Here is a 110220-nt window from a genome sequence, read left to right as displayed (position 1 = left end):
GCGTGAAGGAATCCGCGCCGTCGCCGCCTCTCAGGAACGCGCCGCCGCCTTCGCTGTAATACTCTATATCGCTGATATGGGTGATCGTATCGTTGCCATCTCCGCCCTCAACGATACTGGTATTGTCCACCGGGCTGCGATGAACCGTGATTTCGTCATCGCCTGCGCCACCGATGAGGTTATAGCTGTTCACGCCGGTCAAGATGTCGTCACCGGCGCCGCCCAGAATGTAGCCGTATTCGCCCTCGTGGTTGATCGTGTCGTTGCCGTTCTCGCCCTGGATCAGCAGGCCGTCCTGATCCAACTGGGCGACATCGTTGCCGTCACCGGCCAGAACCTGCAGCACACCCGTTCCGGTTTCCGCGGCCGCATCGACATGCACATCTTCGATCGTGTCGTCGCCTTCGGTGCCGATCAGGTTTATGAAGGGCCGCAGGTCACCGCGCGGTTCTTTCTCGACGGTGAAGCCGGCTTCGGTCAGGATATCGTCGGGCTGGTCGCCTGTATCCGGCGTGTCCGGGTCTTCTTCTTCCGGGTCGGCGATGTCGGGCGTGTCCTCTTCGGGCGCTGTGCCGGAGTCACTGTCGTCGTCGACGAATTCATCGATCAGAAAGGCGGTCGCGCCAATACCCAGGAGTGAAAGAAGTGCTATGGTCAACATTGAAACGCGCCCCCCCGGCAACTCAACTACATGCTTGTTGAATAGCAGGATTACCCCTGAGGGCAAAAAAATTGCGGGAAATTAATTGTTTCATCACGGCCCAAGCTGTGCCCCGCCGGTTTTTCCGACGGGGCCAGGGCGTCAGGCGGCAGGCTGCGGCCAGCTGAAGTCGGGGCGCAGGCCCTCGTACACCGGGCGGCCGTCATCGGGCTTGGCGTAGCCTTTGCTTTCGTCCCAGAACGCATGGTACGTCGCGTCGGGGAAGGCGGCGTCGTTGTAGCCCATGACGTTCGGCACGGCCACGCGGATACGTTTCTGCTTGTCGTCCAGCATCAGGGCCGCGCCGCAATCGGCGCAGGTGCAGAGCTCGAGCGGGCCTTCGGGGTTGTCGGCGTTGAAGGGCTGGCGGTTCATCTCGCCGCCCTCGGCCCTGAGGTCGTCCCAGTTGAAGAAGGCCACATGCGTGGTGTGCTGGCCGGTGACGTTCTTGCAGACGTTGCAATGGCACTCATGATTGTCGATGGGTTCGGCGTCGGCGGTCACCTTGACGTGATCGCAGCCGCCGGAATACGGGCTGGACATGGTTTTCTCCTCCTCTGTCGTCGGGCGCTGATTGGGCGCACCCGGTGGCTATCTCACGCGGGCAGGGCGGGGTCTGGCAAGATAGACCTTGGTGGTGCGACAGGCCTTGGCACGCCTTCCTCGCGTGGCTTGACGGGTTTCTCCAAACTTTCCCTTGCCCTGAACCCACACCTCGCTTATACGGCCCCAATCCACGGGTCCCCGCGTTTCGCGGGGATTCGTTTTTGACATTCATCCACCGGGGAAACCGTGTGACCCTGAGCCATCGAGCAGGGGCCGGCCGGTGTTTTGAGAAGGGAAGATGGCCATGAACGCCACCGAATTGCGTGACAAGACGCCGGACCAGCTTCGCGAGGAGTTGTCCAACCTGAAGAAAGAGCAGTTCAACCTGCGCTTTCAGGCAGCGACCGGGTCGCTGGAAAACCCTGCGCGGATCCGTTCGGTCCGTCGCGATGTGGCGCGGATCAAGACCGTGCTGAACGAAAAAGCCGCCTCGGCTGCTGAATAAGGAGAGCCTCGAATGCCCAAGCGTATCCTGCAAGGCGTCGTGACCTCCGACGCAAACGCCCAGACCGTCACCGTTTCGGTCGAGCGTCGCTTCAAGCACCCGGTGCTGCAAAAGACCATTCGTAAGTCCAAGAAATACCGGGCTCACGATGAGAAGAACGCTTTCAAGGTCGGCGACCAAGTTCGCATCATCGAATGCGCGCCGAAATCGAAAACGAAACGCTGGGAGGTTCTTGAGGCCTAGGCCACAGAACCTTTCGGTTTGATCGAAACCATGGGGTCGTTACCCCTTAGGTCGGGAGAAACCTAATGATCCAGATGCAGACCAATCTGGATGTTGCTGACAACTCCGGCGCGCGCCGGGTGCAGTGCATCAAGGTCCTGGGTGGTTCCAAGCGCAAATACGCGTCCGTGGGCGACATCATCGTCGTCTCGGTGAAGGAAGCCATCCCGCGCGGCCGCGTGAAGAAAGGTGACGTCCGCAAGGCCGTCGTCGTGCGCACCGCCAAAGAGATCCGTCGCGACGACGGCACCGCCATCCGCTTTGACCGCAACGCCGCCGTGATCCTGAACAACGCAGGAGAGCCGGTGGGCACGCGTATCTTCGGACCGGTGGTTCGTGAACTTCGCGCGAAGAACTTCATGAAGATCATTTCGCTCGCCCCGGAGGTGCTGTGACATGGCAGCCAAGCTGAAAAAAGGCGACAAGGTCGTCGTCCTGTCCGGCAAGGACAAGGGCAAGGAAGGCACGATCACATCCGTGGACCCCAAGGCCGGCAAGGCCGTGGTCGATGGTGTGAACATGGCCGTCCGCCACACCCGCCAGAGCCAGCAGAGCCAGGGCGGCCGTCTGCCCAAGGCGCTGCCGATCGACCTGTCGAACCTGGCATTCGTTGATGCAAACGGCAAACCCACCCGCGTCGGCTTCAAGACCGAGGGCGACAAGAAGGTGCGTTACGCCAAGACCACGGGGGACGTGATCGATGCTTGATACCGAAAATTACACCCCGCGTCTTCGCGCCGCTTTCCGCGACACCATTCGCCCGGCGCTGAAGGAAGAGTTCGGCTATACCAACGACATGCAGATCCCGCGTCTGGACAAGATCGTCCTGAACATCGGCTGCGGCGCCGAGGCGGTGAAGGATTCCAAGAAGGCCAAGTCGGCCCAGGAAGACCTTTCCACCATCGCCGGCCAGCACGCCGTGATCACGTCGGCCAAGAACTCGATCGCCGGGTTCCGTGTGCGTGAAGGCATGCCGCTGGGCGCCAAGGTGACCCTGCGCGGCAACCGCATGTACGAATTCCTCGACCGTCTGATCACCGTGGCCATGCCGCGGATCCGCGACTTCCGCGGTGTGTCGGGCAAGTCGTTCGATGGCCGCGGCAACTATGCCATGGGCATCAAGGAGCACATCGTTTTCCCCGAAATCAACTTCGACAAGGTCGACGAAGTCTGGGGGATCGACGTCATCATCGCAACCACGGCGCCGACCGACGCTGAAGCCAAGGCGCTGTTGAAGCACTTCAACATGCCTTTCACCAGCTAATCGCGAGGAATTTGAAACATGGCTAAGAAAGCAATGATCGAACGCGAGAAGAAGCGTCAGCGTCTGGTGAAGCAATACGCCGCCAAGCGGGCCGCTTTGAAAGCGATCATCAACGACCAGGAAAAGCCGATGGAAGACCGCTTCCGGGCCTCCCTGAAACTGGCGCAACTGCCGCGCAACAGCTCGGCCACCCGCCTGCATAACCGCTGCCAGCTGACCGGCCGGCCGCACGCCTATTACCGCAAGCTGAAGATCAGCCGGATCGCCCTGCGCGACCTGGGCTCGTCGGGTCAGTTGCCCGGTATGGTCAAGTCGAGCTGGTAAGGAGGGATATGAGATGAACGATCCTATCGGCGATATGCTCACCCGCCTGCGGAACGCAGGTATGCGTGGCAAGTCCACCGTCATGGTTCCGGCCTCCAAGATGCGCGTGCGCGTTCTGGATGTGCTGGCCGAGGAAGGTTATATCCGTGGCTACGAGAACGCCACGGACGACCGGGGCCACCCGGCCCTCGAAGTGAGCCTGAAGTATTTCGAAGGCGCCCCCGTGATCCGCGAGATGAAGCGGGTCTCCAAGCCCGGTCGCCGGGTTTACATGGGCGTCAATGACATCCCGTCGGTCCGTCAGGGCCTGGGCGTGTCGATTGTCTCCACCTCCAAGGGTGTGATGTCGGACGCGAACGCGCGCAGCCAGAACGTTGGCGGCGAAGTGCTTTGCACCGTATTCTAAGGAGGCCCGTGTAATGTCTCGTATCGGTAAACAACCGGTTGCCCTGCCCGACGGCGTCACCGCGACGCTGAGCGGCCAGACAATCGAAATCAAGGGCCCGAAGGCCACCAAGACCTTCACCGCCACGGATGACGTGACGATGGCTGTCGAGGACGGCACCGTCACCGTGACCCCGCGCGGCAAGTCCAAGCGCGCGCGCCAGCAATGGGGCATGACCCGCACGGTCATCGCCAACATGGTGCACGGCGCCAAGGACCCCTTCAAGAAAGAGCTGGAGATCCGCGGCGTGGGCTACCGGGCACAGATGCAGGGCAATGTCCTGAAGCTGAACCTGGGCCTGTCGCATGACGTGGACTTCCCGGTTCCGGATGGTGTGACGGTCACGGCGCCGAAGCCCACGGAACTGATCGTGGAAGGGCACGACAAGCAGCTCGTCGGACAGGTCGCGGCAAACATCCGCGATTGGCGCCGCCCCGAGCCCTACAAGGGCAAGGGCATCCGCTACAAGGACGAGTATATCTTCCAGAAGGAAGGCAAGAAGAAGTAAGGACGCGAGAAAATGGCAAACAGCAAGAGACAACTGTTCCAGAAACGCCGCATGCGCGTCCGGAGCAAACTTCGCAAGGTCAACGCCGGCCGCCCCCGTCTTTCGGTGCACCGTTCGTCCAAGAACATGAGCGTGCAGCTGATCGACGATGTGAACGGCACGACCCTGGCTTCGGCCTCGACCCTGGAAAAGGACCTGGGCTTTGTCGGCAAGAACACGTTGGAAGCGGCCGCCAAGATCGGCGCGACCATCGCGGAGCGTGCCAAGAAGGCAGGCGTGACCGAAGCGCAGTTCGACCGTGGTGGGTTCCTCTACCACGGCCGGATCAAGGCGCTGGCCGATGCCGCCCGTGAGGGTGGCCTGAAGATCTAGGTGGGATGAAATCCCACCCTACGCGGTTGGCGTAGGGTGGGGCTTCGACCCACCCTGACGTTGCAGGCGGGTGACCCGCCTCGATGATCCGGACGCCCGCTGGGCGGACTTGGATTGAGAAAATCAAGGGGCATACGCCCGCAGAAAGGACGCCGAGTATGGCAAGAGATGACAATCGCCGTGGTGGTCGCGACCGCGACGAAACCCCGGAATTCGCCGATCGCCTTGTTGCGATCAACCGTGTTTCGAAAACCGTGAAGGGTGGTAAGCGCTTTGGCTTTGCCGCGCTCGTCGTCGTGGGCGACCAGAAGGGCCGCGTCGGGTTCGGCAAGGGCAAGGCCAAGGAGGTCCCCGAGGCCATCCGCAAGGCCACCGAGCAGGCCAAGCGTCAGATGATCCGCGTGCCGCTGCGCGAAGGCCGCACGCTGCACCACGACATGGAAGGCCGCTGGGGCGCCGGCAAGGTCGTCATGCGCACCGCGCCGACCGGTACCGGTATCATCGCCGGTGGTCCGATGCGCGCCGTGTTCGAGATGCTGGGCGTGCAGGACGTTGTAGCGAAGTCCACGGGCTCGCAGAACCCCTACAACATGATCCGCGCCACCCTGAACGGCCTGCAGAAGGAAAGCAGCCCGCGCATGGTCGCGCAGCGTCGCGGCAAGAAGGTCGCCGACATCCTGCCCAAGCGTGACGAGGCCCCGGCCGAGTCGACCCAAGTTGCCGAGGAGGCGTAAACCATGGCAAAGACCATCGTCGTCAAGCAGGTGGGAAGCCCCATCCGCCGCCCCGAGATCCAGCGCAAGACGCTGATCGGGCTGGGCCTGAACAAGATGCACCGCACCCGCGAGTTGGAAGACACGCCTTCGGTCCGTGGCATGATCAACAAGATCCCGCACCTTGTGGAGATCGTTGAAGAGAAGGGGTGAGGCCCCCGTGGGTTTCACCCACCCTACGAGACCGGTGGGGTGAAACCCCACCCTACGAGATTGACGCCCCGGTCAGAGATGGCCAGGGTGTTTTTCGTCAACTGGATATTAGGCTTTGTTAAGCAAAGGTTAACGGGTGTCGGTATTTTGCGCCTTTGGGCGCGGAATCGTTTTCTTGAAAAGAAAACGAGGCGGAAACTTTGAAGTTTCCGAAAGCGCGGTCGGTGGGTGTTGGACCCGATTACGCTTTTCCGAGAGATTGAAACACCAGCGGGTTTGCGGAACTGTTAACGGTTCGGTCCGTGCTAGCCGATCAGCGCACACCCCAAGGTCTTGCGCAGTGCCTCGGTCAACTCGTCCACCGTGTCCGTCGCCACGTACATGCCGCCTGTCTGGTCCGAGATACAGCGGGCGATGGAAGAACCGTCACTGTAGATCCCGGCCTCGGGGCTGTCCCAGGCGAAAGGGTCGGCCACGACGCGGAAGCCTATGACATGCACGGTAAGGTTGGCGGAGGTGGCTGCAAGCTCGGCTCCGAGCGCGCAGGGCCTGCCGCCGCAGGTCTCGTTGCCGTCGGTCACCAGCACGACGATGCCCGGTGTGGTGGTGTGGTTCAGCACGCGGGCGGCCTCGGCCACGGCCTCTGTCAGGGGTGTGAGGCCGATCGGGTCCATCAGGTCGATGGCGTCGATGATGGGTTGGGCGGCGTCCGCGAGGGGCGGAAACATGAGGTTGATGCCGTCGCAGGAGCTTTCGGGGCCGGGACCGTAGGTCAAGAGGCCCACGCGGCGCACGGGCGCGATCTCCGGCAGGGCGCGGCGCAGGGCGGTGCGGGCGTCCTCGATGCGGGTGGGGGCAGTCTGGTCGAAGCCGACCTCGGCCATGGAGGCCGAGCCATCGAAGACCAGCATCGCGTCGCGGCTGCACTCCTGCGCCACGGCCCGCGGCACCACGGGCAGCGCAGCGGCCAGTGCGGTAAGCGTTGTCAGCAGGGTGCGTTTCATATTCAGATGAGATACCGCGGCAGGTGCGAAATCAAGCCCGGCCCTTTGAAGGAGATTCAAGATGTTCGTTAAGATGTTGGATGACGTGATCGGCACCGAAGATCACGCCAAGGGCGAGGCCTTTGAAAGCAGGCGGCTTTTGCTGGCGCGCGATGATCTGGGCTATTCGTTTCACGACACGATCGTGAAGGCCGGCACCGTGCAGCTGTTGGAATACAAGAACCATGTCGAGGTCAACTACTGTATCGAGGGCAAGGGCGAGGTGGAGAACGAGACCACTGGCGAGGTCTGGCCGCTGGAGCCCGGCGTGATGTACGTGCTGGACCAGAACGATCCGCATATCGTGCGGGCGGAGACCAATCTTCGGTTCATCTGCATTTTCACGCCTGCGTTGACCGGGCGGGAAGTGCATGACGAAGACGGAAGCTATGGTGTGCCGGAATGACCGGGCGGCTTAGTCGCAGAGGCGGGTATAGTTTTCTCGGCTGATGTCGTAACGCGGTGCGATGCCGTAGGGCGAGGTGTAACCGCTTGATCGGTCACGCGGCTCGCAGGTTTCGTCGCCCAGGGGGCAGTTGGGGCGGATCTCGGTGCGGGAGACCTGGCAGAAGACCTGCTCGCGGGTCCGGGGGGCTGCGGCGCTGTCCTGCTCGAGGTTCAATCCGGTGAGATCCACAAGATGTCCGGCCTTGCGCCCGATGCCGCGTGTTTCGAAGGTGAGGGGGGCCTTGAGGGTGAGCGTTCTCTGATCGGCGAAGCGCGCTTCCTCTCTGTCCCAGATGCTGCCGTAATCGAAGCGCAGCCGATAAGTGCCGGGGGGCACCAGCACGCGAAAGAACACGCCGCCGGTGATATAGGCGGCAAGCGCGGCCTCGTCCGTCTCGGCGTGGTGCAGGGTGACGATATAGTCGGCGCCCGGGGCGGTCTTGACCTGTAGCGGGAAGGTGAGGGGGAGGCCGGTGCGGTTCCACATCAGGCCTGGATCGGGCCGCTCGTCGGCGGCGACGGCGGCGGCAAGGGTGAGGGGCAGAAGCGTCAGAAGGGCGAGAACGAGGCGCATGTGTCGGATATAGCGCCGCTGGACGGGTTGGGCAAAGGACAGGTGCGGGGAGAACGTTAACGTGATCGGGACTGCTGGAAACGGCATGTCGGTATCGCGCCGGTGTCGCGGCGGTATTCGAACGGTGTCACTTTCGCGCAAGCCGGCGTTAAGGGACCGTTCCGACGGGCCGGGTACGGCATGTCGGGAACGAGCGAGCCCAAGGCAGGCCGAGACATTGGGAGCGATGGGATGTGGTGGGGTTTCAACCGCCGTTCAGGTTTGGGGGAGACGACGTGGGGTCCTACCGACCCTAACCTTCGGAGGCGGGTTTGTCGGGGTGCGAGGCAATGACGCCAAAGTCGCGCGAATTGGAGCCGCCGCCGGCAACGCTGAAATAGCCTTCGGCGGCAAGACCGCGCTTCAGAAGTTCGCGCACGGCGGCAGCGCGGCTGGGCATATGGGCCTTGAACCGCCAATCGTCCAGCGCCCCGAGCTCGTCCTCCGAGATCATGACCTGCAGCCTTTCCAACCGTTTAGAGCCGGATTCGGCCATTCCTGCGATCCTCCGTCATCTGTATCATACTTAGACACCTGATTAACGTAGTCAAACTGAATGCATTACTCAAGATGAGTAAGGTGATCATTTTTTGTCTGTTACGGAATGTTGTCATATTAAGGCAATGAAATCATTAGATATTTTATTCAGCCCCTTTATAATGATCAGCATGAGAACGAATCCGCACATCAAAATTCAGAGCCCGGTTTATGGGCATGACGCGTCCTTGGGAGGGCGTGACGAACGGACCCGCACACAATCTGAAGCTGTGAAAAAGAAGAGGAGCGCAACCGTCGGAGCGACACCTATCGCACCCGGGCATGGTGTATCGCCGCGTGTGTTGGTGGTCGAGGACGACCAGTTCATCTGCGAAGATATCGCCTGCACCCTTACGGAGTGCGGGTTCAGCGTGGCGGGCACCGTGCAGACGCTGGACGCGGCAATGCGCTTCGTCAAGAACCGTCGCGGACAGTTCGACTGTGTCCTTCTGGACATCGACCTGGGCGGTCAGAGTTGTCAGCCGCTGGCGGCATCGCTGGAGGCGCTTGATCTGCCCTATGCGCTGGTGACGGCGCACAGCAAGGACGTGGTGCGCGACCTGGGCTACCGGGCCCCCGTGATCGAGAAGCCGTTCCAGAACTGGCGATTGTCGGCGGAACTTTCCAACCTTGTCGCGGCGGCGCGTCGCGGGGCCTGACGCGGCGGAGACATCGCCCCTTGATCGGCCGGCGCAACGGGTCTATACGCCCCCGGTGGTCAGACATGACCCGATTCACATGAACCAAGACATGCCGTGGTTGGCCCCATCGCTTCGGGGGTCACATCCGGCTTAGGAGAAGCGATATGAAACTGCATGAGCTGCGCGACAACGAAGGCGCAACCAAACGCAAGAAACGCGTGGGCCGTGGCCCCGGTTCGGGCATGGGCAAGACCGCCGGCCGCGGTATCAAGGGTCAGAAATCCCGTTCGGGCGTGGCGATCAACGGCTATGAAGGCGGCCAGATGCCGCTCTATCAACGGCTGCCCAAGCGTGGCTTCAACAAGCCGAACCGCAAGAAATTCGCCGTCGTGAACCTTGGCCTGATCCAGAAATTCATCGACGCCAAGAAGATCGACGCCGGCCAGACCATCACCGAGGACACGCTGGTGGAAAGCGGCCTGGTGCGCCGCAAGCTGGACGGCATCCGCGTGCTGGCCAAGGGCGAGGTTTCGTCCAAGCTCACGCTGGACGTGACCGGCGCGTCGAAATCGGCGGTCGAGGCTGTCGAGAAAGCCGGCGGTACGCTCAACGTTGCGAGCGCAAAGGCGGCTGAATAAGAGGTTGTGAGCGGGCGTCTCGCCCCTTACATACACCCCTAGTTTTCCTTATAAACGCCGCCTGGCCGGAAAACGGCCTGGGCGGCGTTTGCATAAAAAAGAGATCCGCATGGTATCTGCAGCAGAACAAATGGCGGCGAACACGAGCTGGTCCGCCCTGGGCAAGGCCACCGAGCTTCGCAAGCGCATCTTCTTCACCATCGGCCTGCTTATCGTCTACCGGATCGGGACGTATATCCCGGTGCCCGGCATCGACGGGGCAGAGCTGCGCAACTTCATGGAAGGCGCGGCGTCGTCGATCGGTGGGATGCTGTCGATGTTCACCGGCGGGGCATTGGGACGGATGGGCGTCTTTGCGCTGGGGATCATGCCCTATATCTCGGCCTCGATCATCGTGCAGCTGATGACGGCGATGGTGCCGGCGCTGGAGCAGCTGAAGAAAGAGGGCGAGCAGGGGCGCAAGAAGATCAACCAGTACACGCGCTATGGCACGGTGTTCCTAGCGACGCTGCAATCCTATGGCCTAGCCGCATCGCTGCAGAGTGGCGGGCTGGCGTCGGACCCCGGGTTCTTTTTCATCGCGAGCTGCATGATCACGCTGGTCGGGGGCACGATGTTCCTGATGTGGCTGGGTGAGCAGATCACCGCGCGGGGCGTGGGCAACGGCATCTCGCTGATCATCTTCGTGGGCATCATCGCCGAAGTGCCCGCCGCGCTGGCGCAGTTCTTTGCCAGCGGCCGGTCGGGCGCGATCAGCCCGGCGGTGATCATCGGGGTGATCGTGATGGTCGTGGCGACGATCGCCTTCGTGGTGTTCATGGAGCGGTCCTTGCGCAAGATCCACATCCAGTATCCGCGCCGCCAGGTGGGGATGAAGGTCTATGACGGCGGGTCGAGCCACCTGCCCGTGAAGGTGAACCCGGCGGGCGTGATCCCGGCGATCTTCGCCTCGTCGCTGCTTCTGTTGCCGGCCACTGTCAGCACGTTCTCGGGCAACGATACCGGACCGTTCATGTCGACGCTGCTGGCCTATTTCGGGCCCGGGCAGCCGCTTTACCTGGTGTTCTTCACGGCGATGATCGTGTTCTTCGCCTATTTCTATACCTACAACGTGGCGTTCAAGCCCGATGACGTCGCCGACAACCTGAAGAACCAGAACGGGTTCGTGCCCGGCATCCGCCCCGGCAAGAAGACGGCGGAGTACCTGGAATACGTGGTGACGCGGATCCTGGTGCTGGGCTCGGCTTACCTTGCGGCAGTTTGTCTCCTTCCGGAAATCCTGCGTGGACAGTTTGCGATACCTTTCTATTTTGGCGGCACTTCGGTCCTGATCGTGGTATCGGTGACCATGGACACGATCCAGCAGGTCCAGTCGCATCTTCTGGCGCACCAGTACGAGGGCCTGATCGAGAAGTCGCAGTTGAGCGGCAAGGGCCGTAAACGGTCGCGCAGGAAAGGGACAGGACGTCGATGAATATCATACTTCTCGGACCGCCGGGGGCCGGTAAGGGCACGCAGGCACATATCCTGGTCGAGGAGCGGGGCATGACCCAGCTCAGCACAGGCGACATGCTGCGTGAGGCCAAGGACAGCGGCACCGAGATGGGTAAGGTCGTTGCCGACGTGATGGCCCGGGGCGAGCTTGTGACGGACGAGATCGTGATCGGCCTGATCCGCGAGAAGATCGACGGCGAGAACGGTGGCGGTTTCATCTTTGACGGCTTCCCCCGGACGCTGGCGCAGGCCGATGCGCTGGCGGAACTGCTGGCCGAGACCGGCCAGACGCTGGATGCGGTGGTCGAGATGCGGGTGGATGACGAGGCGCTGGTGCAGCGTATCACGGCCCGGTCGACCTGCGGAAATTGCGGCGCGGTCTACAACGACATCACCAAGCCGTGGCCGGAGGATGGCAAATGTGCCAATTGCGGCTCGACCGAGGTGAAGCGCCGGGCGGATGACAACGAGGAAAGCCTCAAGCAGCGCCTGATGGAATACTACAAGAAGACCTCGCCGCTGCTGGGCTACTACTATGCCAAGGGCGATCTGGAGACGATCGACGGGCTGGGCGAGATCGATGAGGTCAAGGCCCGCATCGCAAGCGCGCTGGACGGCTGACGACGCCCGGTGCGGCCCTGCGGAACGGCCTTTTTTCCTTGGGGTTTCGCCGATAGGCACAATTCTCTTGACAGAGGGTTGACGCCTCGGGCGTTTCCTTCTAGACGGCACCATCTCGACAGAGAACATGATTCCCGCGCGGGTCGCGCCCGCGCCCGAATCGATCACCTGAATTCAGCTGCGGCCCGAAGCAATCGCCTCGGGCCTACGTTGTGAAAAAAGGGTCTGGAGCTACGGACCCGCAACGAAAGGACATGACACGTGGCACGTATCGCCGGCGTTAACATCCCGACCCACAAGCGGGTCCCGATCGCCCTGACCTACATCACCGGAATCGGCCAATCCTCGGCCAAGGCCATCTGCGAGGCCGTCAATATCGACCTGACCCGCCGGGTCAACGAGCTGAGCGACACCGAAGTGGTCGCCATGCGCGAGCATATCGACGCCAACTACATGGTCGAAGGTGACCTGCGCCGCGAAGTGCAGATGAACATCAAGCGTCTGATGGACCTTGGCTGCTATCGCGGCCTGCGCCATCGCCGCAACCTTCCCGTCCGCGGCCAGCGCACGCATACCAATGCGCGCACCCGCAAAGGCCCGGCGAAACCCATCGCCGGCAAGAAGAAGTAAGGGAGGGCAGAACCAATGGCACGAGATACCCGCCGGACCAAGAAAAAGGTCTCGAAGAACATCGCCACGGGCGTGGCGCATGTGAACAGCTCGTTCAACAACACCAAGATCCTGATCTCGGACGTGCAGGGCAACGCGATCGCGTGGTCCTCGGCCGGCACGATGGGCTTCAAGGGGTCGCGCAAGTCGACGCCCTATGCCGCCCAGATGGCCGCCGAAGATGCCGGCCGCAAGGCGCAGGAACATGGCATGAAGACGCTGGAAGTCGAAGTGCAGGGGCCCGGTTCGGGCCGCGGAGAGCGCGCTGCGCGCCCTGGCTGCCGTCGGCTTCAACATCACGTCCATCCGCGACGTGACGCCGATTGCCCACAATGGTTGCCGCCCGCCGAAGCGTCGCCGGGTCTGAGACCGATTTTTTGGGTGGGGCCGCGTGGTTTTTCACGGCCCCATTCCGTTATTTTTGAAACCTCGAGCGTCTCGGAGGCCTGTGGACATGGGGCCGGGGACAAGGATGGAGGGACCGCATGATCCATAAGAACTGGGCAGAATTGATCAAGCCGACGCAGCTTGAGGTGAAGCCGGGCAACGACCCGCTGCGCCAGGCGACCGTCGTGGCCGAACCGCTGGAGCGCGGCTTTGGCCTGACGATGGGCAACGCGCTGCGCCGCGTGCTGCTGTCGAGCCTTCAGGGTGCGGCGATCACCAGCGTGCAGATCGACAACGTGCTGCACGAGTTTTCCAGCATCGCAGGCGTCCGCGAAGATGTGACTGACGTGGTGCTGAACCTCAAGGGTGTCGCGATCCGAATGGAAGTCGAAGGGCCCAAGCGCCTGTCGATCTCGGCCAAGGGGCCGGGCGTTGTGACCGCCGGCGACATCGCCGACAGCGCGGGCATCGAGATCCTGAACAAGGAACACGTGATCTGCCACCTTGACGAAGGTGCGGACCTGTTCATGGAACTGACCGTGAACCAGGGCAAGGGCTATGTCGCCGCCGACAAGAACAAGCCGGAAGACGCGCCCATCGGCCTGATTGCCATCGACGCGATCTATTCGCCGGTGGTGAAGGTCAGCTATGACGTGCAGCCCACTCGTGAGGGGCAGGTTCTGGACTATGACAAGCTGACGATGAAGCTGACGACCGACGGCTCGATCACGCCCGAGGACGCGGTGGCCTTTGCCGCGCGCATCCTGCAGGATCAGCTGTCGATCTTCGTGAACTTCGAGGAGCCGGAATCGGCGCAACGTCAGGACGACGACGACGGGCTGGAGTTCAACCCGCTTCTGCTGAAGAAAGTGGACGAGCTGGAACTCTCGGTACGGTCGGCCAACTGCCTGAAGAACGACAACATCGTCTATATCGGCGATCTGATCCAGAAAACCGAAGCCGAGATGCTGCGCACGCCGAACTTTGGCCGCAAGTCCTTGAACGAGATCAAGGAAGTGCTGTCGGGCATGGGCCTGCACCTGGGCATGGATGTCGAGGACTGGCCGCCGGACAACATCGAGGACCTGGCGAAGAAGTTCGAGGATCAATTCTGAAGAATTGATTCTCGAATCCCGGACGTGATCCGGGATCTCCCGGCCAAGTGGCCCCGGATCAAGTTCGGGGCAAGCTCCGGGATCAAGTCCGGGGCGGGTCGGTGGGAAATCGGGTCGAGATCCCGGGTCAAGCCCGGGACAGGCCCTTTCATTGCCCGCCCAAGGGCGGACAAATTTCGGGTGACGCGCCGCTTTTCAAGCGACGCTTGCCCCAAGGAGAGCCGGTGACACGCATCGCCGGCCGGACAAAGCAAAACCGCCCGTAGAGGGCAAAAAACGGAGTAAGAAACATGCGTCACGCACGAGGCTATCGCCGCCTGAACCGTACCCACGAGCACCGCAAGGCGCTGTGGGCGAACATGGCCGGCTCGCTGATTGAACACGAACAGATCAAGACCACCCTGCCGAAGGCCAAGGAGCTGAAGCGGGTTGTTGAAAAACTGGTCACGCTGGGCAAGCGCGGGGACGTTCACGCCCGCCGCCAGGCCGCCGCCCAACTGAAGCAGGACATGCATGTCGCCAAGCTGTTCGACGTGCTGGGCCCGCGTTACAAGGAGCGTCAGGGCGGGTATGTGCGCGTTCTGAAGGCCGGCTTCCGTTACGGTGACATGGCACCGATGGCGATCATCGAATTCGTCGAGCGCGACCGCGACGCCAAGGGTGCCGCCGACAAGGCCCGCGTCGCCGCCGAGGACATGGACGGGGACGACGAGGCGTAAGCCCCGTTTCCCTTGACCGGAAACAAAAAACGCCGCCGGTTTCGCCCGGCGGCGTTCTTTCGTTCGGGGTCGGAGCGCGGTCAGGCGCTTTCGAGCTCTTTCTTGACCAGCTTCTCGATCTCGTCGACGGGGTGATTGGCGAGGTTCTTGGGAATCTCGCTGACCACTTTCGACGTGACTTCCTTGTGCATGTCGTCGCGCAGGTGGCCCAGCACCTTGGGCGCGGCGACGAGGATCAGGCGGTCAAACTCGCCCTTGTGAGCGGCGGCATAGAGGATGTCCGACAGGTCGGCGGCGAAGCGTTCCTTCTGCAGTTCGTGCCAATCGGTATCATCCATCGCCGAGAGCTGCTGTACCCCGGTGTCTTGCATCCGGCCGGGACGATTGGCCGATTGCTCGATATCCGAGGGGTTTTCCTGTTCCTCGGTGTCCATCACCTCGAGATTGGGGTCCTGGTGGTCCGTGAGATTGCGCAGGAAGAGCGCCTTTTCGCTGTCGGTCACGACGACCCAGGTGCCTTGCTTGAGTTCAGTCATCGCGTTTCTCCTTGCCGGTGCCGTGATGGCCGCCGAGATTGCCTTCGCCCTCTTCGTCTTCCTTGGTGACGCGGGTTGCGCCGGCATCCTCGCTCTTGGCGCGCTTGAGCGAATCGCGGGTGCCGACCTTGCGTTCCAGGTTGCCCTGGGCGCGGCCTTGCTGGTCTGGGGTGGGGACGTCGTCGACGAACTCTTCGGTTTCGCTCTTGCCGTCCTTGGATCTGTATCTGTCTGCCATGGTGGTACCTCCTGTCTGGAAAACGTTGCCTGAGGCGGGGGTTCCATCGGGTGCGCGGATTGCGATGGTGGGTGCGAGGGGCCAGCCCCTCGCGCTCCCCGGGATATTTTCGGCCAGAGGAAAAGCCGGGGTGCCAGGGGCCTTGTCGTGCTTGCATCGGGGGCGTGGGGGGCGCATATCGGGGGGATGGCGAGATGGATTTCCGGCCTTTTCCTGTCTGTCCTGCTGGCGGTGCCGGCGGGGGCGGAGATGCGCGTGCCGCAGAGCCGGGACGAGATCCGCATGGGCTTCGTGCCCGTCCCGGGCATGGTGCTGGAGCCCGGGCGCGCGGGGTTGCGGGCCGGGTTGCGGCCGGGGGACATCCTGCGCGGGATCAATGGCGTGGCCGTAAAAAGCGCCGGCATGGTCGAGCCGATGCTGGCGGCGAGCGGGCGGTGGTTCAGGCTGTAGCCATGGGAGATCTGTTCGATACCGGCCCCGAAGCCAAACCGGACGCAAGGGACGACAAGGCGCATGACAGCGCGCCGCGCCCGCTGGCCGACAGGCTGCGGCCCAAGGCGCTGGCCGAGGTGATCGGGCAGGAGAAGGTGATCGGGCCGGATGGCCCCTTGGGCGTGATGCTGGCGTCGGGGAGCCTGTCTTCGCTGGTCTTCTGGGGGCCGCCGGGGGTGGGCAAGACCACCATCGCGCGGCTCTTGGCCGACGAGACGGACATGCATTTCGTGCAGATCAGCGCGATCTTTTCCGGTGTGCCGGAGTTGCGCAAGGTGTTCGACGCGGCCAAGCACCGGCGGGCCAACGGGCAGGGAACGCTTTTGTTCGTGGACGAGATCCACCGGTTCAACAAGGCGCAGCAGGACGGGTTCCTGCCGCATATGGAGGACGGGACGATCCTGCTGGTGGGGGCCACCACGGAGAACCCGAGTTTCGAGCTGAACGCGGCACTTCTGAGCCGGTCGCAGGTTCTGGTGCTGGAACGGCTGACGCTGGCGGAGTTGGAGCGGCTGGCGCAAAGGGCCGAGAAGGAACTGGACCGGGCGCTGCCGCTGGAGGGTGCGGCGCGCGAGGCGTTGCTGGAGATGGCGGATGGGGACGGGCGCGCGCTCTTGAATCTGATCGAGCAGGTGGCGGCGTGGAAGACCGACAAGAAGCTGGACACGAACGCCCTGACCGCGCGGTTGATGAAACGGGCGGCGCAGTATGACAAATCGGGGGACGCGCATTACAACCTGATATCCGCCCTGCACAAGTCGGTGCGCGGGTCGGACCCGGACGCGGCGCTCTACTGGCTGGCGCGGATGCTGGACGGGGGCGAGGACCCGCGGTACCTGGCGCGGCGGATCACGCGGATGGCGGTGGAGGATATCGGCCTCGCCGATCCGCAGGCGCAGGCGGTGTGCCTGCAATCGTGGGAGACCTACGAGCGGCTGGGCAGCCCCGAGGGGGAGCTGGCGCTGGCGCAGGCGGTGACCTACCTGGCGCTGGCGCCGAAGTCGAACGCGGCCTACGTGGCCTACAAGGCGGCGATGCGGGCCGCGAAGAAGACCGGCAGCGAGCCGCCGCCCAAGCATATCCTGAACGCGCCCACCGGACTGATGAAAGAGCAGGGTTACGGCGCGGGCTATGCCTATGACCACGATGCCGAGGACGCGTTTTCGGGGCAGAATTACTTTCCCGACACGATGGAACGGCCCGAGCTTTACAAGCCGGTCGAGCGCGGGTTCGAGCGGGAGTTGGGCAAGCGGGTGGCCTATTTCGCGAAGTTGCGGGCGCGCAAGGGCGACTAGGCCCCCCGGGCGATTCCCGGTGTCGATTTTCCGACCGGGCTGCGGGGAATGTCGTTTTTGGAACAGTCCGGCCCGAGGGATTGATCACATCGTGAAACCCCTTTCCGACAAGAGGTTGAACAGTTCCGGCTAGGGTTCTGACATGCAAAAAAAATATCGTGATCCGTCATATGAAGGCTGGAAGCGACTTTTTTTCGTGTTTTGGTAATATCATGTCGTAAATGAGCCGCCCGTTCAGGGGAAACGACGCAAAGCTGCTTTGAAGGACCGCGCAAGACGGGCCGGGAGACAGACTAGTCATAGGGAGACAACATGACTGATATCAAAGATCAAATGCTGCTGGATCGACTGGCAGCCGCGGCCCGCGAAGGGAAGATTTCGCGCCGGTCGTTCATGCATTATGCCGCCGCCGCCGGCCTGACGACCACGGCCGCGACCGGCCTGTGGACCGGCGCCGCGAAGGCACAGCCGGCCAAGGGCGGCACGTTCCGCCTTGGGATGCACGACGGGAACACTTCGGACACGCATGATCCGGGCACCTATGTGACCTTCTCGATGATCCAGGTCGCGCACACATACCGGTCGTACCTGACGCTGATCGAGCCCGATGGCTCGCTCGGGCCGGACCTGGCCAGCGAGTGGAGCGCGAGCCCGGACGCGAAGGAGTGGACCTTCAAGATCAATGACAATGCCACGTTCCACAGCGGCAACAAGGTGACGGCGAACGACGTGATCGCGTCGATGAACCACCACCGCGGTGAAGAGACGACTTCGGCCGCGAAGGCGCTGCTGGCGGATGTCGAGGAGCTTATCGACAACGGCGACAACTCGGTCACATTCGTGCTGGCGTCGGGCAATGCCGACCTGCCCTGGCTGATGACCGACTATCACCTGGCGATCGTGCCGGCCAACGAGGACGGCACGGCCAACTGGCAGTCGGGCGACGGCTCGGGCCCCTACAAGATGGAAGAGGCCGAGTTCGGCGTGCGTTATACGCTGACCCGCCACGACGGCTGGCACCTGGAAGGCGCCTATTTCGACGACCTGGAGCTGATCGTTCTGAACGACCCGAACGCGCGTCAGACGGCGCTGGTGACAGGCGACGTGGACGCGGTGACGCAGCTGGAACTGAAAACACTGGCGTTGTTGCAGCGCGACCCGAACATCGAGATCGACGACGTGCCGTCGGCGGCGGCGATCACCATGCCGATGCTGTGCGACACGGCGCCGTTCGACAACGTGGACGTGCGCAACGCGCTGAAGCTGTCGCTGAACCGGGACGAGCTGGTCGAGAAGATCGCGTTCGGCGCGGCCACCAAGGCGAACGATTTCCACCATTCGCCGGCGATGCCCTATTATCCCGAAGGCATCGAGCAGCGTGAATACGATCCCGACCAGGCGAAATCGCTGCTGCAGAAAGCCGGCGCCGAAGGCCTGACGGTCAACCTGAGCGTGGCCGACTCGGTGTTCTCGGGTGCGGTGGACATGTGTGTTCTGTTCGCAGAGCACGCCAAGGCCGCGGGCATCACCATCAACGTCAACCGCGAGCCCAACGACGGCTACTATTCGGACGTGTGGCTGAAAAAGCCGTGGTGCGTGGTGCAGTGGGGCGCACGCCCGACGCCGGACGTGATGTATTCGCTGGCCTACAAGTCGGACGCCGCGTGGAACGAGAGCCGGTGGCAGAACGAGCGGTTCAACGAGCTGCTGCTGCAGGCGAAGGCCGAGCTGGATGACACCAAGCGGGCCGAGATGTACCGCGAGATGGCGATCCTGGCGAAGGACGACGGCGGGACGATCATCCCGTTCTTCCCGAACTTCGTGTACGCGCGTCGCAAGAACGTGCAGCATGGTGAGAACCTTGCGCCAAGCTGGCAGATGGACGGCGCCCGCGCCTGCAGCCGCTGGTGGTTCGCGGACGCATAAGACAAAAGGTTTTGCCCCGGTGCCAAGGCGCCGGGGCAAAAATTTGGAGGGGGCGGGAGATCGCTCTGTCCGGGCAGACGGGACGGCCGAGAAAGCGCGAAAAGCGCACAGGGCACGTCGATACGTCATAACAATATAAGCTGTGCGGATGCGGCTCGGGACGGGCAAGGCGGACGCCCAACAGCAGGAGGGACATATGGGAGACATCTTAACGCTTGTCGGAAAGCGTCTTGGTCTCGGATTGATCATCCTATTGGTGATCTCGTTGATAATCTTCTTCATGGTCGAGCTGCTTCCCGGTGACATCGCGCAGGCGGTGCTGGGACAGTCGGCGACGCCGGAGAACCTTGCGGCGCTGCGCAGGGAAATGGGCCTCGACCAGCCCGCGATCGTAAGATACCTGGCGTGGTTGAGCGAAGCCATAACGCTTGATTTCGGAAGCTCCATCGTGACCGACGCGCGGGTGACCGAGATCATCGGCGAGCGGTTCATGAACACGCTGTTCCTTGCGGCCTACGCGGCCGTGATCGCGGTGCCGGTGTCGATCATCCTGGGCGTGATCGTGGCGCTGTTGCGCAACTCGATCTTCGACCGGGTGGCGAACGTGATCTCATTGTCGTTCATCTCGTCGCCGGAATTCTTCCTGGGCTACATCCTGATCCTGTACTTCGCGGTCAAATGGGGCATGTTCCCGGCAATCGCCAGCCTGAGCGAGGGGATGACCTTCCTTGAACTGTTGCAACGCACCTTCCTGCCGGCGCTGACGCTGGTGCTGGTGGTGATGGCGCACATGATGCGGATGACCCGCGCGGCGATCATCAACCTGCTGGCGAGCCCCTATATCGAGATGGCCCGGCTGAAGGGCGCGCCGCCCTGGAAGGTGATCGTGAAGCACGCGCTGCCCAACGCCTGGGCGCCGATCATCAACGTGGTCGCGCTGAACCTGGCGTACCTCATTACCGGCGTGGTGCTGGTGGAGGTGGTGTTCGTCTATCCGGGCATCGGACAGGCGCTGGTGGACGCGGTTTCCAAGCGCGACTTCCCCGTGGTGCAGGCCTGCTGCCTGATCTTCGCGGCGACCTTCATCCTTCTCAACCTTGCAGCCGACGTTGGTGCGATCCTCACCAACCCGCGTCTGCGGCACCCGAAATAAGGAGGGCGGATCATGGTTTTTGTAATCCTCTACTTCGCCCTGCTGCTTCTGCTGTCGTGCGGCGCGGCCTATTACAATCAGCGGTCGGCGTTCCTGCTGCTGTTCTCGCTGACGCTGGTGTCGCTGGTGCTGGCGATCATCGGCGGCATTCCGGCGCTGCGCTTCGTCGCGATCGCCGCGGGGATGCTGTTGGCGGCTGGCATGATGTCCTACGCGTTCCGCGAGTTCCTGACGGCGCTGGCGAGCGACGAGATGGCCAAGGAGCTGCGCACCGCGCCGCTGACCGCCGCCTTCGGGATGTTCGTGATCTTCATCGTCGCGGTCATGGGCATCTTTGCCCCGGCCATCGCGCCGCATGGAGAGGCCGAGATCATCAGCCAGGCCTTTGCGCCGCCGGACAACAACATGCTGCTTGGCGCCGATCAGCTGGGCCGGGACATGTTCAGCCGGATCATCTATGGCGCGCGGAATACCGTGGCGCTGGCGCTGTGCGGCACGGTCCTTGCGTTCATCCTGGGCGCGATGGCGGGCCTGTTGGCGGCAACGAAGGGTGGCTTCTTCGACGGAACGATGGGCCGGATCGCGGATGTGATCATGTCGATCCCGTCGCTGATCTTTGCGCTTCTGATGCTGTCGATCTTTGGTGGGTCGCTGGCGGCACCGTCAACCAGCGCATGGCTGCTGTTCGGATTCGCGGTGATCGTGGGGACGCTGTTCCTTGCGGCGGCGGCCTATTCGGTTCTCAGCTGGATCATCGGGGCGGCGATCGTCGTCGGTGTCTCGTTTGCCTTTGCACTGGCGTTCACGTCGGTCTTCGATGCCTCCGAGGTCATCCTGATCCTGGTTGTCGCGGTGATCTATTCGCCGCGGGTGTTCCGCCTGACGCGGGCGGTTGCGGGCAACGTGGTTGTGATGGACTATATCGAGGCCGCGAAGCTGCGCGGTGAAAAGAACTGGTACCTGATCCGGCGGGAGATCCTGCCGAACTCGACCGCGCCGCTGGTGGCGGAGTTCGGGCTGGAATTCTGCTTCGTGTTCCTGCTGATCGCGGGCCTGAGCTTCCTTGGGCTTGGTATCCAGCCGCCCACGGCCGACTGGGGGTCGATGGTGCGGGAGAACGCGACGCTGATCTCGTTCGGTGAGATCACGCCGCTTATCCCGGCCGCGGCCATCGCGCTGTTGACCGTGGCGGTCAACTTCGTGGTGGACTGGATGCTGCACCGGTCCTCGGGTTTGAAGGAGTAAAACGACATGAGCTTGAAAAAAACAGATGTCCTTCTGAAGATCCGGGACCTGAAGATCCAGGGCTATTCGGACGAAACCTGGGTCGACATCATCAAGGGTGTCGACCTGACCCTGCACCGCGGCGAGGTGATGGGCCTGATCGGGGAATCCGGGGCGGGCAAATCCACCATCGGCGCGGCGGCCATGGGGTACGCCCGCGACGGCACGCGGATCGTGGAGGGCTCGTCGATCGAGTTCGACGGGATCGAGCTGACCACCTCGACCGAGGGCGAGAAACGGGCGCTGAGGGGCTCGCGCATCGCCTATGTGGCGCAGTCGGCGGCGGCGTCGTTCAACCCGGCGCACAAGCTGATCGACCAGCACACGGAAGCCCCCGTGCAGTACCGCATCAAGAAGCGGCTGGAGGCGCAGGAGGACGCGATCGAGCTGTATGAGCGGTTGCGCCTGCCCAATCCGGGCGAGATCGGGTTTCGGTATCCGCACCAGGTGTCGGGCGGTCAGTTGCAGCGGGCGATGACGGCGATGGCCATGTCGTGCCGGCCTGACCTGATCATCTTTGACGAGCCGACGACGGCGCTGGACGTGACCACCCAGATCGAGGTGCTGGCGGCGATCCGCGACATCGTGGACCAGTTCAACACCGCGGCGATCTACATCACGCACGACCTGGCCGTGGTGGCGCAGATGGCCGACACGATCAAGGTGCTGCTGAAAGGCGAGGAAGTCGAGGAGGCGCCGACCGACCAGATGCTGGAAAATCCGCAGGAGGATTACACCAAGTCGCTCTGGGCGGTGCGCAGTTTCACCAGCCCGCAGAAGCATCGCCCCACGGATGGCACGCCGCCGCTGATTTCGGTCAAGAACGTGGACGCGTCCTATTCCAACGGGCCGAAGATCCTCGATGACGTGTCGTTCGACATCTACGAGGGGATGACGGTGGCCGTGGTGGGCGAATCCGGGTCGGGCAAGTCGACGACCGCGCGGGTGATCACCGGGCTGTTGCCGCCCAGCAAAGGCGAGGTGCTGTTCAAGGGCGAGCCGTTCCCGGCGAATTACAAGGACCGCTCGAAGGACCAGCTGCGGCAGTGCCAGATGATCTATCAGATGGCCGATACCGCGCTGAACCCCAAGGTGCAGATCTCGGAAATCATCGGGCGACCTGCGCAGTTCTATTCGGGACTGAAGGGCACGGCGCTGAAGACGCGGGTGGACGAGCTGTTGGACCTGATCGAGCTGGAGCCGTCGAAATACTACAACCGGTATCCGCCCGAGCTGTCGGGCGGGCAGAAACAGCGGATCGGGATTGCCCGGGCGCTGGCGGCCGAGCCCAGTTTCATCGTCTGTGACGAGGTGACCTCGGCGTTGGACCAGCTGGTGGCGGAGGGCATCCTGCGGCTGCTGGACCGGCTGCAGAACGAGCTGAACCTGGCGTACATGTTCATCACCCACGACCTTGCCACCGTGCGGTCGATCGCCGACGAGGTGGTGGTGATGCAGAACGGGCAGGTGGTGGAGCAGGGGCCGAAGGACGACATGTTCACGCCGCCGCACCATCCCTATACCGACCTGCTGCTGAGCTCGGTGCCGGAGATGGACCCGAACTGGCTGACGACGCTGCTGGAGGAACGGGGCGTCGACAATATCGGCGACGCGGCGGCGGCCAAGATCGACCCGGACGACGACAAGGTCGAGGGCACGCAGGTCTGAGCCTGGCGGTCATGAACAAAAAACGGCGCCCCGGAGACAGGGCGCCGTTTTCCTTTGACGAATTCGTATGGTGCGTTAGCCGATGATGGCCATGCCCGAGAGGACCATCGCGCCGACGATCAGGGCATAGACGATCACGACGGCCTGCCAGGTGGCGCTGTGGGCCTGGAGTTCGCGGATCAGTTGGTCACGGTTCATGTCGGGTATCCTTTTCAGAGACACCGAAGGCGCCAAACGAGTCTTACGTTCAACGCCGAAGGGAAAGAGTGGGTTGTCTGGGTGCGGCGCATGGCGCCGTGGGACGGATTAGCCGATAATGGCGGACGCCGAGAAGATCAGCGTGCCGACAAGGATACCGTAGACGAGGACCACCGACTGCCAGGTGGCACTGTGCATACGAAGTTCCCGGTTCAATTCATCGCGGGTCATGATGGCCTCCTTTGGCTGGCGGTCGATTCCAAGTGGAACGCGTTGATTGCGTTCCTACAGCCCACTTAGTCAAAAATTATGAAGGCGCAATCGAAATTCGCTTTGGATTCTATGAAAATTGTGCATGGCCGGGTTGGCCGCAGAGCATGGCTGCGGCAGAATCTGGAGATCTCTTTTGTTTTCCGTGCCTTGCGCCCATATCCGGCGAGGCGGGCCGACCTGTGTCAGGCGGTGCCCTGTAGCGGCATTACCACAAGGTCGCCGTCTTGCCGGGCCTTCATGGCCAGCGCGGCGGCATGGGCGGCGGCTGCGGTGGTGTAATAGGGGATCTTGTCGTAGAGCGCAACCGAGCGGATTTCGCGGCTGTCCTCGACCGCCTGGATGCCTTCGGTGGTGTTCATGACAAGGCTGATCTGGCCGTCCTTGAGCATGTCCACGACGTCGGGGCGGCCTTCGTAGACCTTATTCACCACCTCGCAGGCGATGTCGTGGCCTTCGAGGAAGGCGGCGGTGCCGCGGGTGGCGACGATGGCGAAGCCCAGGTCGACGAGGATCTGCGCGGTCTCGACCAGCTGGGGCGTCTTGTCGTCATCCTTGATCGAAAAGAACACCTTGCCGCCGTCGGGCAGCACGACGCCCGCGCCCATCTGCGCCTTGAGAAAGGCGCGGGGGAAGGAGACGTCCCAGCCCATGACCTCGCCCGTGGAGCGCATCTCCGGGCCGAGGATCGTGTCGACGCCGGGGAAGCGGGCGAAGGGCATGACGGCCTCTTTCACCGAGAACCAGGGCATCGCGGGGTCCGCGAGCGTCATCTGGTCGGCCATGGGCAGCGTGCCGGGCTTGGTGTCGGACGGATAGGCGCCGCGATGCGGGAAGGCCGAGAGCGGCTCGCCGGCCATGAGGCGGGCGGCGATGGAGGCGATGGCGCTATCCGTGGCCTTGGCGACGAACGGCACGGTGCGGCTGGCGCGGGGGTTCACCTCGATCAGGTAGATGTCGTCGCCCTTGACGGCGAATTGCACGTTCATCAGGCCGACGACGTTGAGGGCCTTGGCAAGCGCGCGGGTCTGGGCGTCGATCTCGTCGATGATGTGCCGGGGCAGGGTGTGGGGCGGCAGGCAGCAGGCGCTGTCGCCGGAGTGCACGCCGGCCTCTTCGATATGCTGCAGGATGCCGGCGACGTGGACGTTTTCACCGTCCGAGAGCGCGTCGACATCGCATTCGATGGCGCCGGATAGGTAGCCGTCCAGGAGGACGGGGCTGTCGCCCGAGACGATCACCGCCTCGTTGATGTAGCGTTCGAGCTGGCCCATGTCGCGGACGATTTCCATGGCGCGGCCGCCCAGCACGTAGGAAGGGCGGATCACCAGCGGGAAGCCGATCTCGTCGGCAATGGCCAGCGCCTCGGCGTCGGAATGGGCGATGCCGTTCTTGGGCTGCTTGAGGTTCAGCTGATTCACCAGCGCCTGGAACCGCTCGCGGTCCTCGGCCAGGTCGATGGCGTCGGGCGTGGTGCCGAGGATCGGGATGCCCTCGGCCTCGAGGTCGTTGGCGAGTTTCAGGGGCGTCTGGCCGCCGAACTGGACGATGACGCCGTGCAGCGTGCCGTTGTCCTGCTCGACGCGCAGGATTTCCATGACATGCTCGAAGGTCAGCGGCTCGAAGTAGAGCCTGTCGGAGGTGTCGTAGTCGGTCGAGACGGTCTCGGGGTTGCAGTTGACCATGATGGTCTCGTAGCCCGCGTCGGTGAGCGCGAAACAGGCATGGCAACAGCAATAGTCGAACTCGATTCCCTGGCCGATCCGGTTGGGGCCGCCGCCGAGGATGACGACCTTTTTGCGGTCACTGGGGCGCGCTTCGCATTCTACCTCGCCCATCATGGGGGCCTCGTAGGTGGAATACATGTAGGGCGTCTGGGCCTCGAATTCTGCGGCGCAGGTGTCGATGCGCTTGAAGACGGCCGTAACGCCCTGCGCGTGGCGGGCGCGGCGCACGTCGGCCTCGGTAAAGCCGGTCAACTTGGCGAGGCGGGCGTCGGTGAAGCCCATCATCTTCAGCCGGCGCAGGCCTTGTTCGTCGGTGGGCAGGCCGTCCTTCCGGATCGCCTTCTCGGCCTCGACGATTTCGCGGATGCGGGCGAGGAACCACGGGTCGAACTTGGTGGCGGCGAAAATCTCGTCATCCGTGAGGCCGTGGCGCATGGCCTGGGCGATGGTGCGCATCCGGTCCGGCGTCTGCTGGCTGATCGCCTTGATGACGGCGGTCTTTTCCGGGGCGCCGTCGATCTCGATCTCGTCGAAGCCGGTCAGGCCGGATTCCATCGACGCCAGCGCCTTTTGCAGGGATTCGTGGATGGTGCGGCCGATGGCCATGGCCTCGCCCACGGATTTCATCGCGGTGGTCAGGTAGGGCTGCGAGCCGGGGAATTTCTCGAAGGCGAATTTGGGAATCTTTGTCACGACATAGTCGATGGTCGGCTCGAAGCTGGCGGGCGTGACCTTGGTGATGTCGTTGTCGAGCTCGTCGAGCGTGTAGCCGACGGCGAGTTTCGCCGCGATCTTGGCGATCGGAAAGCCGGTGGCCTTGGACGCCAGCGCCGACGAGCGGGAGACGCGGGGGTTCATCTCGATCACGACCATGCGGCCGTCGTCGGGGTTGATGGCCCATTGCACGTTGGAGCCGCCGGTTTCCACGCCGATCTCGCGCAGGACGGCGATGGAGCCGTTGCGCATGATCTGGTATTCCTTGTCCGTGAGCGTGAGGGCCGGGGCCACGGTGATGGAATCGCCAGTATGCACGCCCATCGGATCGACGTTTTCGATGGAGCAGACGATGATGGCGTTGTCGGCGCGGTCGCGGACGACCTCCATCTCGTATTCCTTCCAGCCCAGCAGCGACTCGTCGATCAGGATCTGGCTGACCGGGGAGGCGTCGAGGCCGGACTTGCAGTAATGCTCGTAATCGGCGCGGTTGTAGGCGACGCCGCCGCCGGTGCCGCCAAGGGTGTAGGCGGGGCGGATGATGGCGGGCAGGCCCACATGTTCGAGCGCGGCCATGCATTCTTCCATGGTCTCGGCAATGGTGGCCTTGGGGTTTTCGATGCCCAGACGGTCCATCGCCTCGCGGAAGAGCTTGCGATCCTCGGCCATCTCGATGGCCTCGCGGTTGGCGCCGATGAGTTCCACGCCGAATTTTTCCAGCACGCCCATGTCGGCCACGGCCAGCGCCGTGTTCAGCCCGGTCTGCCCGCCCATGGTGGGCAGGAGCGCGTCGGGACGCTCTTTCTCGATGATCTTGGCGACGATCTCGGGCGTGATGGGCTCGATATAGGTGGCGTCGGCCAGGCCTGGGTCGGTCATGATGGTGGCGGGGTTGGAATTGACGAGGATGACGCGGTAGCCTTCCTCGCGCAGGGCCTTGCAGGCCTGGGCGCCGGAATAGTCGAACTCGCAGGCCTGCCCGATGATGATGGGGCCGGCACCGATGATCATGATGGACTTGATATCGGTTCTTTTCGGCATGTGATCCCCCGGTGCGGCGCAAATTGTTGGCCTTATATTCATTACGCACGACAGCGCAAGGGGCATCGCTGTTTGCGCGCGATGCGACGTATTTCGCAGTGCGTTCGGTCGCGCGAACGCTTAGATAACCAGCCAAAGAGAGAGGACGGCAGGTGCGAATCCGTTTCGATCATGGCCCCGAGGAGGGCGAATGCGCGTTCGAGCGCCCGGTCGAGGTGATCTCGGCGCGGGAGGCGGCGGACGTGCCCGCGGCGTTGGAGGCTATGGATGCGGCGCGCGCCCAGGGCCTGTGGCTGGCAGGATTCGCAAGTTACGAGTTGGGCTATGCGCTGGAGCCGAAGCTGGCGCCGCTGATGCCGGGGCGGCGGCGGGTGCCGTTGGTGCAGTTCGGGGTGTATGAGCGGCCCAGACCCGCAGCACCCTTGCCGGAGCCGGAGGGGCGGCTGGATCATTTCGTGCCGCTTTGGTCGGAGGCGCGGTACACGCAGGCGTTCGACGCTGTACATGCGCATATCCGTGCGGGTGACTTTTACCAGGCGAACCTGACATTCGCCTGCAAGATGGAGGCGGTGGGCGCGCCGGGTGAGATTTACGCCGCGCTGGCGGCGGTGCAGCCGGTGCGGTTCGGGGCGCTGATCGAGGCAGAGGGCTTGCCCGCGATACTGTCACGCTCGCCGGAGCTTTTCTTCCGCACCGATGGGGTGGGGGGCATCGAGACCAAGCCGATGAAGGGCACCCAGCCGCGCAGCGACGACGCGGAGGAGGATGCGCGGCGCTGCCGGTTCCTTATGGAGGACGAGAAGAACCGGGCCGAGAACCTGATGATCGTGGACCTGCTGCGCAATGACCTGGGCCGGATTTGCGAGATCGGCAGCGTGAATGTGCCGGAACTGTTCACGGTGGAGAGCCTGGCGACGGTGCACCAGATGACCTCGCTGATCCGGGGGCGGATGCTGGAGGGCACGACACTGTCCGGGGTTTTCCGGGCGCTGTTCCCCTGCGGATCCATCACCGGGGCGCCCAAGATGCGCGCGATGGAGATCCTGGCGGGGCTGGAGGATGGCGCGCGGGATGTCTATTGCGGCACCATCGGCTGGGCCGCGCCGGACGGGCGGTCGGAGTTCAACGTGGCGATCCGCAGTTTGCTTGTGGAGCAGGGACGTGCGACGCTGAACGTGGGCGGTGGCGTGGTCTATGACAGCACCGCCGCGTCGGAATACGAGGAAGCCCTATGGAAAGCCCGCTTTGCCCGCCGGCTGATCGCGGATTTCGCCTGATCGAGACTGGGCTGTGGACGCCCGGCGAAGGTTGGCATCGCGAGGCGCTGCATCTGGAGCGGCTGCGGGCGAGCGCGGCACGGATGGGGATCGGGATCAACGGGCTGGAGGCGGCGCTTGAGGCGGTCGAGGCGGACCGGCCAAGGCGGATGCGCCTGACGGTGGATGCAGGCGGCCAGGTGGAGGTCACACTGCACGACTTCACGCCTGAACCGGAGGGCCGGGCGTGGCGGCTGGCGGTGTCCGAGGCGCGGCTGATCGCGACCGATCCGTGGTTGTCAGTCAAGAGCACCGAGCGCGCGTTGTATGACCGGACGCGCGCCGATTTGCCCGAGGAGGTGGATGAGGTGATCTTTCTCAACACCGATGGCGCGGTCTGCGAAGGGACGATCACCAATGTCTTCGTCGACCGGGGCGACGGGCTGGAGACGCCGGCGCTGAGTTGCGGCGTGCTGCCCGGTGTGCTGCGTGCAAGCCTGATCGCGGAGGGCCGCGCGCGGGAGGCGGTGCTGACGCCGAACGACCTGGCCGGGACGCGGGCGCTTTACGTGGGCAACGCGCTGCGCGGGTTGATACCGGCGCGGCTGGTCTGAGGTCTATTCGGCGGCGTGGCGCAGGTCCTTGGCGGCGTCTTCGCTGTAGAGGTAATCGCGCGTGAGTGGCACCGCGTCCTGCTGGCGCGACAGCTGGAACTGAAACACCACCTGGCTGTTGTAGCGGAACGTCGCCTCGCAGGCGATGAGGTAGTAGCGCCACATGCGGCAGAACCGCTCGTCGTATAGATCGCGGGCGCGGTCGATATTGGCCATGAAGCGGTCGTACCAGTGGCGCAGGGTTTCCGCGTAATGCAGGCGCCAGACCTCGATATCGCAGGAATGCAGGTCGTTGACCTCGATCGCGCGGGTCGCCTCGGACAGGGCAGGGCAATAGCCGCCGGGGAAGATGTATTTCAGGATCCACGGATTGGTGGTGCCGGGCGGATCGGTGTGGCCGATGGTATGGATGAGGGCGACGCCATCCTCGGCCAGAAGGTCGTGCACATGGCGGAAATATTCGCGGTAATGCGGCACGCCGACATGTTCGAACATGCCGACCGACACGATGCGATCGAATTTGCCGGTCACGGCGCGGTAATCCATCAGGTGGAACTGGACCTTGTCCGACAGGCCCGCCTCGGCCGCGCGGCGGGTGGCCAGCGCGTGCTGTTCCTCGGACAGGGTGACGCCCACGACCTCGGCGCCGTAATCGCGGGCCAGCGTCAGGGCCATGCCGCCCCAGCCGCAGCCGATGTCGAGCACGCGCATCCCCGGCTTGAGCAGCAGCTTGCGGGCGATGTGGTGTTTCTTGGCATCCTGCGCCTGTTCCAGCGTCATGTCGGGGCGGGCGAAATAGGCGCAGGAATACTGCCGGTCCTTGTCGAGGAAGAGGTCGTAGAGCTCGCCCGAGAGGTCGTAGTGATGGGCCACGTTGGCGCGTGCCCGCTTGGCCGGGTTGAACTGGTTCAACCAGCGGCTGGCGTGGCGCATCAGGTCGAGCGGGCGGTGGAACCACGGGCTGCCCTGGCGGGCGATGTTGTCGACCGCGAGACTGAGAAAGCCGCGCAGGTCGTCGTTTTCGATGGTGAGCGTGCCATCCATGTAGCCTTCGCCCACGGCCAGTTCGGGCGACAGGATGATCTTGCGGGGCAGGGCCGGGTCGTGCAGCGTCATGGCGACAGAAGGCGTGCCGCCGTCACCGTAGCGACGGGTCGTGCCGTCAGGATAGGTCAGGCTGAAATCGCCGTTTCGGAACAGATGTGTGACGAACACATCAAGCAGCTTGGTCCACATGGCTCACCCCATTCTTGTCGCGCCCCCCAAGGCGCATCTGCTGGATTGAAACCTGCCGGTGCCGCGGTTTTCCCGCGTGTTTTCCGCCCGATAGCCGGAATCTTTGCCCAAAATTAACTTTCTGTAAATGTTTTCTGGCAGCGGTTGGTTCCGCGCGGGCGGGAAATAGCCTTGCAGGCCTTGACTTTGCCGCCCTGCCAAGGTGTATCGGCGCGAACCGAATTGCACGCGAAATGGGCAGTTTCAGCCGCCCGGAGAGGACCTCATGCACGCATATCGCAGCCATACCTGCGCCGAGCTGACGAAATCGAATGTCGGGGACACGGTCCGCCTGTCGGGCTGGGTGCACCGGATCCGCGACCACGGCGGGGTGCTGTTCATCGACCTGCGCGACCATTACGGCGTGACGCAGGTGCTGTGCGATCCCGACAGCAAGGTGTTTTCCGAGGTCGAGAAACTGCGCAGCGAGTGGTGCATCCGCATCGACGGCGAGGTGAAGGCGCGGGATGAAAGCCTGGTGAACCCCAAGATCCCGACGGGCGAGATCGAGGTGTTCATCCGCGACATGGACGTGCTTGGCGCGTCCGGGGAACTACCGCTGATCGTGTTCGGGGATCAGGAGTACCCCGAGGAAACGCGGCTGCGCTATCGCTACCTGGACCTGCGGCGCGAGGCGATGCAGGAGAACATGAAGCTGCGCTCGGACGTGGTGGCGTCGATCCGGCGGCGGATGTGGGATATCGGGTTTCGCGAGTACCAGACGCCGATCATCACCGCGTCGAGCCCCGAGGGGGCGCGCGACTTTCTGGTGCCGTCGCGCCTGCATCCGGGCAAGTTCTATGCGTTGCCGCAGGCGCCGCAGCAGTTCAAGCAGCTGATTATGGTCAGTGGCTTTGACAAGTATTTCCAGATTGCGCCGTGTTTCCGCGACGAGGACCCGCGCGCGGACCGGTCGCCCACGGATTTCTACCAGCTGGACATGGAAATGTCGTTCGTCGAGCAGCAGGACGTGTTCGACACGATCCAGCCGGTGATCAAGGGTCTGTTCGAGGAGTTCGGCGGCGGCAAGGCGGTGGATCAGGAATGGCCGCAGATCTCTTACCGTGACGCGGCGCTGTGGTATGGCACCGACAAGCCGGACCTGCGCAACCCGATCAAGATGCAGGATGTGAGCGAGCATTTCCGTGGCTCGGGCTTTGCCATTTTCGCCAAGCTGCTGGAGCAGGATGGCACGGAAATTCGCGCTATTCCCGCGCCTTCGGGCGGCAGCCGGAAATTCTGTGACCGGATGAATGCGTTCGCGCAGAAAGAGGGTCTGCCGGGGATGGGGTATATCTTCTGGCGGGATCAGGGCGACGGGATGGAAGCCGCCGGGCCGCTAGCCAAGAATATCGGGCCGGAGCGCACCGAGGCCATTCGCGAGCAGCTGGGGCTGGGCGTGGGCGATGCGGCGTTCTTCCTGGGTGGCAAGCCGGCCGCGTTCGAGCGGGTGGCGGGCAAGGCGCGGGTGACGATCGGCGAGGAGCTGGGGCTGACGGACGAGAACCGCTTTGCCTTTGCGTGGATCGTGGATTTCCCGATGTACGAAGCCGACGAGGAATCGGGCGAGATCGACTTTTCGCACAACCCGTTCTCGATGCCGCAGGGCGGGATCGAGGCGCTGGAGGGCGACCCGCTGAAGGTGCTGGGCTATCAGTACGACCTGAGCTGCAACGGCTATGAGCTGGTCAGTGGCGCGATCCGGAACCACAAGCTGGAGACGATGATCAAGGCGTTCGAGCTGGCGGGCTATGACGAGGCGGAAGTGCGCAAGCGGTTCGGCGGCATGGTCAACGCGTTCCAGTACGGCGCGCCGCCGCACGGGGGTGTGCCGCGGGGATCGACCGGATCGTGATGCTGCTGGCGGACGAGCAGAACATCCGCGAGGTCATCATGTTCCCGATGAACCAGCGGGCCGAGGACCTGATGATGAATGCGCCGAGCGAGCCGGCCAGCGACCAGTTGATGGAGTTGGGCCTGCGGGTTCTGCCGCGCGAGGAGTGAGGTCGGGGCGCGTGGGTTTTCACCCACCCTACGGGATTGGAGAGGTCCCGGGTCAGGCCCGGGACGGCGACAGGTAGGCGCGGCCGGGGGCGGTTTTCACCCCATGCCCTTGTCTTCCAGTTCCTGTCTGGCGCTTTGCGATTTCCTGAGGTCGAGGCCCATGCCACGCAAGACCGCATCGGTCTTGGAAAACTGAAGGTCGGCATAGTCCACCACCTGGATGCGGTTGCCCCACGGGTCGCGCAGGTCTAGGAAATCGGTCTCCATCACCTCGGCCCCGGCGGCGCGGGCAAGGTCGCGCACGCGGGACCGGTCGTCAACCACGAGGCCGAAGTGACGGTGTTCGTCGCGCGTCTGCGTCTTGCCTTCGAACAGGCCGATGAACTGGTCGCCCATGTCCAGAAAAACGTGACCCTCGCCCTGGCCGCGCAATTCGAAGTCGAAGATGGCGCGCCAGAAATCCAGCGCGGCGTGAAGGTCGCCGACTTCGAGCACGAGATGGTTGACGCCGACGAGGCGGGGTTTGTCCGGCACGGCGGCCTCCTTCAGTCTTCCAGGCTGTCTTCGCGCTTTTCCTCGATCAGGCCGCGTTCCTTGGACTTGCGCTTTTCGAAACGCTCGCCGTAGCCTTCGATCTCGTCCTCGGGGATCACCTCCTGCGCGCGGGCGAAAACCTCGTCTTCTTCCTCGTCCATGTGGTGCTCGTAATCGTGCTTCAGCGTCTTGAAGCGGGTGAGCCAGCCGGGCGACGCCATGTCGCCCTCGTTGAGTTCCTCCATGATATCGTCCATTTCCTGGTGCTCGTGCACCGAGTGGCGGGCGGAATCCTGGCCCCAGGTCTTGGTCATGAGCTTGGAATAGAAAGTCTCTTCCTCGGCTGCGGCGTGGGATTTCACGTCTTCGTAGAACGCGGCCCAGGCTTTCTGACGGTCCTGGCTGTCTCCGGAGGTATCCTCGATCCGGGCCATCAGGTCGCGGTGGTTGTCGTGGTCGGCGCGAATGGTGTCGTAGATGCTGGGCATGGCTGGACCTTTCGGGTTGGCTGTCTGCGGCCAACGCGCCGGGCGTCGCGGCGGTTCCGTTGGGGCGGCGGTGGCATTCCGCCGAGGCGGGGGACGGGCGCACGCGGGCAGGTGACGTGGCGCGAGACGCGCCCCATATGATGTGCGATGATGGAGCCGCCCGACGAACGAAAGGTGCCCGATGCCGTTTGACCCCGCCCGTGCCGCGATCCGGTTTGGTTGCGGCCTTTCGCCCGCGATTCCGGCACCAGAGAGCGTGAACGCGATGCTGGAGGCGCTGGCGGGGCCGGACCGGGCAGCGGAGCGGTTTCCCGCCGCCGGGTTCGAGGCGGTGCGCGAGGCTCATGTGGCTGTTACCGAGGCCCGGCGCCGCAACCGCAATGGCAAGAGCGAGGCCGAGCGCGAGGCGGCGCTGAAAGATCGGAAGGACGCAACCCGCGAGTTGAGGCGCGACGCCGTGGGCTGGTTCGGCCAGACGCTGATGCGGCGGGTGAAGACCGAGGACGGCTTTCGCGAGCGGCTGGTTGGTTTCTGGGCCGATCATTTCACCGCGCAAGGACCGGGCGGCGCGCTGCGCTTTGGCTACGCGGGATATGTCGAGGACGCGATCCGGCCGCATGTGGGCGGGCGTTTCGCCGACATGCTGAAAGCGGCTGTGACGCATCCGCTGATGCTGATCTACCTCAACCAGACGCAGTCGGTGGGGCCGGGCAGCGCGGTCGTCACGCGGCGCGGCAAGAAGCTGGGGCTGAACGAGAACCTGGCGCGAGAGTTGCTGGAGTTGCATACGTTGGGCGTGGGTGGACCGTATGACCAGTCAGATGTGCGCGACCTGGCGAAACTGCTGACCGGGCTTGCCTATCTGCGGCGCAAGGGGTTCGTTTATCGCGCGGGCCATGCAGAGCCGGGGCCGCTGGCGTTCATGGGCCGGCGCTATGGCGACAAGGTGCCGGAGCTTGGCCGCGTGATGGCGGTGCTGGAGGACTTGGCCGCCCATCCGGCGACGGCGGCGCATCTGGCGCGGAGGATGGCGGTGCATTTCACCGGCGACGCGCCCGATGCGGGCCTTGTCGATGCGATGGCGCAGGCGTTTCGCGCGTCGGACGGACGGCTGCCGGCGATGTATGCGGCGATGCTGGAGCATCCGGCGGCCTGGGCCGAGGACGGGGGCAACGTGAAGCAACCGCTTGATTTCATGGCCTCCAGCCTGCGGGCGCTGGATGTTTCCGAGCGTCATCTTTCTTTGAAATACAGGGCGGTGAGCCGTTATTTTCTGAATCCGCTGATCCTGATGGGCCAGTCCTGGGGCGCGCCGCCGGGACCGGACGGGTTTCCCGAGGACGATGCCGCATGGATCACGCCGCAGCGCATGGCGGCGCGGCTGCAATGGGGCATGACGGTGCCGTTCCGCCTGATGCGGACGTTGCCGGACCCGCGCGACTTTGTCGAGGTCGCGCTGGGCCCCGGGGCGCCTGAGCCGGTGCGATTTGCCGCGCGGGCCGCCGAGACGCGGGCCGAGGGCGTGGGACTGGTGCTGGCCTCGCCGGCGTTCCAGAGGATGTAGCAGGGAAGATGTGAGCATGACTGACAGATCGCGACGCTACTTTCTGGGACGGAGCCTGGCGCTTGGGTGCTCGCTGGCCGCCAGCCCGCTGGTGACGCCGGTGACCATGGCCAGCGCGCCGTGGGACACGCGGCTGGTGGTGATCATTCTACGCGGCGCGATGGACGGGCTGGACGTGGTGCGCCCGGTGGGCGACCCGGGCTTTGCGGCGTTGCGCGGCGGTGCCGGGGCGCCCGGCGGGCACGCGCTGGACGGGATCTTCGCGCTGCATCCCGACCTGTCCGGGCTGATGCCGCTTTGGCAAAAGGGAGAGCTGGGCTTCGTGCACGCGGTCTCGACGCCCTATCGCGACAAGCGCAGCCATTTCGACGGGCAGGACATCCTGGAGGCCGGGACGGGGCAGGGCTTGCCGGGCCGTGACCGTGACGGATGGCTGAACCGGATGCTGCAGACGATCCCGGGAATCTCCGCCGAGACGGCCTATGCGGTGGGGCGCGAGGACATGCTGATTCTGACGGGTGACGCGCCGGTGGCAAACTGGTCGCCCGACGCGGCGCTGGCGCTGAGTTCCCAGGCGCAGCGTCTGCTGGAAAGCGTGATGCATGACGACCCGCTGTTCCGCGACACGCTGGCGGAGGCGATCGCCCTGTCGCAGTCGGACCTGATGGAGGTGGCCGGGGGCAACCCGATCGACGCGGGCGACATGATGAACGCGATGCAGGACAATATGCGCCCGACCCGGGACCGCGAGCGCGTGGGCAGCGTCGCGCGTTTTGCCGCCGAGCGGCTGCGGGGCGACAGCCGGATCGCGGCGTTCTCGCTCAATGGGTTCGACACCCATGCGCACCAGGAGCGGACCTTGCCGCGCGCGCTGGCCCCGTTGCAGGAGGCGGTGCTGACCCTGCGCGAGGGCCTTGGCGATGTCTGGGGCAAGACGGCGGTGCTGGCGATGACGGAGTTCGGGCGCACGGCGCGGCTGAACGGCAGCGGGGGGACCGATCACGGCACGGCGGGGGCTATGCTGCTGGCGGGCGGGGCCATTCGCGGCGGACGGGTCCTGGGCGACTGGCCCGGGCTGGCGGAGGCGGACCTGTACCAGCGCCGCGATCTGATGCCGACGCGGGACGTGCGGGCCATCGCGGGCTGGGCGATGCGCGACCTTTTCGGGGTCGACCGGGCGCTGGTGGAGGGTACTATTTTTCCGGGTCTCGAGCTGGGGACCGATCCGAAGCTGATCCTGTAAGGTTTCGCTTTCCTCCGCGTGGTTTGTCTGCCTATTGTCCGGCGGAAACCAAGAGGCGCAGATGTCGGACGACCGCCCGGTAGGGCCGAAAATCCCAGATTGGACCGAACCGCCGGTGCCGGACATGGCGCCGCTGGAAGGTCGGTACGTGCGGCTGGAGGCGCTGGATGCGGACCGGCACGCCGCGATCCTGTTCAAGGCCTTCGACGGGCATGACCATGTATGGGATTACATGCCGGTGGGACCCTTCGCCTCGGCGGCGCAGTTCCATCGCTGGATGCGGGACGAAACGGCGAAGGACACGATCCTGTTTCACGCGATATACGACAAGGACAAGGGCGCCTATGGCGGCTTCGCGTCCTACCTGCGGATCAAGCCCGCATCGGGGTCGATCGAGGTCGGTTTCATCGCCATGGCGCCGCAGCTTCAGCGGACGCGGGCGGCGACCGAGGCGATGTTTCTGATGATGCGGTGGGCCTTCGACGCCGGCTACCGCCGGTACGAGTGGAAGTGCGATGCGCTGAACATGCCCTCGCGGCGGGCGGCGCAACGCTTCGGCTTTACCTTCGAGGGGGTGTTCGTGCAGGCCACCGTGGTCAAGGGCCGCAACCGCGATACCGCGTGGTTTGCGGTGATCGACAAGGACTGGCCGGCACTGCTGGAAGCCTACCAATTCTGGCTGGCGCCGGAAAATTTTGACGAAGCGGGCCGGCAGGTGGAGCGACTGGCGGACCTGACACGGCTTGTGCGCCGGGGCAGCGACCCGGCGCAGGGCGGCTGAGGCGCCTCGGCCCCGCGGACCCTTTATCAGATGGCGACGTGGCGGGTGATTCGCTCCTGCACCATGTCCATCAGCGCGTTGACGCTGGCATTTGGGGTGCGCCCGCGGGCGCGTGCCGTGGCCAGATCGGCCGCGGCTTGTACCAGAGCGGTATCGCGGGCCGAGCGGGCGACGCCGTCGAGGAACTGCGCCACGTAATCCAGCACAGGGCCATCGCGGCTGTCGTCAAGCAGGCTGGCGACATGGTTCATGTCGTCCCGATAGGCCATCGGGTCGGGCGTGATGCGGGCTTGCGACAAGGCCCGGGGGCCGGAGGGGCGATAGGTTTCGGGCAAGGCCGACAGCACGCCCTGCTGAAAGGCGGCGAGGCTGTCGAGCGGTTTGTCCAGAAAGCCGTCGGCGCCGGCGTTGATCGCCTCGGAGGCCATGTCGGTATTGCCGCTGAGCCCCAGAAGGCCGGTGACGCGCGGAATGGCGGAAGCGAGTTCCGCGATGAGGTCGAGCCCGGAGCCGTCGGGCAGGCCGAGGTCGACAATGACCACGGAAGGGCGATAGACCGTCAAATGCCGTCGCGCCGAGCGCAGGCAATCGGCCCGCCGGATGCGCGCCCCGCTGTGCAGGCACATCAGGCGCATCGCCTCGCAGGCGTAGCGGCTGTCCTCGACCACGAGGATGGTCAGGCCCAGAAGCGGGCGACGCGCGGTCGGCGTCTTGGTAAGTGTGAGGCTGTCATTGTCATCCATTGTGCTGCTCCATTCCGGCACCAGGTGATGTGAAGCTAGGCAGGGTTGGCTAACGAAGGGTTAAGCGGTCGGTGAAAATCTTCCGGATCGCGCGATTTCGCGGGTTGCGTCGGCGTGTCGCTTGCCCCCGGCGCATGTCCGGCCCATAACGTGGTTCAGCAGTATCAGACCAAGGAGAGCGCCATGATCGGACGCCTGAACCACGTGGCCATTGCCGTGCCCGACCTCGAGGCGGCGGCGGACCAGTATCGCACCGCGCTGGGTGCCAATGTGGGCGCGCCGCAGGACGAGCCGGACCACGGCGTGACGGTGATTTTCATCGAGCTGCCCAACACCAAGATCGAGCTGCTGTATCCCCTGGGTGAAGACAGCCCGATCAACGGGTTTCTCGAAAAGAACCCGGCGGGCGGCATTCACCATGTCTGTTACGAGGTCGAGGACATCATCGCGGCCCGCGACCATCTGAAGGAAAGCGGCGCGCGGGTGCTGGGCAGTGGCGAGCCCAAGATCGGGGCGCATGGCAAGCCTGTGCTGTTCCTGCATCCCAAGGATTTCAACGGCTGCCTTGTCGAGCTGGAGCAGGTCTGATGAGCATCGCGTCTGGCATCGTCCTGTTTCTGGTGATCTGGTTCATGACCTTCCTGATCGCCCTGCCCATCCGCATCCAGACGCAAGGTGAAGCGGGCACGACCGTGGAAGGCACGCACAAGGGCTCGCCCGAACAGCATTTCCTGCGCAAGAAGGTCATCATCGTGACGATCGTTTCGACCGTGCTGTGGGCGGTTGCGGCCTATGTCATCCTGGGCGGGGTGATCACGGTGGAAGACATCGATTTCTTCGGCACCATGTCTGGGGCGCGGAACTGAGCGTCTCGGACATGCGGTTCAAGGGCTCAAAGCGGCAGGGCCGTGGTGTCCTTGATTTCCTCCATCACGAAGCTGGCGGAGACGTCGCGCATGGGTACGCGGGCGACCAGCGTCTGGTAGAGCCGGTCGTAATCGGCCATGTCGGCGACACGGGCGCGGATCAGGTAATCGAGATCGCCGGTCATGCGGTAGACGCCCTGGATTTCGGGCATCGCGCGGGTGGCCCGGGAGAAGGCGTTGAGCCATTCCGCGTCATGTTGGGCGGCGCGAATCTGGATGAATACGGTGAGGCCGAGGTTCAGTTTCGCGGGATCCAGAAGCGTGACGCGGGCCCGGATGACGCCGGCGTCCTCCATGGTCTTGATACGGCGCCAGCAGGCGTTGCGCGACAGGCCGACGCGGGTGCCGATCTCCTCTAGGCCAAGGGCGGCATCTCGTTGCAATTCGCGCAGGATTTTTCGGTCGAAGTCGTCGATTTTCCACATGATCGGTGAATAGTGGGAAAATTTCACAGGATACAGCGGTTTCGGAATGTGTTTGAGAAAATGTCTCGGTGGGGGGCTGGTAGGGTGTGGGAAACCGATCAACAGGAGTTTCCCCATGCTGGCCCGTCTTTTCCTTGCCCATCCGCAGAGCGTTGACGAGACATATCTGGAACATGCCCGTTTTGCGGGATCGTTCAGCGTTAAACTGTTTGGCGCAGGGTTCTGTGCGCTGGTGCATGCGGTACTGCCGTTCGCGTTCGAAAAAACGGCCAGCCGGATGATCGCGGAGATGTATGCCAAGACGCATGGGCGGGGGCAATAAGGACGCAGGGGCGCGTGGGTTTTCACCCACCCTACGAGGCCGCGCGGCACGGGGCGCAGGCCGGGGATCCGGTCCAGCATTGGGAACGTCATGGCGGGGTGAAACCCCGCCCTACGGATCAATTCGCGATGTAGCGCTTGCGGTTGTGGTTGAAGGTGATCACGAGGTTGAGCACCAACGCGCCCAGGAGTGACCAGCCGACCACGCTGAGCGGAAAGAGAAGCGCGGCGACGGTGAAGATCACGGCGTCGGTGATGAGTTGCACGTAACCCGCGCGAAAGTCGGTCTTTTCCTGCACCCAGAAGGCGACGACGCCCAAACCCCCGAGCGAGCTTTTGTGCCGGAACATCGCCAGGAGGCCCATGCCCACGGTCGCGCCGAAGATGACCGCGCCGAGGGCGGGATGCAGATGTTGGATGGTGAAGCCGAGCGGCAGAAGGTCGGTGACAATGGACAGCAACGCCACGGAGACCAGTGATTTCACGGTGAATTCCAGCCCCAGCTTGCCATAGGCCAGCACGTAGAAGGGCAGGTTGATGAGGAAGAACATGACGCCGAAGGACCAGCCCGAGAGATAGCTGAGAATCACGGCAACGCCCGCCGTCTGGCCGGTGATGAGGCCCACGGTCGTCAGAATATGGATGCCGACGCTGCAGAGGATGACGCCGAGGGCGATGCCCTGGGCGTCTTCGATCGGGGAATGCGGGACGGTGGGCGGGTCGGTGCTGTGCATCCGGGAGAGATAGGGCAGAGGGGCTTGCACTTCCATGTAGGCTTGCCGCGATGCCGGGGGCACACAGGGGTGATGCCCGAGAAAGAGGCTTGTCGTTTACAGGTTGAACAGGTCGTGCACGAAAAAGCCGCCCCGGTGTCGGACAGGAGCGGCTCGCTTTGAGGTATCTGCTACGGTTTACGTGCCGATGATGCCGTTCAGCGTGGGGCTGGGGCGCATCACCGCGGCGAGACGGCCTTCGTCGGGGTGGTAGTAGCCGCCGGTATCCGCCGGGCTGCCCTGGGCCGCGGCGAGTTCAGAGACGATCTGGTCCTCGTTTTCGGCCAGCGCCCTGGCCATGGGCGCGAATTCCTCGGCCAGCTTGGGGTCGTCGGTTTGCGCGGCCAGCGCCTCGGCCCAGTAGCGGGCGAACCAGTAGTGGCTGTCGCGGTTGTCGGGCTCGCCGACCTTGCGCGAGGGCGAGCGGTTGTGGTCGAGGATGCCTTGCGTCGCTTCCTCGATCGTCTCGCCGAGGATGCGGGCGCGGGCGTTGTCCTTGGTCTCGCCCAGGAACTTGAAGCTTTCGCCCAGGGCGCAGAATTCGCCCAAGGAATCCCAGCGCAGGTGGTTTTCCGACTGCAACTGTTGCACGTGCTTGGGCGCGGAGCCGCCCGCGCCGGTCTCGAACAGCCCGCCGCCGTTCATCAGCTTGACGATCGACAGCATCTTGGCCGAGGTGGCCAGTTCGAGGATCGGGAAGAGGTCGGTCAGGTAGTCGCGCAGCACGTTGCCGGTGATGGCGATGGTGTTCTCGCCCTTGGTGATGGTTTCCAAGCTGGCGCGGGTGGCCTCGCGCGGGGCCATGATCTCGAACTTGTCGGCGACGCCCTTGGATTCCAGGATCGGCTTCACGAAAGAGATCAACTCGGCATCGTGGGCGCGGTTCTCGTCCAGCCAGAAGATCGCGCGGTAGCCGGTGGCCTTCTGCCGTTCGATGGCGAGGTTCACCCAGTCTTCGATGGGCGCCTTGCGGGCGGAAGCGGAGCGCCAGATGTCGCCTTTCTGGACCTCGTGCGAATGCAGCACGGTGCCGTCTTCGAGGAGCATCTTGACGGTGCCGTCCTCGGGGATCTCGAAAGTGGTGGGGTGGGAGCCGTATTCTTCGGCCTTTTGCGCCATCAGGCCCAGGTTCTGCACCGTGCCGGCGGTGGCGGGGTCGAGTTTTCCGTGTTCCTTGAAGAACTTGATGGTCTCGTCATAGACCGGCGCGTAGGAGCTGTCGGGGATGACGCAGACGGCATCATGTTCCTTGTTGTCCGGGCCCCAGCCCTTGCCGCCCGAGCGGATGAGCGCGGGCATGGAGGCGTCGATGATGACGTCGGAAGGCACATGCAGGTTGGTGATGCCGCGGTCGCTGTCGACCATGTACATCGGCGGGCGTGCCGCGCGGCAATCCTCGATGGCGGCCATGATCTCGGGCTCGTCCTTCACCCGTTCCAGCAGGTCGCCCATGCCGGAGGCGGGGTTCACGCCCAGCTCCTTCATTCGGTCGCCGTATTCCTCGAACACCGGCTTCAGCCATTCGCGGACCGCGTGGCCGAAGATGATCGGGTCGGAGACCTTCATCATGGTGGCCTTGAGGTGCAGCGAGAAGAGCACGCCCTCGTCCTTGGTCTTCTTGATCTCGTCGGCGAGGAAATCGTCGAGGGCCGAGGCGCTCATGTAGGTGGCGTCGACGACGGTGCCGGCGGGGTAGCTGACGCCGTCCTTGAGGACGGTTTCGCCGTTCGCGCCTTCCAGCACGATTTTCGCGGTGGCGGCACCATCGAGCGTGGCGGATTTCTCGTTCGAGAAGAAGTCATCGGCGCCCATCGAGGCGACGCGCGTCTTGCTGTCGGAGGACCAGTCGCCCATGCGGTGCGGGTTGTTCTGGGCGTATTTCTTGACCGGCGCGGCGGCGCGGCGGTCGGAGTTGCCTTCGCGCAGGACGGGGTTCACGGCCGAGCCCTTGATCGCGTCATAGCGGGCGCGGACCTCTTTTTCCGCTTCGGTTTCGGGCGTTTCCGGGTAGTCGGGAATGGCATAGCCCTGACCCTGAAGTTCGCGCACGGCGGCGACGAGCTGCGGCACGGAGGCCGAGATGTTGGGCAGCTTGATGACGTTGGCGCCGGGTTGCTTGACCAGCTCGCCAAGGGCGGCGAGGTCGTCGGAGACGCGCTGGTCCTCGGTCAGGTGATCGGGGAAGGTGGCGAGGATGCGGCCCGCCAGCGAGATGTCGCGGGTGCCGACGGTGATGTCGGCGGCGGTGGCGAAGCTCTGGATGATGGGCAGAAGGGACGCGCTGGCCAGTTCGGGGGCCTCGTCGACCTTGGTGTAGACGATATCGGGAGTGGAGGTGTCGGCCATCGGAAATACCTTTCGATCAGGACATGACAAAGCGTGAGTCTTGCGCGCGTCATAGACCATGACAGAGGATTTGGCCAGACGGTATGCGACAGTATACCGAATAATTTGTCGGCGGTCAGTGCGGTGGGCTTTGCTCGCGGTCGAGCTTGCGCATGAACTGTGTGAGAAGCAGTGCGAGACTGGCGAAGATCGCGACGCCGATCAGCAGGGGCAGGGGGTTCCGTCGAAGGCAAGGCCCACGGGGACCGCCAGCAGGATCGAGCCCACCGTCGCGAGCCCTGCGGTGATCGACGCGGCCATGCCGGCGATATGGCCCAGCGGTTCGAGCGCCAGGGCGTTGAGGTTGCCCAGGGTCAGGCCGATCTGGAAGAACACCGTGACCTGCCAGACGAAGTAGACCGGGAAGCTTCCCCAGCCTGCGAGGAAAGCGGTGAGCACGGCGAGGGTCAGCCCCGCCTCGATCATCAGGGCCATCTGGATCAGGCGGCGCATGCCCAGACGCATCACGAGTGCGGCGTTGACGAGGCTGCCGACGGCGGCCACGGCGGCGATGGCGGCGAACCAGAAGGGGAATTCCTCGGCCCGGTCATAGGTCACGTCCATGATCTGCTGGATCGAGCTGATCGACGAGAAAAGCATAGCGAAACAGAGCGTCTGCACGGCCATGGACAGGCGCACCATGGGATAGCGGAACACCTCGGCGGCGGCGCTCACGAGCTTGTTGGGACGGAAGGGCACGCGGCGGTCGCGGGACAGCGGCTCGGGCAGGCGGAGGGCCATCCAGAAGGTGCTGATCCCGGCGAAGACGAGGAAGGATACGAAGATGCCGCGCCATTCATAGAGCGCGATGATGCCCGCGCCCGCCATCGGGGCGATGGCCGGGACGAGGGTGAAGACCAGCATGATGAAGCTCATCAGCCGGGCCATTTCGCGGCCCTTGTAGAGGTCGCGGATTATCGCCATGGCGACGACCCGCGCGGACGCTGCGCCGAGGCCCTGCAACACGCGGGCGGCCAGCACGGTTTCCAGTGTGGGGGCCATCAGGGCGAGCAACGCGCCGGCGCAGTAGACACCAGCCCCCCAGATGATGACCCGCTTGCGCCCGAAGGCATCGGACAGTGCGCCGACGAAGAACGTGCCGACGCCGAGGCCCAGTACGAAGCTGCCGATCACCAGTTGCGCCTGGTTGGGCGCGTCGGGCGACAGCTCGGCCCCGATGGCGGGCAGGGCGGGCAGCATGGCGTCGATGGTGTAGGCGACCGTGGCCACCAGCATCGCCATAAGCGCCACGAACTCGGCCCGGTCCATGACGGGCGCGGAAGAGGTGGCGGGGTGGTCGGTGGGGGCGGTCATGCAGGGGCGCTATCACGGCGCCGGGATGTGCGCCAGAGCAGGCTTTGCACAGAGAGGGGGCCGTTTTTGCACAGGTGTGTCAGTCGTCGGGGCGGCGGTCGATGTTGGCCTCTGTGCCTTCTTCGTCCGAGGGTCGGGGCGGGCCGTGATGCAGCTTGCCCACCAGCCATTCGGTGTGTTCCTCGCGCTTGCGCATGGCGAAGGCGCCGATCTGTTGCACGGCGATGGCGAAGACGCCCAGACCCACGAAGATAAAGATCGTCGTGCCGATCTTGCCCGCCGCCGTGGCCGGAACAAGGCTGCCATAGCCGACGGTGGACAGAGTGATGACGGTGAAGAAATAGCTGTCGAGCCAGCTCCAGCCTTCGACCAGATGGAAAAAGACGGTGCCGCCAAGGATGATGGCGGGCAGCGTCGAGAGTAGCAGAAGAAGTCGCAATCCGCGCATGTCAGCCCTCGCCTCGTTTACGCCGTGCCCAAAGGAACAGGGAGGTGGCGTGGATGACAAGGGGGCAGGCGGTTGCCGGGCCTCATGTCTCAGGCGGGGTGCGCTCAGATGGCGGCGTCTTCATCGCTTTCGAGGTTGTCGACGATCTCGTCGATGACCTTGATCCAGAGATCGGGCGGCTGGCAACCCGGCACGGCGTGCTTGCCCGCGACGATGAAGCAGGGGACGCCGGTGATGCCCATTTCGCGGAAGGCCTTGTCGCGGCCGGCGATGCCCTCGATATCGGCGTCGGAGGCCAGAAGTTTCTGCACCACGGCGGCATCCATGCCCGCGCTGTCAGCGATATCGCCCAGAACCTCATGGTCGCTGATATCGCGCCCGTCCTCGAAATAGGCGCGGAAGAGCGACATGGCGACGGCCATCTGGCGGCCCTCGATGCCCGCCCAGTGGATCAGGCGGTGGGCGTCCATGGTGTTGGGCGTCCGCGTGATCCTGTCGAAATTGATCGTCAGACCCTCGGCCTCGGCCCGTTCGGCGATGGGGGCGTAGGCCTGAACCGCGCCGTCCTTGCCGCCGAACTTGGCTTCCAGGTATTCACGCCGGTCCATGCCTTCGGGCGGCATGTCGGGGTTGAGCTGGAACGGGTGCCACTCGATTTCGAACGGGTGGCCGGGGCGGTCTGCCAGCGCTTTGTCGAGGCAGGCCTTGCCGATATAGCACCACGGGCAGATCGGGTCGGAGACGATATCAAGCTTGACCATGCAGGTCCTTGTAGATCGGCCGCAGGGCGCGACGCAGGAGTTTTCCGTTGGCGCCCGTGGGCAGCGCATCGAGGTGAAAGAAGTCTCGGGGACGCTTGTAGGCGGCGAGGTTGTCATCGACATAGGCCTTGAGCGCGTCCTCGGCAACCGGGGCGGGGGCGGTGTAGAAGGCCATGATGAGGCGGGCGTCCTGTTTGACCTCGATCTCGGTCACCGCGGATTGGGTAATGTCGGGATGGGCGTTCAGGACCGCCTCGACCTCCACCGGCGACACGCGGAAGCCGCCGGCGTTCATCATGTCGTCGGAGCGGCCGAGGTAGGTGATATCGCCTTCGGGAGACATGACGCCCTGGTCGCCGGTGAGGAACCAGTCGCCTTGGAAGCGGTCGGCGGTCTCGTCGGGTTCATTCAGGTAGCCCAGCATCAGGCCGGGGTCGGAGCGGTGGATGGCGATGGTGCCTTCCTCGCCCATGGGCACCGGGCCGTCCGGGCCGATCAGCGCCACGTTGCGGCCCGGCTGGGGGCGGCCCAGCGTGCCCGGCGCGGCGGGGTGATCGGGGCAGCCGGAGATGAAGGTGGAGCATTCGGACATGCCGTAGGCCTCGAAAAGCGGCGTTCCGGTGGCTTCGCGCCATTGGGCGTCGATGGTGGCCGAGAGCTTTTCGCCCGCGGTCAGGCCGTGCCGGAGTTTCGGCAGGTCGAGCGTTTTGCCCAGGCTGACGAACTTGCGAAAGACGCCGGGGGCGGCGGCAAAGATGGTGGCGTCGTGGCGTTTCATCAGGAGCGGCAGTTGGTCGGGCGTGACGGAGGTGGCCGGGATCAGGGCGGTGGCGCCTGCGGTCCACGGGTCCATCAGGCCGGTGCCGAGCGTGTAGGTCCAGTTGAAGGCGCCTGCGTGCATCAGGCGGTCATCCTGCCGCAGGCCATACCAGCCCTCGACCATCATCTGCCGCGCCCAGATGGCGCGGTGGGCATGGCAGACCGCGCGGGGCGTGCCGGAGGTGCCGGAGGTATAGATGATATAGGCCAGCCGGTCGGGATCGCCCATGTCGAAGTCTGCCGGGGCATTGTCGTGCATGGCGCGCAGGGTGTCGGTGCCGATGACGGGGATGTCCGTGTCGGGGCAGGGGATGTCGGCGTCGCGCAGGATGGTTTTGGGTTCGGTGGTCTTGAGGATGCCGGCGACCTCGCGCTCGGTCAGTTGCGAGGAAGTGGGGATCGGCACGAGACCGACGGCGATGGCGCCGAGATAGGCGATGGGGAAGTCGACGGTGTTGCCGAGGCGCATGAGGACCCGGTCGCCGGGCTGAAGGCCGTGCCCCAAAAGGCCCGCGCCGGTGCCCAGGACGGCGGATTTCAGGCGCGCGAAGCTGTAGCGTTCGGAGCCGGAGAGCCTGAGGATGGCCAGCGCCACCTTGTCGGGCAGGTCGTCGGCATGGCGCAGTACGTGCGCGGCCAGGTTGAAGGGCGCGGGGCAGGGCGGAAAGGCGGTCGTGTCGGTCGTGGAGCGCATGGCGCGGAGGATTAGGACCGCCACGGCGAAGTTGCAAGCCATGGCGGCGCTGCGTATAGCGTAGGACATGGAAGACAGATCGCCCGTGAGCCTGATCAGGCTGGCCCGCGAGAGCGGGGAAGAGGACGCGGCCCAGCCGTTGAACCTTGCCGAACGGGTGCGCGAATTGCGCAAGTCGCGGGGCTGGACGCTGGAACAGGCCGCACGTCAGGCGGGGCTCGCGCGGTCGACCCTGTCGAAGATCGAGAACGGGGTGATGTCGCCCACTTACGATGCCTTGAAGAAGCTGGCGGTGGGGCTGGAGATCTCCATCCCGCAGCTGTTCACGCCGCCGCAGCGGGAACAGGTGAGCGGGCGGATGGCGGTGACGCGGGCCGGGCAGGGCACGGCGCAGGCGACCACGACGTATGAGCATGAGTTGCTGGGCGATGCGCTGTTGAAAAAGCGGATGCTGCCATATCGCGCGCGTATCCGGGCAAGGTCGGTCGAGGAGTTCGACGGCTGGGTGCGTCATGACGGCGAGGAGTTCATGTACGTCCTGACGGGCGTTGTCCGGCTTTATACCGAGTTCTACGAGCCGATCGAGATGCGCCGGGGCGACAGTGCCTATTACGATGCCACCATGGGCCACAACGTGGTGTCGGTCAGCGAAGAGGATGCGACAATCCTGTGGGTGACGTCGCTGGGGTGATGGCATGGGTGCGCGTGGGGCGCGGGCGGAGTGACGCGTCGGCTTTAGCCCACCCTACGCGGCTGTTTCTCGCGGTTTTGTGATCGCAGCGCGGACGTAATTGCCCGTGGCCAAACGACCTGCGGGCTGTTCGTGGGGTCCGGCTGCTCTATCTCGCACAGTTGATCCGATCAAACGGCCCCGTGCTTTGGCACGCGGCCCGTGATCGGCGTGCGACCGTTTGGAGGTAGTCAGGTTGGGAAAGGTTTTCAAGGTCTTGATTGGTCTGTGCGTCGTCGCGGCCTGTGCCGCGGCAGGGCTGTGGGGCACGCAGCAGATCCTGTCGCAGGGCGGCTCGGGCGAGGCGGCGTCGGCGCCGCCCGCGGTGCGCGTGGCGCTGACACGACCCGAGACGCGGCAGATCGAGGACCGGGTTGGCGGGGTTGGCACGCTGATCCCCGTGCGGTCGGTCGAATTGGTCCCGGCGGCGGCGGGGCGTGTGACGGACGTGCCGGTTTCGTCGGGCGAAGAGGTGAACGAGGGTGAAATAGTTTTGCAGCTGGACGACCGCGCGGCGCGTGCGTCGCTGGCCGAGGCTGAAGCGACTTTTGCCGAGGCGGAGGACGCGTTCCGCCGGGTCGAGGAACTGACCGACAGCAACACCGCCGCCGAAGCGCGGCTGGAAGAGGCGAGGGCGGCCTATCGCCGGGCGGAGGCCGCGCTGATGATGGCGCGGGCCGATCTGGAAGACCGGACGCTGGTGGCCCCGTTCGACGGAGTGCTGGGGCTGATCGACATCGAGGCGGGAACGTTCCTGGGCGAAGGCATGGCCGTCACGCGGTTGTCGGACATCACCACGATGGAGCTGACCGTGTCGCTGCCCGAACGGTATTTCGACCGGATCGAGGTCGGGCAGTCGGTGAATGTGACGACGCCGGCGTATCCGGACACGCAATTCGAAGGCGAGGTTTCGGTGCGGGCGCCGGAGGTGAGCCTGGAGACGCGCAGCTTCAACATCCGGGCCGAGATCGACAATGCCAACGGCCGGCTGGTGGGCGGCATGTTCGCGGATGCCGAGATCGTGCTGGACACGTATGAAGGGCTTGCCATTGCCGATGACGCGATCATCAGTGAAGGGCTGGCGAGCTATGTCTATACTGTCTCCGACGGGGCCGCCGTGCGGACCGAGATCGACCCGGGCCAGTCGTTGGGCGCGATGACCGAGGTGCGCGACGGGCTGGGCCTTGAGGACCGGGTGGTCGTCGCGGGCTGGGACAACCTGTCGGACGGGGCTTCGGTCGAGGTGGCCGAGGATGTGGACCAGCAGGAGGACGCGGCGGCGCAGGATGAAGGCGCGGAGGGCACGACGCAATGACGCTGCCCGACCTGTGCATCAAGCGGCCCGTGCTGGCCACGGTCCTTTCGATCCTGATCATCGTGGTGGGCATTGCCGGGCTGACCCGGATGCCGGTGCGGGAATTGCCCGACACCACCACCGCCGAGGTCACGGTCAGCGTGCCCTATATCGGCGCCGGTCCCGGCGTGGTGGACAGCGAGTTGGCCACGGTGATCGAAGGGGCGCTGTCGACGGTATCCGGCATCGACAGCATGAACACCGAATCCGAGCTGGGCGGTCTGCGGACCGTCATCACCTTTGGACAGGACCGGGATATCGATCAGGCTGCGGCGGATGTGCGGGCGGCGGTCGAATCCGTGGCGGGCGACCTACCGGAGGAAGCCGAAGAGCCGCAGGTCGAGAAGAATGACAGCCAGGGCGACCCGATCCTGTGGATGACGCTGACCTCTGACACACTGTCGGCGTCGGAACTGACAGATTATGCCGACCGGTTCATCACCGACCGGCTGGAAACACTGAGCGGTGTGGCGGCGGTGCAGATCTATGGCGACCGGGCCTATGCGATGCGCGTCTGGCTGGATCCGCAGGCGATGGCGGCGCGAGGTGTGACCGCGAACGAGATTGCCGACGCGCTGCGGGCCAATAACCTGGAACTGCCAGCGGGCACGATCGAAAACGAGGCGCGGACGTACCTGCTGCGCACCGAGACGCGGCTGTCGAGCGTGGAGGCGTTCGAGGACCTGATCGTGCGCTCGGACGAGAATGGGCGCGTGCTTTTGGGTGACGTGACACGGATCGAGCTGGGGGTCGAAAGCGACGACAGCGAATTCCGCGCCAATGGTGAGACGGCGCTGGGGCTTGGCGTGCTGCGGCAATCCTCGGCCAACACGCTGTCGATCTCGGCGGCGGTCGGGGAAGAGGTGGAGCGGATCGCGGCGGATTTGCCGGGCGGGACGCGATTGCAGATCACGTCGGACGACGCGGATTTCATCTCGAATTCGATCCGGCAGGTGCTGACCACGCTGAGCATCGCCGTGGGGATCGTGGTGGCGGTGATCTATGTCTTCCTGACCTCGATCCGGACGACGGTGATCCCGGCGGTGACCATCCCTATCGCGCTGTTGGGCGCCTGTGCGGGGATCGCGCTGGCCGGGTTTTCGATCAACATCCTGACGCTCTTCGCGCTGATCCTTGCCATCGGGCTGGTGGTGGATGACGCCATCGTGGTGCTGGAGAATATCGAGCGCAAGGTCGAGGAGGGCGAGGACCCCAGGCAAGCGGCGCGCACGGGCGCGAACCAGGTGTTCTTTGCCGTGGTATCGACCTCGGCGGTGCTGATCTCGGTTTTCGTGCCGCTGTCGTTGCTGGAAGGCGAGCTGGGCAAGCTGTTCCGGGAATTCGGGGTGACGCTGGCCATTGCCGTTGCGCTGTCGACCTTCGTGGCGCTGACGCTGTGCCCGGTGATCGCCAGCAAGCTGCTGAAACAGGGCATGAACGACACGTGGTTCGCACGCGGGGTGAAGCGGGTCACGAAAAGCACCTCGGAGGGCTATCGCAAGCTCTTGACGCGGGCGATCAAGACGCCGCTGGTGGTGCTGGCGGTTGCGGCGGTGCTGACGGGGATGTCCTGGACACTTTACCAGCAATTGCCGTCGCAGCTGACACCGGATTCGGATAGGGGCATCTTTTTCGTGTCCATCCAGGCGCCGCCGGGATCGGCCCTGCCGCTGACCGACAATGCGGTCAGCCAGGTCGAAGACCTGATCGCGCCCTACCGCGAAGATGGCGTGGTCGAGGACACCATCGCCATTGTCGGGCAATACGGCGAGTCGGGGCGGGCGTTCGTGGTGGCGGTGATGTCGCCGTGGGGCGACCGCGAGATGGGGCCACGCGATGTGTTGGCCGAGTTACGGCCCGAGTTTGCCAAGATAACGCGGGCGAGCGTGCGTGCCTTCGCGCCCTCGGGCCTGGATGCCGGGAGCGGATCGGGGCTGGAGGTGATCGTCACGGGGCCGAGTTTCGAGGATGCCGCCGAGTTCTCGCGGCAGATGGAAGAGGCGATGCGCGCCAGCCCCGACCTGACCGGGGTGCGGCGGGATTACGAGATCAACACGCCGGGCTTCGACATCAGCGTGAACCGGGCCATGGCGCGGCAGATCGGGGTCGAGGCGCGGGATATCTCGGACGCGGTGCGCACCTTCTTTGCCTCGGCGGAGGTGACCGAGTTCATCTCGCGCGACCGGCAGTACCCGGTGATCTTGCAGGCACCGGACGCGCGGCGGACCAACACCGCCGATCTGACCGGCGTGAACGTGCGAACCGAAACCGGCGAGTTGGTGCCGTTGGACGGTCTGGTGACGCTGGAGCGGCGCGCGTCGGTGCGGGCTTACAACCGGTACAACCGGCAGCCTTCGGTCGAGATCAGCGCGTCGCTGGCCGAAGGCGTGGACCTCGGCTCGGCCATCGCGACGGTCGAGGAGATTGCCGCGGATATGCCCTCGGCGATGCAGATCAGCTATTCGGGGCAGGCGGAAAGTTACCAGGAGACGTCGGGGGGGATAGCGCTCACGTTCGCGCTGGCGCTTCTGATCGTGTTCCTGGTACTGGCGGCGCAGTTCGAGAGCTTCATTCAGCCGGTGGTGATCCTGTTGTCGGTGCCGCTGGCCGTGGCGGGGGCGCTGCTGACACTGTTCGTGCTGGGCGAGGCGATCAACATCTACACGCAGGTGGGGATGGTCATGCTGATCGGGCTGATGGCCAAGAACGGCATCCTGATCGTGGAATTCGCCAACCAGCTGCGCGAGGAAGGCCGCAACGTGCGCGAGGCGGTGATCGAGGCGTCGGCGGTGCGGCTGCGACCGATCCTGATGACGGTGATGTCGACGGTGCTGGGGGCCGTACCGCTGGTGCTGTCCACCGGCGCGGGCGCGGCCAGCCGGTTTTCCATCGGCATCGTGATCATCGGCGGGTTCATGTCGGCCTCGGTACTGACGCTGTTCCTGACGCCGGTGCTGTATGACCTGTTGCAGAAGGACCGGAAAAAGGCTGATGCGCCCGAGGGTGCGGGCGCGCAGCCGGCGGAATAGGGCGCAATCCGAGCGGTCAGAGGCGGGTTGTGCCGTACCGCGATTTCGGTCCTACTGTCGGGTGCGTCACATGGTAGGTGGCGCGTTCGGCTGGTGTTTCGATGATCGTACCATTCTTGCTGTTGTTACTGTCCATCGGCGGCATTTTCCTGTCGGCGATGGTGCCTGGGTGGAGCGATGTGATCCTGCTGGCCGGACCGTGTGCGGTTGCCAGCGCTCTCTTGCTGATCGTGGGGGCGCTGCGACGGCGCACGGAACGGGGCAAGAATTGGGTCGTGCTGGACGGCTCGAACGTCATGCACTGGAAGGACAGGTCGCCGGATCTGGATACGGTGCGCGAAGTGGTCGATCACCTGTCATCCGAGGGCTTCACGCCGGGCGTCGTGTTCGATGCCAACGTGGGCTACAAGGTCGGAGACAGGTTCCTGGGCGACAGAGCGCTGGCGGCACGGATGGGCCTGCCGGTGAGGCGCATCATGGTCGTGCCCAAGGGGCAGCCGGCCGATCCGACGATCCTGACAGCCGCGCGCGATCTCAAGGCGCGGGTCGTCACGAACGACCGGTTCCGGGACTGGGAGGCGGAATTTCCCGAAGCGGGAGAGCCTGGCCGGCTGATAAGGGGCGGGTATACACACGGCAAGCTGTGGCTGGATTTGGGCGACGGCGCCCGGTGACCGCGCCCCGATCAGCCGGCCGATTTGGCCACGCGGTGATAGATGTGGGTGAAGGTCGCCGCGCCCAGGATCGGAATCACGAGGTTCACCAGCGGGATCGACAGCGGCAGGGCCATGAGCGTGCCGGCCATCCAGATCGTTCCGCGATGCTGCTTGCGCAACATCTTGGCGTTGGCGCGGCCGACGCGGCGCATGGCCGCCAGCTGGAAATACTCCATCCCCAGCAGATAGCCGTTCACGGCCCAGAAGATGAACGGCGTGGCGGGTGGGAAGAGCGCGTAGAGGATGAAGGCCAGAATGTTGGCCGCGATGATGACGCCGAGGAAGTTCACGCTGTCCTTGAGCCCGTCGAAGAAGGGCACCGGCGGGACGGCGGGCAGCGTGGGATAGTGCCGGTCCTCGACCGCCTGCGCGACGGTGTCGAGAAACAGCGAGGTGATGGCCGAGGCGACAGGCACCATCAGGAAGACCGACAGGATCAGCATCAGGAAGAATCCGGACCAGCCGAGCAGGTCGTCGATCCAGCGGACCTCGCCGATGACGGGCAGGGTGGTGGTGTCGCCGGTGGCCCACTGGATGACCATCAGGAAAGCGGCGGTCGCGGCCACGAGCAGCAGGAACGAGAGCGCGACGCCCAGCCAGAAGACCTTGCGGAAGCGCGGATCGCCCAACTGGCCCAGGGCCTTGAAGAAGGCGGTGAAGATCATTCGGTGACCCAGGTGGTGATGGCGTGGATATCCGGGCGGGGCCGGTCGGGTGGCGCGGATGACTCGGTGCCGAGAAAGATCAGGCCGGCGATGCTTTCATTGTCGGCGAGGCCGAAGCCCTGCGCGAGGAAATCCCTGTCATGGGTGGCCCAGCCCGTCAGCCAGTTGGCGCCCCAGCCCGAGGCCAGCGCGGCGTTCAGGAGCGCGAGGCAGACGGCCCCGGCGGAATAGGTCTGTTCGATGGCCGGGATCTTGTCGGTCGGTTTGCGCACCTCGACCACGGCGACGGCAAGCTGGCCGTCCTCGTATTGCTTGGCGGCCTTGGCGATATCCTCTTCCGACTTGCCCAGTGCGGCCCCACGGTCACGGACCAGCGTGGCGAGGCGCGGCATGGCGGCGCGGTCCAGAACGATGAAGCGCCAGGGTTCCAGCTTGCCATGGTCGGGCGAGCGGGCGGCGGCCTGAAGAATTGGCAGCAGGTCGTCGCGCGAGGGCGCCGGGCCGGTCAGCGTCTTGGCCGGGCGCGAGCGGCGCGTCAGCAGGAACTCCATCGCGGCGGGATTGGGATCGGGCATGGGGGTCTTTCGTTGCGTCTTGTCTGTGGCGGCATATGTCGGGCGGTGGAGTGCGGGCGTCAACCCTTTTGGCGGGGACCGTCAGGCGCAAAGCAAACCGGGGCGTGCGTCGTTGCCCCGAGCGGCTTGCAGTGGCCAGCTATTTGTTATCGCGCGACAGGGTATAGACGCCTTCTGGCAGGTTCAGCGCGGCGCCGAGATCCTGCAACTGGGTCATGGACAGCGTCACCTTCTGCACCCGGTCGGTGCGTGGGTCGAGCTGTTCGATGGTCACGCATTCCTCGAACGCGTTGATGGTGACGTCCTCCTGCAAGGGCGCGCTGCCCTCGTCGATCAGGGTGACAACGGTGGCGTCGAATTCGTGCTCTATCGAAAACATGGGGTCACAGTAGCGGATGACCCGCAAAGCGCAATCGGCTTTGCTCCGCACGTGCGCGTGAGGGGGACTGGCCCTCGGCGCAAAGCCTGCTAGAACTAGGGCAAAGGGAGCAATTGCAGGTGAGACAGATGCGGTGGAAGGTTCTGATTTGTGCGGTTTTCCTGGCCGGTTGCGAGGTGACGACCACGGGCGGCGAGGCGCCGCAGCCCCAGCCGCAGGGCCAGCAGCAACAATCGGTCAGGGCGCCCTCGGGCACGCAGCTGGCGCGATTCCGGCAGGTGGTGGCGCGGGTCGAACCGGTGGCCGAGCGTGAATGCCAGGCGCGGGGCGGAAACGTGAACTGCGACTTCAACGTGGTGCTGGACGATCGGCCGGGGCGTCCGCCCAACGCGTTCCAGACGCTGGACCGCAGCGGCCGTCCGATCCTGGCCTTTACCGCGGCGCTGATCGCGGATGTGCGCAACGAGGACGAACTGGCCTTTATCTTCGCGCATGAGGCGTCGCACCATATCCGGCGGCACATCCCGCGCCAGCAGCAAAGCGCCGCGGCGGGAGCCATCCTGCTAGGTGGTCTGGCGACGCTGGCAGGCGCCGGAACGGGCGCTGTGGATGCCGCGACGAACGTGGGGGCCTCGGTGGGCGCGCGCAGTTATTCCAAGGAGTTCGAGCTGGAGGCCGATGCTCTGGGCACGATCATCGCCAAGAAATCGGGCTACAACCCGATCCGGGGCGCGGAGTATTTCACCCGCATCCCCGATCCGGGCAACCGGTTCCTGGGCTCGCACCCGCCCAACGCGCAGCGGATTGACACGGTGCGCCGTGTGAATTCCCAATTCTGACGGGGTGACATGCTGCAACTGATCGGCGTTATTTCCGACCGGGGGTCGAAATACGCCGTGTCGGGTGGCGCGGCGCGGGACCGCGCGGCTGTGGACGCCTTCCTGAAAGAGCTGAAACGCGACAAGAAATTCGCCAAGGCCACGCACAACACCTGGGCGATGCTGGATGCCAAGGGCACCGCGTTGAAGTCCGATGACGGCGAGGCCGGGGCGGGCATGGTGATCGTGCGCATGCTGGAACGGGCCGACCTGCGGGAGCACGTGATCGTGGTCACGCGCTGGTTCGGCGGCAAGCACCTGGGCGGCGACCGGTTTCGACACGTGCAGGACTGCGTCATTGCCTACATGGAGGCGCTGGAGGCCTCTTGATGCAGATCAAGGCGTCTTTGGTCCGGCTGCGCCAGTGTCGGCGGCAGAGGTGCCCCACCGGCGCGCGGCAATGAGGCCGGGCCGGCAGGCGGCGCCGATCGACAGGAGAGCCGCGATGCCGCAGACGAAGACGATCAGACGCCACACCGAGTTGGTGCACCGTATGGCGCGCACCTTGGGTCTGGACCTGGAAGACGCGGTCTATGCCGGGCAACTGGACCCGGAAACGCTGTGCGATTCGGTTCTGCGTTGCACGGGGTGCGCCGATCCCGACGGGTGCGAGGCGTGGATGGCTGCCCAGGTCGCTCCGGTGGACGCGACGCCGATCGAGTGCCGCAACGGCGAGGTCTTCGCGGCGCTGAAGGCGGGGCGGCGGATCTGAAAAGGGCCTAGTGAGCGGAAGTGATCGTGCGGAACGTGCAGGGCCGTTTCCGAACCATCTTTGCTGTGAAAAGGCCGACAGGGGCCGGACCGGCTTAGAGCGCAGCGATCGTATGAGCCATGGCGCCGAAGATGCCGAAGAAACAGCAAGCGGTGGCGATCAGCACGCAGGCGTGCCAGATGGCGTTGCTGAATTTCAGCGTGTCCCAGCAATAGAACACCACCGCGCCGGAATAGATGATTCCGCCCGCGAAGATCAGCGTCAGGCTGTTGGCCGGCAGCGACGGCCAGAGCGGGACGATGATGATCAGACCCAGCCAGCCGAGCGCCACCTGCGGCAGCCAGTGCGTGCTCATTTTTCCGCGCGCGGCCAGCAGCTTGCGTACCGCACCCGAGAGCGCGAGGAACCACACCAGCGTCAGCACGGTATAGGCGAAGGGCGTGTTCAGCAGCACCGCGAGCGGCGTGATCGTGCCCGCGATCTTGACGTAGATGGCGGCGTGGTCGATCCGGCGCAGAAGTGGGCGCAAGGACGTGTGCGCGGCAAGGTGATAGGCCGCCGAGGCGCTGAGCATCAGGATCATGGCAATCCCGTAGACGACGGCCGCCGTCATCGCCCCCGGGCTCAGCTGACCGGCATTGGCGAAGATCAGGAACGCGACCGCGACAAAGGCGCTGCCGACCCCGAGCACATGCACGGCGGCATCGGCGATCCGTTCGGCGCGTGTGTAGCTTGGATAGGACATGTCGCGGTCCTCTGTCCTTTGGGCGTTCTGTGGTTTCATGTCGATCATGACATTGAGATGTCTCGATTATGTTTCAGTTTTAGGGATGTTCGTTCAAAAATTATGTGACAAGACCGTAACCAAATTGGAAACAAAGGCCCGGCCGGGCCCCTGTTCGTCGCCTTTACAAGGGCTTAGCGGTTTTGAAGCCGCTCGAGATAGACCACGGTTAACGCTGCGGCAATTGCGTAGATCACATGGCCCACCAGCGCCACCCAGGTGATGCCGGTGAAATTCAGGAAGAACGGCAGGCCGGCGATGCTGGTGATGCCGCCGATGGCGAAGACCCACAGCGCGACGCCGTAAATGGCCGAGGCGGGCAGCCAGTGCAGGCCGGGGGTGATGCGCTTCATGACCGGGCGCGCGATGAAGAGCCAGCCGATGGGATAGGCCAGCAGCCCGACGAGGAAGAGGTGCATCAGGTGGCCATAGGGCGCGGCATTGGGCAGGCCGAGTGAGCCAAGCAGGCTTCGGGCGAGGCCCACGGGGGCGAGATTGGCGAAACCGAGAATGGGCGAGAGCGCCTGGCCGAAGAGATCGAAGGCGATCGTTCCGGCAGCGCCGGAGAGCAGGATCAGGACGAGCGTGTCGAAGGACAGCGCGGGCAGGGCGCGGGGTGTGTCGGCGGAAAGTGTGGTCATGGATCGGGTCCTTTGCGATGCGCAGATGGGTTGATGACGCCAAGCTGCGGCGGACCCCCATGACAATCAACTGACAGGCCCGTGAGCACACGGATTGGTGTAAGTATTTGTGAACAGTGAAATATTTCAGATTTTCACGGGGGCGTCATCTTGGGGCGGAAACCCATGGCAGACACGCCCGCGTCACTGGCTGGCTTCAGCCCGGCGGGGTGACACCCAGCCAGCTGAAAGACCGGGCGAGCCAGGCCGCGCCGTCCCTGCGCTGCCACGTGCCATGGGCAATGATGACGCGACGGGGCGTGCTGTCGATGAGGTCCTGGACGCGGCTGCGCACCTGGGCGCGGCGGGGCAGGGTCAGCAGGCGCAGGTCGAGGGGTGCGCGCCCCGGGTCCTCGGTGATGCCGAGAAGGCGGGCGACCCAGCGTTGCCAGAAGCTCCAGTAGCGGCGCAGGAAGCTCTTGTCGAAGGCCTCGATCGTGTCGGTCAGGATGGCGGTGCGGGAGGGGCGGTGGAGGAAGACCACCTCGCTGAACTTGCGGCCGATCTGGAGGTTCCACTGGTCGATGGTGCCGGCCCAGGCGGGCGGGGCGGTGTCGTCGAGCATGCCGGTGAAGGTGAGGTCGGTGCGCTTGTCGATGGTCGCGGGCGGACCCCAGAGCGCGGCCTGGGGGTAGGCCTCTTTCCAGTCGCCCATGTAGAGGTGGTGGATGGCGTTGGGGCTGACCAAGTGGGCGACGGGGCCGAGGGTGTCGACCTCGCGGCGGAGGTCGTCGGTCAGGGCGATGGGGGACCAGACCCAGAGCGCGCCGTCGGGCAGGCGTATGATGATGCAGCGAGTGGGGAAGGGGAAGCCGTGGAAGCTGACGATCTCGCCCTCGGCCAGCCAGATGTTTTCGTCGACCTGTTCGAGGTGCATGAGGCGGTCCTTTCGGTCGAGAAATCACCCGGGTGCGAAGATGCTCTCCAATCGGTTAGAGGTTGTCGATGTCACCTGTGTGAACGGCCCTGCCAATTGGCGCTGGCGAAAAACCGATGACGTGTCAGCGCCTTCAGGGGCGCAGTTGCCCCCACAGATCGTATTCCCCGGCCTCGTCCACCTCGACCGTGACGATATTGCCGACGCTCAGGCCGTCGGTGTTCTCGTCGATGAAAAGACAGCCGTCGATTTCCGGCGCATCGGCCTTGGTTCGGCAGGTGGCGATGCCGTCCTCGTCGATATCGTCGACGATCACCTCTTGCACGGATCCGACCTTGGCGGCCAGTTTATCCACGGAAATGGCCTGTGCCTTTTCCATGAAGCGATCCCAGCGGTCCTGCTTGACCTCTTCGGGTACGTGGCCGGGCAGGTCGTTCGAGCGGGCGCCCTCGACATTCTCGTACTTGAAGCAGCCAACGCGGTCGAGCTGTGCCTCGTCGAGCCAGTCGAGCAGGGTCTGGAATTCGGCTTCGGTTTCGCCGGGATAGCCGACGATGAAGGTCGAGCGCAGGGTCAGATCGGGGCAGATCGCCCGCCAGGCGGCGATTTCATCGAGGGTTTTCGCCCCGGCGGCGGGGCGGGCCATGCGTTTCAGGACGTCCGGATGGGCGTGCTGGAACGGAATGTCGAGATAGGGCAGCACGCCGTTGTCGGGGTCGGCCATGAGCGGGATAAGCTCGCGCACATGGGGGTAGGGATAGACGTAATGCAGCCGGACCCACGCGCCGAGCTCTCCGAGTGCCCTGGACAGATCGACGATATGGCTGCGCAGGTCGCCATCCTTCCACGGGTTCACGTCATACTTGCGGTCCAGCCCGTAAGCGCTTGTATCCTGGGAGATAACCAGAAGTTCCCGCACGCCGCTCTCGACCAGCTTTTCGGCCTCGCGCAGAATTGCGTGGCCGGGGCGCGAGGCGAGGCGTCCGCGCATGTCGGGGATGATGCAGAACTTGCACTTGTGGTTACAGCCCTCTGAAATCTTGAGGTAGCTGTAATGCCGGGGCGTCAGTTTGACACCCGCCTCGGGCAGAAGGTCGATGAAAGGATCTGGAGCCGGAGGGACGGCGGTGTGCACGGCGTCGAGCACCTGTTCGTACTGGTGCGGGCCGGTCACCGCCAGAACGCGGGGGTGGGTACCTGTGATGTATTCCGGCTCGGCGCCGAGGCAGCCGGTGACGATGACACGGCCGTTCTCGGCAAGTGCCTCACCGATGGCGTCGAGGCTTTCGGCCTTGGCACTGTCGAGAAAGCCGCAGGTGTTCACGATCACCGCGTCGGCGCCGGAATAGTCGGGCGAGATGCCATAGCCCTCGGCGCGCAGGCGCGTCAGGATGCGCTCGCTGTCGACAAGCGCCTTGGGGCAGCCCAGAGACACCATGCCGATCACGGGCTGGCCCTTGCGGGGCGTCTCGGTGACGCGGGCGCGCGCGAGGTCGGGGCGCAGATCGGGTGGGTTGGTGCTCATGCCGCGCGATATAGTCCCCCAGGCCCCCCCGATAAAGCGGAAAAGCTGTTGTTGGGCGCAAGGCCTGCGCCTAGTCTGAAAAGAAAACGTTGGAGAGCAGGATGCGGTGGCTCATTCGCATTTTCATGATCGTGCTGGTGTCGGCGGTGCTGGTCGTCGCGGCGGTATTTTTCCTGCCTGGCGAGCGGATCGCGGGCATCGCGGCGGACCAGTTGAGCCGGATGACCGGCCGCCAGGTGACGATGAGCGGCGAGACCACCATCAGCTTTTGGCCCATCCTTGGCGTCAGCACCGGTGCCGTCACGGTCGCCAATGCCGACTGGGCCGGGGATGCGCCGATGTTCCAGGCGGAGAGCCTGAAGATCGGAGTGGAGCCGCAAGCGCTGTTCGGCGGTGATATCCGCATTACCGGGCTGGAGGCCGTGGGACCGCAGATCAACTTGCGCCGGGCCAAGGACGGCCGGGTCAACTGGGAGCTGAACGTCGAAGGGGTCGCGCCGTCCGGACAGGGTGAAAGCGGCAGTGCACCGGCGCGGTCGAACCGGCTGGCACTGACGCTGGACCGGGCGCTGATCGAGAATGCCTCGCTGGTTTACATCGACGAGGTCGACGGAACCACGGTGCGTCAGTCGGGCGTGGATTTCGACCTGCGCTGGCCGGATTACGAGGGTGCCGCGGATTTCGACCTGACCCTTCGCCCCGGTGGCGAGGTTGTGCTGATTGCCGGCACGCTGGACCGCGTGGGGCATTTCATTGATGGCGGCGTCTCGGACGTGCAGGCCCAGATTTCCACCAAGGCGGGCGCGGCCAGTTTTGCCGGACGCGCGGGATCGGCGCCGGAACTGGCGGGCCGGCTGAGTGCGGACCTGCAAAACACGTCGGAATTCATGGCCCTGATCGGGCAGGGGCCGATGGATATCCCAGAGGGGCTGGGCCGCGCCGCGACGCTGGAGACGGACGTGATCTTCAAGGACGACCGCCTGTCGCTGCGCAATGCGGCGCTGGGGCTGGATGGCAACCGCCTGACGGGCGCGGCGGATGTCGATCTGGGCGAGGACCGGCCGCGGTTGAACGTGCAGCTGAACGCCGGCGCGCTGGACCTGTCGGGACTGAGCGCCAAAAGTGGCGAGAGCGAGAGCGAGAGCGAGAGCGGCCGCGGTGGTGCGGTCAGCGACGGCTGGTCGAAAGCTCCGATCAACGCGTCCGGGCTGGAGGCGGTGAACGGGGAATTCGCGCTGGTGGCCGACAGCATCGACCTTGGGAATTTCAGTCTTGGCACGACGCGTACCCTGGCCACGCTGGATCGTTCGCGGCTGGTCTTCGAGCTGCGCGAGGTGCGCGCCTATGATGGGCTGATCACCGGGCAGTTCGTGATGAACAACCGTTCCGGCCTGTCGGTGGGCGGCGAGATGATCGCCACGGGCATCAACCTGAAGACATTTCTGGACGACGCTATGGAGATCTCGCGCTTCGAGGCGAAGGCCGATGGCGAGGTGGATTTCCTCGGCGTCGGCGAAAGCGTGCATGCGATCATGAATTCGCTGAGCGGCGGCGGTGCGTTCAAGACCGGGCGGGGCGTGATCTCGGGCTTCGACCTTGACCGGCTGATGCGGTCGGGCAGTGGTACCGGGGGCACGACGGTGTTCGATACGCTTTCTGCCACGTTCACGATGGAAGACGGCAACCTGTTCAACGACGACCTGAGGCTGAAACTGCCGCAGGCGAGTGCCGCGGGCGAAGGGCGCGTGGGGCTGGGGTCGCGGGATATCGATTACCTGTTCACACCGCGCCTGCTGGACGGCGGAAGCCGCGACGGGCTGGCGATTCCGGTGAAAATCCGGGGGCCGTGGGCCGATCCGAAGATCACGCCGGATCTGGAAGCGGCGATTGACCTCAACTTCGAGGACGAGAAGAAGGAGCTGGAACGCCAGGCCCGGCAGGAGATCGAGCGCGAGGTCGAGAAACAGCTGGGGATCGAGCGGCAGGAAGGCCAGTCGCTGGAGGATGCGGCGAAGGACGCGCTGGAGAAGGAACTGGAGCGCGGCCTGCTGAAGCTGTTCGATTGATGGCGTCGATGGCGCGACAAAGGTACGACACATGACACTCAACCCGGTAACCCCAGATTTCCTAGAGAGGCCTGCGCGGCGTGCTGCCAATGGCGGCGTTCCGAGATGTGATGCCGGCCTACCTGGAAGAGCCGCGTGGGCGTTGGCAGGGGCGGGCGGGCGTGCTGGTCGCACCCGGCAGCACCGAGGAGGTCGCGGCCGTGGTGCGTACCTGTGCCGAGGCGTGTGTGCCGGTGGTGCCCTATGGCGGCGGCACCGGGTTGGTCGGCGGGCAGTTGTCGCCCGAGGGGCCGGTGCCGGTGCTGCTGAGCCTGGAGCGGATGCGGGCCGTGCGCGGGGTCTGGCCCGAGGAAAACGTGATGGTGGTCGAGGCGGGCGCCATCCTTCAGGACACCCATGCCGAGGCGGAGGCGGTGGGCCGGCTGTTTCCGCTGTCGCTGGCCGCAAAGGGCAGCGCGCGGATCGGCGGTAACCTGGCCACCAATGCGGGCGGGGTGAACGTGCTGCGCTATGGCAACGCGCGGGACCTGTGCCTGGGGCTGGAGGCGGTGCTGCCGGACGGGACGATCTGGCACGGGCTGAAACGGCTGAGGAAGGACAATACCGGCTATGACCTGCGCAACCTGCTGATCGGGTCCGAAGGCACGCTGGGCGTGATTACCGCCGCGGCGCTGAAGCTGTTCCCCAAGCCCGCCGGAGAAGGCACGGCGCTGATGGTTGTGGAGAGCCCCGAGGCGGCGCTGAGCCTTTTGTCGATGGCGCGCGACCACATGGGCGAGGGCGTGTCGGCGTTCGAGTTGATGCATCGCGCGGGACTGGATTTCCTGGCAGAGACCATGCCGGACATGCGGCTGCCTTTCACCGATCCGCCCGAATGGTTCGTGTTGATCGATATCGGGCTGGCAAAGGGTCTTGATCCGGCAGAGGCGCTCGAGGCGCTGTTCGTCGAGGCGGCGGAGGCCGGGCTGGTGAGCGACGGCATGATCGCGCAATCGGAGGCACAGCGGCGTGACTTCTGGGAGGTTCGTGAGACGATCCCCGAGGCGAACAGGCTGGTCGGTTCGATCAGCAGTCATGATATTTCCCTGCCGCTGAGCGCCGTGGCGGGCTTCATCGAGACCGGCAACGCGGCGCTGAAGGAGCTGGGGCCGTTCCGCATCAACTGCTTCGGGCATCTGGGCGACGGGAACCTGCATTACAACGTGTTTCCGCCCAAGGGCGAATCGCGCGACGCCTGGACGGGCCAGCACGACACGATCAAACGGCTGGTGCATGACCTGGTGCACGAGATGGACGGGTCGGTGTCGGCCGAGCATGGGATCGGACGGCTGAAGGTCGACGATCTGCAACGCTATGGCGATCCGGCAAAGCTTGCGGCGATGCGCGCGATCAAGGGGGCGTTGGATCCCAAAGGCATCATGAATCCCGGCGCGATCCTAAAGGCTTCATCGGATCGACAGTGAGTATTTTTGGAACAGTGAAAGCCGGGCCGCTTTTGTTTCACTGTTCTTCAAATACTCGAAAGCCACGGTTCGACAGGTGCTGCCGCAAGGTTCAGTGCGTCACGATGCAACGCTTCCCCGAGGAGGACGTCAGGACGACGAGATATCGGTTGCGCCGCAGGCGCTCTGCCGGATCACTCGTCGAGGCTGCCGTGGATGGCGAACTGTTCCAGCCCGGCATCCTGAGCGGCGATGGAGCGGTAGGTTTCGCGCACGCCGGCCTCGGTCAGCTCTCGCGCAACGGTCAGGAGCGTGTTGAGGTCGTGGTCTTCGCACATCTCGATCATCTGGGCGATCTCGTCGGCGGCCACGGGGCGGGCGGCGTCGATATCAGGTGCGCCGTAGACCGACACATAGTGCCGCGCCAGCGCGTCGGTCAGGGCGGCGCGTTCGGGCTCTTCGATCTGCGTGACCGCGACGAAGGTGACGCGGCCGAAGGTTTCCAGCCCGAGCCAGCCGTTGGAGAACGCCTGGCGCTGTTTGCCGCTGAGGTCGGCCTCGGACCAGTTGGAAAACTCGAATCCGCCCGAGATACACCATTCGCCGGTGCGGGCGGGCGAGGGATATACGCGGGTGTCGCTCTCGTCGAAGTGGATGGCGCGGGCGAGTTTCATGTTTCTGCCTCCAGCACGGTGCTGAGCGGGATGAGACGGGTCTCGTCGTCTGTCCGCAGCAGCATTCCGAAATTTTCGTCAACGCCCATGAAGGTGCCTGTCTGGCCGTCGATGGTGATGTCTTCGCCGATACCGTGCGCGAGGCCGCGCCATTCGGCATGCAAGGCGCGGGGGCCATCGTCTTCCCAGCGGGTGATCCAGACCAGCGTATGGCGCGCCCAGCCTTCCAGCAGGGCGACAGGGTCCACGTCGGCGCAGCCTTCCTCGTAAAGGGCGGTGCGGTCGGGGGCGTCGCCCGGCACGGCGTCGGTCAGCATCAGCGGCAGTTCCAGCCCCACCACCAGCCAGCCGGGCATGGCGGCGGGATCGGTCGTGCCGGCCATCGTGCGCAGGCGGCCGCAGGAAGCGCCGTTGACGCGCAGGCCGCCGGCCCATTCCAGGTGCACCGCGACCTCGGGCGGGGCAATGGCGCCAAGCGCGTTCTGGAAACCGACTCCGCAGGTGGGCAACATCGCCATGGCCTGTTCCAGCGGCACCTCGGGGGCCATGATCAGCGCCGCGGCGAGTCGGTTGGCGCCCATGTTATGAACGATGGTGCCGGCGTCGCAGCCGAGGGCCGCCATGGCGCAGGCCTTCTCGAACGGGTCGATGCCCGCGTCCACGCCATGGCCCTGCATCAGGGGCGGGAAGGCCGGGTCGCGGGTCATGCCACGCCCTGGCCCACCAGCGCCCGCGCGATATCGCGGAAGGCCTGCGACTGTGGCGCGTCGGGCTTGGAGACCACGATGGGCGCGCCGCCGTCCGAGGCCATGCGGATGTCGATATGCAAGGGCACCTCGGCCAGCAGGGGCACACCCATCTTCTGCGCCTCGGCGGCGACGCCGCCATGGCCGAAGACATGTTCCTCGTGCCCGCAGTTGGAGCAGATATGCGTCGACATGTTTTCGATCATCCCGAGGGTCGGAACCTTGAGCTGGTTGAACATGTCGATCCCCTTGCGGGCATCCAGCAGGGCGACGTCCTGTGGCGTGGAGACGATGATGGCACCGTCCACGTGGGCCTTTTGCGCCAGGGTCATCTGCACGTCGCCGGTGCCGGGCGGCAGGTCGACGATCAACACGTCGAGCGCGCCCCATTGCACCTGCATCAGCATCTGCTGAAGGGCTCCCATCAGCATCGGGCCGCGCCAGACCACGGCCTGATCCTCGTTCGTCATCAGGCCCAGCGACATCATGGTGACGCCGTGATTGCGCATCGGCAGGATCGTCTTGCCGTCGGGCGAGGCGGGTCGGCCCGAGACGCCCAGCATCCGGGGCTGGGAGGGGCCGTAAACATCGGCATCCAAGAGGCCGACGCGCCGGCCCTCGGCGGCCAGCGCGCAGGCGAGGTTGGCCGACACGGTCGACTTGCCCACGCCGCCCTTGCCCGAGGCGATGGCGATGATGTGGTCGACGCCGGGCACGCGTTGCGGGCCCTGCGGTTCGGCGGGTTTGCGTTTCGTCTGGAGGTCCGGCGGCGCCTTGGCGGAATGCGCGGTCAGCACCGCGGACACGTCCGTCACGCCCTCCACGCCGCGCACGGCTTCCTGCGCCTCGGCCAGCACGGGCTCGTAGGCTTTTGACTTCGCGGGGTCGATCTCGAGCACGAAGCGGACGGTGCCGCCCTCGACATTGAGGCCACGGGTAATCCCCGCCGACACGATGTCGTCGCCCGTACCTGGGTCTTTCACGTTTTTCAGCGCGGCGAGCACGCTTTCCCTTGTTGCCGTCACGTTCACCCGCCCTTGATCGTGCCGGTGACCACGTGTTCGACATCGAGACCGTCTACGGTCAGCACGACCTTGGCCTCGAATGTCTTGCCCTCGGTGCCGTCGGTGTTGCGCATGGCGTCCTCGATGGCCTGCTGCGAGGTGACGCCGACCTGCTTGAGGAACTTGCGCATGGACATGTTGAAATCGTCGCTCATTTTACTCTCCTTTTTCCAAGAGTGTTGACGCCTGGCCCGCGTGCTTCCTAGGCTTGGGCCATGCGCGGGCAAATGTTAACCCTTATCGGCGTGATTGTGGTGGTCTGTCTCGGGATGTCCACCTCAGAAGGGCGTGCGGCGGAGGATTTTCGCCTTGGGGCGCCGCCACCGCTGACCGAAAGCGGGCTTCTGGACTACGTGTTGCCGCGATTCTCGCTGAAGACGGGGATCCGGATCGACGTGGTGGACCTGGACGAGGGTGCCGATATCCTGCTGGCCCCCGATGCCGAAGGGCCGCGCGTATTCGACGGACCGCACACGAAGTGGCGGATGCAGATCAATACGCCCAGCCACGAGGGCGCGATCGCGTTTGCAGACTGGCTGACCTCCGAGATCGGCCAACGGACGGTAACAAGCTATGAGGTCGAGGGCGCGGCGCCGTTCGGTCTGCCCAAGGAGGAAGAGGCCGAGGTGGCCGAGGTCAGTTTCGACGGTGATGCGGGCCTTGGGCATGATCTCTCGGTAACCCATTGTGCGCGGTGTCACGCGGTGAGCGAGGCCACGCGAATGAACGCCATGGCCTCGACCCCCAGTTTCGCCGTGCTGCGGGCGATGGCGGACTGGGACCGGCGATTCCAGACCTTCTATATACTGAACCCGCACCCGTCCTTTACCCAGATCGAGGACGTGACCGAGCCGTTCCCCATCAACCGCCCATCGCCGATCGCCCCCATGGAGATCACGATAGACGACTTGCAGGCCATCCTGGCCTACGTGTCCGGCGTGGAGCCGGCGGACCTCGGGGCGCCGATCGAGCATCAGTGATCCCGGCGTTTCGAGAAATAGTCGTCGGTGGTGCGCACCTGCGGGCGCTCGCCGCCCGCGAAGGGATTGTCCTTTGAGTGGAACTGCGCCTTCACCCGGCAGTCGTCGCACATCTGGATGAGCCGTGCCGCCGAATCCGAGCCGAACATGGAGTGCTTGCCGGCAAGTTTCTCGGTGATCCGGTCGATGGTGGATTTCACGCCGAAGGGCACGCCGCATTCGATGCATTCGGCCGGTTCTTCCTCGTTCAGTACAATCTGGCCCATCGCCTCGTCGCGCAGGTTGAGACGCGGCTCGTAGCCGATGGCGTCCTCGGGGCAGATATTGGCGCAAAGGCCGCATTGCAGGCAGGCATCTTCCTGGAAGCGCAGCTCGGGCTTGTCGGGGTTTTCGACGAGCGCGCCGGATGGGCAGAGCGAGACGCAGGAAAGGCAGAGCGTGCAGGCGTCGGTGTCGACCAGAACGGCGCCATAGGGCGCATCGTCAGGCAGGGGCAGGATGGTGTCGTCGCCATGCAGGGCCTTGGCGGCAAGGCGCGCGACCTGACGGCGGCTGCCCATGGGCAGGACCGGCTCGGCCACCGGATCGGGGCGGGCCGCGTCGGTGTAGAGCGCATCGCAAAGCGCGTCGGGCTCGGCCACGTCAAGGAGCGTCACGCGGGCCTCGCCCGCGATGGCGCGGGCGAGCGGGATCTCGCGGTCGAGCGCGTCGCGTTCGGTGGTGGGCGACAGCAGGATCGTCACGTCTGTGAACCCAGATGCCAGCGCGGCCAGCATCTCGGCATGGCCGAAGCCCGAGAGCGCGGGCACTTCGAGCGGGATGACGTCGGCGGGCAGGCCGCGGGAATAGCGGGCGGCGAGGCTGATCATCTGCTGGCCGTGGCTGTCGTCGCAGACCAAGAGGCGCGGGGCGGTGCCGCCGGCCTTGCGAAAGGTCGAGGCCAGCGTCTGGATGCGGCGGAAGAGCGTGGCGGGCGCGGGCGCGTCGTAGGAGATGGCGCCGGAGGGGCAGAGCGCCGAACACGCGCCGCAGCCCGCGCAGATCATCGGGTCGACGGTGACATGCTCGCCTGCCGGGGAAATCGCGCCGGTGGGGCAGACATCGAGACAGTTGGTACACCCGACCTTCTGCGCGCGGGAATGGGCGCAAAGCAGGGGTTCGACCGCGACATAGAGCGGCTTCTCGAAGGTGCCGATCAGCTGGCTTGCCTCGAGAATGGCGTCGGCCACGGCCGTGACGCTGCCGGGATCGGGGCGTAGGTAGCCTTCGCGTTTTTGCGGGGCGGGGAAGAGCGGCGTGCCGCCGGTCAGGTCGAGGATCACGTCGCATTCGGTGCGCGCGCCGTCGCGCGGGGCGGTCCATGTCAGGGCGCCGCGGCCGGACGGGTCGACCTGTTGCAACGCGTCGATCTGGACAGAGAAGCCGCCCAATGCGCCCGTAGCGCGTTTCAGGTTGCCGCGAATGACGTCGTATCCCGTTGGATCGGGGGCATCGGCGTCATCTGTCAGAAGGACGGTGACGCCGAGGATGTCCTTGAGTTTGTCGGCGGCGGCCAGGGCCGTGTCCGCGGGGCCGATGATCAGGCACAAACCCTCGGACATGACGTCGACGGATTTGCCCGAGGGCACGTCCAGCGTCGCCTCGGCCAGAAGGGCGGCCATTTTGGGTAGTTTGCCGGCGGGGTCGTCGGACCACCCGGCCCGGTCGCGCAGGTCGGTGACGGGTTGCTCGGGCAGGTCCATCTCGGCGGCGAGTTCCGCGAACAGACGTTGTTCCTGCCGACAGCACAGGATGGCGTCACCCGATGCGATGGCCTGGGCGGTGGCGTCGGTCTGGGTGGTGCAGAGGCCGGAATGAACCACGCTGCAGGTGAGGCCGGTCGCAGCCTCGAGCGCGTCCTTGTCGAGCGCTTGAGAGCCCGCACAATTGCACAGAATCAGTTGCTTAGTCATGGTTTGCCCCGGCTTTCACTGGCGGTCGCGCCTTGGTCCGGCGCGACGAGCTGATGGATTGCAATGCAGATCTCTCCTCATAAATCTGCACGGGCCTTGCGCCCCCTTTTCCGACAACAAGGGTCAGGAATGACGGCTGCTTGGCCTGCGATTCTTCTGCCCTTCCCGTCGCCGTTGCAAGCAGGAAACCTGAGCATTTTTCTTGTACGGTCATTCTGTCCGCGTCCTTGAGAAACCAGCGTCATCACTGCCCAAAATGTCCAGATTTGCGATCTGTCCACGATTGCATGCTTTTTTCCTTTGAGACGCCGCGACAGTTGGCACAAGGTGAAGTGACGGGAGGATACCAGCCACACATGATCCACAATCCGGACATGTACGCCACTATGCCTTTGGGGATCGTCATGCGCCGTACGCCGGGCGTGACGCGCTGGGCTGCGTGGGCGTGGAAGGCCGTGGCGGTTCTGCCCGGGGCCGGTCCTGCCGCGTGGCGGGTGCTGCGCGAAGAGGGCGATGTCACCGAATACCATGCCGCGACAATGACGCTGGAACTGCACGGGGCGGAGACCGAAAGCTATCTGCATGGCCTGTCGGCGCAGGTGCCGTCGGTCTACGCGGTCTTTCGCGAGGGGGGCGGCAAGTGCCCGCTGGAGGCGGTGCTGGTGACCGCCTCGCCCTACGAGGCGCAGGATTACGAAGATAATGGCGAGGACATCGTCGAGAAGATCCCGATGCCCGAGGGGCTGATCGCCTGGGTCCGGGACTTTGCCGAGACCTACCACACCGAAGAGGAATTCAAGAAACGCCGGCGCGACCGGGTGAAGGTGGATGCGCATGTGGACGGTATCGGCGACCCGCGGATCGTTCAGCAGCGTGACATCTACCGCTCGCCCACGCTGCGGCGGAAAGGGCGGATGCAATGAGCGCACGCGAAGATTTCTGGTCGCGCCGCAAGGCGCGGGTGGCGGCGGAGGACGCCGCCGAGGTCAAGGCGCGCGAAGAGGCGAAGCGGGCCGAGGTGCGTGCATCGCTTGAGGAGAAAAGCGACGCCGAGGTGCTGGAACTGCTGGGCCTGCCAGACCCAGACACGATGAACCGTGGCGACGATTTCAGCGCCTTTATGGCCGAGGCGGTGCCCGACCGCATCCGCCGCTGGGCGCTGCGGCGGTTGTGGGGCACGAACCCGGCGCTGGCCAACCTGGACGGGCTGGTCGATTACGGCGAGGATTTCACCGACAGCACGCGCGTGATCGAGAACATGCAGACCGCCTATCAGGTGGGCAAGGGCATGCTGACCCATGTGCAGAAACTGGCCCGCGAGGCGGAGGCCCTGACGGCCATGGCCGAGCGCGATGCCGAGGGTGAGGCCGAAGACGAGGTCGGCGCGCCGGAGCCCGAAGTCGAAACCGAAGAAACGGTCGAGATGGCCGAGGTCGAGCCGGCCTACAGCTACACTTACGAGCCTGCCGTGGCAGAGGCGGACACGTGGTCACCGCCGCCGCGCCGGCGGATGCACTTCACCTTCGACGATGCAAGCGAGAGCACGACATGAGCAACCAGGAGGCGGTCATGACGACAGACATCCGGTCCCAGATTGCCGAGGAAGACCGGCTGCGTGCCGATCTTTACGATTTTCTGGGCGTGCTGCTGGCCGGGCCCCCGTCCGAGGCGCTGCTGGCGCAGACCGCCGGGCTGTCGGGCGACAACGAGACCGACCTTGGCGTCGCGATAGCGGCCCTGTCGCGCATCGCCAGGCACACCAAGCCGCAGGCGGTCGAGCGCGAGTTCAACGCGCTGTTCATCGGCCTGGGGCGCGGCGAGCTTTTGCCCTATGCCAGCTATTACCTGACCGGATTCCTGAACGAGAAGCCGCTGGCGAGCCTGCGGCGCGACATGGCGGCGCGGGGCATGACCCGGGCGCAGAACGTCTATGAGCCCGAGGACAACATAGCGTCGCTGATGGAGATGATGGGCGGGCTGATCACCGGGCGGTTCGGCAAGCCCGCGACGCTGGCCAATCAGAAGACGTTCTTCAATACGCATATCGGCCCCTGGGCCGGGCACTTTTTCACGGATTTGGAGGCTGCGAAGAACTCGGTTCTCTATGCCTCGGTCGGCGCTGTCGGCCGGGTGTTCATGGATATCGAGGCGGAAGGTTTCCGGATGAGCGCGGAGGGATCCGCATGAACCGGCAGGGCGACCTGTCACCACCAGAGAGGAGGACTCTCATGAGCGAGAAAACGCAAGGCAACAGCCGGCGCGATTTTCTGAAGATGGCCGCCGCAGGCGCGCCCGCGGTCGCGGTCGCAACGGCAGCCGGCACCGGCACCGCCGAAGCGGCGGAACCGGACCTGTCATCGGACAAGATGCAGGACACCGCGCACACGCGCGCATACTTCGATAGCGCCCGGTTCTGACCGGACGTGATCAATTGACCTGCCGGCGACTGGTTGCGGGACGCCCGACTGTCGGTGGATAACCTTAGTACCCAGCAATCCCGATCGGGAGAGCTCGGGAGGAGAGAGAAACATGCTTAGGAAAAAGACCAACGGGGTTGCGCGACGCCCCCAGCGGACAAGTATCCTGTCTGAGGTCGGGGGAAAGACCATCGACCGCCGCGCGTTCCTGCGCGGCTCTGGCCTGGCCATCGGTGGCCTGGCCGCAATCGGGGCAACGGGGGCACAGTCACCCGGGCCAACGCGGCGGCCGCGGCGAACGCGGCGGTCAACACGGTGAAATCGGTTTGCACGCACTGCTCGGTCGGCTGCACGGTCGTGGCCGAGGTGAGCGACGGCGTCTGGGTGGGCCAGGAGCCCGGCTGGGACAGCCCGTTCAACCTGGGCGCCCACTGCGCCAAGGGCGCATCGGTGCGCGAGCACGCCCATGGCGAGCGCCGCCTGAAATACCCGATGAAGAAAGAGGGTGGCGAGTGGAAGCGCATCAGCTGGGAACAGGCGATCAACGAGATCGGCGACGGCATGATGAACATCCGGGAAGAAAGCGGCCCGGACAGCGTCTACTGGCTGGGCTCTGCCAAGCATAACAACGAACAGGCCTACCTGTTCCGCAAGTTCGCCGCCTACTGGGGCACGAACAACGTGGACCACCAGGCCCGTATCTGTCACTCGACGACCGTTGCAGGTGTTGCCAACACCTGGGGCTACGGCGCGATGACCAACAGCTACAACGACATCCACAATTCCCAGGCGATCTTCATCATCGGCGGCAACCCGGCGGAGGCACACCCCGTCAGCCTGCTGCACGTGCTGAAGGCCAAGGAACAGAACAACGCGCCGCTGATCGTGTGCGACCCGCGCTTCACGCGCACGGCCGCCCACGCGGACGAGTATGTCCGGTTCCGTCCGGGCACGGACGTGGCGCTGGTCTGGGGCATCCTGTGGCACATCTTCGAGAACGGGTGGGAGGACAAGGAATTCATTCGCACCCGCGTCTGGGGGATGGACCAGATCAAGGACGAAGTGTCCAAGTGGACGCCCGAGGAAGTCGAGCGTGTCACCGGCACGCCCGGCAGCCAGCTTGAGCGGGTTGCACGGACGCTGGCCAACAACCGTCCGGGCACCGTGATCTGGTGCATGGGTGGCACCCAGCACACCAACGGCAACAACAACACCCGCGCCTACTGCATCCTGCAGCTGGCCCTTGGCAACATGGGCACGTCGGGCGGCGGCACCAACATCTTCCGCGGGCACGACAACGTGCAGGGCGCGACGGACCTTGGTGTTCTGAGCCACACGCTGCCGGGCTATTACGGTCTGTCGGCGGGGGCATGGGGCCACTGGGCCCGTGTCTGGGGCGAAGACCCTGAATGGCTGGCCGGACGTTTTGTCACGACCAAGACCAAGGACGGCAAGGACACCAGCCTGCAAAACCTGTCGGGCATCCCCGTCAGCCGCTGGATCGACGGTGTGCTGGAAGACCCCGAGAACATGGACAACCCCAACAAGGTGCGTGCCATGGTCCTGTGGGGTCACGCGCCGAACAGCCAGACCCGCATGACGGAAATGAAGACGGCGATGGAGCAGCTGGACATGCTGGTCGTGGTCGACCCGTATCCGACCGTTTCGGCCGTGCTGCATGACCGTACCGATGGCGTCTACCTGCTGCCGGCCTGTACGCAGTTCGAGACCTATGGCTCGGTCACCGCGTCCAACCGGTCGCTGCAATGGCGCGAAAAGGTGGTCGATCCGCTGTTCGAATCGAAATCGGACCACGAGATCATCGGTCTGTTCGCGCAGAAGTTCGGCTTTCACGACCGCATGTTCCGCAACATCGGCATCGAGGATGACGGCGTGACGCCGAACATCGAGGACACGCTGCGCGAGATCAACCGCGGCATGTGGACGATCGGCTACACGGGTCAAAGCCCGGAACGGCTGAAGATGCACATGGAGAACCAGCACACGTTCGACCGTACCACGCTGAAGGCGAATGGCGGTCCGGCTGACGGAGACTATTACGGTCTGCCGTGGCCAAGCTGGGGCACGCCGGAGATGAAGCACCCCGGTACGCCGAACCTCTATGACATGTCCAAGCCGGTGGCCGAGGGTGGCTTGACCTTCCGCGCGCGTTTCGGCGTGGAGCGGGATGGCGACAACCTGCTGGCCGAAGGCGTCTACAGCGTCGGATCGGAGATCCAGGACGGGTACCCCGAGTTCACCTACCAGATGCTTGTCGACCTGGGTTGGGACAGTGACCTGACCGAGGAAGAAAAGCGCGTCATGGGCCGGGTGGCCGGTGTCGAAGGCATCGACGAAGACGCGTCGGTGGGCAACCAGGACGACGGCGAGGAAGCGCAGAACGCGACCGAAGGCGGCCAGACCGAGGAGGTGCAGGACACCGCCGAGGCCCAGAACCTGGCGCAGCCCAATGGCGGGCAGGGCTCTGACGAAGAGGTCGGTGAACAGGCGATGTCGCCGTTCCCGTCCGACTTCAACGAGAAGGTCTCGGCCGTCAACTGGAAGACCGACCTGTCGGGCGGTATCCAGCGGGTCGCGATCAAGCATGGCTGTGCGCCCTTCGGCAACGCCAAGGCCCGCGCCGTCGTGTGGACCTTCCCCGACCCGGTGCCGCTGCACCGCGAGCCGCTTTACACCTCGCGGCGCGACCTGGTCGCGGACTATCCGACCTACGAGGACCGGCATGCGTACCGCCTGCCGACGCTTTATGCCTCGATCCAGAAGAACGACTTTTCGAAGGACTTCCCGATTGTCCTGACATCCGGTCGTCTGGTCGAGTACGAGGGCGGCGGTGACGAGACGCGGTCGAACCCTTGGCTGGCCGAGCTGCAGCAGGACATGTTCGTGGAGATCAACCCGCGTGACGCCAACAACCTTGGTGTGCGGGATGGCGAGCAGGTCTGGGTCGAAGGGCCCGAGGGCGGCAAGGTCAAGGTCATGGCCATGGTGACCAACCGGGTGGGCGAAGGCGTGGCCTTCATGCCGTTCCACTTCGGCGGTCACTTCCAGGGGGAGGACCAGCGGAGCAAGTATCCCGATGGCGCCGATCCCTATGTTCTGGGTGAATCCACCAACACCGCCCAGACATATGGCTACGACTCCGTAACCCAGATGCAGGAGACGAAGGCGACTCTCTGCAAGATCTCAGCAGCATAAGGAGAAGATGGAATGGCTAGAGCTAAATTCCTGTGTGACGCCGAACGCTGCATCGAGTGCAACGCCTGCGTGACCGCGTGTAAGAACGAGCATGAGGTGCCGTGGGGCATCAACCGTCGCCGCGTCGTGACCATCGAGGATGGCAACCCCGGCGAACGCTCGATCTCGGTGGCCTGCATGCATTGTTCCGATGCGCCGTGCATGGCGGTCTGTCCGGTAGACTGTTTCTACCAGAGCGAGGAAGGCGTCGTCCTGCACTCGAAGGACCTGTGCATCGGTTGCGGCTATTGCTTCTACGCGTGCCCGTTCGGCGCGCCGCAATTCCCGCAGGCCGGCAACTTCGGATCGCGCGGCAAGATGGACAAGTGTACCTTCTGCGCCGGCGGCCCCGAAGAGAACAACAGCCAGGCCGAGTTCAACAAGTATGGACGCAACCGGATCGCGGAAGGCAAGCTGCCGATCTGCGCCGAGATGTGTTCGACCAAGGCGCTGCTGGCCGGCGACGGGGACGTGGTCGCGAATATCTATCGCGAACGCGTCGTTTCCCGTGGCTTCGGCTCGGGCGCCTGGGGTTGGGGCACGGCCTATGACCAGAAGGGCGGCTGATCGCCCGGCACGGTCGTGACGACGGCATCGAAAGAGGCGGGATTGTCCCGCCTCTTTCTCCCCGTCTCGGCAAAGGGGACACCGAGAGTATCTTGAGAAACGCACTTTCGATCACGTGGCGTCACGCCGCAAAGTCCGTTTCCCAGAATATTCGCGATACACCCCGTAGAGGTGAGGCCCGCGAAGCCGGGCAGGGTAGAAAGGAAAAGACATGCACAGGCTGTTTCTGATTTGTCTTCTGAGCTTGACGATGCTGGCCGCACCGGGCGCGCAGGCGCAGGAGGCGGGCGAGTTGACCGCGCCCGAGGCTACGCAGACCGACCGTTCGGCCACGGGAGGCGCGCAGACGCTGGAGGACATCCTGGCCCGGCAGCGTGGCGAGCAGGTACCCAACCGTGCACGCGCGGGCGAAGACCCCGACAGTGCCGGCGCAATGGTGGGTCAGCTCGGTGCGCTTGGCGGGTCATCGGATTCCGATGTCTGGAGCGCCTTGCGCTATGGTACCGCTGACGTGACCGTGTCATCGGGCGGCGCACCGGCCCGTGTTCTGATCCAGGACAACGGGATGTGGTGGCTGAATTTCCGGCAGGGGCCGCTGATCAAGTATGGCGGCTGGCTGCTGCTGGGCACGATCGCGCTGCTGGCGCTGTTCTTTCTGTTCCGGGGGCGCATCCGCATCGACGGCGAAAAGACGGGGCGCACCGTGACCCGTTTCAAGTTCATCGAACGCTTTGCACATTGGCTGATGGCGGGGTCCTTCATTCTGCTGGGCCTGACCGGACTCTTGGTCCTGATGGGACGCAAGTTCATCATACCTGCATTTGGGCACGAGGCGTTCGCGACCGCCGCCGTCGCCTCGAAATGGATACACAACAACGTCAGTTGGGCCTTCATGCTGGGCCTGATCCTGGCCTTCATCTTTTGGGTGGCGCACAATATCCCCAACAAGACCGACCTGAAATGGATCGCCGTCGGCGGCGGCATGTTCAAGAAGGGCGTGCACCCCGCGGCCAAGAAGTTCAACGCCGGCCAGAAGCTGATCTTCTGGTCGGTTATGATCCTGGGCGCGTCGATCTCTGCTTCCGGCCTGTCGCTGTTGTTTCCGTTCGAGTTGCCGATGTTCGCGAAGACCTTCGTGATCCTGAACGACATGGGGGTACCGCAGCTTCTGGGTTTCGGGGCCTTGCCGGAACAGCTCGCCCCGCATGAAGAGATGCAGTACGCACAGCTGTGGCACGCGATTGTCAGCTTCGTGCTGATGGCTATCGTGATCGCGCATATCTACATCGGCTCGGTCGGGATGGAAGGTGCGTATGACGCGATGGGCTCTGGCCAGGTCGAGGAACAGTGGGCGCGCGAGCACCATAGCCTGTGGCTCGACGAGGTGCAGCAGCGCGAGGGCGAGCCGAAACCGGCCAACGCCGCGACGACGCCCGCGGAATAGATGCGCGCCTTCGTGCTGGCATGCGCGGGCCTGCTGGCCGCCGGTGCGCCGGCGGCGCAGGAATTCACCACGCTGAAAGGGCATGGCGGCCCGGTCATGGGGATCGACGTGAACCCCGAAACCGGCCACGTCGCCACGGCGAGTTTCGACAATTCCGTGGGGCTGTGGGAGGGGCGCACGCCGCGCTGGCTGGAGGGGCATGACGCGGCGGTGATCACGGTGCGGTTTCTCGACGAAACGACCGCAGCGTCGGGCAGCGATGATTTCGACGTGATCCTGTGGTCCTTGCCCGACGGAACGGCGACGCGGCTGGAGGGGCATCAGGGCAAGGTTGCCGATATCGCGCTGTCGCCGGATGGCACGACGCTCGCGACGGCGAGTTGGGACGGCTCGATCGGGCTGTGGCCGCGCGACGGCGGCGCGGCGCGTTTCCTCAAGGGGCACAATGCGTCGGTCAGCGATGTTGCCTTCAGCGCGGACGGCGCGCGGTTGTACTCGGCCTCCGCCGACGGGACGATCCGATTGTGGCAGGTGAACGGGGACGGGACGCCACGCGTCGTGGTGAACGCGGGGTTCGGCGTGAACCGCCTGATCCTCGACCCGGACGACCAGTGGCTGGCCTATGGCGCGGTGGATGGCGTGACGCGCGTGGTCGACCCGATGTCGGGTGAGACGATCCGGGACTTCTCGCTCGACCGGCGGCCGATCCTGTCGATGGCCTATCACGCAGCCAGCGGGCAGTTGGCGGTGGGCGACGGGCACGGGTTCATCATGATGATCGACACCGAAGCGTGGCAGATCGTGAGGGATTTCCGTGCCATGCGGCAGGGGCCGGTCTGGGCGCTCGAATTCTCGCCCGACGGCACGATGATCTATGCCGGCGGGATCGAGGACGTGGCCTATGGCTGGCCCGTGGCGGACCTCGACGCGTTCGATCCCGCGGGCAGCGACCAGCGCACATTCCTGCGCGACCCCGAGGCGATGCCCAACGGCGAGCGGCAGTTCATGCGAAAATGTTCCATCTGCCACGCCCTGACCCCGCCGCCGTCGCGCAAGGCGGGGCCGTCGCTGCACGGTCTTTTCGGGCGCAAGGCGGGGGCCGTGCCGGGGTATCCCTACTCTGAGATCCTGGACGGGTCGGATATCGTCTGGAATGAAGAGACCATTGATGCGCTTTTCGATCTGGGCCCGGACCATTATATTCCCGGCTCGAAGATGCCGATGCAGCGCATCACCGCCGGGCAGGACCGGCAGGACCTGATCGAATACCTGCGCGAGGCCACCGGGCCCTGAGACGCGCCATGAAAGGGAGAACTGAGAGATGAAAGCCATGCTTTCCGCGTTTGCCGCCACGGCCATCATCGCCGTGGTCGCGTGGTACGGGCTGCACGAGGCGGGCTTTTCCGCCGGAGACCGCAATTCCGGGGAGTCGGTGCGGCTGGGAGACGGCTGAGGCATGTCAAAGCCCGCGGTCGCGCAACAGCAAGCAGACCCGGCCGAGAAGGCGCGGGACGATTATGGCGAGAACCTGCAATTCGCCTCGGTGCTGATAATTGACGACGAACCGGGGATGCGCAACTTTCTGACCAAGATCCTGGAGCCGCGGGTCAAGCGGGTGGAACAGGCGCGGTCGGCCGAACAGGCGGCGGAGATCCTTGACCTAGCGCATTTCGACCTTGTGATCCTCGACAACGTGATGCCGGGCAAGACCGGGCTGGACTGGCTGACGGAACAGCGGCGCGTGGGGCTGTTCGCCGACACGATCATGATCACGGCCTATGCCGATCTGGACACGGCGATCCGGGCGCTGCGCACGGGGGTGGCGGATTTCGTGCTGAAGCCGTTCCGCGCCAACCAGATTCTGAACGCAGTGGCCCGCGCGCTGGACCGCAAGTACTTGCGACGCGAGAATTTTCTTCTGAAGCATGAGCTGAGCGAAGGCGGACAGGCCGCGCGTGGGCGTCTGCTGGGCAATTCGCCGGCGATCCAGCGGGTGCGCGACGTTCTGGCCAAGCTGGCGCCGACGCCGGCTTCGGTCCTGTTCACAGGAGCCAGCGGCACGGGCAAGGAGATTGCCGCGCGGACCCTGCACGCCATGTCGGACCGCGCCGGAGAGCCGTTCGTGGCTGTCAACTGTGCCGCGGTCTCGCCCGATCACATCGCCGAGGAACTGTTCGGCGTGGTCGAGGGGCGCGACCGCACCCGCGACGGCCTGTTCTTGCATGCGGATGGCGGCACGCTGTTCCTGGATGAGGTGGCTCAACTGCCCGAACAGGTGCAGGCGGGTCTGTTGCGTGTGCTGGAGGATCGCAAGATCCGGCCACTCGGGGCGGAGCGCGAGATCCCGCTGAACCTGCGGTTTTTCTTTGCCACCAACGCCGATCTGCAGGCCGAGGTCGATGCGGGGCGGTTCCGCGCGGACCTGTATCACCGCATCAACGTGGTGAACGTGGACATGCCGTCGCTGGCCGACCGCAGCGAGGATATCGTGGAACTTGCGGCGCTGTTCATGAGCGAGTTTTCCCGGGCGCTGGCGTTGCCGGCGCTGGACCTGAACGAGGAAATCCTGCTCAAACTGAGCCGCTATGACTGGCCCGGGAACGTGCGCGAGCTGCGCAACCTGGTTGAGCGGTCGGTGATCCTTGGCCAGTTTCCGGAGGAGTTCGCGGGCCACGGCACGGTGACGGGGCAGGAGGCGATCGAGACCTTGGCGCTGGTGGAGCAGCGGCACATCATGAGCGTGCTGGACGCCTGCGACGGCAACCGAGCCGAGGCGGCGCGGCGTCTGGGGGTCAGCCGCAAGACGGTCGATCGCAAATGCGCGTCCTGGGGTATTTGAGCGGACCGGGCGCGGTGCCGGTCACGACGCGTCGCGGTCTTCGGGTAGCCAGACGGTGAATTCCGCGCCGCCTGGCTCGCGGTTGCGCACGGTGATGAGGCCGCCGGACTGGCGTATCAGGGTCTGGCTGACCGAAAGGCCAAGGCCGGTGCCTTCGCCCGGCTTGGTGGTGTAGAACGGGTCGAACACGGTGTTCAGCCGTTCGTTTGCGATGCCGGGCCCGGTATCGGCCACCACCAGCGCCGTGCCGGACCGTCCGTCGCGTCCTTCGGCCCGGATCGACAGCGACAGCTCGCCCGGGCCGTCCATGGCCTGCACCGCGTTGACGACCAGATTGATAATGACCTGCTGCAATTCTCCGGGGTTGATGCGGACCTGCGGGACATCGTCGCCGCGATGCGTCGTGACGGTCACGTTGCGGCGCGAGATCACGTGATCGACCAGCACAAGGCAGTCGTCCAGCACAGTGCCGACATCGACATGCTCGGAAAAGGCGTTGAATTCGCTGGGGCGGGCGAATTGCAGCAGCTTGCCGACGATGGCGTTGATCCGGGCGATCTGGCGGTCGATCAGGTTGAGTTCGGTCATCAGCGGTGCGGCATCGTCGCCCAGGGTTTCGCGGATGACGTCGATGTTGCCCTGGATCACCGCGACCGGGTTGTTGATTTCGTGCGCGACGCCGGCCGTGATCTCGCCGATTGAGGCCAGTTTTTCGCTCATGACGAGTTGCTGGTAGGTGGTTTCGAGCTTTTCGTTGGCGGCGCGCAGTTCGGCTGTACGGTCCTCGACCCGGGTGTTCAGCTCGTCCGCCCAGGAGCGCAGCGCGCGGTCGCGTTCCTGCACCTGGTCGAGCAATTCGTCGAGATGCGCCGCCACCTCGCCGATCTCGTCGCGCGAGGATACCGGGCCGATGCGCGCGTCGAGCTGGCCGCCCTCGACCCGTTTCATGGTGTGGTTCATGCGTTCGAGCGGCGAGAAGATGCCCCCGGCCATGCGCAGGAACAACGGGATGGTCAGCAGCAGAACGGCAACGAAGGCCGAGAAGACGAGGATGAAGGCGCTGCGCTTTTCCGCGACGAAGGGCGCCTCGAGAAAGCCCACGTAGAGCATGCCGACGCGGCGCGAAAAGCTGTCGGTCAGGGGCAGGTAGCCCGAGATATACCAGTCGTTCACCACGAAGGCACGGTCGAGCCAGGTGCGACCCTCGCCAAGCACCCGGTTGCGCACCACCGCCGAGACGCGGGTGCCGAGCGCGCGCTCGCCTTCGAAGAGACGCACGTTGGTCGATACGCGTACGTCTTCGAGAAACAGCGTCGCGGTGCCTTGGCGCTCGACATCGGTGGCATCCTCGGACTGGTAGACGAGGGCGTTGATCGTGTCGATGAAGTCTAGGTTTCGGTTGAGCAGGATGCCCCCGACCAGGACACCTGGGCGGCCTGCCGCGCCGAGATCGGTTGCGGTGTGTACGACCATGCCGCGGTCCTCGACCACGCGGTCGGTGGGGACCGCGGCTTCGGTTGGAATCAGGGGCAGCCGCGCGCGCATGGCCAGGCCCGGGTCGATCGCGGCAAGCTCGTCGCCGGACAGGATATCGATTTCGGTGGCGCTGCCGCCCTGCCGGGCCGTGGCGATGACCGGCCATTTTCGGGCAGCGGCGCCTGCGGCGGTTTCCGGCAGGAAATAGAGGAAATCGAGCCCCAGAGTGGTGCGCTCGGCGTCGAGGAACCGGGCCAGGCGAGATCCTGGGCCGGCAATGGCCTCTCGAAAGCGGGTGGAGCGGGCCAGCGCGGCGACGTCGCCGCCGGTGGTTGCGAGGATCTGGTCGAGATACTGCTCGGCGATGCGCAGATCGCTTTCGACATTGGCAATCAGCAGGTTGTCGTAATTGGCGGCCCAGCGTCCGACCGCGAGCCACAACAGCAGCGGCAGCAGGACCACGAGCGGCAAAAGTGCCAGGATCAGAAGGCGCAGACGGACCGATGTCATGCCGGGGCGGGCCCTTTCTCGTTGTGCGGAAAACTTTAGGCGATGGGGCGGGGGGCGTCCATTCCGGTGGCTGTGACGGCGGCGCAAATCTTTTGTTGCAAAAGATTTGTCAAAAGCTTTGATAAAGCTTTCGTCCCGTCCCGAAATGATCAGGGCGGTCCGGAACACGGGAAGCGGTTGCGATGTTTCCCCTAGCAACCCCCGGAGCGTTAACCTAAGTTTCGGGTAGGTAATGCGACACCGGACACGGGAGACGGCACGGCATGACGCGGCTTATCATGCTGGTATTCTTGATTGTTGCCGCGGTTGCATTGGCCGCGGTGGCAATGTCCGCAGTGATGCGCGCGGCGCGTGATGCCGGCGCGGCCGGGCGGGACATCGCTGTCAGCACGAGGGGAGCAAGCATGCAGAAAATCGCCTACGCGGCCCTGTTCATCGTGATGCTGGGCGTCACCAGCGGCCTGCTCGGAGGGTTGTGAGGCGCATGGCACGGAAGTTCGGCGGCAAATACAGCCCGGATGGTGGCGGCTCGGAGGTGAAGGCGCGCGAGACGTCTTCCTATCGCGGGGCCACGGTGGCACCCGCGGGCGCGCGGGCGAACCTGATGTTCGTGCCGGCCGCGGTGGTTCTGTTCACCTCGCTGACTTCGGGGGCGACCGGCCTGGCGCTTGGGGCCGTGTCCGCCGCGGTTCTGGCGCTGTCGGCGTGGCTGTTGCGCGATGGGTTGAAGGCGGAGGCGGCCTATAACACGCGCAAGGTGGCGCGGCGGCCGGGCATCCCGCGCAAGCTTTTCTCGTCTGTATTGGCGGGGCTGGGGATTGCCGTGGCGGCCTACAAAGTCGAGCCGGGGCTGGTCGCGCCGGTGATATTCGGCGTGGTGACGACGGCGTTGCATGTATTTTCGTTCGGGATGGACCCGATGAAGGACAAGGGCATGGAAGGCGTCGACAGGTTGCAGACCGACCGCGTGGCGCGGGTGGTGGATCAGGCCGAGACGTACCTGAGTGCGATGTCCGATGCGATCCGCCGGGCCGGGGACCGCACGGCGGAAGCGCGGCTGGAGCGGTTCCAGGTCAGCGTCCGCGACATGTTGCGCACCGTCGAGGACGACCCGCGCGACCTGACGGCGACGCGGAAATACCTGGGCGTCTACCTGATGGGCGCGCGCGACGCGACGGTGAAGTTCGCCGATATTCAGTCGCGGGCCCCGGACCCCAAGGCGAAGGCGGATTACCTTGACCTGCTGGGCGACCTGGAGGCGAACTTCGAGGCGAAGACCAAGATGCTTCTGGCCGACAACAACAGCGATCTCGAGATCGAGATCGAGGTGCTGCGGGACCGGCTGGCGCGCGAGGGCATCAGATACGACACGACCCGGGAATTTCAGGAAGGACGTTGATCATGTCGGAAGACACACGCACGAAGGCCGAGGCTGCCCTTGCGGAGGTTGAGGAAGTGAACCGGGTGGTGCTGCCCGAGCCGAAGGAGGCCGGCGCCGTTGTGCCGCTGTCCGAGGCGGAGCCCGCCGTGGGCGCCGAGATCCGGCAGCGGATGGACGAGATCGACATGGCCGACACCAATTCGATCGTCTCGTTCGGATCGGCGGCGCAGGCGGAATTGCAGGAAATCTCGCAATCCATGCTGCAGGGCGTGCGCAACAAGGATGTGGGTCCGGCAGGCGACAGCCTGCGCGGGATCGTGACCACGATCCGCGGCTTCTCGGTCAGCGAACTGGACGTGCGGCGCGAGCGGTCCTGGTGGGAAAAGCTGATCGGACGGGCGGCGCCCTTTGCCAAGTTCACCGCGCGGTTCGAGGACGTGCAGGGCCAGATCGACAAGATCACCGATGACCTGCTGAAGCACGAGCACGTGCTGTTGAAGGATATCAAATCACTGGACCTTCTCTATGAGAAGACGCTGCAATTCTACGACGAGCTGGCGCTTTACATCGCGGCGGGCGAGGAGAAGCTGAAAGAGCTCGACGAAAAGGATATCCCGACCAAGGAGGCCGAAGTCGATGCCGCCCCCGAGGACGACCAGGTGATGAAGGCGCAGGAACTGCGCGACCTGCGCGCCGCCCGCGACGATCTGGAGCGCCGTGTGCACGACCTGAAGCTGACGCGACAGGTGACGATGCAGTCGCTGCCGTCGATCCGGCTGGTGCAGGAGAACGACAAGAGCCTGGTGACCAAGATCAACTCGACCCTGGTCAACACCGTGCCGCTGTGGGAGACGCAGCTGGCACAGGCGGTCACCATCCAGCGCAGTGCCGAGGCCGCGGCGGCCGTGCACGAGGCTAACGATCTGACCAACGAATTGCTGACCGCCAATGCCAAGAACCTGCGGGACGCCAACAAGACGATCCGCCAGGAGATGGAGCGCGGGGTCTTTGACATCGAGGCCGTCAAGCAGGCCAACGCGGACCTGATCGGCACGATCGAGGAAAGCCTGCAGATCGCCGACGAGGGCAAGGCGCGCCGGGCCAAGGCCGAGCAGGACCTGCAATCCATGGAAAAGGAGTTGCGCGATACGCTGGCCGCGGCCAAGTCACGCCGCGATGGTGTGGGCGAGAATACCGGCGGCTCGGTCCCTGCATGAACGGGTGGGGTTGTCTTGCGTAAATTGTACAGATTTTTTCCGGTCGTTGTGGCGCTGGCCGGTGCACTCGCGCTGGCTGGTTGCGATGACGTTGCGCCCGAGGCGCCCCCGACCAATCCACAGGCGCGGCCCAACGCGATGGTGCGCGCGCCGCAGCCCAGTGGCCCGTCGGAGGCCAGCCGGGACCTGGCGCGATATTACACGCGGCTTGAGAACGACCTTGTCGCGCAGGGGCTGATGCGGCGCGACGGCGGCGGCGTCGACACGCCGTTCACAGACAACGACCTTTTGCGGAATTTCGTGCAGATCGGGTTCTTCGAGGAATACCAGCGCGACAAGGGCCTTTTGCCGTCGCAAAGCGGCCCCGTGGCGATCAAGAAATGGACCGGGCCTGTGCGGATCGGTGTCGAGTTCGGGCGCAATGTGCCGGACGAGATCAGATCGGCAGAGCGGGCCCGGGTGGCGGCCTATGCCAACCGTTTGGCACGGGTTACGGGGCACCCGATTTCGTTGAGTGACGCCTCGCCCAATTTCGTCGTGTTGTTCATGAGCAATGACGATGGCGCACAATCGCGCGCGCGGGCGCTGGAAGTGATCCCGGCGATTGCGAAGTCCAACCTGGCGATCATCACCAACCTGCCGCGATCGACCCAGTGTTTCGTGATCTCGGCAGGCACCCGGAGCGAAAACGAACTTGGCGTCGCGCTGGCTTATATCCGGACCGAACTGACCGACCTGCAACGGCTGGCCTGCATCCATGAGGAAATCGCGCAAGGCCTTGGCCTGACCAATGACAGCCCGCGGGCGCGCCCGTCGATCTTCAACGATGACGAGGAATTCGCGCTTTTGACGACCCATGACGAGATGCTGCTGGAGGCGCTTTATAATCCCGCGCTGAACCCCGGGATGGGGCTGGAGGAGGCGCGGCCGATCCTGCGGCGGCTGTTCGAGAAGGGCGAGTCGTGAGCGCGGTCGCGACAAGATATGTGGCAGCACCTGAAATTGAGTTTATGATACCCGCGAATGTCCGCTTGCCGGACAAGACCTAGCGCACGGAGATTACCATGGGCATTTTCGATTTTCTTTCAGGTGAATTCATCGATGTCATCCACTGGGTGGACGATACCCGCGACACGATGGTCTGGCGGTTCGAGCGCCATGGGCACGAGATCAAGTACGGTGCCAAGCTGACCGTGCGCGAAGGACAGGCGGCGGTCTTCGTGCACGAGGGGCAACTGGCGGATGTTTTCACGCCGGGTCTCTACATGCTCGAGACCAACAACATGCCGATCATGACGACGTTGCAGCATTGGGATCACGGGTTTAAAAGCCCGTTCAAGTCCGAAATCTATTTCATCAACACGACGCGGTTCACGGATCTCAAGTGGGGTACGAAGAACCCGATCATGCTGCGCGACCCGGAGTTCGGGCCGACGCGCATCCGCGCCTTTGGCACTTACAGCACGCGGGTGACGGACCCGGCCAAATTCCTGACCGAGATCGTCGGCACAGATGGCGAATTCACGATGGACGAGATCAGCTATCAGGTCCGCAACATCATTGTGCAGAGCTTCAGCCGGATCATCGCGGGCAGCGGTATTCCGGTGCTGGACATGGCGGCCAACACCGCCGATTTGGGCAAGCTGGTGGCGGCCGAGATTTCCGCGGTGGTGGCGGAGTACGGCCTGACCATTCCGGAATTCTATATCGAGAACATCTCGCTGCCGCCCGCGGTGGAAGAGGCGCTGGACAAGCGCACGTCGATGGGGCTGGCCGGAGATCTGGGCAAGTTCACGCAATACTCAGCCGCCGAGGCGATGACGGCGGCGGCCAAGAATCCCGGCGGGGCCGGGGGCGGCATGGGGGCCGGGATCGGCGCGGGGCTTGGCATGGCGATGGCGGGCCAGATGGCCGGGCAGGGCGGGCCGTGGGGCCAGGGTGCTCATAAGCCGTCACCCACTGCCTCGCCCGCACCGCCCCCGCCGCCGGTCGAGCATGTCTGGCACATAGCCGAGAACGGACAGACCCACGGTCCCTATTCCAAGGCTGCCCTGGGCCGGATGGCGAGCGAGGGCAAGCTGACGCGGGACAGCCATGTCTGGACCGCTGGGCAGGATGGTTGGCTGAAGGCCGGCGACGTGCAGGAACTGGCGCAGCTTTTCACCATTCTGCCGCCGCCGCCACCTGGGGCCTGACGCCGGACCTGGCGAACGGCTGGCCCTTTACACTGGCGCATCCCGCCATCCCGAGACTGTTCAACAAGGACCCGCAGGCATTATGCTCGATTCCCCCACTGTCCAAGATGAACACCGTTTCCCCTGCGACAATTGCGGGGCGGATTTCCGGTACGATCCGCAGGCGGGCAAGCTGATCTGTGACCATTGCGGCAACGAGGCCGAATTGGAGCAGGGCGGGCCGTGGGCCGCCCCGCTGAAAGAGCTGGATTTCCGCGCGGCGGTGAAGGGTGACCTTGACGCCTCGGAGATCGAGGAAACGCGCGTCGTGACCTGCCCCAACTGCGCGGCGCAGGTAGAGTTCGACGAGACTGTGCACGCCAAGGAATGTCCGTTCTGCGCCACGCCGGTTGTAACCGATACCGGCACCCACCGGCACATCAAGCCGCGCGGGGTCTTGCCCTTCAAAGTAGATGAGGCGGCGGCGCGAGACGCGATGACCGATTGGCTGGGGCGGCTTTGGTTCGCGCCCAATGGCTTGCAGGAATACGCCCGGAAGGGGCGGAAGATGCAGGGTATCTACGTGCCCTACTGGACCTATGACGCGGATACGAAATCCAGCTATACCGGCGAGCGTGGCACGGTCTATTACGAAACGCGGACGGTGATGCGCGACGGCAAGCGCCAGCAGGTGCAGGTCCCCAAGGTGCGCTGGACCCCGGTGCGGGGCAGGGTGGCGCGGTTCTTCGACGATGTACTGGTGCTGGCGTCGAAAACCCTGCCAAAGCGGTATACCGATGCGCTGGAGCCTTGGGAACTGGGCGAGTTGCAGCCCTACAGCCCCGAGTTCCTCGCCGGTTTCCGCGCCGAGGGGTATCAGGTGACGTTGGAGGACGGTTTCGTGCAGGCGCGCCAGATCATGGATGCGCGGATTGCGCGGGATGTCCGGTTCGACATCGGCGGCGACCGGCAGCGCATCCATTCGATCGACACGGCGGTCGGCGAGGTGACCTTCAAGCACGTCCTGCTGCCGGTGTGGCTGGCGGCCTACAAGTACCGCGGCGAAACCTATCGCTTCGTGGTCAACGGGCGCGATGGCAAGGTGCAGGGCGAGCGGCCCTATTCGGCGGTCAAGATCGCGATTGCCGTTGTGATCGGCGTGATCGTCGCTGCGGCGGTGGGCTATGGCGTGGCGATGAGCCAATGAGCGCGGATGGCGAGGCCCTGAAGCGTCTGATGCAAGCGCGGTATTCGTGCCGTGCCTTCCGGCCAGAGCAGGTGGCGGAGGCGGTGATCGAGCGGATCGTCGACACGGCGCGACACACCGCCAGTTGGAACAACACGCAGCCCTGGGGATTGCTGGTGACGCGGGGCACGGAGACGGAGGCGTTCCGACAGGCCTTGCTGAGCGAGGTGCAGACGGGCAAACCGGGGCCGGACATGGACTGGCCCGAAAGCTATCCCGGTGCCTTGGGAGAGCGGCGGCGGACCTGTGGCTATGCGCTTTACACCGCGGTGGGCATCGCGCGGGAGGACCGCGAGGCGCGGGCGCGGCAGTCGATGCGGAATTTCGAGCTGTTCGATGCGCCGCATGTCGCCATCCTGCACATTCCGCAGGTGCTGGGGCCCTACGGCGCGCTGGACGCGGGCGGGTTTCTGACGGCCTTTATGCTGGCGGCCACGGCAGAGGGGCTGGGCACCATCGCGCAGGCGGCGGTCGCGGCCTATCCGCAGGTGATCCGCCGGCATTTCGACCTGCCGGAGGACCAAGCGATCCTCTGTGCGATTTCTTTCGGCTATGCCGACGATACGCATCCCGTCAACCAGTACCGTACCGAGCGGGAAGACGTCGGTACGATACTGTCGTTCAAGGTCTGAAGCCGGGCCTCAGGCGGCGTCCGCCTTGGTCTTTGCCTCAGCCCACTCCCAGGGGCGGGTGAATTCGCCCAGGCATTGGGAAATGGCCGCCTCGTCGACGTCTCCGGTTTTCGACAGGCGGGCCACCAATCCGCGCTTCTTGTCGTCGATCACCTCGGTCACCTCGGCCTTGAGGCCCGCCTCGGCCAGGGCGGCGTTGTAGACGCGGGTGATGGCGCGCTTGCGCAGGTCGGGCTTGAAGACCTTGCCCACCGCGGTCTTGGGCAGTTCGTCCAGAACCTCGACATATTTCGGAATGGCGGCACGTTCGTGGACGTGACGCTTGCAATGTTCCAGCAGAGCAGCGGAATCGACGGTGCCGCCCTCGACCAGTTCGACATAGGCGCAGGGCAGCTCGCCGGAATGCGCGTCTGGCTGGCCGATGGCGCCTGCGCCGGCAACCTCGGCATGGGCCATCAGCGCCTCTTCGATATCGGCGGGGTCGATGTTGTGGCCGCCGCGAATGATCAGGTCCTTGGCGCGGCCGGTGATCCATAGATAACCGTCTGCGTCGATCCGGCCAAGGTCGCCGGTGCGAAGGTAGACCTCGTGATGGTAGAGGTCCTTGTTCTTGGCGGCCTCGGTATAGGTGTTGCCGGCAAAGACGCCGGGGTTGGCGATGCAGATCTCACCCACCTCGTCAGGGCCGCATTCGGTGCCATCGGTCTTATAGATTTTCACGTCGGTATAGGGCAGCGGGACGCCGACGCTGCCGACCTTCTTCTCGCCCGTGGGCGGGTTGCAAGAGACAAGGCAGGTGGCCTCGGTCAGCCCATAGCCTTCGATCACGGTCATTCCGGTGGCGGATTCGAACCGTTTGAAGAGTTCCAGCGGCATGGGGGCCGAGCCGGAGAAGGCGTTCTTCACCTTCGAGATGTCGGCGTTCACCTTGCGCTGCATCAGCGCTGCAGTGGCGGTGGGCACGGTGATGACAAAGGTCGTGCCCCAGCGCTCCAAAAGCTTCCAGAAGTTGTCGAACACGCCGTCGCCGCGATAGCCGGCGGGCGTGGGAAAGACCACGTGTGCGCCGGACTTGATCATCGCCATCAGGATCACGTGGCAGGCGAAGACGTGAAAGAGCGGCAGCGGGCACATGATGCTGTCATGCTCGTCAAAGAGCAGGCGATGGCCCAGCCAGCCGTTATAGACCATGCCGGAATACTTGTGCTGCGCGACCTTGGGCATGCCGGTCGTGCCGCCGGTGTGGAAATAGGCGGCGACGCGGTCGGCTTGCTTGTCCTCGAACGACAGGGTCTTGGGATGCTTGCGCGCCTCGGCGTTGAAATTCTTGACGTCGGCGTGGTGGTTCTCAGGGTTCTTGGGCCGGATCAGCGGGACGATCCAGCTTTTGGGTGGCGTCAGATAGCTGAGGAGGTCGACCTCCAGCACGGTGTGCACACGGGGCGCGTTACGCACCGCCTCGGCCATTTTCTGGGCGACGTCGGTTTTCGGGAAGGACCGCAGGGTCACGACGACACGGGCGTCGGTCTCGCGCAGGATGGCACCGATCTGTTCGGGCTCTAGGAGAGGGTTGATCGGGTTGGCGATGCCCGCGACCATGGCGCCGATCGTGGCGATGGCAGTCTCAAGGCAGTTGGGCATGACGAGGGCGATCACGTCATTTTCCGAGATCTTCAGGCTGCGAAACAGGTTGGCGGTCTGGCAGACACGCCCATGGAACTCTGACCAGGTGAGGGTTTGCGCCTTGTCAGTCGGACCCGACAGAAGCTGGTAACTGACGGCCGGCCGATCCGGAAAGGCCGTCGCGGTATCGGCCAGCATCCGGTACACCGTCTTGGGCACATCGCGTGCCTCCCACGGCATTTCTTCCTGAATACCAATCACGTCCTGACGTGTGGAAAATGTCATGTTGTCTCCTCCCGCGGCGCATCTGGTTGCGCCGTTTCTCCCGTCCGGGCAGCATGATCACGAATTGCGGGACGTGCAAGTTTTACGCTGCGTTTGGTTGGCGCTTCGTCGCCGCGTAAAAAACATGTCTTGACTCTTTTTGTCGGAATATTCATCAATTGCCTACAAATTCACTCAGAAAAAGAAAGGCTGTTTCTCGATGGCTTATCTGACATCCCGTTCACTCGTTGCCGCGCTGGCCCTGACAGGCGTGACAGCGCCCGCCCTCGCGCAGGAGGTCAACGTGTATTCCTCGCGCCACTACGACACCGACGAAGCGCTCTATGACGCGTTCACCGAGGAGACCGGCATCACCGTGAACCGGATCGAGGCCGATGCCGACGAACTGATCGCGCGGCTGGAAGCGGAAGGCGAGAACAGCCCCGCCGACGTGCTGATCACCGTGGACGCGGGCCGCATGGCGCGCGCCGAGGAACTGGACTTGCTGGCGGCCTACGAATCGCAGACCATCGAAGACCGCATTCCCGATCACCTCGAGCATCCCGAGAACCTGTGGTACGGGATCGCGCAGCGCGCGCGGATCATCTATTACGACAAGGAAAAGGTGGAAAACCCGCCGCAGACCTATGAAGAGCTGGCCGATCCCGCGTGGGAAGGCAAGATCTGCATCCGGTCCTCCTCGAACATCTACAACCAGTCGCTGATGGCCTCGATCATCGAAACGCAGGGCGAGGAAGCGGCCAAGGAATGGGCGCAGGGCATCGTCAACAACATGGCGCGCGACCCGCAAGGCGGCGACACCGACCAGCTGCGCGGCATCGTGTCGGGCGAGTGCGAAGTGGCGGTGGGCAACCACTATTACTTCGTGCGCGGTTTCGAATCCGACGTCGAGGGCCTGAGCGACGGCATCGACAATATCGGCTGGGTCTGGCCTAACCAGGACGATCGCGGCACGCACGTGAACCTGTCCACGGCGGCGATGCTGAAGACCGCGCCGAACCCGGAAAACGCATTGAAGCTGATGGAATTCTTCACCAGCGATACGGCGCAGACCAACCTTGCCACGGGCAACCACGAATACCCTGCAGTCGAGGACGCGCCGGGCACCCCCACGACCGAGCGCCTGGGCGAGTTCAAGCCGGACGAAACCACGCCCACCGCGGCCTTCAGCCGAAACGCGGCCAAGGCGCAGGAACTGTTCAACGAAGTCGGCTGGGACTGATATTTTCGAGCAGTGTTGTTAAGGCGGCGTCCCCGAGAGGGGGCGCCGTTTTGCTTTGGCGGAACACTGGTTGATCGATACCAGCGGGAAGACCTTCGCCAGATCCTTGCGTCGTCGCATCCTCGCCCGGGTCTGATCCGAGCGAGGCGCTTTGGTCAGCTGACGTCCTTGTAGCTGACTTCCTTTTCGTCCTCGCCAAGTTTCGCACGACGGGTCAACAGGCGGTTGAGGGCGTTGATGTAGGCCTTGGCGCTGGCGACGACGGTGTCGGTATCGGCCGACTGGCCCGTGGCGATATTGCCGCCTTCCTCCAGCCGGACCGAGACCGTGGCCTGCGCGTCGGTGCCTTCGGTCACGGCGTGGACCTGATAGAGCGACAAGTGCGCGTCATTGGGGTGCAACTCGCGCACGGCCTTGAAGGTGGCATCGACGGGGCCGTCGCCCTGTTGCGTCGCGGATTTCTCCTTGCCGTCGATGGACATGACCATCTCGGCCTCGGCCTGCCCCCCGGTGCCGCACACGACGCGCAGGGATTTCAGCACGAGGCGGTCGTTCTCGGCATCCTCACCGGCGGTGACCAGCGCGATCAGATCTTCGTCGAACACCTCTTTCTTGCGGTCGGCCAGTTCCTTGAACCGGACAAAGACATCGCCAAGCTGGTTCTCGGCCAGGTCGATCCCGAGGTTCTTGAGCTTCGAGCGCAGGGCGGCGCGGCCGGAATGCTTGCCCATGACGATATTGGTCTCGGTCAGGCCCACATCCTCGGGGCGCATGATCTCGAACGTCTCGGCGTTCTTGAGCATGCCGTCTTGGTGAATGCCGCTCTCGTGGGCAAAGGCGTTCTTGCCGACGATGGCCTTGTTGGGCTGGACCTGGAACCCCGACACGGTGGCGACCCGGCGCGAGAGGTGCATGATTTTGGTGGAGTCGATGCGGGTGTGGTAAGGGATGATGTCGTTGCGGACCTTCATCGCCATCACCACTTCTTCCAGCGCGGTGTTGCCCGCGCGTTCGCCCAACCCGTTGATCGTGCACTCGATTTGGCGCGCGCCGCCCTCGACGGCGGCCAGCGAATTGGCCGTGGCCATCCCGAGATCGTTGTGGCAATGGGTTGCGAAAATCACCTCGTCTGCGCCCGGCACCTCGGCGATCAGGCGGCGGATCAGATCGGCGCTTTCGACGGGCGCGGTGTAGCCCACGGTATCGGGGATGTTGATCGTGGTGGCCCCGGCCTTGATGGCGATCTCGACTACGCGGGCGAGGTAATCCCATTCCGTCCGCGTCGCATCCATCGGGGACCATTGCACGTTGTCGCAGAGGTTGCGGGCGTGGGTGACGGTCTCGTGGATGCGCTCGGCCATTTCGTCCTTGTTGAGGTTCGGGATGGCGCGATGCAGGGGCGAGGTGCCGATGAAAGTATGGATCCGGGGCTGGCTGGCGTGCCTCACCGCGTCCCAGCAGCGGTCGATATCCTTGAGGTTGGCGCGCGCGAGGCCGCAGATCACGCTGTTTTTCGCGTTCTTTGCGATCTCTGAGACGGCCCTGAAGTCGCCCTCGGACGCGATGGGGAAGCCCGCCTCGATGATGTCGACGCCCATCTCGTCCAGCAGGCCGGCGATCTCCAGCTTTTCAGCATGGGTCATGGTGGCGCCGGGGGATTGTTCGCCGTCGCGCAAGGTGGTGTCGAAGATCACCACGCGGTTTTGTTCGGAGTTGGTCATGTCATGTCTCGTGTTTTGGTCCTAAGCCTGTGGCGCGAAAGGCTACTCCTCTGAGCGGTCGCGCCGGATCAGGGCACGCTCAGAGGCGGCTTAGGAGCAGACGCGCGGAAAGGCAAGCCGCCGGGGCGGGGCTTGCGGGGCCGAGGATATGGCGGCGCGTAGACATGACGCAGAGCATAGGCACGATGGGCGACGTTGAAAACCCCCGATCTGACGGTGATTTGCGCCTTGAAGGGTCTCAGCCGCCCGCTAGCTCTTGGCGTCATGAAAGATGCATTGGTGATAGGCGCTTCGGGCGGGATCGGATCCGCGCTGGTGTTGGAGTTGGAAAAGCGCGACGTGCGGGTGACCGGGCTGTCACGGTCTGGCGATAGTCTGGACGTGACGGACGAGGCATCTGTCGAAGCGCATCTGGGGGCGCTCGAGGAAGAGTTCGACCTCGTTTTTGTCGCCACAGGCGCTCTGGAGTTGGACGGGCGCGGGCCGGAGAAGTCATTGAAAGAATTGACCGCAGAGGCGATGGAGGCGCAGTTTCGGGTGAACTGCGTAGGCCCGGCGCTGGTGCTGAAGCATGCGGTAAGGCTATTGCCGCGCGACCGGGAATGCCGGTTTGCCGCATTGTCGGCGCGGGTGGGGTCGATCGGGGATAACGGGCTCGGCGGGTGGTACAGCTATCGCACCGCCAAGGCGGCGGTGAACCAGATGATCCACGGTGGGGCGATCGAACTGGCGCGGACGCACAAGCAGTCGATCTGCGTGGCGTTGCATCCCGGAACCGTGGAGACGGCGCTGACCGAGAAGTTCGCGGTGGGACATAATACGGTAACGCCCGAGGAGGCGGCGAAGAACCTTTTGGATGTGCTGGCGCGGCTAACGCCCGAGAATACAGGGCAATTCTATGACTGGGCCGGGGAGGCGGTGCCGTGGTGAAGCGGCTGATCCTGGTGCTGGGGGACCAGCTGAACAAGAGGCTGTCGGCGCTACGCGAGGCGGACAAGGAGAGCGACCTCGTGGTCATGGCGGAGGTCGCGGACGAGGCCAGCTACGTCGGGCATCACCCTAAGAAGATCGCGCTGATCTTCTCGGCCATGCGTCATTTTGCCGAGGAACTTCAGGAGGATGGCTGGCACGTTGCCTATGCGCGGCTGGACCAAGAAGGCACGTCGAAGTCCATCGTCGGCGAGTTGATGCGGCGCGGGCAAGAGCATGACACGACCGAGGTGATCGCTACCCAGCCGGGGGAGTGGCGGCTGGTCGAGGCGCTGCAGAATGCGCCGTTGAAGGTCACGGTGCTGCCGGACGACCGTTTCGTGGCCTCGCTGGACGAATTCAATTCTTGGGCTGAGGGCCGCAAGTCTTTGAGAATGGAATATTTTTATCGCGAAATGCGCCGCAAGACGGGGCTGATGATGGAAGGGGATGAACCGGCAGGAGAGAAATGGAATTACGACCACGAGAACCGCAAGCCGGCCTCGGGGGACATGCTGCGCTCGAAGCCTATGGCGTTTACGCCGGACGAGGTCACCGAGGAGGTGCTCGATCTGGTCGAGGAGAAATTCGGCAGCAATTTCGGTGTATTGCGCCCTTTTACTTATGCAGTGACCCGCAGCCAGGCGCTGCGGGCGCTGGACCATTTCGCCAAGAACCTGCTGGACTGTTTCGGCGATTACCAGGACGCGATGCTGCAGGACGACCGGTTCCTGCACCACTCACTGTTATCTCAGTATATGAACATCGGATTGCTGGATCCTGTGGAAATCTGCGCCCGTGTGGAAGAGGAATGGAAAGCCGGGACCGTGCCGATCAATGCGGCGGAGGGGTTCATCCGGCAGATCATCGGATGGCGGGAATACGTGCGGGGGATCTATTTTCGGGAGGGTCCGGACTATGTGACGCGCAATGCGTTGGGGCATTCGAGGGACTTGCCGTGGATGTATTGGGGGGCCAGACGCATATGAACTGTGTCGGCCATGCCGTTGATCAGACACGGGAATCGGCCTATGCGCATCACATTCAAAGGCTGATGGTGACGGGCAATTTCGCCTTGTTGGCAGGGGTGGACCCGTACCAGGTGCATGAGTGGTACCTGGCGGTTTACCATGATGCCTATGAATGGGTGGAGGCGCCGAACACGATCGGGATGAGCCAGTTCGCGGATGACGGCATCATCGCGTCGAAGCCTTATGTCAGTTCGGGCAATTACATCGACAAGATGTCGGATTATTGCGGGTCCTGTGCCTATTCGGTGAAGGAAAAGACGGGCGAAAAGGCGTGTCCTTTCAACCTGTTATATTGGGACTTTCTGGTGCGCCACCGGGAGAAGTTCGCCAGCAATCCGCGGATGGGGCAGATGTATGCCACCTGGGACCGGATGAAGGATGACCGCAAGGAGGCTGTCCTGAAGGGGGCGAAGCGGATCCTGGAGCGGCTGGATGCGGGCGAGGTGGTGTGAGGGGGCGAATCACGGGTTAACGGGGCGGAGTTCCGGGCGAACCGGACGTCGGTATTGCGTCGGTATTCGGGTGGTATGGCGACGGTGCGTATTTCCGCGATTTGGCGGGTTAACGAGGCGCGCGGTGTTTGTGGTTTGTTAACCGGGTGACGCGTGGGTTTTCACCCACCCTACGAGGTCCCGGATCAAGTCCGGGACGGGCGCGCGGGGTCAGTTGTTCTCTTCGGTGGTCTCGTCGTCGGTGGCTTCGGTCTCGGGCTCGGGTTCCGTGTCGGTCGTGGCCTCTGACTCCGTCTCCGTCTCCGCCTCTGTCTCTGTCTCGGGGGTGGGGGCGGCGACATCGGATGACGTTGGGCCGGTTTCTTCGCCGGAGGCCTCGGGTGTGGCCTCGGTGGCGGGCGGCTCGGCCGCGGCCTCCTCATCGGTCACGATGGTGGTTTGCTCGGCCAGCGCACCGTCGGACCATTCGCCGGTCGCCTCTTCGCCGGTGGCGTAGCGCATGGTGCCGGTGCCCTGCCGTTTGCCGTTCTCGAACGTCCCCTCGTAGACGTCGCCGTTGGTGTAGGTCGCCACGCCCTGGCCCGAGATCTCGCCGTTCTGCCACTCGCCTTCGTAGACGAAGCCGTCGGGCATGGTGATCTTGCCGGTGCCGTGGCGCTGGCCCTCGCGGAACTCGCCTACGTAGACCGTGCCGTCGGCATAGGTGGCGGTGCCCTGACCATGCCGCTGGCCATCCTGCCAAGCGCCTTCGTAGCGGTAGCCGTCAGGATAGGTCATTACGCCCTGGCCGTGGTTCTTGGCATTCTCGAACTCGCCCTCGTAGACGAGACCGTTGGGGTAGGTCGCCTTGCCCGTGCCGTCGATCACGCCACCGGACCACTCGCCCTCGTAGGTGGAGCCGTCAGGATAGGTGACCTTGCCCACGCCATTGGCGAGGTCGTCGCGAAACTGACCTTCATACACCGAGCCGTCGGGATAGGTGACGGTGCCTTCGCCCGAGATCTTGCCGGCAACCCAGGAGCCTTCGTAGCGGTAGCCGTCGGAGCCTGTGAAGGTGCCCTGTCCGTGGCGGCTGTCATCGGCAAACTCGCCCTCGTAGACATCGCCGTTGTTGTAAACCACGCGGCCCTGGCCCTCACGGCGGCCGGCGACGAGATCGCCTTCGTAGACATCGCCGTTGGGCTGGGTGAGCTTGCCGGTGCCGTTGATCTGCCCTTCGGACCAGGTGCCTTCGTAGATCAGCCCGTCGGGCATGGTCAGCGTGCCTTCGCCGTCGCGGGCGCCGCGCTTGACCTCGCCTTCATAGACCGCACCGTCGGGGTAGGTGATGGTCGCCGTGCCTTCCTTGACGCCGTTGACCCAGTCTCCGTCGTAGATATAGCCGCCGGGGCTTTCCATGCGGCCGCGACCGTGGTGCTGGGCGTTGCGGAAGCCGCCCTCGTAGCGGACGCCGTTGGCATAGACCGCCACGCCCTCGCCGGTGATCTTGCCGTCTTCCCAGGTGCCCTCGTATGTGCCTCCGTCGGAGAAGGTGATCTTGCCCACGCCCTCGGGCTTGCCCTTGGCGAACTCGCCCTCGTAGACCGAGCCATTGGGGAAGCGCGCGGTGCCGGTGCCGCGGATCTCGCCATCGACCCACTCGCCGGAATATTCATAGCCGTTGGGAAGCGTATAGGTGCCGGTGCCGTGCTGAAGCCCGTTGCGGAACGTGCCCTCGTAGATGCCGCCATCGTCATACTGCTTGGTCTGGACGTCGTCCTCCTGCGCGAGGGCGGGGCCGGTCAGCCCCAGCATCGCGGCGAGGACGATAGATGTGACGGTTCTGCTTTGCATGTCTGCCCACTCACCCCGGTTCGAGACAACCCCCCAATGGGTCCAAGAGAACGTAATTGACGCGGGCGGGGCTGACAACGGCTTTTCCCGGTTTCGGCTTTCCCTCGCGCGTCACTCTGTTAAATCGAGAGGGAGCGATGAATTGCGAGGGTTTGAGGCGCATGGCGGATCGGTTTCGCGTGACGTTGGCACAGCTGAACGCCACGGTGGGCGACCTTGACGGGAACGCCGCGCTGGCGCGCAAGGCGTGGGAGGCGGGCCGCGACGCACGCGCCGACCTTGTGGCGCTGCCCGAGATGTTCATCACCGGCTACAACACGCAGGACCTGATCAAGAAGCCGGTGTTTCACCAGGCGGCGATCGCCACGATCGAGGCGTTGGCGCAGGAGTGCGCCGTCGGCCCCGCGCTGGCGATCGGCGGTCCTGCGCTTGAAGGCGCGGAGCTTTACAACGCCTATTACATCCTGAAGGGCGGCAGTATCACCGCCTGCGTGCTGAAGCATCACCTGCCCAACGAGACGGTGTTCGACGAGGTGAGGCTGTATGCGCAGGGCGACGTGATGGGGCCCTATGCGGTGAACGGCGTGCGCATCGGCAGCCCCATCTGCGAGGACAGCTGGCACGAGGACGTGCCAGAGACGCTGGCCGAGACGGGGGCGGAGTTTCTGCTGATCCCCAACGGGTCGCCCTACTACCGCGGCAAGCTGGAGCTTCGGCACATGTTGATGGTGAACCGGGTGGTGGAGACCGGGTTGCCGCTGATCTACCTGAACCTGGTGGGCGCGCAGGACGACCAGGTGTTCGATGGCGGTACGTTCGCGCTGAACCCCGGAGGGGGGCTGGCGGTGCAGATGCCGCTGATGCAGGAGGATATCGCGCATATCGACCTGGTGCGGGGCGACGACGGCTGGCGGATCGAGACGGGGGCGCTGGCGCATATACCCGACACGCTGGAGACGGATTACCACGCGATGGTGCTGGCCCTGCGCGATTACATGCGCAAGACGGGGTTCGGCAAGGTGCTGCTGGGCCTGTCGGGGGGCGTGGACAGTGCGATTGTCGCGACCATCGCGGCGGATGCGCTGGGGGCGGAGAACGTTCGCTGCGTGATGCTGCCCTCGGAATATACCTCGCAAGGGTCGCTCGACGATGCCAAGGCGTGCGCAGAGGCGTTGGGCGCGCGGTATGATTTCGTGCCTATCGCCGAGGGGCGGGCGGCGATCACGAACACGCTGGCGCCGCTCTTTCAGGGGACCGACGCCGGGATTACCGAGGAGAACATCCAGTCGCGGCTGCGCGGGCTGTTGTTGATGGCGCTTTCCAACAAGTTCGGAGAGATGCTGTTGACCACCGGCAACAAGTCGGAGGTGGCGGTGGGCTATGCCACGATCTATGGCGACATGGCGGGCGGGTACAACCCGATCAAGGATCTGTACAAGACGCGGGTGTTCGATGTGTGCCGGTGGCGGAACGCCAATCACCGCGACTGGATGATGGGGCCGCAGGGGGAGGTTATCCCCGGCAACATCATCACCAAGCCGCCCACTGCGGAGCTGCGCGAGGACCAGAAGGACAGCGACAGCCTGCCGGACTACCCGGTTCTGGACGGGATATTGCAGATCCTGGTGGACGAGGACGGGTCGATCGAGGATTGCGTCAAGGCGGGGTTCGACCGAGACGATGCGGCGCGGGTGGAGCACCTGATCTACATCAGCGAGTACAAGCGGTTCCAGTCGGCGCCGGGCACGCGGCTGTCGAAGCGGGCGTTCTGGCTGGACCGGCGTTATCCTATCGTGAACCGGTGGCGGGACGGGGGCTGACGCCGCCGGTTTCGCGTGGTCCAGAGGTGTCTGTTACGGTTCGCGCGTTGTTTTTGCGCAGGACCTTGATATGACACGTTTTTTTCACCGCAACTGCAGCGATGCTTCTGGCCGTGCCGGCCTGGGCGGCGGAGTTGGGCGACGATTACGAGGCGATCGGAACCATGACTGTCACGCTGGATGGCGAGACGATGGAGATGGTCATTCCCTACGATGTCGAGCGCGAGCGGGCTTATGCGAAGCAGCGGATGATTGTGGGCTCGTCGCTGTCAATCAACGCCGTGGGGCGCATGGTCGACGAGGACGGCACGCCCGGACGCCCGATGGTGCAGGTCACGCTGCTGGAGCAGGGCGGCGAGATGCGGTTGCTTTCGGCGGAGATCTTCGACGACCAGGGCTATGACGCGCCGTTGGCGATGGGGGCTGATGGCGGCGACGGCACGCTGACCGCCTACGAGATGACCGGGGACAACGTTGTGACGGCGACTGTGAGGGCAGTTTCCTGCGGCTTACGGGCTATACGGACGAGCCGCGCGTGGCCGACGGGGCGGCGCCGGTGGCGGCGACGATCCGCTACGAGGTGGCGCTGGCACCGCTGGAGTGAGGGGCGACGGTGGCCTGCTCATGAGCGGCTTGGCCTGGGAGCCGAGGGCGCTGGCGCCATCGGAGACCGTGCCTCGAGAACTGGGTCGGGTCGGCGATGGGGTGGTTGGCTGCGAACCACGGCCGGGAACCCGCCATTGCTGCCAGCATGTCACCGAGCGGCGCTTCCTGGGATCTGGTTGCCGACTTGGGAAAGATTGTCGCTGAGGCCGGCACGCTCCGACGAGACGCACATCGCGGGATGCAACGTCGGTGCCCCTGACATTGCCATTGTCGTTAATTCTTGCCCGATGATCCGGGTTTGCAGCATGAACACCGCAATATCGGTGCTTGCGCAGCAAGTCCTGCGACGCAGGCCTCGAGCGCGCCAGCTAGGGTGAGTGAACTGCGCCAGCCTACAATCGGCAACGACACTCCATCCTCGGCGTCGAATACCCAACCGTACTTCGCGGCGCCTTGGCGATTGACGCACCCGCGGCTGTCGCCTCTCCGGCGATTGCGGTCAGCCTGGCGGCCCGGCAACGACACGCATCCTGAAAGCGAGGAAAGCATAATGATCACCCTTACCGTGAACGGAACGGAGCACAGTTTCGATGGCGACCGCGAAATGCCATTGCTGTGGTATCTGCGCGACGAATTGGGACTGACCGGTACCAAGTTCGGCTGCGGCATGGCCCAATGCGGCGCCTGCACGATCCATCTGGACGGCTATGCGACCTTCGCCTGCATCACCCCCATCTCGATGGCCGAAGGTTCCGACGTGAGCACCATCGAGGGTCTGACCGAGAACGGCGATCATCCGGTGCAGGTGGCCTGGCGCGATCTGAACGTGTCGCAATGCGGATACTGCCAAGCCGGGCAGATCATGCAGGCGGCGGCACTGGTCGATTCCACGCCCGAGCCGACTGACGAAGACATTGACGCGGTGATGAGCGCGAACCTCTGCCGCTGCGGCACTTATCCGCGCATACGGGCCGCGATCAAGCAGGCCGCACAGGCGAGGACAAAATGATGCAAACAACCCGCATTGCGAATGTCAGCCGCCGTTCTTTGTTGCTGGGCCTGGGGGCCGGCAGTCTTGTTCTGGCCGTGGGCCTGGCCGCCCGCGGTCTCTCGCAGGAGGCGGCTGCCGAGTTCGGCGCCGATGCGATGCCGAACGGATGGCGCGACGACCCCAACGTCTTTGTCTCGATCGACGAGGCCGGCATCGTCACCGTGACCATCCACCGCGCCGAAATGGGACAGGGGTGCGTACCTCGATTGCCATGGTCGTGGCCGAGGAGTTGGAGGCGGACTGGGACAAAGTCCGCGTGACCCAGGCCCCGGGCGACGAGTCGCGCTATGGCAACCAGGACACCGACGGATCGCGCAGCCTGCGCCATTTCTTCGATCCCATGCGCCATGCCGGGGCCTCGGCCCGTGCAATGCTGGAACAGGCCGCTGCCGATGCCTGGGATGTGCCCGTGGCCGAGGTGCGCGCCGAGGGGCACTTTGTGCGCCACGAGGGATCGGACCGCCGCATGGGCTATGGCGAACTGGCCGCCGCCGCGGCCGCCCTGCCGGTTCCCGACCGCGAGGGGGTGCGCCTGAAGGATCCGGCAACCTTCCACTATGTTGGGAAAGGCGATATCGGGCTGGTCGACAACAATGACATAACGCGCGGTACGGCGACCTACGGGATCGATGTTCGCCGCGAGGGGATGCTCTATGCGGTCATCGCCCGCCCGCCGGTCTTTGGTGGTCGCATCTCCAGCGTGGATGAAAGCGCCGCCCTGCAGGTGGCCGGAGTCGAACGGGTCGTCCGTCTGGACCCGCCCGCAATCCCCGCCGAGTTCCAGCCGTTGGGTGGCGTGGCGGTCATCGCCCGCAACACCTGGGCCGCGATCAAGGGCCGCGAGGCACTGGTCATCGAATGGGATGACGGGCCCCATGGCAGCTATTCCTCGGAAGAGTATAAAACCGAGCTTGAGGCGGCGGTGCAGACCAGCGACGGCAAGCTGATCCTGAACCGGGGCGATGTCGAGACCGCGCTGACCGCGGCGCCGACCCGGGTGGTGGCGGAATACTACATCCCCCATCTGGCGCAGGCGCCGATGGAGCCGCCCGCCGCCGTGGCCGATGTCCGTGACGGAACCTGCGAGGTCTGGGCCTGCGTGCAGGCCCCCCAGGTCACGCGCCTACGTCTGGCGGAACAGATGGAGTTGCCCGAGGAGGACGTGACGGTGAACGTCACGCTGCTGGGCGGCGGTTTCGGGCGCAAGTCCAAGCCCGATTTCGTGCTGGAGGCCGCGATCCTCAGCCGCGAGATGGGTACCCCGGTCAAACTGACTTGGACGCGCGAGGACGATCTGCATCACAGCTACTATCACACCGTTTCGGTCGAGCGGCTGGAAGCGGGGCTGGACCATGCCGGCAAGGCCGTCGCTTGGCTGCACCGCACCGCCGCCCCCACGATCGGGTCGATCTTCGCCCCCGATCCGAAGGAAAAGTTGCCCTTTGAGCTGGGAATGGGCCTGACCAACATGCCGCTGGACATCCCCAATGTCCGGGCCGAAAACCCGCAGGCCCCGGCCCACGTGCGGATCGGATGGTATCGGTCGGTGTCCAACATCCCGCATGCCTTTGCCATCCAGTCTTTTATCGCGGAATTGGCCGATGCGGCGGGCCGCGATCCTCGCGACTATCTGCTCGAGGTGATCGGGCCCGCCCGCCTGATCGACCCGAGCGAGATTGGCGATGTCTGGAACTATGGCGAGAACCCCGACCGCTATCCCATCGACACGGGTCGCCTGCGCAAGGTGACCGAGACGGTGGCAGAGGCAATCGGATGGGGCCGCGAGATGCGTTCGGGCCGGGGCTTGGGACTGGCGGCGCATTACAGCTTCGCCAGCCATGTCGCCGTGGCAGCCGAGGTCGATGTCAAGGACGGCGAGGTGCATATACCGCGGGTCGAGATCTCCATCGACTGCGGCGCAAATGTAAATCCCGACCGCATCCGCTCGCAGATGGAGGGCGCGGTGGTCATGGGTGTGGGTCAGGCCCTCACGACCGAAATGACATTTCATGACGGGCGTGCGCAGCAAGGCAATTTCGACAGCTATCTGATCCCGCGCATGGAGGTCGCGCCACGCGAGATAAACGTGCATCTGGCGTCCTCGGGCGGCTACGATCAGCCCTTGGGGGTGTGGGCGAACCGGGCCTGCCTCCGGTGGTCCCGGCCATCACCAATGCGATTTTCGCCGCCACCGGGCATCGCATCCGCCGCCTGCCGGTGGCCGATCAACTCCGCAGTTGAGGTGCCGATGCGGAAAATGGATTGAAAACCACGATTTTCAAAGTCTTCGGCGTTTACGGGCGGGACGCGACAGTCGACGTCAGTTCAGATCACCAAACAGCGTCGGCAGGAGTTCGGAGACAGTGGGGTGGATCGGCACCGCCCGCACCAGGCCGTCCGCCGGAATGCGGGCGGTCATCAGGTCGAGAATCCCGTGGACCGCCTCGTCACCGCCGGGGCCGAGTATCGCGGCGCCGAGTATCGCGCCCGTATCAGCGTCGACGACCGCTTTCATCAACCCCTGCGTCTCGCCCTTTTCGACGGCCCGGCCAACGCGGGTCATCGGGCGGGTGGCGGTCCGAACCTTGTGTCCGGCGGAACGCGCCTGCGCCTCGGTCAGGCCCGCCCGCCCGAGCGGCGGGTCGATGTAAAGGGCGTAACCTGGCACCCGGTCCGAGACCTTGCGGTCGGCACCCTCGAGGAGGTTCGCAGCGACGATTTCATAGTCGTTCCAACTGGTATGCGTGAAGGCGCCCCGGCCATTGCAATCGCCGAGCGCCCAGATGCCGGACACCGCGGTTTCCAGCCGCTCGTTCACCGGCATGAAGCCGCGCGCATCGGTGGCAAGGCCCGCGGCGTGAAGGCCGAGGTCGTCGGTGTTGGGCGTCCGGCCGACCGCGAGCAGCACATCCGTCCCGTGCACCTCGGGCGCACCCTCGGCACAGCTTATGTGAACGCAGACACCCTCGGGGCCCGGAGCGAGTTTAATGCAGTCCGCGTCAAGCCGTACCTGGATGCCCTCTGCCTCCAGTATGCCCCGTATCGCTTTCGACACTTCCGGATCTTCGCGCGGGATCAGTGCCGGTGCGCGCTCGACGACCGTCACCTCGGCGCCGAAGCGGCGATACATCTGCGCGAATTCGAGACCGATGTAACTTCCGCCGACAATCACCAGATGCTTGGGCACGCGGTCGAGTTCGAGGATCGTAGTGCTGGTGAGGTGCGGCAACTCGTTCATGCCAGGTATATCCGGCCGGGAGGGACGGGCGCCGACATTGAGAAATATCCGGGGTGCGTTCAGGATCTCGCCATCCACCTCGACCGACCCCGGCGCCACAAACCGAGCCTGTCCTCGGAACAGCGTCAGGCCCTCCATTCCGGTCAACCAGGACTCGAGACCGTCGCGCGAGGCCCCGACGACGCTGCGCATCCGCGCCCGAACCTGGTGCATGTCGACCTGCGGCGGCGTGGTGCCGATGCCGAACTCCGCGGCCCGCCGAACCACATGCGCGGTACGCGCGGAGGCCACGAGGGTCTTGGTCGGCGTACATCCGGCATTCACGCATGTGCCGCCGACGCGCTTTCGCTCGATCAGCGCGACGCTCATTCCGGCTGCCGTCAGACGCGCTGCAAGAGGCGGGCCCGCCTGGCCGGAGCCGACGATCACGGCATCGAATGAACGGGTCACGCCGTCACCGCCCGGCCAAAGCAGCAGGGATCGTCCTGACGAGTTCGACCAACAGATCGGACCGGTCGCTCTGCAACGGCGGGTGCCGCACTGTAGCAGGCGCCCGATGCAGTTCGGCCGCCTGGCTGAAACGGGAGACGCGCCCCATCGTTCAACTCCTATTTCGGCAAGTTGCGCCGTGGCACGATAGAGCCGAATCGGCGAAGCGCCAATAGGTGGGGAGCATTGCCCTTCCATGGCGCCGCCTCCTGTGCCCGAGCCGCACTGAGAGCAGAATCGGGAGCAGTTACGGTCGGTGTGGTTGCGGGCGTTCGTCGGCGTCGGGAGGCGGTTGCGGAGAGAAGCACCGCCTGGCGATTGCGCATCCATGTTTCGATCTCGGCCAGGCTGGGATCTTCGGTTTCGATGAAACGGATGCACTGCTCCATTTCCTGCCGCATCCGCGTGTCCGGGACGTTGGCGAGGGATCGCGCCGGATCGTTCCGAGGCAGAATTGGCCGAACTTGCGCTGAACTCCGAAAACCCGGAGCCGGCCAACAAGACGTTGCAACGACTCCTGGAGTCTGAGGAACAAAGGCTTGCAACCATAGCTCAGATCAGTGCGCGAGCCGCGCTCGCCTGCGCAGCGCCCCACCTTGGCGCCGGATCAATTGCGATCCTCCGGAAGGTTCTGGCCGAAGCAGACGCGGTGGACTTGCCTTTGATCCGGATGAAGCTCCTGCGTGAAATGGCGTCGCGACTGCAAGAGCAAGCCCCCGATGAAGTCGCCGTCCTGACCAAGTCGGCAGATCGCATCGTCGCGCAAGAGGGCTACGCGACCGCCCTCCTGCCGATCGAGGCGTGCGTCACTCACCTGATCGAGGGGCTCGGGAGGCCTGGATGACGCAGATCGAACATGTTCTTGTCTTTCCTTGGCAGGCTGCCCTTGGCTGGGAGACAAGCGGAACCGCATAATGCGTCGAAGTTCACGGGCGCGCAGAAAGCGTTCATCGTCAAGCAAGCGGAGGACGGGACGTCCGTTGCGGAGGTCTGCTAGGGACCTCTTCTCGCCTCATGTATCTGTCCGGAAGACGACCCTAAAGCGTTCGCAGATCAGGTCCTGGTTCTCGTCGCATTCGTAGAATTCGGCGAGGTTCTTTCGGAGGGTCTTTGCGGTGCCGTCCCATTCCCCGTAATCCTGCGCAAAGTCGTTATCCAGATCGCCGAGCCGGCGCAGCATGACCTCCGTCGTCTCGATGACGGCGACCGGCGCGGAGTCCCCTCGCAGGAGCACGCTCAAGGCCCCCACGTACGGCCATGCCTCGCGGGACGGGTATTCGCTGGGCGGCGAAGAGGTTGCTGTCTTCTGGCCAGAAAGGACGACCGAAGCCCCGTGATCGGCCGAGGCGGCGGAGGAACCTATCCGCATCACGTCATACAAAACCGGGTTGTCGAAACCGGCCGCCGCGTCACTCGCCAGAAAGCGGTGCCAGAACTCCTCGACTTTCTTTTCCATCTCGTAATGCCTTTCAGAGCAATCGCGCCCCACCGGGGGCACCTCGTTCCTCTCGATCACAATGATGTTCGTCGTGCAACGCTACAACGCCCTGCCTTGGCGTGGTCACTGCTGATTTCCTGTCGGATCCGCCGCGTGCCGGGTGACGGTGGCGATAAACTTCATGACCGATCAGCCACTTGTCGGCGAAGCGATCGACTGCGACGTGGCTGACGTACTCGCCGGCCCGAACGGCATGCCGATCGGGCGCTGCGGTTTCCCTGCCGAGGCAAGACTTCCAGAGCATGCCGTCACGGTGCGCCGGCCGGAGGCGGCGGTCCGGTCTCGATCCCGGGCAGGGGGCGGGGCTCGGCCTCCAGCAGGACCTCGGCGATGCCGGAAAGGCAGCGCTCCCGCAGCCAGTCGGCATGGGCGCGTCGATCGCTGGCGGTGGCGGGCCAGAGCGCCAGTTCGGCGGTTCGCACATAGGCCTCCATCAGGCTGCCGGGGGCGTCGCCCGCGAATGCGGTCAGCGCATCCATATGCCGCCTGGCCAACGCCTGATCCCGGTCGAGGACGGCGCATTCCAGCGCCGCGGCGTGAAACCAGACGAAGGAATGGGACAGCGCGTAGTGCGCGCTGCACGTCCGGCCGAGGGCCAGAGCGGCGTCGCGTTCCTTTCGCGTCCGGGCCAGAAGCGCGCTCAGCCCGAAAGCCGTCGCGCCGATGTCGGCATTGGTCTTTGCCCCCACCAGCAGCGGCGCGAGCAGGCGCCGGGCGGTGGACGGATCGCCCCGTCGCAGGGCCAGCTGGACCCGCAGGATGTCGACATCCGCCGAGATGCGGCTTTCCTTGCGGACCGAAATCAGCTTGTCGATGGCGTCGATGTCGTCCTGCATGCCGTCCAGATTTCCGGCGACCAACCGCATCTCGGCCCGGACCTCGCGAGCGACGGACTGGGTGCGGGCGGCCCCGCACTGGATGGCGCTGTCGACGGCGACATCCGCGAGAAGGAAGGCATGCGGGCCGGGGTCGGCAAAGAACCGGGCAAAGCCGCGCATGAACAGATATTCCTCGCGCACCAGCCCGAGCCCGGCGCTTTCGGCTGTTTCGATGACCCTGGAGAAGTGATGATAGGCCTCGGCGAACCGGCCCGAGGCGTAGGCCGCGTCGCCGAGCCCGCCGTGGCCGCGGGCGATGCCGCGCGGATCGCCCGCCGCTTCGGCCACGGCCAGGGCGGCGGCGTGATGCGTCCGGCAGGCAACATGATCGCCACGCACGAAGGCGCGGTTGCCCCGCTGTTCGTGAATCTCCGCCCGTGCCGCGCCGGCAAGCCCGCTGGCATCGGCGATCTCCTCCGCCGCGTCGAGGGCGAGGTCGGCCTCTTCCCCACGGCCCACGCGATGCAGGACCAGCGCCTGACGGGTCAGCATGGCCACATGGGTCTCGGCCCGGGTAGCGAGTGCATGGGCGGTGCGGTAATCCTCCAGCGCCCCGGCCATGTCGCCCCGGATGCGACGGATGCTGGCGCGGCAGGAATGCAGCTCGGCCCGGGATTCGGGATCGCAGTCGCGCGCGAGGCCGGACTCGATATAGGGGATGGCGGCCGAAAAGCGGCGCGCTGCGACCATGGCGTTCGCGGCTGCCACGGCCGCGTGCCCCGCGTCGATGTCGTCCGTCGCCCGCAACGCGTGATCGGCCCAGCTGAACGGTGCTGCCCCCCGGAAATGGGCCGCCGCCCGCGCGTGCCAATCCCCGCGCGTCTGCTCGGGAATGGACTCGTAGATCGCCAGATGGATGAGGTCGTGACCGAAGGCCAATCCGGTTTCGGTCCCGTGCAACAGGTCCCCGCTGGATCGCAGCCGTGCAGTGGCGGGAAAAATCGCGGCGGCATCCGCCGGATCGAAATTGACGCCGAGGATCGCCGCCTGCCGCAATCCGTCCCGCTCGGCCTCGGGCAGGCGTTCGACCTGTTCCTGCACCAGTTCGGTGACACTGGCGGGGAGCGCGCCGTCGCTCCACTTCGCCTCGAGCAGGCGGATCAGGAACAGCGGATGCCCTGCGGCCCGTTCGATGGCCGCTTCTGGAGCGGCGATGTCGGGCGCAACGGCACGGACGAGGTCGCGGGCCGTCGCCTTTGGTAGCGGTGGCAAGGTGACCCGCACCAGCCCCGACCGCGCGCGGACCGCCAGCCTCCGGTCAAGGCTGCGTGGTCCCGGCCGTTCGGTCAGAAGAACGACGGTGCGACTGTCCTGAAGCTGCCTGATCAGGTCGAGGATGAAATCGCCCGCGCCCATGGGCCGCCAATGACAATCCTCGATCACGACAAGCAGACCCGAGGGCTGCGCCGCGCGGGTCAGCGCGGCGGCCAGAACCTCGACGATCCGCGCTTGCTGCACCTCGGGCGCGAGCGCGCTCATCCGCAATTCCACCTCGTTGCATGGGTCCGCATCGTGCAGCCACGACCAGACCGCCTGATCAATCGAGGACGCGTCAACCGGCTTCGCAAGGTCCCGCAGCCCCGCCATGATCCGCTGCGCCAGGTGGCGCGATCCGGCTGAGAACGCCTCGAACCCGGCGGTTGTGACAGGCATCCCGGACTGGCCGACGCTGCGGGCGATTTCCGTGGTCAGGCGACTCTTGCCGATCCCGGCCTCCCCGGCCAGGTGGATTGTCAGGCCGGTCTTCGCCGTCTGGGCCGATGCGATCGCGGCCTCGATCTGCGCCAGTTCCGTCTCCCGCCCTACGATCGGCAGGTCAGGGCGTTTGCGCATCGCGCCCGGGCGCAGGGCGACGGCGCGCTGGCCCGCTTCGACTGCCAGACCAAGACGCGGTGCCAGGTCCGCAGACACGAGAACCTCACCTGGCTCCGCCATCGCCGCGAGCCGCCGCGCCCGGGCATGGGACCGGGGCGTTGCCTGTGTGGCAGCGTCCTGAGCGATGAGCCCGAAGGACAGCGCCTGGCCCGCGCTGGCAGCCAGTTGCAGCGCCGTGTTCGACACGTCGCGCAAGGCCTGGTCGGTGAAGAGGAGCGCCACCTCGCCCGGGCCGGACTCCAATTCCACCGCACCGTCGGCTTCCGCCCTGGCGCGAAGCCGGGCAAGATCGGCCGCGCCCTCCGCCTCCATGCAGATCAGCAGGAAGGTCGTCCCGGGCGGGGCGGTATCCGTCGTGTCGATCGTTGTGTCCGGGCCCGGCGAGCTGGGCGCAGCGCCAGCGCCCCGACGCAGCCGATCATAGAGGGCGCGGGTCTCCGCCGCCGGCGCCGCACCAAGATCGCGCCGCAGCGCGGCTTCCAAGGTTTCATACCGTGTCCGCACTGCCCCGCGCATGCCGCGCGCCGCATCCAGTTGCATCAGCCGCCGATGTGCCGCCTCGTCGAGCGGATCCAGTCCCAGCAGCCGATGCGCCAGCGCCGCGGCCTCCGGTCTGTCGCCCGCGCGATCGAGTTCTCGTGACAGCGCCTCCGTGGCGAGGGTCGCGAGCCTCGCGCGATGCTCCGCGATGGCCTGCGCAAGGTCCGAGGCAGTCGCGTCGAGGCCTTCCAGAAACGGCCCGCGATAGAGGCGCGCCGCCTCTGCCATATCATCGCGCGCCAGTGCCTCCTGAAACGCGTCGAGGTCGGATGACACGCCCGCACCAAGGCGCAACTCCTCGGCCTCCGTCTCGATCCAGCCATCGCCCCCGGCACGGCGGATCTGCGCCAGTGCCTGGCGCAGGCTGACCCGCGCCTGTTCGGCGTCACTGTCCTCCCACAACAAGGCGGCCAGCCGCTGCCGCGTCATTGTCCGGTGCCGCGCAACCGCCAGTAACCCGGCCAGCATACGGGGCTTGCGGGCGCTCAGCGGTACCTTCGCACCGTCCCGCGTCATCGCGAAACCGCCCAGACATTCGAGCCGGAGACTCATTTTTCACGCACCTTTCACGGCCAGCCCCCCGGTTGAATTCACGCAGACCGGGCAAAAGCCGTCTCATCAAAAAATTTGAAAGAACCGACTCATGACAAAATTCACTGCAACCCGAAGATCCGAAATTACGCCCGGAACAGAAAAGCCAAAGTTTTTCATCGACCTGATCACACGCATGTTCGGGCTGCCGCGGATCGACCCCCTCGACGAGACGACCGGTCTTCCGCCGCTTCCTCAAAATTCGAACCTATGGTGACCCACATGACCACCCATCGCAATAATCTTCCTCAGCTGAATAATACTATGCTGCTGACCGATTCCGGGCTGGAAACGACGCTGATCTTCCATGATGGCCTCGATCTGCCGGCCTTCGCCGCCTACCCGCTGATGGAGACGGCCGAGGGGCGTGAGACGCTGGAGCGTTACTATCGCCGCCACATCGCGATCGCCGCGGACCACGGCACCGGCTTCCTGCTGGAGGCTCCGACCTGGCGCGCCAGCCGCGACTGGGGCGCGCAGCTGGGGCACAGCCCCGAGGACCTCGCGCGGATCAACCGTGCGGCGATCGGCTTGCTGTCCGATCTGCGCGGAGCCCGCGGGTCGGTCCGGCCGATGGTGATTTCGGGCAACATCGGCCCGCGCGGCGACGGCTACCGGCCCGACACCGCCATGACCGCCGCCGAGGCCGAGGACTACCACGCCGAACAGATCGGCTGGTTCGCCCAGACCGACGCGGACATGGTGACCGCCGTGACACTATCGACGGTCGCCGAGGGCATCGGCGTGATCCGGGCCGCGAAGAAGGCCGGGCTGCCGGTGGTCGTGGCCTATACGGTGGAGACCGA

At 64.8% G+C, this 110220-nt stretch carries 110 protein-coding genes and 4 pseudogenes (2 of these 114 running past the window's edge); 73 read left to right on the top strand and 41 right to left on the bottom strand.

Translation table 11 applies throughout. From position 1 onward, the window contains the following. On the bottom strand, positions 1–661 hold the 5' portion of the coding sequence (locus tag ACSQ76_RS17055; RefSeq protein WP_437157515.1) for a calcium-binding protein. Its footprint begins 320 nt before the window's first position; only the first 661 of its 981 coding nucleotides appear in the window; its start codon is at positions 659–661; its stop codon lies beyond the left edge, outside the window. Positions 662–802: 141 nt separating this feature from the next. Continuing rightward, positions 803–1243, bottom strand: a complete 441-nt coding sequence (locus ACSQ76_RS17050) for a GFA family protein (RefSeq protein WP_437157514.1) — start codon at positions 1241–1243, stop codon at positions 803–805. Between the two features lie 307 nt (positions 1244–1550). Between ACSQ76_RS17050 and rpmC the strand changes: the two genes are divergently transcribed. The 11 genes from rpmC to rpmD all read left to right on the top strand — a co-directional run bounded on the left by rpmC (position 1551) and on the right by rpmD (position 5872). After that, on the top strand, positions 1551–1751 hold the full coding sequence (gene rpmC, locus ACSQ76_RS17045) for a 50S ribosomal protein L29 (RefSeq protein WP_152493550.1): 201 nt from the start codon (positions 1551–1553) through the stop codon (positions 1749–1751). 12 nt (positions 1752–1763) lie between these two features. Further along, positions 1764–1994 (top strand): 30S ribosomal protein S17, encoded by a 231-nt coding sequence (gene rpsQ / locus ACSQ76_RS17040; RefSeq protein WP_152493549.1) that lies wholly within the window; start codon positions 1764–1766, stop codon positions 1992–1994. A 65-nt stretch (positions 1995–2059) separates the two neighbouring features. Beyond that, positions 2060–2428, top strand: coding sequence for a 50S ribosomal protein L14 (gene rplN, locus ACSQ76_RS17035; RefSeq protein ID WP_057794990.1), 369 nt, complete (start codon positions 2060–2062; stop codon positions 2426–2428). A 1-nt stretch (position 2429) separates the two neighbouring features. Then, positions 2430–2741 (top strand): 50S ribosomal protein L24, encoded by a 312-nt coding sequence (gene rplX / locus ACSQ76_RS17030; RefSeq protein WP_306127696.1) that lies wholly within the window; start codon positions 2430–2432, stop codon positions 2739–2741. Next, entirely contained in the window at positions 2734–3297 is a 564-nt protein-coding gene (gene rplE / locus ACSQ76_RS17025) for a 50S ribosomal protein L5 (protein ID WP_306127697.1), read from the top strand. The genes rplX and rplE overlap by 8 nt, the downstream gene beginning before the upstream one ends. 18 nt (positions 3298–3315) lie before the next feature. Further along, complete coding sequence (gene rpsN, locus ACSQ76_RS17020) at positions 3316–3621, top strand: 30S ribosomal protein S14 (protein ID WP_057794996.1); 306 nt, start codon at positions 3316–3318, stop codon at positions 3619–3621. A gap of 13 nt (positions 3622–3634) precedes the next feature. Further along, positions 3635–4027, top strand: a complete 393-nt coding sequence (rpsH, locus tag ACSQ76_RS17015; RefSeq protein WP_306127698.1) for a 30S ribosomal protein S8 — start codon at positions 3635–3637, stop codon at positions 4025–4027. 13 nt (positions 4028–4040) lie between these two features. Then, a complete protein-coding gene (rplF, locus tag ACSQ76_RS17010; protein WP_437157513.1) occupies positions 4041–4574 on the top strand; it encodes a 50S ribosomal protein L6 in 534 nt (177 codons plus the stop codon). Positions 4575–4586: 12 nt separating this feature from the next. After that, on the top strand, positions 4587–4946 hold the full coding sequence (rplR, locus tag ACSQ76_RS17005; protein ID WP_057795005.1) for a 50S ribosomal protein L18: 360 nt from the start codon (positions 4587–4589) through the stop codon (positions 4944–4946). 158 nt (positions 4947–5104) lie between these two features. Next, positions 5105–5680, top strand: a complete 576-nt coding sequence (rpsE, locus tag ACSQ76_RS17000; protein ID WP_306127700.1) for a 30S ribosomal protein S5 — start codon at positions 5105–5107, stop codon at positions 5678–5680. Between the two features lie 3 nt (positions 5681–5683). Then, positions 5684–5872 (top strand): 50S ribosomal protein L30, encoded by a 189-nt coding sequence (gene rpmD, locus ACSQ76_RS16995; RefSeq protein WP_057795009.1) that lies wholly within the window; start codon positions 5684–5686, stop codon positions 5870–5872. A gap of 305 nt (positions 5873–6177) precedes the next feature. Here the strand turns inward: rpmD and ACSQ76_RS16990 are convergent, their stop codons facing one another. Further along, positions 6178–6876 (bottom strand): vWA domain-containing protein, encoded by a 699-nt coding sequence (locus tag ACSQ76_RS16990; RefSeq protein ID WP_437157512.1) that lies wholly within the window; start codon positions 6874–6876, stop codon positions 6178–6180. A 61-nt stretch (positions 6877–6937) separates the two neighbouring features. Here ACSQ76_RS16990 and ACSQ76_RS16985 point away from each other — a divergent pair, with 61 nt between their 5' ends. Continuing rightward, positions 6938–7321, top strand: a complete 384-nt coding sequence (locus ACSQ76_RS16985; protein WP_306127702.1) for an ectoine synthase — start codon at positions 6938–6940, stop codon at positions 7319–7321. A 9-nt stretch (positions 7322–7330) separates the two neighbouring features. Here the strand turns inward: ACSQ76_RS16985 and ACSQ76_RS16980 are convergent, their stop codons facing one another. Together ACSQ76_RS16980 and ACSQ76_RS16975 are read right to left on the bottom strand one after the other, a co-directional pair. Beyond that, positions 7331–8023, bottom strand: a complete 693-nt coding sequence (locus ACSQ76_RS16980; protein WP_437157511.1) for a hypothetical protein — start codon at positions 8021–8023, stop codon at positions 7331–7333. 205 nt (positions 8024–8228) lie between these two features. Then, the gene (locus ACSQ76_RS16975) at positions 8229–8471 is read right to left on the bottom strand and encodes a hypothetical protein (protein ID WP_306127704.1); all 243 of its coding nucleotides are present in this window, start codon (positions 8469–8471) and stop codon (positions 8229–8231) included. A gap of 340 nt (positions 8472–8811) precedes the next feature. Here ACSQ76_RS16975 and ACSQ76_RS16970 point away from each other — a divergent pair, with 340 nt between their 5' ends. The 8 genes and pseudogenes from ACSQ76_RS16970 to rplQ all read left to right on the top strand — a co-directional run bounded on the left by ACSQ76_RS16970 (position 8812) and on the right by rplQ (position 14796). After that, a complete protein-coding gene (locus tag ACSQ76_RS16970; protein ID WP_437157510.1) occupies positions 8812–9171 on the top strand; it encodes a response regulator in 360 nt (119 codons plus the stop codon). Between the two features lie 146 nt (positions 9172–9317). Next, on the top strand, positions 9318–9791 hold the full coding sequence (gene rplO, locus ACSQ76_RS16965; protein WP_306127706.1) for a 50S ribosomal protein L15: 474 nt from the start codon (positions 9318–9320) through the stop codon (positions 9789–9791). 109 nt (positions 9792–9900) lie between these two features. Further along, complete coding sequence (gene secY / locus ACSQ76_RS16960) at positions 9901–11265, top strand: preprotein translocase subunit SecY (protein ID WP_306127707.1); 1365 nt, start codon at positions 9901–9903, stop codon at positions 11263–11265. Beyond that, positions 11262–11906, top strand: coding sequence for an adenylate kinase (locus tag ACSQ76_RS16955; RefSeq protein ID WP_437157509.1), 645 nt, complete (start codon positions 11262–11264; stop codon positions 11904–11906). Before secY ends, ACSQ76_RS16955 begins: the two co-directional genes overlap by 4 nt. 261 nt (positions 11907–12167) lie before the next feature. Further along, a complete protein-coding gene (rpsM, locus tag ACSQ76_RS16950; RefSeq protein ID WP_057795022.1) occupies positions 12168–12536 on the top strand; it encodes a 30S ribosomal protein S13 in 369 nt (122 codons plus the stop codon). A gap of 15 nt (positions 12537–12551) precedes the next feature. Continuing rightward, a pseudogene (gene rpsK / locus ACSQ76_RS16945) lies at positions 12552–12942 on the top strand (30S ribosomal protein S11). A 118-nt stretch (positions 12943–13060) separates the two neighbouring features. Next, positions 13061–14077 (top strand): DNA-directed RNA polymerase subunit alpha, encoded by a 1017-nt coding sequence (locus tag ACSQ76_RS16940; RefSeq protein ID WP_306127709.1) that lies wholly within the window; start codon positions 13061–13063, stop codon positions 14075–14077. 290 nt (positions 14078–14367) lie between these two features. Then, entirely contained in the window at positions 14368–14796 is a 429-nt protein-coding gene (rplQ, locus tag ACSQ76_RS16935) for a 50S ribosomal protein L17 (protein ID WP_152493526.1), read from the top strand. A gap of 80 nt (positions 14797–14876) precedes the next feature. Here the strand turns inward: rplQ and ACSQ76_RS16930 are convergent, their stop codons facing one another. Both ACSQ76_RS16930 and ACSQ76_RS16925 read right to left on the bottom strand, forming a co-directional pair. Further along, positions 14877–15332 (bottom strand): host attachment family protein, encoded by a 456-nt coding sequence (locus tag ACSQ76_RS16930; RefSeq protein ID WP_306127710.1) that lies wholly within the window; start codon positions 15330–15332, stop codon positions 14877–14879. Further along, positions 15325–15570: a hypothetical protein gene (locus tag ACSQ76_RS16925; protein WP_437157508.1), complete on the bottom strand. Its 246-nt coding sequence runs from the start codon at positions 15568–15570 to the stop codon at positions 15325–15327. Before ACSQ76_RS16925 ends, ACSQ76_RS16930 begins: the two co-directional genes overlap by 8 nt. Before the next feature lie 147 nt (positions 15571–15717). Between ACSQ76_RS16925 and ACSQ76_RS16920 the strand changes: the two genes are divergently transcribed. The 6 genes from ACSQ76_RS16920 to ACSQ76_RS16895 all read left to right on the top strand — a co-directional run bounded on the left by ACSQ76_RS16920 (position 15718) and on the right by ACSQ76_RS16895 (position 23388). Further along, positions 15718–16020, top strand: a complete 303-nt coding sequence (locus ACSQ76_RS16920; protein WP_437157507.1) for a hypothetical protein — start codon at positions 15718–15720, stop codon at positions 16018–16020. A gap of 2 nt (positions 16021–16022) precedes the next feature. Further along, positions 16023–17357, top strand: coding sequence for a replication-associated recombination protein A (locus ACSQ76_RS16915; protein ID WP_306127713.1), 1335 nt, complete (start codon positions 16023–16025; stop codon positions 17355–17357). A gap of 312 nt (positions 17358–17669) precedes the next feature. Further along, entirely contained in the window at positions 17670–19283 is a 1614-nt protein-coding gene (locus ACSQ76_RS16910; RefSeq protein WP_437157506.1) for an ABC transporter substrate-binding protein, read from the top strand. A gap of 196 nt (positions 19284–19479) precedes the next feature. Continuing rightward, entirely contained in the window at positions 19480–20436 is a 957-nt protein-coding gene (locus tag ACSQ76_RS16905; protein WP_306127715.1) for an ABC transporter permease, read from the top strand. A 9-nt stretch (positions 20437–20445) separates the two neighbouring features. After that, positions 20446–21681, top strand: a complete 1236-nt coding sequence (locus ACSQ76_RS16900; protein ID WP_437158225.1) for an ABC transporter permease — start codon at positions 20446–20448, stop codon at positions 21679–21681. A 6-nt stretch (positions 21682–21687) separates the two neighbouring features. Next, positions 21688–23388: an ABC transporter ATP-binding protein gene (locus ACSQ76_RS16895; protein WP_437157505.1), complete on the top strand. Its 1701-nt coding sequence runs from the start codon at positions 21688–21690 to the stop codon at positions 23386–23388. Between the two features lie 75 nt (positions 23389–23463). Here the strand turns inward: ACSQ76_RS16895 and ACSQ76_RS16890 are convergent, their stop codons facing one another. The 3 genes from ACSQ76_RS16890 to carB form a co-directional block, all read right to left on the bottom strand. Next, a complete protein-coding gene (locus tag ACSQ76_RS16890) occupies positions 23464–23586 on the bottom strand; it encodes a hypothetical protein (RefSeq protein WP_306127718.1) in 123 nt (40 codons plus the stop codon). Between the two features lie 108 nt (positions 23587–23694). Next, positions 23695–23817, bottom strand: coding sequence for a hypothetical protein (locus ACSQ76_RS16885; protein ID WP_302848996.1), 123 nt, complete (start codon positions 23815–23817; stop codon positions 23695–23697). A 224-nt stretch (positions 23818–24041) separates the two neighbouring features. Further along, a complete protein-coding gene (gene carB, locus ACSQ76_RS16880) occupies positions 24042–27338 on the bottom strand; it encodes a carbamoyl-phosphate synthase large subunit (protein WP_437157504.1) in 3297 nt (1098 codons plus the stop codon). A gap of 152 nt (positions 27339–27490) precedes the next feature. On the opposite strand from carB, the gene ACSQ76_RS16875 reads away from it, so the two are divergent. Then, positions 27491–28615: an aminodeoxychorismate synthase component I gene (locus ACSQ76_RS16875; protein ID WP_437157503.1), complete on the top strand. Its 1125-nt coding sequence runs from the start codon at positions 27491–27493 to the stop codon at positions 28613–28615. Next, positions 28570–29208, top strand: coding sequence for an aminotransferase class IV family protein (locus ACSQ76_RS16870; protein WP_437157502.1), 639 nt, complete (start codon positions 28570–28572; stop codon positions 29206–29208). Before ACSQ76_RS16875 ends, ACSQ76_RS16870 begins: the two co-directional genes overlap by 46 nt. A 3-nt stretch (positions 29209–29211) precedes the next feature. Here ACSQ76_RS16870 and ACSQ76_RS16865 read toward each other — a convergent pair whose 3' ends face one another. Then, positions 29212–30444 (bottom strand): class I SAM-dependent methyltransferase, encoded by a 1233-nt coding sequence (locus tag ACSQ76_RS16865; protein ID WP_437157501.1) that lies wholly within the window; start codon positions 30442–30444, stop codon positions 29212–29214. Between the two features lie 265 nt (positions 30445–30709). Here ACSQ76_RS16865 and aspS point away from each other — a divergent pair. After that, positions 30710–32487, top strand: a pseudogene (gene aspS, locus ACSQ76_RS16860) (aspartate--tRNA ligase). A 96-nt stretch (positions 32488–32583) separates the two neighbouring features. On the opposite strand, the gene ACSQ76_RS16855 reads toward aspS, so the two are convergent. Together ACSQ76_RS16855 and ACSQ76_RS16850 are read right to left on the bottom strand one after the other, a co-directional pair. Further along, complete coding sequence (locus tag ACSQ76_RS16855) at positions 32584–33021, bottom strand: VOC family protein (protein ID WP_437157500.1); 438 nt, start codon at positions 33019–33021, stop codon at positions 32584–32586. A gap of 11 nt (positions 33022–33032) precedes the next feature. Further along, entirely contained in the window at positions 33033–33509 is a 477-nt protein-coding gene (locus tag ACSQ76_RS16850) for a hemerythrin domain-containing protein (RefSeq protein ID WP_306127725.1), read from the bottom strand. Positions 33510–33690: 181 nt separating this feature from the next. Between ACSQ76_RS16850 and ACSQ76_RS16845 the strand changes: the two genes are divergently transcribed. The 3 genes from ACSQ76_RS16845 to ACSQ76_RS16835 all read left to right on the top strand — a co-directional run bounded on the left by ACSQ76_RS16845 (position 33691) and on the right by ACSQ76_RS16835 (position 37097). Then, positions 33691–35073, top strand: coding sequence for a DUF1800 domain-containing protein (locus tag ACSQ76_RS16845; protein WP_437157499.1), 1383 nt, complete (start codon positions 33691–33693; stop codon positions 35071–35073). Positions 35074–35089: 16 nt separating this feature from the next. Beyond that, a complete protein-coding gene (locus ACSQ76_RS16840; protein ID WP_437157498.1) occupies positions 35090–36316 on the top strand; it encodes a DUF1501 domain-containing protein in 1227 nt (408 codons plus the stop codon). A 61-nt stretch (positions 36317–36377) separates the two neighbouring features. Beyond that, positions 36378–37097 carry a GNAT family N-acetyltransferase gene (locus ACSQ76_RS16835; protein WP_437157497.1) on the top strand — a complete coding sequence of 240 codons (720 nt, stop codon included), beginning with the start codon at positions 36378–36380 and terminating at the stop codon, positions 37095–37097. Between the two features lie 26 nt (positions 37098–37123). On the opposite strand, the gene ACSQ76_RS16830 is transcribed toward ACSQ76_RS16835, so the two are convergent. After that, positions 37124–37840, bottom strand: coding sequence for a response regulator (locus ACSQ76_RS16830; RefSeq protein ID WP_437157496.1), 717 nt, complete (start codon positions 37838–37840; stop codon positions 37124–37126). A 183-nt stretch (positions 37841–38023) separates the two neighbouring features. On the opposite strand from ACSQ76_RS16830, the gene mce reads away from it, so the two are divergent. Beyond that, positions 38024–38428, top strand: a complete 405-nt coding sequence (gene mce / locus ACSQ76_RS16825; RefSeq protein ID WP_152473829.1) for a methylmalonyl-CoA epimerase — start codon at positions 38024–38026, stop codon at positions 38426–38428. Continuing rightward, positions 38428–38706 carry a DUF1467 family protein gene (locus tag ACSQ76_RS16820; RefSeq protein WP_306127731.1) on the top strand — a complete coding sequence of 93 codons (279 nt, stop codon included), beginning with the start codon at positions 38428–38430 and terminating at the stop codon, positions 38704–38706. The genes mce and ACSQ76_RS16820 overlap by 1 nt, the downstream gene beginning before the upstream one ends. A 26-nt stretch (positions 38707–38732) precedes the next feature. On the opposite strand, the gene ACSQ76_RS16815 is transcribed toward ACSQ76_RS16820, so the two are convergent. Then, positions 38733–39191 carry an Lrp/AsnC family transcriptional regulator gene (locus ACSQ76_RS16815; protein WP_437157495.1) on the bottom strand — a complete coding sequence of 153 codons (459 nt, stop codon included), beginning with the start codon at positions 39189–39191 and terminating at the stop codon, positions 38733–38735. Positions 39192–39306: 115 nt separating this feature from the next. Here ACSQ76_RS16815 and ACSQ76_RS16810 point away from each other — a divergent pair, with 115 nt between their 5' ends. Next, positions 39307–39513: a DUF6356 family protein gene (locus ACSQ76_RS16810; RefSeq protein WP_306127733.1), complete on the top strand. Its 207-nt coding sequence runs from the start codon at positions 39307–39309 to the stop codon at positions 39511–39513. Positions 39514–39631: 118 nt separating this feature from the next. Here the strand turns inward: ACSQ76_RS16810 and ACSQ76_RS16805 are convergent, their stop codons facing one another. The 6 genes from ACSQ76_RS16805 to ACSQ76_RS16780 all read right to left on the bottom strand — a co-directional run bounded on the left by ACSQ76_RS16805 (position 39632) and on the right by ACSQ76_RS16780 (position 46706). Then, positions 39632–40246, bottom strand: a complete 615-nt coding sequence (locus ACSQ76_RS16805; protein WP_306127981.1) for a YitT family protein — start codon at positions 40244–40246, stop codon at positions 39632–39634. A gap of 177 nt (positions 40247–40423) precedes the next feature. Further along, positions 40424–42631 (bottom strand): NADP-dependent isocitrate dehydrogenase, encoded by a 2208-nt coding sequence (locus ACSQ76_RS16800; protein WP_437157494.1) that lies wholly within the window; start codon positions 42629–42631, stop codon positions 40424–40426. A 201-nt stretch (positions 42632–42832) separates the two neighbouring features. Then, positions 42833–43984, bottom strand: coding sequence for a multidrug effflux MFS transporter (locus ACSQ76_RS16795; protein ID WP_437157493.1), 1152 nt, complete (start codon positions 43982–43984; stop codon positions 42833–42835). A gap of 79 nt (positions 43985–44063) precedes the next feature. Continuing rightward, on the bottom strand, positions 44064–44432 hold the full coding sequence (locus ACSQ76_RS16790) for a potassium channel family protein (protein WP_437157492.1): 369 nt from the start codon (positions 44430–44432) through the stop codon (positions 44064–44066). Between the two features lie 104 nt (positions 44433–44536). Further along, entirely contained in the window at positions 44537–45193 is a 657-nt protein-coding gene (locus tag ACSQ76_RS16785) for a DsbA family oxidoreductase (RefSeq protein WP_437157491.1), read from the bottom strand. Then, positions 45180–46706 (bottom strand): class I adenylate-forming enzyme family protein, encoded by a 1527-nt coding sequence (locus tag ACSQ76_RS16780; RefSeq protein WP_437158224.1) that lies wholly within the window; start codon positions 46704–46706, stop codon positions 45180–45182. Before ACSQ76_RS16780 ends, ACSQ76_RS16785 begins: the two co-directional genes overlap by 14 nt. A 67-nt stretch (positions 46707–46773) precedes the next feature. Here ACSQ76_RS16780 and ACSQ76_RS16775 point away from each other — a divergent pair, with 67 nt between their 5' ends. The 4 genes from ACSQ76_RS16775 to ACSQ76_RS16760 all read left to right on the top strand — a co-directional run bounded on the left by ACSQ76_RS16775 (position 46774) and on the right by ACSQ76_RS16760 (position 52493). Next, the gene (locus tag ACSQ76_RS16775; protein WP_437157490.1) at positions 46774–47397 is read left to right on the top strand and encodes a helix-turn-helix domain-containing protein; all 624 of its coding nucleotides are present in this window, start codon (positions 46774–46776) and stop codon (positions 47395–47397) included. Positions 47398–47653: 256 nt separating this feature from the next. Beyond that, entirely contained in the window at positions 47654–48751 is a 1098-nt protein-coding gene (locus tag ACSQ76_RS16770; RefSeq protein WP_437157489.1) for an efflux RND transporter periplasmic adaptor subunit, read from the top strand. Beyond that, positions 48748–51819, top strand: coding sequence for an efflux RND transporter permease subunit (locus tag ACSQ76_RS16765; RefSeq protein WP_437157488.1), 3072 nt, complete (start codon positions 48748–48750; stop codon positions 51817–51819). The genes ACSQ76_RS16770 and ACSQ76_RS16765 overlap by 4 nt, the downstream gene beginning before the upstream one ends. A gap of 101 nt (positions 51820–51920) precedes the next feature. Further along, positions 51921–52493, top strand: a complete 573-nt coding sequence (locus ACSQ76_RS16760; protein ID WP_437157487.1) for an NYN domain-containing protein — start codon at positions 51921–51923, stop codon at positions 52491–52493. Between the two features lie 11 nt (positions 52494–52504). On the opposite strand, the gene ACSQ76_RS16755 is transcribed toward ACSQ76_RS16760, so the two are convergent. The 3 genes from ACSQ76_RS16755 to ACSQ76_RS16745 all read right to left on the bottom strand — a co-directional run bounded on the left by ACSQ76_RS16755 (position 52505) and on the right by ACSQ76_RS16745 (position 54154). Further along, a complete protein-coding gene (locus tag ACSQ76_RS16755; protein WP_437157486.1) occupies positions 52505–53200 on the bottom strand; it encodes an EI24 domain-containing protein in 696 nt (231 codons plus the stop codon). Next, complete coding sequence (locus ACSQ76_RS16750; RefSeq protein ID WP_437157485.1) at positions 53197–53775, bottom strand: nitroreductase family protein; 579 nt, start codon at positions 53773–53775, stop codon at positions 53197–53199. Before ACSQ76_RS16750 ends, ACSQ76_RS16755 begins: the two co-directional genes overlap by 4 nt. A gap of 139 nt (positions 53776–53914) precedes the next feature. Then, positions 53915–54154 carry a hypothetical protein gene (locus ACSQ76_RS16745; RefSeq protein ID WP_306127744.1) on the bottom strand — a complete coding sequence of 80 codons (240 nt, stop codon included), beginning with the start codon at positions 54152–54154 and terminating at the stop codon, positions 53915–53917. A gap of 128 nt (positions 54155–54282) precedes the next feature. Between ACSQ76_RS16745 and ACSQ76_RS16740 the strand changes: the two genes are divergently transcribed. From ACSQ76_RS16740 to ACSQ76_RS16730, 3 genes are all read left to right on the top strand, one after another. Continuing rightward, positions 54283–54993 carry a M48 family metalloprotease gene (locus tag ACSQ76_RS16740; RefSeq protein WP_437157484.1) on the top strand — a complete coding sequence of 237 codons (711 nt, stop codon included), beginning with the start codon at positions 54283–54285 and terminating at the stop codon, positions 54991–54993. 9 nt (positions 54994–55002) lie between these two features. Further along, positions 55003–55362: a YigZ family protein gene (locus ACSQ76_RS16735; protein WP_437157483.1), complete on the top strand. Its 360-nt coding sequence runs from the start codon at positions 55003–55005 to the stop codon at positions 55360–55362. Positions 55363–55477: 115 nt separating this feature from the next. Beyond that, entirely contained in the window at positions 55478–55744 is a 267-nt protein-coding gene (locus ACSQ76_RS16730; protein ID WP_437157482.1) for a DUF6455 family protein, read from the top strand. A gap of 94 nt (positions 55745–55838) precedes the next feature. Here ACSQ76_RS16730 and trhA read toward each other — a convergent pair whose 3' ends face one another. From trhA to rimO, 4 genes are all read right to left on the bottom strand, one after another. Beyond that, positions 55839–56489, bottom strand: coding sequence for a PAQR family membrane homeostasis protein TrhA (trhA, locus tag ACSQ76_RS16725; RefSeq protein ID WP_437157481.1), 651 nt, complete (start codon positions 56487–56489; stop codon positions 55839–55841). A gap of 173 nt (positions 56490–56662) precedes the next feature. Next, positions 56663–57169: a hypothetical protein gene (locus tag ACSQ76_RS16720; RefSeq protein WP_437157480.1), complete on the bottom strand. Its 507-nt coding sequence runs from the start codon at positions 57167–57169 to the stop codon at positions 56663–56665. 196 nt (positions 57170–57365) lie between these two features. Further along, a complete protein-coding gene (locus tag ACSQ76_RS16715) occupies positions 57366–58085 on the bottom strand; it encodes a DUF4336 domain-containing protein (protein WP_437157479.1) in 720 nt (239 codons plus the stop codon). Positions 58086–58218: 133 nt separating this feature from the next. Then, positions 58219–59610, bottom strand: coding sequence for a 30S ribosomal protein S12 methylthiotransferase RimO (rimO, locus tag ACSQ76_RS16710; protein ID WP_437157478.1), 1392 nt, complete (start codon positions 59608–59610; stop codon positions 58219–58221). A gap of 101 nt (positions 59611–59711) precedes the next feature. On the opposite strand from rimO, the gene ACSQ76_RS16705 reads away from it, so the two are divergent. Then, positions 59712–61676 (top strand): AsmA family protein, encoded by a 1965-nt coding sequence (locus tag ACSQ76_RS16705; protein WP_437157477.1) that lies wholly within the window; start codon positions 59712–59714, stop codon positions 61674–61676. Positions 61677–61707: 31 nt separating this feature from the next. Then, positions 61708–63139 (top strand): annotated as a pseudogene (locus ACSQ76_RS16700) (FAD-binding oxidoreductase). A 173-nt stretch (positions 63140–63312) separates the two neighbouring features. Here ACSQ76_RS16700 and ACSQ76_RS16695 read toward each other — a convergent pair. From ACSQ76_RS16695 to ACSQ76_RS16680, 4 genes are read right to left on the bottom strand one after another with little or no spacing between them, the layout of a single operon-like run. Next, positions 63313–63792, bottom strand: coding sequence for a DUF6505 family protein (locus tag ACSQ76_RS16695; RefSeq protein ID WP_437157476.1), 480 nt, complete (start codon positions 63790–63792; stop codon positions 63313–63315). Beyond that, positions 63789–64499, bottom strand: coding sequence for a DUF4444 domain-containing protein (locus ACSQ76_RS16690; protein ID WP_437157475.1), 711 nt, complete (start codon positions 64497–64499; stop codon positions 63789–63791). The genes ACSQ76_RS16695 and ACSQ76_RS16690 overlap by 4 nt, the downstream gene beginning before the upstream one ends. Beyond that, positions 64496–65563 (bottom strand): iron-sulfur cluster carrier protein ApbC, encoded by a 1068-nt coding sequence (apbC, locus tag ACSQ76_RS16685; RefSeq protein ID WP_437157474.1) that lies wholly within the window; start codon positions 65561–65563, stop codon positions 64496–64498. Before apbC ends, ACSQ76_RS16690 begins: the two co-directional genes overlap by 4 nt. Before the next feature lie 2 nt (positions 65564–65565). Continuing rightward, complete coding sequence (locus tag ACSQ76_RS16680; protein ID WP_152493481.1) at positions 65566–65757, bottom strand: DUF6494 family protein; 192 nt, start codon at positions 65755–65757, stop codon at positions 65566–65568. 72 nt (positions 65758–65829) lie between these two features. Here ACSQ76_RS16680 and ACSQ76_RS16675 point away from each other — a divergent pair, with 72 nt between their 5' ends. Continuing rightward, positions 65830–66582, top strand: coding sequence for a hypothetical protein (locus ACSQ76_RS16675; protein ID WP_437157473.1), 753 nt, complete (start codon positions 65830–65832; stop codon positions 66580–66582). Here ACSQ76_RS16675 and ACSQ76_RS16670 read toward each other — a convergent pair. Together ACSQ76_RS16670 and ACSQ76_RS16665 are read right to left on the bottom strand one after the other, a co-directional pair. After that, a complete protein-coding gene (locus ACSQ76_RS16670; RefSeq protein ID WP_437157472.1) occupies positions 66576–68534 on the bottom strand; it encodes a 4Fe-4S binding protein in 1959 nt (652 codons plus the stop codon). The two genes, ACSQ76_RS16675 and ACSQ76_RS16670, sit on opposite strands and share 7 nt — an antisense overlap. Further along, complete coding sequence (locus ACSQ76_RS16665) at positions 68527–68748, bottom strand: hypothetical protein (RefSeq protein ID WP_306127760.1); 222 nt, start codon at positions 68746–68748, stop codon at positions 68527–68529. The genes ACSQ76_RS16670 and ACSQ76_RS16665 overlap by 8 nt, the downstream gene beginning before the upstream one ends. A gap of 142 nt (positions 68749–68890) precedes the next feature. Between ACSQ76_RS16665 and ACSQ76_RS16660 the strand changes: the two genes are divergently transcribed. The 10 genes from ACSQ76_RS16660 (at position 68891) to ACSQ76_RS16615 (ending at position 79056) form a co-directional block, all read left to right on the top strand. Beyond that, positions 68891–69457, top strand: coding sequence for a DUF3305 domain-containing protein (locus tag ACSQ76_RS16660; RefSeq protein WP_306127761.1), 567 nt, complete (start codon positions 68891–68893; stop codon positions 69455–69457). Continuing rightward, positions 69454–70086 (top strand): DUF3306 domain-containing protein, encoded by a 633-nt coding sequence (locus ACSQ76_RS16655; protein ID WP_437157471.1) that lies wholly within the window; start codon positions 69454–69456, stop codon positions 70084–70086. Before ACSQ76_RS16660 ends, ACSQ76_RS16655 begins: the two co-directional genes overlap by 4 nt. Before the next feature lie 17 nt (positions 70087–70103). Continuing rightward, a complete protein-coding gene (locus tag ACSQ76_RS16650; protein WP_306127763.1) occupies positions 70104–70721 on the top strand; it encodes a TorD/DmsD family molecular chaperone in 618 nt (205 codons plus the stop codon). Between the two features lie 41 nt (positions 70722–70762). After that, positions 70763–70951: a ubiquinol-cytochrome c reductase iron-sulfur subunit N-terminal domain-containing protein gene (locus ACSQ76_RS16645; protein ID WP_222452657.1), complete on the top strand. Its 189-nt coding sequence runs from the start codon at positions 70763–70765 to the stop codon at positions 70949–70951. Positions 70952–71266: 315 nt separating this feature from the next. After that, complete coding sequence (locus ACSQ76_RS16640) at positions 71267–74167, top strand: formate dehydrogenase subunit alpha (protein ID WP_437157470.1); 2901 nt, start codon at positions 71267–71269, stop codon at positions 74165–74167. Positions 74168–74179: 12 nt separating this feature from the next. Continuing rightward, a complete protein-coding gene (gene fdh3B / locus ACSQ76_RS16635; RefSeq protein WP_103762212.1) occupies positions 74180–74773 on the top strand; it encodes a formate dehydrogenase FDH3 subunit beta in 594 nt (197 codons plus the stop codon). A gap of 211 nt (positions 74774–74984) precedes the next feature. After that, complete coding sequence (locus ACSQ76_RS16630) at positions 74985–76217, top strand: formate dehydrogenase subunit gamma (protein WP_437157469.1); 1233 nt, start codon at positions 74985–74987, stop codon at positions 76215–76217. Continuing rightward, positions 76218–77510, top strand: a complete 1293-nt coding sequence (locus ACSQ76_RS16625) for a c-type cytochrome (protein ID WP_437157468.1) — start codon at positions 76218–76220, stop codon at positions 77508–77510. It abuts the gene before it with no gap. A gap of 28 nt (positions 77511–77538) precedes the next feature. After that, positions 77539–77670 carry a hypothetical protein gene (locus tag ACSQ76_RS16620; RefSeq protein WP_306127767.1) on the top strand — a complete coding sequence of 44 codons (132 nt, stop codon included), beginning with the start codon at positions 77539–77541 and terminating at the stop codon, positions 77668–77670. Between the two features lie 3 nt (positions 77671–77673). Further along, positions 77674–79056, top strand: a complete 1383-nt coding sequence (locus tag ACSQ76_RS16615; protein ID WP_437157467.1) for a sigma-54-dependent transcriptional regulator — start codon at positions 77674–77676, stop codon at positions 79054–79056. A 21-nt stretch (positions 79057–79077) separates the two neighbouring features. Here ACSQ76_RS16615 and ACSQ76_RS16610 read toward each other — a convergent pair whose 3' ends face one another. After that, positions 79078–81042 carry a sensor histidine kinase gene (locus tag ACSQ76_RS16610; RefSeq protein WP_437157466.1) on the bottom strand — a complete coding sequence of 655 codons (1965 nt, stop codon included), beginning with the start codon at positions 81040–81042 and terminating at the stop codon, positions 79078–79080. Positions 81043–81305: 263 nt separating this feature from the next. On the opposite strand from ACSQ76_RS16610, the gene ACSQ76_RS16605 reads away from it, so the two are divergent. The 7 genes from ACSQ76_RS16605 to ACSQ76_RS16575 all read left to right on the top strand — a co-directional run bounded on the left by ACSQ76_RS16605 (position 81306) and on the right by ACSQ76_RS16575 (position 87692). After that, complete coding sequence (locus ACSQ76_RS16605; RefSeq protein ID WP_306127770.1) at positions 81306–81521, top strand: hypothetical protein; 216 nt, start codon at positions 81306–81308, stop codon at positions 81519–81521. Positions 81522–81526: 5 nt separating this feature from the next. Beyond that, entirely contained in the window at positions 81527–82441 is a 915-nt protein-coding gene (locus ACSQ76_RS16600; RefSeq protein ID WP_437157465.1) for a 5-bromo-4-chloroindolyl phosphate hydrolysis family protein, read from the top strand. 2 nt (positions 82442–82443) lie between these two features. Next, the gene (locus ACSQ76_RS16595) at positions 82444–83640 is read left to right on the top strand and encodes a toxic anion resistance protein (RefSeq protein WP_437157464.1); all 1197 of its coding nucleotides are present in this window, start codon (positions 82444–82446) and stop codon (positions 83638–83640) included. Positions 83641–83664: 24 nt separating this feature from the next. Beyond that, the gene (locus ACSQ76_RS16590) at positions 83665–84606 is read left to right on the top strand and encodes a DUF2927 domain-containing protein (protein WP_437157463.1); all 942 of its coding nucleotides are present in this window, start codon (positions 83665–83667) and stop codon (positions 84604–84606) included. A gap of 98 nt (positions 84607–84704) precedes the next feature. Then, a complete protein-coding gene (locus ACSQ76_RS16585) occupies positions 84705–85835 on the top strand; it encodes an SPFH domain-containing protein (RefSeq protein WP_437157462.1) in 1131 nt (376 codons plus the stop codon). An 82-nt stretch (positions 85836–85917) separates the two neighbouring features. Continuing rightward, a complete protein-coding gene (locus ACSQ76_RS16580) occupies positions 85918–87021 on the top strand; it encodes a TFIIB-type zinc finger domain-containing protein (protein ID WP_437157461.1) in 1104 nt (367 codons plus the stop codon). Then, entirely contained in the window at positions 87018–87692 is a 675-nt protein-coding gene (locus ACSQ76_RS16575; RefSeq protein WP_437157460.1) for a nitroreductase, read from the top strand. The genes ACSQ76_RS16580 and ACSQ76_RS16575 overlap by 4 nt, the downstream gene beginning before the upstream one ends. Positions 87693–87701: 9 nt before the next feature. On the opposite strand, the gene ACSQ76_RS16570 is transcribed toward ACSQ76_RS16575, so the two are convergent. Continuing rightward, the gene (locus ACSQ76_RS16570) at positions 87702–89600 is read right to left on the bottom strand and encodes an acyl-CoA synthetase (RefSeq protein WP_437157459.1); all 1899 of its coding nucleotides are present in this window, start codon (positions 89598–89600) and stop codon (positions 87702–87704) included. 199 nt (positions 89601–89799) lie between these two features. Between ACSQ76_RS16570 and ACSQ76_RS16565 the strand changes: the two genes are divergently transcribed. Beyond that, complete coding sequence (locus ACSQ76_RS16565; RefSeq protein ID WP_437157458.1) at positions 89800–90822, top strand: Fe(3+) ABC transporter substrate-binding protein; 1023 nt, start codon at positions 89800–89802, stop codon at positions 90820–90822. A gap of 155 nt (positions 90823–90977) precedes the next feature. Here the strand turns inward: ACSQ76_RS16565 and ACSQ76_RS16560 are convergent, their stop codons facing one another. Then, positions 90978–92543 (bottom strand): 2-isopropylmalate synthase, encoded by a 1566-nt coding sequence (locus ACSQ76_RS16560; protein ID WP_437157457.1) that lies wholly within the window; start codon positions 92541–92543, stop codon positions 90978–90980. 264 nt (positions 92544–92807) lie between these two features. Between ACSQ76_RS16560 and ACSQ76_RS16555 the strand changes: the two genes are divergently transcribed. Continuing rightward, positions 92808–93473, top strand: a complete 666-nt coding sequence (locus ACSQ76_RS16555) for an SDR family NAD(P)-dependent oxidoreductase (RefSeq protein WP_306127780.1) — start codon at positions 92808–92810, stop codon at positions 93471–93473. Then, positions 93467–94995 (top strand): annotated as a pseudogene (locus ACSQ76_RS16550) (cryptochrome/photolyase family protein). Before ACSQ76_RS16555 ends, ACSQ76_RS16550 begins: the two are co-directional and overlap by 7 nt. 210 nt (positions 94996–95205) lie before the next feature. Here ACSQ76_RS16550 and ACSQ76_RS16545 read toward each other — a convergent pair. Then, the gene (locus ACSQ76_RS16545) at positions 95206–96828 is read right to left on the bottom strand and encodes an MORN repeat-containing protein (RefSeq protein WP_437157456.1); all 1623 of its coding nucleotides are present in this window, start codon (positions 96826–96828) and stop codon (positions 95206–95208) included. A 161-nt stretch (positions 96829–96989) separates the two neighbouring features. Between ACSQ76_RS16545 and ACSQ76_RS16540 the strand changes: the two genes are divergently transcribed. From ACSQ76_RS16540 to ACSQ76_RS16520, 5 genes are all read left to right on the top strand, one after another. Then, positions 96990–98648 carry an NAD+ synthase gene (locus ACSQ76_RS16540; protein WP_437157455.1) on the top strand — a complete coding sequence of 553 codons (1659 nt, stop codon included), beginning with the start codon at positions 96990–96992 and terminating at the stop codon, positions 98646–98648. Between the two features lie 101 nt (positions 98649–98749). Further along, entirely contained in the window at positions 98750–99631 is an 882-nt protein-coding gene (locus ACSQ76_RS16535) for a hypothetical protein (protein ID WP_437157454.1), read from the top strand. A gap of 173 nt (positions 99632–99804) precedes the next feature. Then, positions 99805–100263 carry a (2Fe-2S)-binding protein gene (locus ACSQ76_RS16530; RefSeq protein ID WP_306127784.1) on the top strand — a complete coding sequence of 153 codons (459 nt, stop codon included), beginning with the start codon at positions 99805–99807 and terminating at the stop codon, positions 100261–100263. Continuing rightward, entirely contained in the window at positions 100260–100565 is a 306-nt protein-coding gene (locus ACSQ76_RS16525; protein WP_437157453.1) for a hypothetical protein, read from the top strand. The genes ACSQ76_RS16530 and ACSQ76_RS16525 overlap by 4 nt, the downstream gene beginning before the upstream one ends. Continuing rightward, entirely contained in the window at positions 100499–102571 is a 2073-nt protein-coding gene (locus tag ACSQ76_RS16520; protein ID WP_437157452.1) for a molybdopterin cofactor-binding domain-containing protein, read from the top strand. Before ACSQ76_RS16525 ends, ACSQ76_RS16520 begins: the two co-directional genes overlap by 67 nt. Before the next feature lie 54 nt (positions 102572–102625). Here the strand turns inward: ACSQ76_RS16520 and ACSQ76_RS16515 are convergent, their stop codons facing one another. Continuing rightward, entirely contained in the window at positions 102626–103993 is a 1368-nt protein-coding gene (locus tag ACSQ76_RS16515) for an FAD-containing oxidoreductase (protein WP_437157451.1), read from the bottom strand. 493 nt (positions 103994–104486) lie between these two features. On the opposite strand from ACSQ76_RS16515, the gene ACSQ76_RS16510 reads away from it, so the two are divergent. Next, positions 104487–104876: a hypothetical protein gene (locus ACSQ76_RS16510; protein WP_437157450.1), complete on the top strand. Its 390-nt coding sequence runs from the start codon at positions 104487–104489 to the stop codon at positions 104874–104876. Positions 104877–105044: 168 nt separating this feature from the next. Here the strand turns inward: ACSQ76_RS16510 and ACSQ76_RS16505 are convergent, their stop codons facing one another. Together ACSQ76_RS16505 and ACSQ76_RS16500 are read right to left on the bottom strand one after the other, a co-directional pair. After that, positions 105045–105548 (bottom strand): ASCH domain-containing protein, encoded by a 504-nt coding sequence (locus ACSQ76_RS16505; protein ID WP_437157449.1) that lies wholly within the window; start codon positions 105546–105548, stop codon positions 105045–105047. A gap of 230 nt (positions 105549–105778) precedes the next feature. Continuing rightward, on the bottom strand, positions 105779–109375 hold the full coding sequence (locus tag ACSQ76_RS16500) for an AAA family ATPase (protein ID WP_437157448.1): 3597 nt from the start codon (positions 109373–109375) through the stop codon (positions 105779–105781). Between the two features lie 91 nt (positions 109376–109466). Here ACSQ76_RS16500 and ACSQ76_RS16495 point away from each other — a divergent pair, with 91 nt between their 5' ends. Continuing rightward, on the top strand, positions 109467–109631 hold the full coding sequence (locus tag ACSQ76_RS16495) for a hypothetical protein (RefSeq protein ID WP_437157447.1): 165 nt from the start codon (positions 109467–109469) through the stop codon (positions 109629–109631). Positions 109632–109678: 47 nt separating this feature from the next. Then, on the top strand, positions 109679–110220 hold the 5' portion of the coding sequence (locus ACSQ76_RS16490; RefSeq protein WP_437157446.1) for a homocysteine S-methyltransferase family protein. Its footprint extends 367 nt past the window's final position; only the first 542 of its 909 coding nucleotides appear in the window; the start codon lies at positions 109679–109681; its stop codon lies beyond the right edge, outside the window.

This window comes from Roseovarius sp. B08, assembly GCF_051417955.1.
Lineage (GTDB): Bacteria > Pseudomonadota > Alphaproteobacteria > Rhodobacterales > Rhodobacteraceae > Roseovarius.
Note: the sequence above shows the minus strand (reverse complement) of the source record. Positions and strands in the feature narration are given on the sequence as shown.

Coding starts and splice junctions, on each gene's coding strand:
- ACSQ76_RS16835 (WP_437157497.1), top strand. CDS start 36,378: ATGTCGGACGACCGCCCGGTAGGGCCGAAAATCCCAGATTGGACCGAA.
- ACSQ76_RS16540 (WP_437157455.1), top strand. CDS start 96,990: ATGGCGGATCGGTTTCGCGTGACGTTGGCACAGCTGAACGCCACGGTG.
- ACSQ76_RS16800 (WP_437157494.1), bottom strand. CDS start 42,631: ATGGCCGACACCTCCACTCCCGATATCGTCTACACCAAGGTCGACGAG.
- rplF (WP_437157513.1), top strand. CDS start 4,041: ATGTCTCGTATCGGTAAACAACCGGTTGCCCTGCCCGACGGCGTCACC.
- ACSQ76_RS16810 (WP_306127733.1), top strand. CDS start 39,307: ATGCTGGCCCGTCTTTTCCTTGCCCATCCGCAGAGCGTTGACGAGACA.
- ACSQ76_RS16695 (WP_437157476.1), bottom strand. CDS start 63,792: ATGAAACTCGCCCGCGCCATCCACTTCGACGAGAGCGACACCCGCGTA.
- ACSQ76_RS16575 (WP_437157460.1), top strand. CDS start 87,018: ATGAGCGCGGATGGCGAGGCCCTGAAGCGTCTGATGCAAGCGCGGTAT.
- ACSQ76_RS16760 (WP_437157487.1), top strand. CDS start 51,921: ATGATCGTACCATTCTTGCTGTTGTTACTGTCCATCGGCGGCATTTTC.
- ACSQ76_RS16545 (WP_437157456.1), bottom strand. CDS start 96,828: ATGCAAAGCAGAACCGTCACATCTATCGTCCTCGCCGCGATGCTGGGG.
- ACSQ76_RS16845 (WP_437157499.1), top strand. CDS start 33,691: ATGCCGTTTGACCCCGCCCGTGCCGCGATCCGGTTTGGTTGCGGCCTT.
- ACSQ76_RS16565 (WP_437157458.1), top strand. CDS start 89,800: ATGGCTTATCTGACATCCCGTTCACTCGTTGCCGCGCTGGCCCTGACA.
- ACSQ76_RS16780 (WP_437158224.1), bottom strand. CDS start 46,706: ATGCGCTCCACGACCGACACGACCGCCTTTCCGCCCTGCCCCGCGCCC.
- ACSQ76_RS16705 (WP_437157477.1), top strand. CDS start 59,712: ATGCGGTGGCTCATTCGCATTTTCATGATCGTGCTGGTGTCGGCGGTG.
- ACSQ76_RS16890 (WP_306127718.1), bottom strand. CDS start 23,586: ATGAACCGTGACCAACTGATCCGCGAACTCCAGGCCCACAGCGCCACC.
- rplN (WP_057794990.1), top strand. CDS start 2,060: ATGATCCAGATGCAGACCAATCTGGATGTTGCTGACAACTCCGGCGCG.
- ACSQ76_RS16535 (WP_437157454.1), top strand. CDS start 98,750: ATGCTTCTGGCCGTGCCGGCCTGGGCGGCGGAGTTGGGCGACGATTAC.
- rpsH (WP_306127698.1), top strand. CDS start 3,635: ATGAACGATCCTATCGGCGATATGCTCACCCGCCTGCGGAACGCAGGT.
- ACSQ76_RS16910 (WP_437157506.1), top strand. CDS start 17,670: ATGACTGATATCAAAGATCAAATGCTGCTGGATCGACTGGCAGCCGCG.
- ACSQ76_RS16815 (WP_437157495.1), bottom strand. CDS start 39,191: ATGTGGAAAATCGACGACTTCGACCGAAAAATCCTGCGCGAATTGCAA.
- ACSQ76_RS16980 (WP_437157511.1), bottom strand. CDS start 8,023: ATGCCGTTTCCAGCAGTCCCGATCACGTTAACGTTCTCCCCGCACCTG.
- ACSQ76_RS16865 (WP_437157501.1), bottom strand. CDS start 30,444: ATGTGGACCAAGCTGCTTGATGTGTTCGTCACACATCTGTTCCGAAAC.
- carB (WP_437157504.1), bottom strand. CDS start 27,338: ATGCCGAAAAGAACCGATATCAAGTCCATCATGATCATCGGTGCCGGC.
- rplE (WP_306127697.1), top strand. CDS start 2,734: ATGCTTGATACCGAAAATTACACCCCGCGTCTTCGCGCCGCTTTCCGC.
- ACSQ76_RS16885 (WP_302848996.1), bottom strand. CDS start 23,817: ATGACCCGCGATGAATTGAACCGGGAACTTCGTATGCACAGTGCCACC.
- ACSQ76_RS16660 (WP_306127761.1), top strand. CDS start 68,891: ATGATCCACAATCCGGACATGTACGCCACTATGCCTTTGGGGATCGTC.
- ACSQ76_RS16735 (WP_437157483.1), top strand. CDS start 55,003: ATGCTGCAACTGATCGGCGTTATTTCCGACCGGGGGTCGAAATACGCC.
- ACSQ76_RS16675 (WP_437157473.1), top strand. CDS start 65,830: ATGTTAACCCTTATCGGCGTGATTGTGGTGGTCTGTCTCGGGATGTCC.
- ACSQ76_RS16870 (WP_437157502.1), top strand. CDS start 28,570: ATGGAAAGCCCGCTTTGCCCGCCGGCTGATCGCGGATTTCGCCTGATC.
- ACSQ76_RS16895 (WP_437157505.1), top strand. CDS start 21,688: ATGAGCTTGAAAAAAACAGATGTCCTTCTGAAGATCCGGGACCTGAAG.
- ACSQ76_RS16765 (WP_437157488.1), top strand. CDS start 48,748: ATGACGCTGCCCGACCTGTGCATCAAGCGGCCCGTGCTGGCCACGGTC.
- ACSQ76_RS17050 (WP_437157514.1), bottom strand. CDS start 1,243: ATGTCCAGCCCGTATTCCGGCGGCTGCGATCACGTCAAGGTGACCGCC.
- ACSQ76_RS16625 (WP_437157468.1), top strand. CDS start 76,218: ATGCGCGCCTTCGTGCTGGCATGCGCGGGCCTGCTGGCCGCCGGTGCG.
- ACSQ76_RS16655 (WP_437157471.1), top strand. CDS start 69,454: ATGAGCGCACGCGAAGATTTCTGGTCGCGCCGCAAGGCGCGGGTGGCG.
- ACSQ76_RS16975 (WP_306127704.1), bottom strand. CDS start 8,471: ATGGCCGAATCCGGCTCTAAACGGTTGGAAAGGCTGCAGGTCATGATC.
- ACSQ76_RS16795 (WP_437157493.1), bottom strand. CDS start 43,984: ATGACCGCCCCCACCGACCACCCCGCCACCTCTTCCGCGCCCGTCATG.
- ACSQ76_RS16740 (WP_437157484.1), top strand. CDS start 54,283: ATGCGGTGGAAGGTTCTGATTTGTGCGGTTTTCCTGGCCGGTTGCGAG.
- rpsN (WP_057794996.1), top strand. CDS start 3,316: ATGGCTAAGAAAGCAATGATCGAACGCGAGAAGAAGCGTCAGCGTCTG.
- ACSQ76_RS16665 (WP_306127760.1), bottom strand. CDS start 68,748: ATGACCGTACAAGAAAAATGCTCAGGTTTCCTGCTTGCAACGGCGACG.
- ACSQ76_RS16805 (WP_306127981.1), bottom strand. CDS start 40,246: ATGCACAGCACCGACCCGCCCACCGTCCCGCATTCCCCGATCGAAGAC.
- ACSQ76_RS16905 (WP_306127715.1), top strand. CDS start 19,480: ATGGGAGACATCTTAACGCTTGTCGGAAAGCGTCTTGGTCTCGGATTG.
- ACSQ76_RS16745 (WP_306127744.1), bottom strand. CDS start 54,154: ATGTTTTCGATAGAGCACGAATTCGACGCCACCGTTGTCACCCTGATC.
- rpsQ (WP_152493549.1), top strand. CDS start 1,764: ATGCCCAAGCGTATCCTGCAAGGCGTCGTGACCTCCGACGCAAACGCC.
- ACSQ76_RS16830 (WP_437157496.1), bottom strand. CDS start 37,840: ATGGATGACAATGACAGCCTCACACTTACCAAGACGCCGACCGCGCGT.
- ACSQ76_RS16820 (WP_306127731.1), top strand. CDS start 38,428: ATGAGCATCGCGTCTGGCATCGTCCTGTTTCTGGTGATCTGGTTCATG.
- ACSQ76_RS16985 (WP_306127702.1), top strand. CDS start 6,938: ATGTTCGTTAAGATGTTGGATGACGTGATCGGCACCGAAGATCACGCC.
- ACSQ76_RS16620 (WP_306127767.1), top strand. CDS start 77,539: ATGAAAGCCATGCTTTCCGCGTTTGCCGCCACGGCCATCATCGCCGTG.
- ACSQ76_RS16560 (WP_437157457.1), bottom strand. CDS start 92,543: ATGACCAACTCCGAACAAAACCGCGTGGTGATCTTCGACACCACCTTG.
- ACSQ76_RS16940 (WP_306127709.1), top strand. CDS start 13,061: ATGATCCATAAGAACTGGGCAGAATTGATCAAGCCGACGCAGCTTGAG.
- ACSQ76_RS16790 (WP_437157492.1), bottom strand. CDS start 44,432: ATGCGCGGATTGCGACTTCTTCTGCTACTCTCGACGCTGCCCGCCATC.
- fdh3B (WP_103762212.1), top strand. CDS start 74,180: ATGGCTAGAGCTAAATTCCTGTGTGACGCCGAACGCTGCATCGAGTGC.
- ACSQ76_RS16670 (WP_437157472.1), bottom strand. CDS start 68,534: ATGACTAAGCAACTGATTCTGTGCAATTGTGCGGGCTCTCAAGCGCTC.
- ACSQ76_RS16755 (WP_437157486.1), bottom strand. CDS start 53,200: ATGATCTTCACCGCCTTCTTCAAGGCCCTGGGCCAGTTGGGCGATCCG.
- ACSQ76_RS16785 (WP_437157491.1), bottom strand. CDS start 45,193: ATGGTCAAGCTTGATATCGTCTCCGACCCGATCTGCCCGTGGTGCTAT.
- secY (WP_306127707.1), top strand. CDS start 9,901: ATGGTATCTGCAGCAGAACAAATGGCGGCGAACACGAGCTGGTCCGCC.
- ACSQ76_RS16630 (WP_437157469.1), top strand. CDS start 74,985: ATGCACAGGCTGTTTCTGATTTGTCTTCTGAGCTTGACGATGCTGGCC.
- rplR (WP_057795005.1), top strand. CDS start 4,587: ATGGCAAACAGCAAGAGACAACTGTTCCAGAAACGCCGCATGCGCGTC.
- mce (WP_152473829.1), top strand. CDS start 38,024: ATGATCGGACGCCTGAACCACGTGGCCATTGCCGTGCCCGACCTCGAG.
- ACSQ76_RS16925 (WP_437157508.1), bottom strand. CDS start 15,570: ATGGCAGACAGATACAGATCCAAGGACGGCAAGAGCGAAACCGAAGAG.
- ACSQ76_RS16530 (WP_306127784.1), top strand. CDS start 99,805: ATGATCACCCTTACCGTGAACGGAACGGAGCACAGTTTCGATGGCGAC.
- ACSQ76_RS16930 (WP_306127710.1), bottom strand. CDS start 15,332: ATGACTGAACTCAAGCAAGGCACCTGGGTCGTCGTGACCGACAGCGAA.
- ACSQ76_RS16680 (WP_152493481.1), bottom strand. CDS start 65,757: ATGAGCGACGATTTCAACATGTCCATGCGCAAGTTCCTCAAGCAGGTC.
- ACSQ76_RS16840 (WP_437157498.1), top strand. CDS start 35,090: ATGACTGACAGATCGCGACGCTACTTTCTGGGACGGAGCCTGGCGCTT.
- ACSQ76_RS16570 (WP_437157459.1), bottom strand. CDS start 89,600: ATGACATTTTCCACACGTCAGGACGTGATTGGTATTCAGGAAGAAATG.
- ACSQ76_RS16610 (WP_437157466.1), bottom strand. CDS start 81,042: ATGACATCGGTCCGTCTGCGCCTTCTGATCCTGGCACTTTTGCCGCTC.
- ACSQ76_RS16690 (WP_437157475.1), bottom strand. CDS start 64,499: ATGACCCGCGACCCGGCCTTCCCGCCCCTGATGCAGGGCCATGGCGTG.
- rimO (WP_437157478.1), bottom strand. CDS start 59,610: ATGAGCACCAACCCACCCGATCTGCGCCCCGACCTCGCGCGCGCCCGC.
- ACSQ76_RS16645 (WP_222452657.1), top strand. CDS start 70,763: ATGAGCGAGAAAACGCAAGGCAACAGCCGGCGCGATTTTCTGAAGATG.
- ACSQ76_RS16600 (WP_437157465.1), top strand. CDS start 81,527: ATGGCACGGAAGTTCGGCGGCAAATACAGCCCGGATGGTGGCGGCTCG.
- ACSQ76_RS16720 (WP_437157480.1), bottom strand. CDS start 57,169: ATGACCACACTTTCCGCCGACACACCCCGCGCCCTGCCCGCGCTGTCC.
- rplO (WP_306127706.1), top strand. CDS start 9,318: ATGAAACTGCATGAGCTGCGCGACAACGAAGGCGCAACCAAACGCAAG.
- ACSQ76_RS16850 (WP_306127725.1), bottom strand. CDS start 33,509: ATGCCCAGCATCTACGACACCATTCGCGCCGACCACGACAACCACCGC.
- rpmD (WP_057795009.1), top strand. CDS start 5,684: ATGGCAAAGACCATCGTCGTCAAGCAGGTGGGAAGCCCCATCCGCCGC.
- ACSQ76_RS16750 (WP_437157485.1), bottom strand. CDS start 53,775: ATGCCCGATCCCAATCCCGCCGCGATGGAGTTCCTGCTGACGCGCCGC.
- ACSQ76_RS16730 (WP_437157482.1), top strand. CDS start 55,478: ATGCCGCAGACGAAGACGATCAGACGCCACACCGAGTTGGTGCACCGT.
- rplX (WP_306127696.1), top strand. CDS start 2,430: ATGGCAGCCAAGCTGAAAAAAGGCGACAAGGTCGTCGTCCTGTCCGGC.
- trhA (WP_437157481.1), bottom strand. CDS start 56,489: ATGTCCTATCCAAGCTACACACGCGCCGAACGGATCGCCGATGCCGCC.
- ACSQ76_RS16500 (WP_437157448.1), bottom strand. CDS start 109,375: ATGAGTCTCCGGCTCGAATGTCTGGGCGGTTTCGCGATGACGCGGGAC.
- ACSQ76_RS16580 (WP_437157461.1), top strand. CDS start 85,918: ATGCTCGATTCCCCCACTGTCCAAGATGAACACCGTTTCCCCTGCGAC.
- ACSQ76_RS16615 (WP_437157467.1), top strand. CDS start 77,674: ATGTCAAAGCCCGCGGTCGCGCAACAGCAAGCAGACCCGGCCGAGAAG.
- ACSQ76_RS16555 (WP_306127780.1), top strand. CDS start 92,808: ATGAAAGATGCATTGGTGATAGGCGCTTCGGGCGGGATCGGATCCGCG.
- ACSQ76_RS16990 (WP_437157512.1), bottom strand. CDS start 6,876: ATGAAACGCACCCTGCTGACAACGCTTACCGCACTGGCCGCTGCGCTG.
- rpsE (WP_306127700.1), top strand. CDS start 5,105: ATGGCAAGAGATGACAATCGCCGTGGTGGTCGCGACCGCGACGAAACC.
- ACSQ76_RS16585 (WP_437157462.1), top strand. CDS start 84,705: ATGGGCATTTTCGATTTTCTTTCAGGTGAATTCATCGATGTCATCCAC.
- ACSQ76_RS16915 (WP_306127713.1), top strand. CDS start 16,023: ATGGGAGATCTGTTCGATACCGGCCCCGAAGCCAAACCGGACGCAAGG.
- ACSQ76_RS16955 (WP_437157509.1), top strand. CDS start 11,262: ATGAATATCATACTTCTCGGACCGCCGGGGGCCGGTAAGGGCACGCAG.
- ACSQ76_RS16605 (WP_306127770.1), top strand. CDS start 81,306: ATGACGCGGCTTATCATGCTGGTATTCTTGATTGTTGCCGCGGTTGCA.
- ACSQ76_RS16595 (WP_437157464.1), top strand. CDS start 82,444: ATGTCGGAAGACACACGCACGAAGGCCGAGGCTGCCCTTGCGGAGGTT.
- ACSQ76_RS16495 (WP_437157447.1), top strand. CDS start 109,467: ATGACAAAATTCACTGCAACCCGAAGATCCGAAATTACGCCCGGAACA.
- ACSQ76_RS16650 (WP_306127763.1), top strand. CDS start 70,104: ATGACGACAGACATCCGGTCCCAGATTGCCGAGGAAGACCGGCTGCGT.
- ACSQ76_RS16715 (WP_437157479.1), bottom strand. CDS start 58,085: ATGCACCTCGAACAGGTCGACGAAAACATCTGGCTGGCCGAGGGCGAG.
- rpmC (WP_152493550.1), top strand. CDS start 1,551: ATGAACGCCACCGAATTGCGTGACAAGACGCCGGACCAGCTTCGCGAG.
- rplQ (WP_152493526.1), top strand. CDS start 14,368: ATGCGTCACGCACGAGGCTATCGCCGCCTGAACCGTACCCACGAGCAC.
- ACSQ76_RS16525 (WP_437157453.1), top strand. CDS start 100,260: ATGATGCAAACAACCCGCATTGCGAATGTCAGCCGCCGTTCTTTGTTG.
- ACSQ76_RS16775 (WP_437157490.1), top strand. CDS start 46,774: ATGGAAGACAGATCGCCCGTGAGCCTGATCAGGCTGGCCCGCGAGAGC.